Origin of the sequence: Saccharomonospora xinjiangensis XJ-54 (assembly GCF_000258175.1) — a bacterium.
GTDB classification, from domain to species: domain Bacteria; phylum Actinomycetota; class Actinomycetes; order Mycobacteriales; family Pseudonocardiaceae; genus Saccharomonospora; species Saccharomonospora xinjiangensis.
In genome coordinates this window covers 1,560,644-1,648,981 of sequence record NZ_JH636049.1, presented here as the reverse complement: position 1 = coordinate 1,648,981, position 88,338 = coordinate 1,560,644, and the positions used below count along the sequence as shown (strand labels likewise).

The 88,338-nt window shown below is 69.7% G+C and carries 83 protein-coding genes and 2 rRNA genes (1 of these 85 running past the window's edge); 48 read left to right on the top strand and 37 right to left on the bottom strand.

Annotation, left to right across the window (positions count from 1 at the left end; all coding sequences use genetic code 11):
- Positions 1-21 precede the first annotated feature (21 nt).
- Both SACXIDRAFT_RS07010 and rrf read left to right on the top strand, forming a co-directional pair.
- Positions 22-3,160: ribosomal RNA gene (locus SACXIDRAFT_RS07010) — 23S ribosomal RNA — on the top strand.
- Between the two features lie 63 nt (positions 3,161-3,223).
- Positions 3,224-3,341, top strand: a 5S ribosomal RNA gene (gene rrf, locus SACXIDRAFT_RS07005).
- Positions 3,342-3,617: 276 nt separating this feature from the next.
- On the opposite strand, the gene SACXIDRAFT_RS07000 is transcribed toward rrf, so the two are convergent.
- The 5 genes from SACXIDRAFT_RS07000 to SACXIDRAFT_RS06980 form a co-directional block, all read right to left on the bottom strand.
- Positions 3,618-4,070, bottom strand: a complete 453-nt coding sequence (locus SACXIDRAFT_RS07000; protein WP_006237824.1) for a flavodoxin family protein — start codon at positions 4,068-4,070, stop codon at positions 3,618-3,620.
- A gap of 379 nt (positions 4,071-4,449) precedes the next feature.
- A complete protein-coding gene (locus SACXIDRAFT_RS06995) occupies positions 4,450-6,102 on the bottom strand; it encodes a phospho-sugar mutase (RefSeq protein WP_006237823.1) in 1,653 nt (550 codons plus the stop codon).
- 396 nt (positions 6,103-6,498) lie between these two features.
- Positions 6,499-7,308, bottom strand: a complete 810-nt coding sequence (locus tag SACXIDRAFT_RS06990; protein ID WP_006237822.1) for a purine-nucleoside phosphorylase — start codon at positions 7,306-7,308, stop codon at positions 6,499-6,501.
- Positions 7,277-7,747 (bottom strand): ABA4-like family protein, encoded by a 471-nt coding sequence (locus SACXIDRAFT_RS06985; protein WP_006237821.1) that lies wholly within the window; start codon positions 7,745-7,747, stop codon positions 7,277-7,279. Before SACXIDRAFT_RS06985 ends, SACXIDRAFT_RS06990 begins: the two co-directional genes overlap by 32 nt.
- 5 nt (positions 7,748-7,752) lie before the next feature.
- Complete coding sequence (locus SACXIDRAFT_RS06980) at positions 7,753-8,793, bottom strand: hypothetical protein (RefSeq protein ID WP_006237820.1); 1,041 nt, start codon at positions 8,791-8,793, stop codon at positions 7,753-7,755.
- Positions 8,794-8,847: 54 nt separating this feature from the next.
- Here SACXIDRAFT_RS06980 and SACXIDRAFT_RS06975 point away from each other — a divergent pair, with 54 nt between their 5' ends.
- Positions 8,848-9,507 (top strand): MerR family transcriptional regulator, encoded by a 660-nt coding sequence (locus SACXIDRAFT_RS06975; RefSeq protein WP_006237819.1) that lies wholly within the window; start codon positions 8,848-8,850, stop codon positions 9,505-9,507.
- On the opposite strand, the gene SACXIDRAFT_RS06970 is transcribed toward SACXIDRAFT_RS06975, so the two are convergent.
- Positions 9,485-10,747, bottom strand: coding sequence for a serine/threonine-protein kinase (locus SACXIDRAFT_RS06970; protein ID WP_006237818.1), 1,263 nt, complete (start codon positions 10,745-10,747; stop codon positions 9,485-9,487). The genes SACXIDRAFT_RS06975 and SACXIDRAFT_RS06970 overlap by 23 nt on opposite strands.
- 121 nt (positions 10,748-10,868) lie before the next feature.
- On the opposite strand from SACXIDRAFT_RS06970, the gene SACXIDRAFT_RS06965 reads away from it, so the two are divergent.
- The 6 genes from SACXIDRAFT_RS06965 to SACXIDRAFT_RS06940 all read left to right on the top strand — a co-directional run bounded on the left by SACXIDRAFT_RS06965 (position 10,869) and on the right by SACXIDRAFT_RS06940 (position 18,845).
- Positions 10,869-12,710, top strand: a complete 1,842-nt coding sequence (locus tag SACXIDRAFT_RS06965; RefSeq protein WP_006237817.1) for a methylmalonyl-CoA mutase family protein — start codon at positions 10,869-10,871, stop codon at positions 12,708-12,710.
- Entirely contained in the window at positions 12,707-14,887 is a 2,181-nt protein-coding gene (gene scpA / locus SACXIDRAFT_RS06960; protein WP_006237816.1) for a methylmalonyl-CoA mutase, read from the top strand. The genes SACXIDRAFT_RS06965 and scpA overlap by 4 nt, the downstream gene beginning before the upstream one ends.
- 2 nt (positions 14,888-14,889) lie before the next feature.
- Complete coding sequence (gene meaB / locus SACXIDRAFT_RS06955) at positions 14,890-15,891, top strand: methylmalonyl Co-A mutase-associated GTPase MeaB (RefSeq protein ID WP_006237815.1); 1,002 nt, start codon at positions 14,890-14,892, stop codon at positions 15,889-15,891.
- A gap of 26 nt (positions 15,892-15,917) precedes the next feature.
- Complete coding sequence (locus SACXIDRAFT_RS06950) at positions 15,918-16,274, top strand: hypothetical protein (RefSeq protein WP_006237814.1); 357 nt, start codon at positions 15,918-15,920, stop codon at positions 16,272-16,274.
- A gap of 206 nt (positions 16,275-16,480) precedes the next feature.
- Positions 16,481-17,758, top strand: coding sequence for an amidohydrolase (locus tag SACXIDRAFT_RS06945; protein WP_006237813.1), 1,278 nt, complete (start codon positions 16,481-16,483; stop codon positions 17,756-17,758).
- 199 nt (positions 17,759-17,957) lie between these two features.
- Positions 17,958-18,845 carry a DUF559 domain-containing protein gene (locus SACXIDRAFT_RS06940; RefSeq protein ID WP_040922075.1) on the top strand — a complete coding sequence of 296 codons (888 nt, stop codon included), beginning with the start codon at positions 17,958-17,960 and terminating at the stop codon, positions 18,843-18,845.
- Positions 18,846-19,047: 202 nt separating this feature from the next.
- On the opposite strand, the gene SACXIDRAFT_RS06935 is transcribed toward SACXIDRAFT_RS06940, so the two are convergent.
- Positions 19,048-19,500, bottom strand: a complete 453-nt coding sequence (locus SACXIDRAFT_RS06935) for a gamma-glutamylcyclotransferase (RefSeq protein ID WP_006237811.1) — start codon at positions 19,498-19,500, stop codon at positions 19,048-19,050.
- A gap of 99 nt (positions 19,501-19,599) precedes the next feature.
- Between SACXIDRAFT_RS06935 and SACXIDRAFT_RS06930 the strand changes: the two genes are divergently transcribed.
- Both SACXIDRAFT_RS06930 and SACXIDRAFT_RS06925 read left to right on the top strand, forming a co-directional pair.
- A complete protein-coding gene (locus SACXIDRAFT_RS06930; protein ID WP_006237810.1) occupies positions 19,600-21,000 on the top strand; it encodes an NAD(P)H-quinone dehydrogenase in 1,401 nt (466 codons plus the stop codon).
- Between the two features lie 165 nt (positions 21,001-21,165).
- Positions 21,166-21,957, top strand: coding sequence for a VOC family protein (locus tag SACXIDRAFT_RS06925; protein ID WP_006237809.1), 792 nt, complete (start codon positions 21,166-21,168; stop codon positions 21,955-21,957).
- Between the two features lie 89 nt (positions 21,958-22,046).
- On the opposite strand, the gene glpK is transcribed toward SACXIDRAFT_RS06925, so the two are convergent.
- On the bottom strand, positions 22,047-23,561 hold the full coding sequence (gene glpK, locus SACXIDRAFT_RS06920; protein ID WP_006237808.1) for a glycerol kinase GlpK: 1,515 nt from the start codon (positions 23,559-23,561) through the stop codon (positions 22,047-22,049).
- Between the two features lie 29 nt (positions 23,562-23,590).
- Complete coding sequence (locus tag SACXIDRAFT_RS06915) at positions 23,591-24,544, bottom strand: MIP/aquaporin family protein (protein WP_006237807.1); 954 nt, start codon at positions 24,542-24,544, stop codon at positions 23,591-23,593.
- A gap of 201 nt (positions 24,545-24,745) precedes the next feature.
- Here SACXIDRAFT_RS06915 and glpD point away from each other — a divergent pair, with 201 nt between their 5' ends.
- A complete protein-coding gene (gene glpD / locus SACXIDRAFT_RS06910; RefSeq protein WP_006237806.1) occupies positions 24,746-26,461 on the top strand; it encodes a glycerol-3-phosphate dehydrogenase in 1,716 nt (571 codons plus the stop codon).
- 171 nt (positions 26,462-26,632) lie between these two features.
- Here glpD and SACXIDRAFT_RS06905 read toward each other — a convergent pair whose 3' ends face one another.
- The 3 genes from SACXIDRAFT_RS06905 to SACXIDRAFT_RS06895 are packed head-to-tail and all read right to left on the bottom strand — an operon-like array spanning position 26,633 to position 29,038.
- Positions 26,633-27,151 (bottom strand): GNAT family N-acetyltransferase, encoded by a 519-nt coding sequence (locus tag SACXIDRAFT_RS06905; RefSeq protein WP_006237805.1) that lies wholly within the window; start codon positions 27,149-27,151, stop codon positions 26,633-26,635.
- A 19-nt stretch (positions 27,152-27,170) separates the two neighbouring features.
- Complete coding sequence (locus tag SACXIDRAFT_RS06900) at positions 27,171-27,824, bottom strand: response regulator (RefSeq protein ID WP_006237804.1); 654 nt, start codon at positions 27,822-27,824, stop codon at positions 27,171-27,173.
- Positions 27,821-29,038, bottom strand: a complete 1,218-nt coding sequence (locus SACXIDRAFT_RS06895) for a sensor histidine kinase (RefSeq protein ID WP_006237803.1) — start codon at positions 29,036-29,038, stop codon at positions 27,821-27,823. The genes SACXIDRAFT_RS06900 and SACXIDRAFT_RS06895 overlap by 4 nt, the downstream gene beginning before the upstream one ends.
- Before the next feature lie 161 nt (positions 29,039-29,199).
- On the opposite strand from SACXIDRAFT_RS06895, the gene SACXIDRAFT_RS06890 reads away from it, so the two are divergent.
- On the top strand, positions 29,200-30,243 hold the full coding sequence (locus SACXIDRAFT_RS06890) for an ABC transporter permease (protein WP_006237802.1): 1,044 nt from the start codon (positions 29,200-29,202) through the stop codon (positions 30,241-30,243).
- Entirely contained in the window at positions 30,240-30,944 is a 705-nt protein-coding gene (locus SACXIDRAFT_RS06885; protein ID WP_006237801.1) for an ABC transporter ATP-binding protein, read from the top strand. The genes SACXIDRAFT_RS06890 and SACXIDRAFT_RS06885 overlap by 4 nt, the downstream gene beginning before the upstream one ends.
- Here SACXIDRAFT_RS06885 and SACXIDRAFT_RS06880 read toward each other — a convergent pair.
- Together SACXIDRAFT_RS06880 and SACXIDRAFT_RS06875 are read right to left on the bottom strand one after the other, a co-directional pair.
- Positions 30,938-31,342 carry a DUF1707 SHOCT-like domain-containing protein gene (locus SACXIDRAFT_RS06880; protein WP_006237800.1) on the bottom strand — a complete coding sequence of 135 codons (405 nt, stop codon included), beginning with the start codon at positions 31,340-31,342 and terminating at the stop codon, positions 30,938-30,940. The genes SACXIDRAFT_RS06885 and SACXIDRAFT_RS06880 overlap by 7 nt on opposite strands.
- A 72-nt stretch (positions 31,343-31,414) precedes the next feature.
- Positions 31,415-33,211: an acetyl/propionyl/methylcrotonyl-CoA carboxylase subunit alpha gene (locus tag SACXIDRAFT_RS06875; RefSeq protein ID WP_006237799.1), complete on the bottom strand. Its 1,797-nt coding sequence runs from the start codon at positions 33,209-33,211 to the stop codon at positions 31,415-31,417.
- A 183-nt stretch (positions 33,212-33,394) separates the two neighbouring features.
- Between SACXIDRAFT_RS06875 and SACXIDRAFT_RS06870 the strand changes: the two genes are divergently transcribed.
- Positions 33,395-34,177 (top strand): hypothetical protein, encoded by a 783-nt coding sequence (locus SACXIDRAFT_RS06870; protein WP_006237798.1) that lies wholly within the window; start codon positions 33,395-33,397, stop codon positions 34,175-34,177.
- A 21-nt stretch (positions 34,178-34,198) separates the two neighbouring features.
- On the opposite strand, the gene SACXIDRAFT_RS06865 is transcribed toward SACXIDRAFT_RS06870, so the two are convergent.
- The 3 genes from SACXIDRAFT_RS06865 to SACXIDRAFT_RS06855 all read right to left on the bottom strand — a co-directional run bounded on the left by SACXIDRAFT_RS06865 (position 34,199) and on the right by SACXIDRAFT_RS06855 (position 37,053).
- Positions 34,199-34,924 (bottom strand): Maf family protein, encoded by a 726-nt coding sequence (locus tag SACXIDRAFT_RS06865; RefSeq protein WP_006237797.1) that lies wholly within the window; start codon positions 34,922-34,924, stop codon positions 34,199-34,201.
- Between the two features lie 179 nt (positions 34,925-35,103).
- Positions 35,104-35,358, bottom strand: a complete 255-nt coding sequence (locus tag SACXIDRAFT_RS06860) for an acyl-CoA carboxylase subunit epsilon (RefSeq protein WP_006237796.1) — start codon at positions 35,356-35,358, stop codon at positions 35,104-35,106.
- A gap of 54 nt (positions 35,359-35,412) precedes the next feature.
- Positions 35,413-37,053, bottom strand: a complete 1,641-nt coding sequence (locus SACXIDRAFT_RS06855) for an acyl-CoA carboxylase subunit beta (protein ID WP_006237795.1) — start codon at positions 37,051-37,053, stop codon at positions 35,413-35,415.
- A gap of 101 nt (positions 37,054-37,154) precedes the next feature.
- Between SACXIDRAFT_RS06855 and SACXIDRAFT_RS06850 the strand changes: the two genes are divergently transcribed.
- The 7 genes from SACXIDRAFT_RS06850 to SACXIDRAFT_RS06820 all read left to right on the top strand — a co-directional run bounded on the left by SACXIDRAFT_RS06850 (position 37,155) and on the right by SACXIDRAFT_RS06820 (position 43,051).
- Positions 37,155-38,003 carry a biotin--[acetyl-CoA-carboxylase] ligase gene (locus SACXIDRAFT_RS06850; RefSeq protein WP_040922518.1) on the top strand — a complete coding sequence of 283 codons (849 nt, stop codon included), beginning with the start codon at positions 37,155-37,157 and terminating at the stop codon, positions 38,001-38,003.
- 90 nt (positions 38,004-38,093) lie between these two features.
- Positions 38,094-38,681 (top strand): PH domain-containing protein, encoded by a 588-nt coding sequence (locus SACXIDRAFT_RS06845; RefSeq protein ID WP_006237793.1) that lies wholly within the window; start codon positions 38,094-38,096, stop codon positions 38,679-38,681.
- Entirely contained in the window at positions 38,668-39,612 is a 945-nt protein-coding gene (locus SACXIDRAFT_RS06840; RefSeq protein ID WP_006237792.1) for a hydroxymethylglutaryl-CoA lyase, read from the top strand. Before SACXIDRAFT_RS06845 ends, SACXIDRAFT_RS06840 begins: the two co-directional genes overlap by 14 nt.
- Before the next feature lie 141 nt (positions 39,613-39,753).
- A complete protein-coding gene (locus SACXIDRAFT_RS06835; RefSeq protein ID WP_006237791.1) occupies positions 39,754-40,194 on the top strand; it encodes a YbaB/EbfC family nucleoid-associated protein in 441 nt (146 codons plus the stop codon).
- On the top strand, positions 40,191-40,529 hold the full coding sequence (locus tag SACXIDRAFT_RS06830) for a PE domain-containing protein (protein WP_006237790.1): 339 nt from the start codon (positions 40,191-40,193) through the stop codon (positions 40,527-40,529). Before SACXIDRAFT_RS06835 ends, SACXIDRAFT_RS06830 begins: the two co-directional genes overlap by 4 nt.
- A gap of 9 nt (positions 40,530-40,538) precedes the next feature.
- Positions 40,539-42,782: a glycohydrolase toxin TNT-related protein gene (locus SACXIDRAFT_RS06825; protein ID WP_006237789.1), complete on the top strand. Its 2,244-nt coding sequence runs from the start codon at positions 40,539-40,541 to the stop codon at positions 42,780-42,782.
- The gene (locus SACXIDRAFT_RS06820) at positions 42,779-43,051 is read left to right on the top strand and encodes a hypothetical protein (RefSeq protein ID WP_006237788.1); all 273 of its coding nucleotides are present in this window, start codon (positions 42,779-42,781) and stop codon (positions 43,049-43,051) included. The genes SACXIDRAFT_RS06825 and SACXIDRAFT_RS06820 overlap by 4 nt, the downstream gene beginning before the upstream one ends.
- Positions 43,052-43,091: 40 nt before the next feature.
- Here SACXIDRAFT_RS06820 and hisN read toward each other — a convergent pair whose 3' ends face one another.
- Positions 43,092-43,895, bottom strand: a complete 804-nt coding sequence (gene hisN / locus SACXIDRAFT_RS06815; RefSeq protein WP_006237787.1) for a histidinol-phosphatase — start codon at positions 43,893-43,895, stop codon at positions 43,092-43,094.
- 9 nt (positions 43,896-43,904) lie between these two features.
- On the opposite strand from hisN, the gene SACXIDRAFT_RS06810 reads away from it, so the two are divergent.
- Both SACXIDRAFT_RS06810 and SACXIDRAFT_RS06805 read left to right on the top strand, forming a co-directional pair.
- Complete coding sequence (locus tag SACXIDRAFT_RS06810) at positions 43,905-44,627, top strand: response regulator transcription factor (protein WP_040922074.1); 723 nt, start codon at positions 43,905-43,907, stop codon at positions 44,625-44,627.
- 10 nt (positions 44,628-44,637) lie between these two features.
- A complete protein-coding gene (locus SACXIDRAFT_RS06805) occupies positions 44,638-45,921 on the top strand; it encodes a sensor histidine kinase (RefSeq protein ID WP_006237785.1) in 1,284 nt (427 codons plus the stop codon).
- A 226-nt stretch (positions 45,922-46,147) separates the two neighbouring features.
- Here the strand turns inward: SACXIDRAFT_RS06805 and SACXIDRAFT_RS06800 are convergent, their stop codons facing one another.
- The gene (locus tag SACXIDRAFT_RS06800; protein WP_006237784.1) at positions 46,148-46,690 is read right to left on the bottom strand and encodes a GtrA family protein; all 543 of its coding nucleotides are present in this window, start codon (positions 46,688-46,690) and stop codon (positions 46,148-46,150) included.
- 10 nt (positions 46,691-46,700) lie between these two features.
- A complete protein-coding gene (locus SACXIDRAFT_RS06795) occupies positions 46,701-49,160 on the bottom strand; it encodes a sigma-70 family RNA polymerase sigma factor (RefSeq protein ID WP_050987005.1) in 2,460 nt (819 codons plus the stop codon).
- Between the two features lie 234 nt (positions 49,161-49,394).
- Between SACXIDRAFT_RS06795 and SACXIDRAFT_RS06790 the strand changes: the two genes are divergently transcribed.
- From SACXIDRAFT_RS06790 to purE, 3 genes are all read left to right on the top strand, one after another.
- Entirely contained in the window at positions 49,395-50,750 is a 1,356-nt protein-coding gene (locus SACXIDRAFT_RS06790) for a glycosyltransferase 87 family protein (protein ID WP_040922516.1), read from the top strand.
- Positions 50,751-50,762: 12 nt separating this feature from the next.
- A complete protein-coding gene (locus SACXIDRAFT_RS06785) occupies positions 50,763-51,944 on the top strand; it encodes a 5-(carboxyamino)imidazole ribonucleotide synthase (RefSeq protein WP_006237781.1) in 1,182 nt (393 codons plus the stop codon).
- Positions 51,945-52,026: 82 nt separating this feature from the next.
- Entirely contained in the window at positions 52,027-52,506 is a 480-nt protein-coding gene (gene purE / locus SACXIDRAFT_RS06780) for a 5-(carboxyamino)imidazole ribonucleotide mutase (RefSeq protein ID WP_040922515.1), read from the top strand.
- A gap of 4 nt (positions 52,507-52,510) precedes the next feature.
- Here the strand turns inward: purE and SACXIDRAFT_RS06775 are convergent, their stop codons facing one another.
- Together SACXIDRAFT_RS06775 and SACXIDRAFT_RS06770 are read right to left on the bottom strand one after the other, a co-directional pair.
- Positions 52,511-53,245 (bottom strand): SDR family oxidoreductase, encoded by a 735-nt coding sequence (locus SACXIDRAFT_RS06775; RefSeq protein ID WP_006237779.1) that lies wholly within the window; start codon positions 53,243-53,245, stop codon positions 52,511-52,513.
- A gap of 82 nt (positions 53,246-53,327) precedes the next feature.
- The gene (locus SACXIDRAFT_RS06770; RefSeq protein ID WP_006237778.1) at positions 53,328-55,001 is read right to left on the bottom strand and encodes a class I adenylate-forming enzyme family protein; all 1,674 of its coding nucleotides are present in this window, start codon (positions 54,999-55,001) and stop codon (positions 53,328-53,330) included.
- A gap of 226 nt (positions 55,002-55,227) precedes the next feature.
- On the opposite strand from SACXIDRAFT_RS06770, the gene SACXIDRAFT_RS06765 reads away from it, so the two are divergent.
- Positions 55,228-55,716, top strand: a complete 489-nt coding sequence (locus tag SACXIDRAFT_RS06765; protein WP_006237777.1) for a GNAT family N-acetyltransferase — start codon at positions 55,228-55,230, stop codon at positions 55,714-55,716.
- A gap of 7 nt (positions 55,717-55,723) precedes the next feature.
- On the opposite strand, the gene SACXIDRAFT_RS06760 is transcribed toward SACXIDRAFT_RS06765, so the two are convergent.
- From SACXIDRAFT_RS06760 to SACXIDRAFT_RS06750, 3 genes are all read right to left on the bottom strand, one after another.
- Positions 55,724-56,548, bottom strand: coding sequence for a TIGR03089 family protein (locus SACXIDRAFT_RS06760; protein ID WP_006237776.1), 825 nt, complete (start codon positions 56,546-56,548; stop codon positions 55,724-55,726).
- Between the two features lie 251 nt (positions 56,549-56,799).
- Positions 56,800-58,329, bottom strand: coding sequence for an LCP family protein (locus SACXIDRAFT_RS06755; protein WP_006237775.1), 1,530 nt, complete (start codon positions 58,327-58,329; stop codon positions 56,800-56,802).
- A gap of 43 nt (positions 58,330-58,372) precedes the next feature.
- The gene (locus SACXIDRAFT_RS06750; RefSeq protein WP_006237774.1) at positions 58,373-59,947 is read right to left on the bottom strand and encodes an LCP family protein; all 1,575 of its coding nucleotides are present in this window, start codon (positions 59,945-59,947) and stop codon (positions 58,373-58,375) included.
- A 157-nt stretch (positions 59,948-60,104) separates the two neighbouring features.
- Here SACXIDRAFT_RS06750 and rfbB point away from each other — a divergent pair, with 157 nt between their 5' ends.
- Both rfbB and rfbD read left to right on the top strand, forming a co-directional pair.
- Entirely contained in the window at positions 60,105-61,097 is a 993-nt protein-coding gene (gene rfbB, locus SACXIDRAFT_RS06745; protein ID WP_006237773.1) for a dTDP-glucose 4,6-dehydratase, read from the top strand.
- Between the two features lie 80 nt (positions 61,098-61,177).
- Positions 61,178-62,119 (top strand): dTDP-4-dehydrorhamnose reductase, encoded by a 942-nt coding sequence (gene rfbD, locus SACXIDRAFT_RS06740; RefSeq protein WP_006237772.1) that lies wholly within the window; start codon positions 61,178-61,180, stop codon positions 62,117-62,119.
- Here rfbD and SACXIDRAFT_RS06735 read toward each other — a convergent pair.
- Genes SACXIDRAFT_RS06735 through SACXIDRAFT_RS06725 form a run of 3 tightly spaced genes read right to left on the bottom strand, consistent with a single transcriptional unit; the run spans position 62,095 to position 66,727 of the window.
- Complete coding sequence (locus SACXIDRAFT_RS06735; protein ID WP_006237771.1) at positions 62,095-63,180, bottom strand: glycosyltransferase family 4 protein; 1,086 nt, start codon at positions 63,178-63,180, stop codon at positions 62,095-62,097. The genes rfbD and SACXIDRAFT_RS06735 overlap by 25 nt on opposite strands.
- Positions 63,173-65,716, bottom strand: a complete 2,544-nt coding sequence (locus SACXIDRAFT_RS06730; protein WP_040922514.1) for a glycosyltransferase — start codon at positions 65,714-65,716, stop codon at positions 63,173-63,175. Before SACXIDRAFT_RS06730 ends, SACXIDRAFT_RS06735 begins: the two co-directional genes overlap by 8 nt.
- Before the next feature lie 30 nt (positions 65,717-65,746).
- The gene (locus tag SACXIDRAFT_RS06725; RefSeq protein WP_006237769.1) at positions 65,747-66,727 is read right to left on the bottom strand and encodes a glycosyltransferase family 2 protein; all 981 of its coding nucleotides are present in this window, start codon (positions 66,725-66,727) and stop codon (positions 65,747-65,749) included.
- Positions 66,728-66,767: 40 nt separating this feature from the next.
- Here SACXIDRAFT_RS06725 and SACXIDRAFT_RS06720 point away from each other — a divergent pair, with 40 nt between their 5' ends.
- The 4 genes from SACXIDRAFT_RS06720 to SACXIDRAFT_RS06705 all read left to right on the top strand — a co-directional run bounded on the left by SACXIDRAFT_RS06720 (position 66,768) and on the right by SACXIDRAFT_RS06705 (position 70,467).
- Positions 66,768-67,928, top strand: a complete 1,161-nt coding sequence (locus SACXIDRAFT_RS06720) for a glycosyltransferase family 4 protein (RefSeq protein WP_006237768.1) — start codon at positions 66,768-66,770, stop codon at positions 67,926-67,928.
- 9 nt (positions 67,929-67,937) lie between these two features.
- Positions 67,938-69,086: a glycosyltransferase family 4 protein gene (locus SACXIDRAFT_RS06715; protein ID WP_006237767.1), complete on the top strand. Its 1,149-nt coding sequence runs from the start codon at positions 67,938-67,940 to the stop codon at positions 69,084-69,086.
- A 143-nt stretch (positions 69,087-69,229) separates the two neighbouring features.
- Positions 69,230-69,454 carry a hypothetical protein gene (locus SACXIDRAFT_RS06710; RefSeq protein WP_006237766.1) on the top strand — a complete coding sequence of 75 codons (225 nt, stop codon included), beginning with the start codon at positions 69,230-69,232 and terminating at the stop codon, positions 69,452-69,454.
- Positions 69,455-69,588: 134 nt separating this feature from the next.
- Positions 69,589-70,467, top strand: a complete 879-nt coding sequence (locus SACXIDRAFT_RS06705; RefSeq protein WP_006237765.1) for a glycosyltransferase — start codon at positions 69,589-69,591, stop codon at positions 70,465-70,467.
- 46 nt (positions 70,468-70,513) lie between these two features.
- On the opposite strand, the gene SACXIDRAFT_RS06700 is transcribed toward SACXIDRAFT_RS06705, so the two are convergent.
- Positions 70,514-70,978: a hypothetical protein gene (locus SACXIDRAFT_RS06700; protein ID WP_040922072.1), complete on the bottom strand. Its 465-nt coding sequence runs from the start codon at positions 70,976-70,978 to the stop codon at positions 70,514-70,516.
- A gap of 155 nt (positions 70,979-71,133) precedes the next feature.
- On the opposite strand from SACXIDRAFT_RS06700, the gene manB reads away from it, so the two are divergent.
- Both manB and SACXIDRAFT_RS06690 read left to right on the top strand, forming a co-directional pair.
- The gene (manB, locus tag SACXIDRAFT_RS06695) at positions 71,134-72,213 is read left to right on the top strand and encodes a mannose-1-phosphate guanylyltransferase (protein ID WP_006237763.1); all 1,080 of its coding nucleotides are present in this window, start codon (positions 71,134-71,136) and stop codon (positions 72,211-72,213) included.
- Positions 72,206-73,117 carry a DNA-3-methyladenine glycosylase family protein gene (locus SACXIDRAFT_RS06690; RefSeq protein ID WP_006237762.1) on the top strand — a complete coding sequence of 304 codons (912 nt, stop codon included), beginning with the start codon at positions 72,206-72,208 and terminating at the stop codon, positions 73,115-73,117. Before manB ends, SACXIDRAFT_RS06690 begins: the two co-directional genes overlap by 8 nt.
- On the opposite strand, the gene SACXIDRAFT_RS06685 is transcribed toward SACXIDRAFT_RS06690, so the two are convergent.
- Entirely contained in the window at positions 73,102-73,824 is a 723-nt protein-coding gene (locus SACXIDRAFT_RS06685; RefSeq protein ID WP_006237761.1) for a GntR family transcriptional regulator, read from the bottom strand. The genes SACXIDRAFT_RS06690 and SACXIDRAFT_RS06685 overlap by 16 nt on opposite strands.
- 109 nt (positions 73,825-73,933) lie before the next feature.
- Here SACXIDRAFT_RS06685 and SACXIDRAFT_RS06680 point away from each other — a divergent pair, with 109 nt between their 5' ends.
- The 3 genes from SACXIDRAFT_RS06680 to SACXIDRAFT_RS06670 are packed head-to-tail and all read left to right on the top strand — an operon-like array spanning position 73,934 to position 76,232.
- Positions 73,934-74,545, top strand: coding sequence for a 5-oxoprolinase subunit B family protein (locus SACXIDRAFT_RS06680; RefSeq protein WP_006237760.1), 612 nt, complete (start codon positions 73,934-73,936; stop codon positions 74,543-74,545).
- Positions 74,542-75,417, top strand: a complete 876-nt coding sequence (locus SACXIDRAFT_RS06675) for a 5-oxoprolinase subunit C family protein (protein WP_006237759.1) — start codon at positions 74,542-74,544, stop codon at positions 75,415-75,417. The genes SACXIDRAFT_RS06680 and SACXIDRAFT_RS06675 overlap by 4 nt, the downstream gene beginning before the upstream one ends.
- A complete protein-coding gene (locus SACXIDRAFT_RS06670) occupies positions 75,414-76,232 on the top strand; it encodes a putative hydro-lyase (protein ID WP_006237758.1) in 819 nt (272 codons plus the stop codon). The genes SACXIDRAFT_RS06675 and SACXIDRAFT_RS06670 overlap by 4 nt, the downstream gene beginning before the upstream one ends.
- Before the next feature lie 368 nt (positions 76,233-76,600).
- On the opposite strand, the gene SACXIDRAFT_RS06665 is transcribed toward SACXIDRAFT_RS06670, so the two are convergent.
- The 4 genes from SACXIDRAFT_RS06665 to cofD are packed head-to-tail and all read right to left on the bottom strand — an operon-like array spanning position 76,601 to position 79,841.
- Positions 76,601-76,957, bottom strand: a complete 357-nt coding sequence (locus SACXIDRAFT_RS06665) for a GntR family transcriptional regulator (RefSeq protein WP_006237757.1) — start codon at positions 76,955-76,957, stop codon at positions 76,601-76,603.
- Positions 76,958-76,964: 7 nt separating this feature from the next.
- Positions 76,965-77,504, bottom strand: coding sequence for an NUDIX hydrolase (locus SACXIDRAFT_RS06660; protein WP_006237756.1), 540 nt, complete (start codon positions 77,502-77,504; stop codon positions 76,965-76,967).
- Positions 77,498-78,844 (bottom strand): coenzyme F420-0:L-glutamate ligase, encoded by a 1,347-nt coding sequence (locus SACXIDRAFT_RS06655; RefSeq protein ID WP_006237755.1) that lies wholly within the window; start codon positions 78,842-78,844, stop codon positions 77,498-77,500. The genes SACXIDRAFT_RS06660 and SACXIDRAFT_RS06655 overlap by 7 nt, the downstream gene beginning before the upstream one ends.
- Before the next feature lies 1 nt (position 78,845).
- Positions 78,846-79,841, bottom strand: a complete 996-nt coding sequence (cofD, locus tag SACXIDRAFT_RS06650) for a 2-phospho-L-lactate transferase (protein ID WP_006237754.1) — start codon at positions 79,839-79,841, stop codon at positions 78,846-78,848.
- 439 nt (positions 79,842-80,280) lie between these two features.
- Here cofD and fdxA point away from each other — a divergent pair, with 439 nt between their 5' ends.
- From fdxA to SACXIDRAFT_RS23525, 3 genes are read left to right on the top strand one after another with little or no spacing between them, the layout of a single operon-like run.
- Positions 80,281-80,601, top strand: coding sequence for a ferredoxin (fdxA, locus tag SACXIDRAFT_RS06645; RefSeq protein WP_006237753.1), 321 nt, complete (start codon positions 80,281-80,283; stop codon positions 80,599-80,601).
- Positions 80,598-81,689, top strand: a complete 1,092-nt coding sequence (dapC, locus tag SACXIDRAFT_RS06640) for a succinyldiaminopimelate transaminase (protein WP_006237752.1) — start codon at positions 80,598-80,600, stop codon at positions 81,687-81,689. The genes fdxA and dapC overlap by 4 nt, the downstream gene beginning before the upstream one ends.
- A 35-nt stretch (positions 81,690-81,724) precedes the next feature.
- Positions 81,725-82,078: a hypothetical protein gene (locus SACXIDRAFT_RS23525; protein WP_006237751.1), complete on the top strand. Its 354-nt coding sequence runs from the start codon at positions 81,725-81,727 to the stop codon at positions 82,076-82,078.
- Between the two features lie 190 nt (positions 82,079-82,268).
- On the opposite strand, the gene dapD is transcribed toward SACXIDRAFT_RS23525, so the two are convergent.
- The gene (gene dapD, locus SACXIDRAFT_RS06630; RefSeq protein WP_040922510.1) at positions 82,269-83,267 is read right to left on the bottom strand and encodes a 2,3,4,5-tetrahydropyridine-2,6-dicarboxylate N-succinyltransferase; all 999 of its coding nucleotides are present in this window, start codon (positions 83,265-83,267) and stop codon (positions 82,269-82,271) included.
- A gap of 30 nt (positions 83,268-83,297) precedes the next feature.
- Positions 83,298-83,732 carry a hypothetical protein gene (locus tag SACXIDRAFT_RS06625; protein ID WP_006237749.1) on the bottom strand — a complete coding sequence of 145 codons (435 nt, stop codon included), beginning with the start codon at positions 83,730-83,732 and terminating at the stop codon, positions 83,298-83,300.
- Between the two features lie 36 nt (positions 83,733-83,768).
- Here SACXIDRAFT_RS06625 and dapE point away from each other — a divergent pair, with 36 nt between their 5' ends.
- The 3 genes from dapE to SACXIDRAFT_RS06610 are packed head-to-tail and all read left to right on the top strand — an operon-like array spanning position 83,769 to position 86,213.
- Positions 83,769-84,845 carry a succinyl-diaminopimelate desuccinylase gene (gene dapE / locus SACXIDRAFT_RS06620; protein ID WP_006237748.1) on the top strand — a complete coding sequence of 359 codons (1,077 nt, stop codon included), beginning with the start codon at positions 83,769-83,771 and terminating at the stop codon, positions 84,843-84,845.
- A 16-nt stretch (positions 84,846-84,861) separates the two neighbouring features.
- On the top strand, positions 84,862-85,644 hold the full coding sequence (locus tag SACXIDRAFT_RS06615; RefSeq protein ID WP_006237747.1) for an LOG family protein: 783 nt from the start codon (positions 84,862-84,864) through the stop codon (positions 85,642-85,644).
- On the top strand, positions 85,626-86,213 hold the full coding sequence (locus SACXIDRAFT_RS06610) for an LOG family protein (RefSeq protein ID WP_006237746.1): 588 nt from the start codon (positions 85,626-85,628) through the stop codon (positions 86,211-86,213). The genes SACXIDRAFT_RS06615 and SACXIDRAFT_RS06610 overlap by 19 nt, the downstream gene beginning before the upstream one ends.
- Before the next feature lie 46 nt (positions 86,214-86,259).
- On the opposite strand, the gene SACXIDRAFT_RS06605 is transcribed toward SACXIDRAFT_RS06610, so the two are convergent.
- Positions 86,260-86,934 carry a lysophospholipid acyltransferase family protein gene (locus SACXIDRAFT_RS06605; protein WP_006237745.1) on the bottom strand — a complete coding sequence of 225 codons (675 nt, stop codon included), beginning with the start codon at positions 86,932-86,934 and terminating at the stop codon, positions 86,260-86,262.
- A 107-nt stretch (positions 86,935-87,041) separates the two neighbouring features.
- Here SACXIDRAFT_RS06605 and SACXIDRAFT_RS06600 point away from each other — a divergent pair, with 107 nt between their 5' ends.
- The 3 genes in view from SACXIDRAFT_RS06600 to SACXIDRAFT_RS06590 are tightly spaced (each overlapping or abutting the next) and all read left to right on the top strand, a layout consistent with a single transcriptional unit that may run on beyond the window.
- A complete protein-coding gene (locus SACXIDRAFT_RS06600; protein ID WP_040922509.1) occupies positions 87,042-87,356 on the top strand; it encodes a DivIVA domain-containing protein in 315 nt (104 codons plus the stop codon).
- Positions 87,349-87,801, top strand: a complete 453-nt coding sequence (locus tag SACXIDRAFT_RS06595; protein ID WP_006237743.1) for an SRPBCC family protein — start codon at positions 87,349-87,351, stop codon at positions 87,799-87,801. Before SACXIDRAFT_RS06600 ends, SACXIDRAFT_RS06595 begins: the two co-directional genes overlap by 8 nt.
- Positions 87,798-88,338 carry the 5' portion of a DNA-3-methyladenine glycosylase I gene (locus tag SACXIDRAFT_RS06590; protein ID WP_006237742.1) on the top strand. It continues 32 nt past the right edge of the window, so 541 of the gene's 573 nt are visible here — the first part of the coding sequence; the start codon lies at positions 87,798-87,800; its stop codon lies off the right edge, out of view. The genes SACXIDRAFT_RS06595 and SACXIDRAFT_RS06590 overlap by 4 nt, the downstream gene beginning before the upstream one ends.

The window sequence follows — 88,338 nt, the reverse complement described above, 5'->3', positions numbered from 1 at the left end:
AGTGGGTGCGAGCATCTTTGTGGTCAAGTTGTGTAGGGCACATGGTGGATGTCTAGGCATCAGGAGCCGATGAAGGACGTGGGAGGCTGCGATAAGCCTCGGGGAGCTGCCAACCGAGCTGTGATCCGAGGGTGTCCGAATGGGGAAACCCGGCACCCGTGATGGGGTGTCACCCGCCGGTGAATCTATAGCCGGTGTGGAGGGAACGCGGGGAAGTGAAACATCTCAGTACCCGCAGGAAGAGAAAACAACCGTGATTCCGTGAGTAGTGGCGAGCGAAAGCGGAAGAGGCTAAACCGTGCGCATGGTGAAACTGTCAGGTGTTGTGTGTGCGGTGTTGTGGGAGCCACTGTCCAGTAGCTGACACTGCTGGGGATGGTGTGTGTGGTTAGTGGAACACGTTGGGATGCGTGACCGGAGTGGGTGAGAGTCCCGTACGCGAAAACCGCATGGCATTGTCTTGGTGGTGTTCCCGAGTAGCAGCGAGCTCGTGGAATTCGCTGTGAATCTGCCGGGACCACCCGGTAAGCCTAAATACTTCCTGGTGACCGATAGCGGACAAGTACCGTGAGGGAAAGATGAAAAGTACCCCGGGAGGGGAGTGAAAGAGTACCTGAAACCGTGTGCCTGCAAGCCGTCAGAGCCCTGTAGGGGTGATGGCGTGCCTTTTGAAGAATGAGCCTGCGAGTTAGTGCTGCGTGGCGAGGTTAACCCGTGTGGGGTAGCCGGAGCGAAAGCGAGTCTGAACAGGGCGTCCGTAGTCGCGTGGTCTAGACCCGAAGCGGAGTGATCTACCCATGGCCAGGGTGAAGCGCCGGTAAGACGGCGTGGAGGCCCGAACCCACCAGGGTTGAAAACCTGGGGGATGAGCTGTGGGTAGGGGTGAAAGGCCAATCAAACTCCGTGATAGCTGGTTCTCCCCGAAATGCATTTAGGTGCAGCGTCGTGTGTTTCACATCTGGGGTAGAGCTACTGGATGGCCTAGGGGGCTTACCGGCTTACCGAAGTCAACCAAACTCCGAATACAGGTGTGTGAGAGCGCGGCAGTGAGACGGCGGGGGATAAGCTTCGTCGTCGAGAGGGAAACAGCCCAGAACACCAGCTAAGGCCCCTAAGTGTGTGCTCAGTGGGAAAGGATGTGGAGTCGCTGAGACAACCAGGAGGTTGGCTTAGAAGCAGCCATCCTTGAAAGAGTGCGTAATAGCTCACTGGTCAAGTGGTTCTGCGCCGACAATGTAGCGGGGCTTAAGCACACCGCCGAAGCTGTGTCATTCACATGTGTGATCCGCCCGCGCCTCTTCGGGGGTGTGGGTGCAGTCGTGTGGATGGGTAGGGGAGCGTCCTGCATCCAGGGAAGCAGCCGGGTGACCGAGTTGTGGAGGGTGTGGGAGTGAGAATGCAGGCATGAGTAGCGAATGCAGAGTGAGAATCTCTGCCGCCGGATGACCAAGGGTTCCTGGGCCAGGTTGTTCCGCCCAGGGTAAGTCGGGACCTAAGGCGAGGCCGACAGGCGTAGTCGATGGACAACGGGTTGATATTCCCGTACCCGCGTGTGTGCGTCCCTGGCGAGGCAGGTGAGACTAACCACCCGCCCTGCACTGGTGTCCCTTCGGGGACGTGGTGTTGGGGTGCGTGGGACCTGAGCTTGTAGTAGCCAAGCGATGGGGTGACGCAGGAAGGTAGCCCCGCCAGTCAGTGGTAATACTGGTGTAAGCGTGTGGCCCGCCCGATAGGCAAATCCGTCGGGCTGTCTTGAATGACGAGGGTGAGGCGTGATGCATAGCCGTTGTGGCGAAGTAGGGTGATCCTCTGCTGCCGAGAAAAGCCTCTAGCGAGTGCGCGCGTGGCCCGTACCCCAAACCGACACAGGTGGTCAGGTAGAGAATACCAAGGCGATCGGGTGAACTGTGGTTAAGGAACTCGGCAAATTGCCCCCGTAACTTCGGGAGAAGGGGGGCCAAAACACCTGAAGCCCCTTCGCGGGCTGGGGTGGGTTGGCCGCAGAGACCAGCGGAAAGCGACTGTTTATTAAAAACACAGGTCCATGCGAAGACGTAAGTCGATGTATATGGACTGACGCCTGCCCGGTGCTGGAACGTTAAGAGGACCGGTTAACCCTCCTTGTGGGGGTGAAGCTGAGAATTTAAGCGCCAGTAAACGGCGGTGGTAACTATAACCATCCTAAGGTAGCGAAATTCCTTGTCGGGTAAGTTCCGACCTGCACGAATGGCGTAACGACTTTCCGGCTGTCTCAACCACAGGCCCGGCGAAATTGCACTACGAGTAAAGATGCTCGTTTCGCGCGGCAGGACGGAAAGACCCCGGGACCTTTACTATAGCTTGGTATTGGTTTTCGGTTCGGCTTGTGTAGGATAGGTGGGAGACTGTGAAACAGCCACGCCAGTGGTTGTGGAGTCAACGTTGAAATACCACTCTGGCCGGATTGGGAATCTAACCTCGGACCGTGAGCCGGTTCAGGGACAGTGCCTGGTGGGTAGTTTAACTGGGGCGGTTGCCTCCCAAAGAGTAACGGAGGCGCCCAAAGGTTCCCTCAGCCTGGTTGGCAATCAGGTGTTGAGTGTAAGTGCACAAGGGAGCTTGACTGTGAGACCGACAGGTCGAGCAGGTGCGAAAGCAGGGACTAGTGATCCGGCACCACCTGGTGGAAGGGGTGTCGCTCAACGGATAAAAGGTACCCCGGGGATAACAGGCTGATCTTGCCCAAGAGTCCATATCGACGGCATGGTTTGGCACCTCGATGTCGGCTCGTCGCATCCTGGGGCCGGAGTAGGTCCCAAGGGTTGGGCTGTTCGCCCATTAAAGCGGCACGCGAGCTGGGTTTAGAACGTCGTGAGACAGTTCGGTCCCTATCCGCCGCGCGCGTTGGAGACTTGAGGAAGGCTGTCCCTAGTACGAGAGGACCGGGACGGACGAACCTCTGGTATGCCAGTTGTCCCACCAGGGGCATGGCTGGTTAGCTACGTTCGGAAAGGATAACCGCTGAAGGCATCTAAGCGGGAAGCCTGTTCCAAGATGAGGTCTCCCACCACCCTCGAGTGGGTAAGGCCCCCTAAAGACGATGGGGTTGATAGGCCAGACATGGACACGCAGCAATGCGCTTACGAGTGGACTGGTACTAATCGGCCGAGGGCTTGACCACAAACATGCTACGCACCCACTCTGCAACTCTGAAACACCACACACAATGGTTGTTTCACAACGTTACGGCGGCCATAGCGGTAGGGGAAACGCCCGGACCCATCCCGAACCCGGAAGCTAAGCCCACCAGCGCCGATGGTACTGCACCCGAAGGGGTGTGGGAGAGTAGGACACCGCCGAACACAACCACACAAAAGAAAAGGGGCCCCGGAACAACAGCGGAAGGTCGAGACCACATCTCCCACCGCACCCTCCGGGGCCCCTTCTCTCCCCCCTGCTCCATACCACAGGAGCGGCGCCACCCACATCCTTCACCCCCCACTCCAGACGGGGGCGGAAAACCCAAACCACGCCAAGAACCAACCACACGGCCGACGCTGCCCGCTGCTCGCTCAACGGGAGGCGAACAGCTCCCGAACGTGAGGTCTCCAGGTTTCGCAACCCGGTTCTCGCGGAGCTCAGGCCATTAACTGGGCAGCGAGTGTCGCACCCAGATTCCAGCACTCCTCCAGATCGGCCTTGGTTGGTTCGCCGTGAACGACAACGGCTGGAGCGGCCTGCTGCCAACCCAACCCCGTGGTCACGGTGTCGATCGATTTCGTCGCGCCTTCCGTTCCCTGATTACCGTGCACGTAATAGGAGAAGGGGCTTTTCTCTGTCGTGTCCAGGCACGGGTAGTAAATGGTGTCGAAGAAGTGTTTCAGCGCACCCGACATATAGCCCAGATTGGCCGGCGTGCCGAGGAGATAGCCGTCAGCGGCGAGTACGTCCGATGCGGTAGCCGAAAGGGCAGGTTCGCGTACCACCTCGACGCCGGTGATCTCGGGATCGCTGGCCCCGGACACCACGGCGTCGAGCATCGCCGCGAGATGGGGGGACGGCGTGTGATGGACGATCAGCAACCTGGCCACGACATTCGAGCGTGCCCCTCAGCTCCCGCCAGCGCAAGCGAGGTGCTGCGAAGGCCACCGTGCCGGGGCCGTAAGGCGTTGTGAAGACCACAGCTATCTGGTGCCCCGTCCCGTCCCCCCTGATGCGTCAGCCCGCGAACAACGTGCGGGCTCGGACTTTCCGCACCCTCTCGGCGAAGGTCGAAGACCTCTGCTGTGTGGTGCGTGGCCTTCACAGCACTTTCGGTGAACAGGAACTTTGCGGCGGCCTGGTGCGGAGCTTTGGCAGCCCTCGCGGCGCGGTGGAACCCACCGGGGCCGATGTGCGGGCTACAGCACTTTCGGCGTGCCGTGTGGTGCGCGGCTTTCACCCGTCAGCTTGCGAATCTCCACACCGCTCTCAGCGGAGGCTGAGCAGGTCGGTGACGTCGTCACGCAGGAGCGACAGCGTGCGCTGGGCGGCGGCGCGAGCGTGCGCCAGATCACCAGGCGCAGGCGGGGGGCCCGTCACTTCGAGATACGCCTTCACCTTCGGTTCCGTTCCCGACAGTCGCACGATCACCCGGACCTGCTCGCCGCTCATTCGCACAGCGCCGGCATCCGCCAACTCCTCGGTGGCCACAGGCACGCCTGCCAGCGCGACAGGCGGTTGCGCCCGAAGCCGCTCCATGACCGCGGCTCGCTCGGCGAGGTCGGTGAACCGCGGCGCGACCTGACCCGTGACCGAAATGCCGTACGTGAGCGTTACGTCGTCGAGGAGATCGAGCAAGGTGCGCCCCTGGCTCTTCGCCTCCGCCGCGACATCGGCTGCGAACACGGCCGCGGCGATGCCGTCCTTGTCCCTCACGAAGCTCGGATTGACGCAGAGCCCGATGGCTTCCTCGTAGGCGAAGACGAGGTTTTCGCCTGCTCGCATCAGCCACTTGAAGCCCGTCAAGGTGCGCGCGTGCCGAGCGCCTCTCGCGGTAGCCACCTCGGCCAGCAGGGAGGACGACACAAGCGTGGTGGCGACGAGAGGGTCCGCCGCCTCCGTTCGGGCCAGCACCCGGTCGCCGAGGAGGACACCGGTCTCGTCGCCGGTCAGCATCCGCCACGCGCCGTCGGTGCCGCGGGCACCGAGAGCGCAGCGGTCGGCGTCGGGGTCGAGGGCGACGGCGAGGTCGGCATCGATGTCGGACGCGAGGCGCAGCAACAGGTCGGTGGCGCCGGGCTCCTCGGGATTGGGGAACGTCACCGTCGGAAAGTCGGGATCGGGTTCCGCCTGGGCTTCGACGAGATGGACATCGGTGAATCCGGCACGGCGGAAGGCCTCGGCCACGACCGACCCGCCCACACCGTGGAGCGGCGTGACCGCGATGCGCAGGTCACGCGCTTCACCGGTGGCGAGAGCCGCGACGCGGTCGAGATAGCCGTCGAGAACGTCGTCACCGAGGCGCTGCGCCCCGCTTCGGCGCGGCACGGACACCGCTGCGGGTGCTGCGGCGATCTCCGCTTCGATCTCGGCGTCGGCGGGTGGGACGATCTGTATCCCGGTGTGGTCGAACACCTTGTAGCCGTTGTCGGCGGGAGGGTTGTGCGAGGCGGTGATCTGAATGCCCGCACACGCGCCGAGCCGCAGCGTCGCGTAGGCGAGGACGGGCGTCGGTAGCGGTCGGGGCAGGACCCGCACGTCGAAACCGGCGGCGGCGAGCACCTCGGCCGCGGCGTTGGCGAAGCGTTCGGAGCCATGTCGGGCGTCGCGGCCGACGACGATGACCCCACCGGGAAAGCGATTCGCCAGCCACGCCGCGAGACCGGCGGTGGTGCGGACCACCACCGCGGTGTTCATCCCGTTGGGACCCGCTCTCACCGGGCCCCTGAGACCGGCGGTGCCGAAGGTGAGTGTTCCGGTCATGCGGTCGTCGAGTTCGGACAGAGCGTCGGTGTCTCCCGCCATGGCACGAGCGAGCAGGTTCTGCATCTCCGTGCGCGAGTCGCCGTCAACGTCGTCGGCGATCCAGCGGAACGTCGTGTCCCTGAGCTCGGGGGTGAGCCGGGGCGGTCTGTGCTGCATCACGTCATAGTGGCAAGGCGCGGCTCTCGCCCGCTGGGCGCCCCCTTGGCGTGACGGACTCCACAATTCGCGCCAACCCGCAAAATGCAATGTTCATATTGCAGAATTGGCCACTGATCTGCGGTGATGAGCCAATTCCCGTCATAATCCGCGCGAGGTCGCGCAGCGTCAACGAGGACGTGTTTGGGCAGCACACGATCGGGTTATTGTGCCGTGGTCGTTTTTTCGCCAGATTTCTGTCAGCGCTCCCGGATGAGCGCGACCTCTTCACTCCAGGGATAACCGAACAATGTCGCCTGCGCGAAAGGAACACACCATGAAACGAACGACGAGGCTGTCAGGCGTCACCGACGTGCCGATCACGACCGGAGCCACGACCGGGAAGTGAGCGGGCGCTCAAGCGCGGGCGACGAGTTCGCGCAAGAGCGTGCCCATCCGCTCGGCTGACGCCCTCCCCGCCTCCAGAACCTCCTCGTGGTTCAGCGGTTCGCCCGTCATTCCCGCGGCGAGGTTGGTGACGAGGGAGAGGCCGAAGACCTCGACGCCCTCGGCGCGGGCGGCGATGGCTTCGAGCACGGTGGACATGCCCACCAGATCGGCACCGAGTGTGCGAAGCATGCGGATTTCTGCCGGGGTCTCGAAGTGGGGCCCCGGCAGACCCGCGTAGACGCCCTCGGCGAGGGACGGGTCGATCTCCCTGGCGGTGGCGCGCAGGCGAGCGGAGTACAGATCGACGAGATCGACGAAGTTCGCGCCCGTGATGGGCGAGGTGGCCGTCATGTTCAGGTGGTCCGAGATGATCACCGGCTGACCGACCCTGAATCCCTCCCGCAGGCCTCCCGCGGCATTGGTGAGCAAGACGGTGCGGACCCCGGCAGCGGCGGCCGTCCGCACACCGTGCACGACCCTGGCCACACCCCTGCCCTCGTAGAGGTGGGTGCGGCCGAGGAGCACCAGCACACGCGTGTCCCCGACCTTCATCACTCGCGCGGTGCTGCCGTGGCCGACCGCGCTCGGCGTCTCGAACCCGGGCAACTCGCCGAGTGGGATCTCGGCCTGCGGCTCGCCGATCACGTCGGCGGCGGGCCGCCAGCCGGACCCGAGAACGACGGCGACGTCGAAGGCTTCGACGCCTGCGCGGTCGGTCAGAACGGATGCCGCCGCTGCGGCAAGATCACGGGGCTGCGTGTCGCTGCTGGAGTTCACGATCGTGCAGCCTAGGACCTGATGGCGCGGGCTTGAACACCCGGACCAGCAGGTAGCTCAGCAGGCCGAGTGGTGACAGCAGGATCGTGAGTACCAGGAGCGGTGCCACGACGAGATGAGGCCCCCCACGCTCGCGTGCATCGCGATGAATCCATTTCCCGATGAACAGGTCGAACGCGATGAGGTGCGCCCAGATCACGGCCGCACCCGTTGGCGTGCCCAGAAACGCCCGCAGCGTGTCGAGATTGGGACGGCTCACCACCGTCCACAGCGTGCCGAACTCGGAGGCGGCGAGGACGACGTAGACGGCGAGTGGCGCGGTGGCAGACCACGGTGAAGCCATGATGCGCCGGGTCAGTGTCCAACCGGGGGCGAAGATCATCAGTGCCCAGAACGGCACGGCGAGCAGGAAGGTGAGATCGAAGAGCCGGTAGGTCATCGTGGTCACCGCCCCGCGCCATCGAGGACGGGCAAGCGCGCGGCATCACGGTGGTCGTCGGGTGCCGCGACTGGCACGGAGGGGCTGCGCAGCGCCCAGCCTGTGCCCAGAGCCGTCGCGAAGACCAGAACGGCTGATGCGATCAGTGTGGCGGAGTCCGGCGCGAGCAGTGGTTGCCCCCGTAGTGCCTGCCAGGTGACCAGCGCGAGCACACCGCCATAGGAGAGTCCGGCCACGATCAGCAGCCGCCCTCGCACGGTGTCCTGGCGCAGCAGGGGCCACCGCCGCGCGAGCAGGGTGAGCGCCATGACGATCAGGGGCAGCAGTTGAAGCGCGTGCATGCCGACGAAGTGGGGGATGCGCAGGTCTCCGCCGGTGGTGCTCCACCCGGTGATGGGCATGCTGGGACCTCCGTCGGGGACACCGACGCTGTGTGCGCCGACGATGCCATCGAAGGCGGAGGTGCTCATGGACTCGCGTTGGGCAGCCGTGGGCAGCAACATGAGCGCGCCGAGGCTCAGGCCGGCCAGCGAGAGCACCGACCCGAGCCGCACGGCCCAGCGGCTCGCCGCATCGGTGATCGGAGTGCGCAGCAGGAACAGGGTCAGCGCCAGTGTGCCCGTCCACATCACCGCGATCGAGATACCCATGATCCTGTACAGGGTGTTGTCCAGCGGCGTCGAGACGTTGAAGTGGCTCCTCGTCCCACGGACAACCTGGAGCGTGATGATCGCGTACTCGACGAGGATGACGGTGACCACGATGGTTGAGAGTGCATTGGCCAGGCGCTTGCGGGTGCGCAGCAGGGAGACCAGCCACGCCCAGCTCAGCGCGTAGACGCCGAAGGAGAAGGCGAATTTGAACGGCTTGTGCCACGCCGGTGCGCCCGCGATGAGCCGGTCGTCCACCGCGAGGCCGACGGCGGACACGGCGGTCATCACCGCCATCACGGCGGCACACAGGAGCATCGGCCGATGCCAGGAACCGTACTCGTCGAGTTTCATGAATCCACCCAGTTTCGGATAGTAGATAGCGTCACTCGCCATAGTGGAAAGCTAGACTATCCATCCTGAGAACGTTCACAGGAAGGGCGGCACCACATGCGGATGGCCGAGCTCAGCAGAGAGTCGGGCGTTCCGGTCGCGACCGTGAAGTACTACCTGCGCGAGGGGCTGCTGCACCCGGGAGAGCGCACGAGCCCCAACCAGGCGCGATACGACGAGGGCCACGTCCGCCGTCTGCGGCTCGTTCGTGCACTGCTCGATGTCGGCGGGCTGTCGGTGTCGGCAGTCAAGGACGTCGTTGCGGCCATCGACTCGCCCGATACGCCGATGCACACGGTGCTCGGCGTGACGCAGCACGGGCTGCCGTCAGCCAGGACTGCCATGGCAGACGAGCAGGCACAAGCGTGGGCGAGGGCCCGGGTTGACGCACTACTGAAGGAACGCGCGTGGCCGTGTACCGACGGCTCCCCGCTGACAGAGTCGTTGGTCGGCCTGCTGGCGACTTTGCGGGCATTGGGGCACACCGAGTTCGCCTCAGTGCTGGACCACTACGCCGACGCGGCGCAGCAAATCGCCGAGACCGACGTCCGCCACGTCGCCGCGCTGCCGGACCCGGAGGCGACCGTGGAGACGGCGGTGATCGGCACCGTCATCGGTGACGCCTTGCTGGCCACCCTGCGCAGGATGGCCCACGCCGACGTCTCCGCGAGGTTGTTCGGGGGAGGCAAGGAGATCAACCGGCCAGAATCCGGGTGAGCGCGAAGCCGAGACCGGCGGCGAGCAGGAACACCACCGTGGCCACAGCGCGCAAGACACCTCTGCGTTCGGACATTGTGGACACGAAACCGGCGATCAGCTGTGGAGCGAACCTCATGCCGGACCCCGCCTTCGCGGGGGCAGCGCCTGCGGGTTCCCGCGCCGCCAAAGAGCTGACGTGTCCGCCTGGCGACCTGGCAGGGGGCCGGTCGGCGGCGAACGGCAACGGACCTGGGTCAGCGGCCAGCGCGCCGCCTGCCCCCACGGACACCTCGTCGTCCTCGCCGCCGCGTCCACCCGCCGGTGCGGGAAGGCGCGGGATCACCCTGGTGACACTGGCCTCCTGCCTTGCGCGGCCGGTCTCGCTCTCGGTGAACAACTCGGCCGGAAACAGCGTGTGCCGTGGCTGTGCCAGCAACGGGTAGAGCCTGCGCCGTACCTCCGGCAGCGACATGCGCTCCGACGGCTTCTTCACCATCAGTCCACGGATCACCGGAGCCAGCGGGCCGGGCGATGGGCGTGGCACGTCACCCTGCACGACGCTGACGACGGTCTCCAGCGGGTCGCCGTCCGCGTCGTACGGCGGGTGGCCCTCCGTGGCGGCGAACAGGGTCGTGCCCAGTCCCCACAGGTCCGCGGTGTAGGTGACGGGGCCGCCGGTGGCGACCTCGGGCGCGATGAACGCGGGGGAACCCAGCATCATCCCCGTGTGCGTCATCGTGGCCTCGGAGACGTTGCGCGCGATGCCGAAGTCGGTGAGCTTCACACGCCCGTCGTCGGAGACAAGCACGTTGCCCGGCTTGACGTCGCGGTGGGTGATGCCCGCGGCGTGAGCCGCCTCCAGCGCGGCGGCCACGGATTCCCCGACCGCCGCGGCCTGGGCGACCGTGAGCCTCCTGACCTGGCGGAGCAGCTCGGCGACGCTTTTCGACAGCAGCAACTCCATGACGACGTAGGGGTCGTCGTTCTCCAGCACGACGTCGTGAAGGATCACCACGTTGGGATGGGAGAGCACGGCGATCGCTCTCGCCTCGCGCAGGGTGCGTTCCCTGAGTTCGGTGACCCTGGCAGGCGGAACCCCGTGTGGCATGCGGACCTCCTTCACCGCGACGGAGCGGTGAAGGAATTCGTCGTAGGCCGACCACACGGTGCCCATGGACCCTGAGCCGAGCACGGATCGCAGCCGGTAGCGGCCTGCCACGAGTCGTCGGTCGTCAGTCGGAGCGGACACGCGCTCCATTGTCGTTCCATGGCCGACGACCGGCGCGGTGCGGCCTGCTCCGCGCGAGATCCAGGGCGGGATGGGGCCGAGATCAGCCTCACACCCTGGGTCGAAAGCCCAGCTCCTAGGATGGTTCGCTATGAGCAAGGGGGCTGAGTTCGCGGGTGAACTGGCGCTGGCGGCCGAGTTCGCGGCACCGACGAGGCAGGAGTGGGAACGCCTGGTCGGGAAGGTACTCGAACGCGCAGGGTCCAGCCCTGAACGGCTGGTGACCACCACCGACGACGGCATCCCGATCCTGCCTCTCTACACGGCTGACGAACCGGCTCCGCCCGCCGGATTCCCCGGCTCGCCCCCGTTCGTCCGGGGCTCCCGTCCTGACGGCCACGTGCTCGCGGGGTGGGACGTACGTGCCCACCACGACGGCGCGGACCCCGCCGCCACCAATGAGGACGTGCTCACGGACCTCGAAGGCGGTGTGACCTCCCTCTGGCTGCGGGTGGGCGAGGGCGGTGTTCCGGTCTCGGCGCTGCCCGACGCGTTGCGGGATGTGCGGCTCGATCTCGCGCCGGTCGTCCTCGACGCGGGTGAGGAGTACGAGCGGGCGGCGGACGCCCTGCTCGCGCTGCACGCGGAGCGGGGAGTGCCGGACACGGAGGTGTCGGGCAACCTCGGTGCCGACCCGATCGGAGTGCGGGCCCGCACCGGCACCGAACCCGACGTCGCCGCTGCCGCGGCCATGGCGGCCCGGCTCGCTGGCCGCTACCCGAAGCTGTCAGCGTTCGTGGCAGACGGCCTGCCCTACCACGAGGCCGGCGCGTCGGACGCGCAGGAGCTCGGCGCGGTGGCCGCCACGGTCGTGGCCTACCTTCGCGCGCTGACCGAGGCGGGGCTCGACGTGGCCGGGGCCGCAGCGCGGATCGAATGCAGGCTGGCGGCCACCACCGACCAGTTCGGCACCATCGCCAAATTCCGGGCCGCGCGCAGGGTGCTGGCGCGGATCGCGGAGGTGTGTGGAGCGCGGTCGGCCGCCGTGCGCCAGCACGCGGTCACCTCCCCCGCCATGCTGACGCGCCGCGACCCCGCCGTGAACCTGCTGCGCACCACCGTCGCCTGCTTCGCGGCAGGCATCGGAGGAGCGGATGCGGTGACCGTGCTGCCGTTCGACCACGCCATCGGACGTCCCGATCGGTTCTCGCGGCGTCTCGCCCGCAACACGCAGGCGATCCTGCTCGAGGAAAGCAAACTCGCCGCAGTGATCGATCCGGCGGGCGGATCGTGGTACGTCGAGAACCACACCGACGCCCTCGCCCGCGCGGCGTGGGACGCGTTCACCACGATCGAGAAGGCGGGTGGCATCGAGGCAGACCTCGCCTCGGGCGCGCTCGCCGACCGCATCGCGTCAACGTGGCAGGCGCGGTCGAGGCGCATCGCCACCCGCCGCGACCCGATCACCGGAGTCAGCGAGTTCCCACTGCTCGAGGAGAAGAAGTTCGACCGCGAGCCCCGGCCGTCGGCGCCGCGGGGTGGCCTGCCGAAGGTGCGTTACGCGCAGGAGTACGAGCGGTTGCGCGACCGCTCCGATGCGCATCTCGCCCGGCACGGCAGCAGGCCGAAGGTCTTCCTCGCCACGCTCGGCCCGCTGGCGGAACACACCGCGAGGGCCACGTTCGCGGCCAACCTGTTCCTCGCGGGCGGTATCGAACCGGTGAACCCCGGGCTCGGAGACCCTGCCACGGCCGACCTCGTGGCGGCGTTCTCCGGCAGTGACACGCCGGTGGCCTGCGTGTGCGGCACCGACGCCGCCTACGCGGAGCGTGCCGCCGAGGTCGCGGACGCGCTGAGAAAGGCAGGAGCCGCCACCGTGCTGCTCGCGGGCAAACCCTCCGGCAGCACCGGTATCGACGGCTACATCCACCGGGGCTGCGATGCGCTCGCCGTCCTCACCGGCACCCTCGACACACTGGGAGTCGCGCCATGACCATCCCCGACTTCAGCGGCATCGAACTCGGGCCGGGCCCCGAGGCAGGCGCGGACAGGCAGGCGTGGACCGAGGCCGTCGCCGCGTCCACCGGTAAGGATCTCGACGCGCTCACCTGGGAGACCCCCGAGGGCATCGGCGTCAAGCCGCTCTACACCGCCGAGGACCTCACCGGCGTTGACTTCCTTCGCACCTATCCGGGGATCGCGCCGTTCCTGCGGGGTCCGTACCCGACGATGTACACGACGCAGCCGTGGACGATCCGCCAGTACGCGGGCTTCTCCACGGCCGAGGAGTCCAACGCCTTCTACCGGCGCAATCTCGCCGCGGGGCAGAAGGGCCTCTCGGTGGCGTTCGACCTCGCCACCCACCGCGGCTACGACTCCGATCACCCGAGGGTGTCCGGCGATGTGGGGATGGCCGGGGTGGCTATCGACTCGATCTACGACATGCGGCAGTTGTTCGACGGCATCCCGCTCGACCGCATGAGCGTGTCGATGACGATGAACGGCGCCGTGCTGCCCGTCCTCGCGCTGTACGTGGTGGCGGCGGAGGAGCAGGGTGTGCGGCCCGAGCAGCTCGCGGGGACCATCCAGAACGACATCCTCAAGGAGTTCATGGTCCGCAACACCTACATCTACCCTCCGCAGCCTTCGATGCGGATCATCTCCGACATCTTCGCGTTCACCTCGCGGAACATGCCGAAGTTCAACTCCATCTCGATCTCCGGTTACCACATGCAGGAGGCCGGGGCCACGGCCGACCTCGAACTCGCGTACACGCTGGCCGACGGGGTGGAGTACATCAGGGCGGGCCTCGACGCGGGGCTCGACATCGACGCGTTCGCGCCCCGGCTGTCGTTTTTCTGGGCGATCGGCATGAACTTCTTCATGGAGGTCGCGAAGCTGCGCGCCGCGCGCCTGCTGTGGGCGAAGCTCGTGAAGCGGTTCGAACCCGCCAACAGCAAATCGCTGAGCCTGCGCACGCACTGCCAGACCTCGGGGTGGTCGCTGACGGCGCAGGACGTCTACAACAACGTGGTCCGCACCTGTGTCGAGGCGATGGCGGCAACGCAGGGACACACGCAGTCGCTGCACACCAACGCACTCGACGAGGCGCTGGCGCTGCCCACCGACACCAGCGCCAGGATCGCGCGCAACACGCAGCTGCTGTTGCAGCAGGAGTCGGGAACAACGAGGGTCATCGACCCATGGGGCGGCAGCGCGTACGTCGAGCGGCTGACCTACGAGCTGGCCCGCAGAGCCTGGGCACACATCGAGGAGGTCGAGGCCGCGGGAGGTATGGCGAGGGCCATCGACGCGGGAATCCCCAAGCTCCGCATCGAGGAAGCCGCCGCACGGACTCAGGCCCGGATCGATTCGGGGCGGCAACCGGTCATCGGTGTCAACAAGTACCGCGTCGGCGCGGAGGACGACACCGAACTCGACGTCCTCAAGATCGACAACGCGGGGGTGCGGGCGCAGCAACTCGACAAGCTGCGCAGGCTCCGCGCCGAGCGCGACGAGGCCGCGACCCAGGACGCACTGCGCAGGCTCACCTCGGGCGCCGAGGGTGACGGCAACCTGCTCGAACTCGCCATCGACGCCGCGAGGGCCAAGGCCACGGTCGGCGAGATCTCCGAGGCGCTGGAGAAGATCTGGGGCAGGCACTCGGGCCAGATCCGTACCATCTCCGGGGTGTACCGGGAGGAAGCGGGCAGGTCGGCCGGTGTCGAGGCGGCGCGGCAGCGGGTCGAGGCGTTCGCCGAGACCGAGGGACGAAGGCCGCGCATCCTCGTGGCCAAGATGGGACAGGACGGGCACGACAGAGGCCAGAAAGTGATCGCGTCGGCGTTCGCCGACCTCGGCTTCGACGTCGATGTCGGGCCCCTGTTCTCCACACCCGCCGAGGTCGCACGGCAGGCCGTCGAGGCCGACGTGCACATCGTCGGTGTCTCGTCGCTGGCGGCAGGGCACCTCTCGCTCGTTCCCGCTCTCCGCGAGGAACTGGAGGAACTCGGCCGCGACGACATCATGATCGTATGCGGTGGTGTCATCCCGCCACAGGACTACGACGAGCTCAGGGCCGCGGGCGCCGCCGCGATCTTCGGCCCTGGCACGGTGATCGCCGATTCCGCGATCACCCTGCTCGACGAGCTCGAGGCGCGGCAGACGTAGGCATGGCACGCATCCTCGACGTCTCCGCGTACGCCAAGGGCGTCCTCGACGGCGATCGCGGCATTCTGGCCAGGGCGATCACCCTGGTCGAGTCGCAGCGCGCCGACCACCGCGAACGCGCGCAACAGCTTCTGGTCGAGTTGCTTCCGCACGCGGGCGGTGCGGTGAGGGTCGGCATCACGGGCGTGCCCGGTGTCGGCAAATCGACGTTCATCGACCAGCTCGGCACCCAGCTCACCTCGGCGGGCCACCGGGTCGCCGTGCTGGCCGTCGATCCCTCCTCCACTCGCACCGGCGGCAGCATTCTCGGCGACAAGACACGCATGGCCCGGCTGGCCGTTGACCCGGCGGCGTTCATCAGACCGTCGCCGACCTCCGGCACGCTCGGCGGTGTCGCGAGAGCCACGCGCGAGACCATCGTGCTCATGGAGGCCGCGGGCTACGACGTCGTGCTGGTCGAGACCGTGGGTGTCGGGCAGTCGGAGGTCACCGTCGCGGGCATGGTCGATTCCTTCCTTTTCCTCACGCTGGCTCGCACGGGCGACCAGTTGCAGGGCATCAAGAAGGGCGTCCTCGAACTCGCCGACGTCATCGCTGTCAACAAGGCCGACGGCGACCACGAGAGGGAGGCGCGGCGCGCGGCACGCGAACTCTCCGGCGCGTTGCGCATGATCTACGGGCCCGACGCGGCGTGGACGCCGCCCGTGCTCACGTGCAGCGGTCTCACGGGGAAGGGACTCGACACCGTCTGGCAGCAGCTCGAACGGCACAGGGCACACCTGACCGAGTCCGGTGAGCTGACGGCGAGGCGTCAGCGCCAGCAGGTGGACTGGACCTGGGCGATGGTGCGCGACCAGCTGCTGGATCGCCTCGTGCGGCACCCCGCCGTGAGAGCGATCGTCGATGACGTCGAGCGGGACGTCCGCGAGGGCCGCAGCACAGCGACCCTCGCCGCCGAACGCATCCTCAGCGCGTTCGGTGCCGACTCACCGCGTGGGGGCTGACGCGGCGCGTCCGGACACGGCAGACTGTGAGCGTGCGTGTTCTCACGGTTGTGCTGAGTGTGCTCGCCGTCGTCCTCGTGACGTCCGCCACCGGCCTGGTGCCCGAGGCTCGGGCAACCCTCGACATCCCGGCGCCCGCTCACGCGCTGGCTCAGGACTCCGATTCGCGTCAGGACCCGGAGGAATCCCGCGGCACGTCAGGGTCGTCGGAGTCGTCCGAATCGCCGGAGTCGTCCGGGGAGGGGCCCGCTCTCGATCCGCAGACGGAGGCCGAGGCGGAGAAGAACCGGAGCAAGATCGTGGTCGGTGTGATCGCCGCGGTGTTGCTCGGCATCGTCGTCTGGGGCCGGTACCTCCGCAGCAAGAAAGCGAAGGGCGGCTGACCTCCCGGCTACAGCGGCACCGAACTGTCCGTCACCGTTTAGCGCAAACGGGCTACCTTCTGTCTCCTCATTAGGACATCCGGGTTACGCATCCTCTGGTTGGTGTCAAACTGAGAGCAAATGCGTACGGCTATGAACTACCAGCGGACGACAGAGGTATGTGACTGCTGTCACTTCGCCGCGCTGGTTGGGTGCGGAGGTGCGGCGTGACCGTTCTCGACTCGCGACCCGAACTGCCGGGCGAATCCGACCCCGCGTCGGTGGAAGCCCTGCTTGCCGCCTCGGGTGCGGCCACCATCGGGGATGTGGGACAGGGACGTGGCCCCGGCTGGCTCGATGCGTGGCTGGCCGATCGCGCGACGGACGTGGTGTCGTGGCGCAGGCACATCCATGCCCATCCCGAACTCGCCCGCCGCGAGTACGGAACCACGGAGTTGGTCACCCGGCTGCTCACCTCGGCGGGACTGCGGCCCACGGTGCTCCCCGGCGGCACGGGCGTCGTGTGCGACGTCGGGACAGGGCCACGGTGTGTGGCACTGCGCGCCGACCTGGACGCCCTGCCGCTGACCGAGGCGACCGGGCTGCCCTTCGCCTCGACGGTGGACGGCGTGGCGCACGCCTGCGGTCACGACGTGCACACCACGGTGTTGCTCGGCGCAGGGCTCGCGCTCGCGACCGCCGCGGAACTTCCCGGCAGGGTTCGGCTGATCTTCCAGCCTGCCGAGGAGGTGATGCCGGGTGGTGCGCTCGACGCGATCGAGGCGGGTGCGCTCGACGGCGTGGAACGGATCTTCGGCCTCCACTGCGACCCCCGGCTTCCCGTCGGCAAGATCGGCACGAGGGTCGGGCCGCTGACGTCCGCGGCCGACCTGGTCGAACTCAGGCTCACGTCGCCGGGTGGTCACACCTCCCGTCCGCACCTCACTGCCGATCTCGTGCACGGGCTCGGCACCGTCATCACGGCGCTGCCCGCCGTGTTGTCTCGCAGGGTGGACCCCAGGTCGGGCACCGTGCTGGTGTGGGGCGCCGTGCATGCGGGCGAGGCTGCCAACGCCGTGCCGCAGGAGGGGACGCTGCGAGGCACGCTCCGCACCGCGGACCACGAGACGTGGACGATGCTGGAGCCGCTCGTCGAGTCGTCGGTGAGGGCGCTTCTCGCGCCGACCGGGGTGGGCTACGAGCTGAACTACCGGCGTGGCGTGCCACCGGTGGTGAACGAGGAGGAGAGCACGACGCTGCTGCGGGCGGGTGTCGAGGCGGCGCTCGGCGCCGACGCGCTGGCGAACACGGAGCAGTCGTCGGGAGGCGAGGACTTCGGCTGGTACCTGGAGCACGTGCCCGGTGCGTTCGCGCGGCTCGGCGTCTGGTCGGGTGAGGGCCAGATGCGCGACCTGCACCAGCCGACGTTCGAGGCCGACGAACGCGCCCTGCTCACGGGCATCCGCGTGCTGGTCCACACGGCTCTGGCGGCGCTGGCGTCCTGACCCGGGCGTGTCCGCACTTCTTGTACGGGTGTTGGCACCTTGTGCACTTGTGTCCGCACTTCTTGTCCGAGTGTTGGCAGCGTGCGGTGCCAACACTCGTACGTAGGCTGCGGACACGAGTTGTCCACAGGTTCGCGAGTTGTCCACAGGCTGTGGACAGGGAGTGGCGTGGTGCTCCGCGGACGGTCAGCCTGGAGGAATGTCGCAGAACTGGGGAGTTCGAGGGGCCGTCTCGCGGCGGGAAGCTGCCGCCGTCATGGGTGAGCGGGCTCTGCGGACGGCCCTCGACGCCGGGACGTTGACCCAACCATGGCGAGGGGTCGTGGTGCGGACGGCCGACCTCGGTGACGTCCGCACCCGTGCCGAGGCGGCCGTGTTGTTCGTCGGTCACCCCGTGGTGATCTCGGGGCCTACGGCGCTGGCCCTGCACGGATGTGCCGCCGTGAGTGACACCGGTCCTGTCCATGTCACGGTGCCATACTCGCGGTCGGCGCGATCGCGGCGGGGGCTGGTGAGACACCAGAACCGATACGAAGCGGGCGACGTCGTCGAAATCGGAGGACTTCCCGTGTTCGCGCTGGACCTCGCCGTGTCGGAGCAGTTGTGCGACGGCGACAAGCGCGTGGCGTTCGGGTGCCTCGACGAGGTGTTGCGGCGCCACGACGACCCGGAAACGTTCCGGTCGGCCGTGAGGGAGCGCCTCGCCGCGCGTGACGACCGGCGTCACGTCGCGAGAGCTCTTGCGCTCACCGAACTCGCCACGGGACGCGCGGATTCACCACCGGAGAGTTCGTTGTTGATGATCGTGGTGGAGGCCGGGTTTCCCGTTCCGGAGGCCCAATTTCCCGTGCAGACGGTGGATGGGCGGTTGCTCTACGTACTCGACCTGGCTTGGGAGTCATGGCGGATCGCCTTGGAGTACGACGGCTACGACGCTCACGAAGGCCGGGCCGCCTACGACGCCGAGCGCGATCGGAGGCTTTCGGGCCGAGGTTGGCAGGTGATCCGGGCGAGGGCGCAGGACCTTCGTGATCCGTCGCGGGTCCTGGGTGAGCTGGAGCGGGCCTTCAACGACCGTTCCCGCTGAGCCGTGTCCGCAGGCTATGTACGGGTGTTTGTAGCCTGTGCGCTCGTGTCCGCAGGCTATGTGCGGGTGTTGGCAGTTTCGGTACGTGGGGTTGGCGTGTCCGCGCCGTAGGCTGCGGACACGCGTGCATGAAGTGCGGACACGCGTGCATGAAGTGCGGACACGCGTGCATGAAGTGCGGACACGCGTGCATGAAGTGCGGTTATGGGCCTATGCGTTTGCAGGGGCGGGTGCGTAGGTCATCGACGTAGTCGGCGGGGGCACCCGCCGCTTCGGCCGCATCGGCCAGCACCCCGAGATAGCGCGCCGAGGGCAACCCGCCCTCGTAGGCGTCGAGGACGTACAGCCAGGCCAGGGCCGATCCGTCCATGGTCTGCACCCGGAGCCTGATCTTGTTGTGCAACCCGAGTTCGCCGCCCTCCCACTGGTCGAGCCTCGACTCGTCGAGCGGTGTGACGTCGTAGAGCACGACGAAGACCCGCGATCCGGGGTCCTCGACGATGGTGGCGAGCGCGCCTTCCCAGTTCAGGTCCTCACCGCCGAAGGTGAGCCGCCAGCCTTCCAGCCAGCCGGTGCCCGCCATCGGCGAGTGCGGGGCTCGCTCCGTCATCTGGGTGGGATCCATGTTGGACCCGTACGCGGCATAGAGGGGCACGCTCCCAGGGTAGCGACCGGTGCGTCACCCGAGCGGATGCACTCCGCGTGTCCCCACATAGAGTTGGGGTGCAGTGCGGGTGTCGAGGAGGGAACGAAGTTGACCAAGATCGTGATCATGGGGGGCGGTCCGGCCGGTTACGAGGCGGCGCTGGTCGCGGCGCAACACGACGCCGATGTCACCGTGGTCGAGCGCGACGGTCTTGGCGGCGCGTGTGTGCTGTACGACTGCGTTCCCTCGAAGACGTTCATCGCCTCGTCCGGCGCGAGGGCGAGCCTGAAGGGCTTCTCCGAGCTGGGTATCAAGGCCGATCCGGCAGGCATAGACCTGCCGACCGTGCACGGCAGGGTGCGTGGGCTGGCGCTCGCGCAGTCGGCCGACATCAGGGCGCGCGTGCAGCGGGAAGGCGTGCGCGTGATCAACGGCACAGCCCGGTTCCGGGACACCGAGCCCGGGCTCGCGACCCACAAGGTCGGGGTGACCCGCCAGGACGGCGAGGAGGAGGAGGTCTTCGAAGCCGACGTGGTGCTCGTGGCCACGGGTGCGACGCCAAGGGTGCTGCCCGGCGCCGTGCCGGACGGTGAGCGGATCCTGGACTGGCGGCAGCTCTACAGCCTGCCCACGCTGCCGGAGCACCTCGCCGTCGTCGGATCGGGCGTGACGGGCGCGGAGTTCGCCTCCGCCTACACCGAGATGGGCGTCAAGGTCACGGTGGTGTCGAGCCGTGATCGGGTGCTGCCACACGAGGACGCCGACGCGGCGGCGGTGCTGGAGGAGGTGTTCTCCAGGCGGGGCACCACGGTGGTGAAGCACGCGAGGGCCGATCGCGTCGAGCGCACGGCCGACGGTGTGATCGTCCACCTCACCGACGGCAGGCAGATCGAGGCCAGCCACGCGCTCATGACCGTGGGTTCCGTGCCCAACACCTCCGACATCGGCCTCGAACGGGTCGGTATCGAGCCCGGCCCCGGCGGCTTCATCACCGTGGACCGCGTGTCGCGCACGAGCGCTCCCGGCGTGTACGCGGCCGGTGACTGCACGGGCGTGCTCATGCTGGCCTCGGTGGCGAGCATGCAGGGACGTATCGCGATGTGGCACGCCCTCGGCGAAGGCGTGGCGCCGATCCGGCTCCGCACGGTGGCCGCCAACGTGTTCACCCACCCCGAGATCGCCACGGTGGGGGTGAGCCAGCAGGCCATCGACGCGGGCGAGGTACCCGCCCGGACGATCATGTTGCCGCTGTCCACGAACGCCCGCGCCAAGATGGAGGGTGTCCGCCACGGTTTCGTGAAGCTGTTCTGCCGTCCCGCGACCGGTGTCGTCGTCGGCGGTGTCGTCGTGGGGCCGAGCGCGAGCGAGCTGATCCTGCCCATCGCGCTGGCCGTGCAGAACCAGCTCACGGTGGACAACCTGGCGCTGACCTTCTCGGTCTACCCCTCGCTGTCCGGGTCGATCACCGAGGCGGGCCGCCAGTTGATGCGTCACGACGACCTCGACTGACGGCCTCGACCGGCGGCCTCGACCGGCGACCAGGACCGACGGCCGAGGGGCCGCCACCCGTCGTGGCCGTTTTGCGACCTTCGGGGTGGCCTCCCATGCTGGAAGGCACGGTGACGGCGTCACGCTGTCGCCGGACAGCCGCCAGCTCAGTGAGGAGCAAAAGCGATGGTCGTCCGCGACACGCCGTACCCCGAGGGAACCCCGTGCTGGGTTGATCTCATGGTGCCCGACCCCCGCATGGCCATGGATTTCTACGGTGCTCTGTTCGGCTGGGACTTCGCCGACCAGGGGGACGAGGCAGGCAACTATCTGATGTGCTCGGTGGACGGGCGCGTGGTGGCCGGGATCGGAGGGACCGCGCCCGGCTCACCGGCACCGCCGGTCTGGACCACCTATCTCGCCACCGCCGATGTGGACGCCACGGCCTCACGCGTCGTCGAGGCGGGCGGACGGCTGATGGCCGAACCCATGGACGTGATGACCGAGGGCCGGATGGCCATCGCAGCCGACCCGGCAGGCGCGGTGTTCGGCTTGTGGCAGGCAGGAAACACCATCGGAGCGCAGCTCACCGGCGCGCCATCGGCGCTGATCTGGAACGAGTGCATGACGCGCGACTTCGAGCAGGCCAAGGAGTTCTACCGGCGCGTGTTCGGCTACACCGTGCAGGACCTCGATGAAGAGGACTTCACCTACGCCACGTTGGTGGTCGGCGACCGCATCGTCGGCGGAGTGGGCCTTCTTCCCGAAGGCACACCGGAGGACGTGCCACCGCATTGGATGTCGTACTTCGGTGTGTCCGACCCGGACGCGACGGTGAACAGGGTCGCCGAGCTCGGCGGCACGGTGACCTCGCCGCCCACCGACAGCCCGTACGGGCGGATGGCCGCCGTCGCCGACAACCAAGGCGTGGCCTTCTCGGTGATCACGGTGGTCGCCGAGCCGGACAGCGAACAGTGAGAAGCAGCGAACAGTGAGAAGCAGCGAACAGTGAGAAGCCGGGCAGGGAGTGTCCCCGCCCGGCTTCCCAGCTGACTGGCAGCCGATTGTCAGCCGCCGTCCTCGACCCAGTCGAAGGTCCTGGTGACAGCCTTCTTCCAGTTGCGGTACTCCCGTTCGCGCCGGGCCTCGTCCATGCTCGGTTCCCAGCGCTTGTCCTCGGCCCAGTTGGTGCGGATGTCGTCCTCGCTCTCCCAGAACCCGACGGCGAGCCCGGCGGCGTAGGCGGCTCCGAGCGCGGTGGTCTCGTTGACCTTCGGCCGGATCACCGAGACGCCGAGGATGTCGGCCTGGAATTGCATGAGCAGGTCGTTGACGACCATGCCGCCGTCCACCTTGAGGCTCTTCAGCGGAACGCCCGAGTCGGCGTTCATCGCGTCGATCACCTCGCGGCTCTGGAACGCCGTCGCTTCGAGCACGGCACGGGCGAGGTGTCCCTTGTTGACATACCGGGTGAGGCCGACGATCGCGCCCCGTGCGTCGGAACGCCAGTACGGCGCGAACAGGCCGGAGAACGCGGGCACGAAGTACGCTCCGCCGTTGTCCTCCACGGTGCGGGCGTGTTCCTCGATCTCGGCGGCCGAACCGATCATCTTGAGGTTGTCGCGCAACCACTGCACCAGTGATCCGGTGACGGCGATGGAGCCTTCCAGCGCGTACACGGTGTCGTTCGAGCCGATCTTGTAGCAGACGGTGGTGAGCAGACCGTTCTGCGACATGACCTTGTCGGTGCCCGTGTTGAGCAGCACGAAGTTGCCGGTGCCGTAGGTGTTCTTGGCCTCGCCGACGGCAAGACATGCCTGCCCGAACGTGGCCGCCTGCTGGTCGCCGAGGATGCCCGCGATCGGCACGCCGCCGAGCGCGCCCCGCTCGCGGGTGGTGCCGTACGTCTCGGACGACGACCGGATCTCGGGCAGCATGGACATCGGAATGCCCATGTCGGCGGCGATGCTCTCGTCCCAGGCGAGCGTGTCGAGATCCATCAGCAGCGTGCGCGACGCGTTGGTGGGATCGGTGACGTGGATGCCGCCGTTCACGCCGCCGGTCATGTTCCACAACACCCAGGTGTCCATGTTGCCGAACAGCAGATCGCCGTTCTCCGCGCGCTCGCGCGCACCCTCCACGTTGTCCAGAATCCACTTGATCTTCGGGCCGGAGAAGTACGTGGCCAGCGGCAACCCGGTGCGGTCGCGGTAGCGTTCCTGCCCGCCGCCGAGCGCGCCGAGTTCGCCGATGATGCGGTCGGTTCGGGTGTCCTGCCAGACGATGGCGTTGTAGACGGGTTTACCGGTCTTACGGTCCCACACCAGCGTGGTCTCGCGCTGGTTGGTGATGCCGACGGCGGTGATGTCGGCCGCGGTGAGATCCGCGTTGGCGAGCGCGCCAGCCGCGGTGGCCCTGGTGTTGGCCCAGATCTCCTCCGCGTCGTGCTCGACCCAGCCTGCCTTGGGAAAGATCTGCTTGTGTTCCCGCTGGTCCGATGCCACGACCTGTCCTGAGTGGTCGAAAATCATCGTGCGCGTGGACGTGGTGCCCTGGTCGATCGCGGCGACGTACGAAGCCATCAGTGTCCTTTCCTCGGGGTTCCCGCCGGTCACTCGGTGGACTTGCGGGTTTCGGTCTCGTCGGTGGGCTCGGGAACCCGGCCGGGCGGGGGCGCCTCGACCACACCGGGGAGCATCTCCCTCGCCTTGAGGACCTGGCCGATGAACAGGTCGTAGACGAGGATGCCGACGACACCGCCGATGAGCGGGCCCGCGATCGGAATCCACCAGTAGTTGCTGAACCACTCCCCGTTGCCCGGCAGCGCGGCCTCGCCCCATCCCGCGAAGTAGGCCAGCAGGCGGGGACCGAAGTCACGAGCCGGGTTGATGGCGTAACCGGCGTTGGTGCCGAAACTCAACCCGATGGCGGTGACGACGAATCCGATGACCCACGGTGCGAAGTTGCTTTGTGGCGCCTGGTTACGGCTGTCGATGAGGGACGCGATGGCCAGAACCAGGATGGCCGTACCGACGATCTGGTCGAACAACGGACCCCAGACCCCACCTCCGAAGTACTCGGCGGGGAAGGTCGCGAAGATGGAGAAACTCGGTACCGACTCGGCTCTGTCCGCGAAGCCCTCCGCCGCGTTGAACGCGTTGATCGCATCCGCGTACACCCAGTACACGACGGCCGCACCCGCGAAGGCGCCGACGACCTGTGCGATCCAGTACGGCACCACTTTCACCCAGGGGAACTGCCGCCGCACCGCGAACGCCAGCGTCACCGCGGGGTTGATGTGGGCACCACTGACCCCGCCCGCCACGTACACGGCGAACGTGACGGCGAGCCCCCATCCGAATGCGATGATCAACCAGTTTCCCGGACCGAAGGCGTCCATCTGCCGTCCTGATCCGGGTAGACCGGCGAGCGCCACGGCGACCGAACCTGTGCCGAGCAGAATCAGCACCGCCGTGCCGAGGAACTCGGCCAGCAACTCCCCGCCGGTACTCGATCGGAGTCTGGCCAAGCTGCTGGTCTGGTGACGGGTGTCCTTCACACTCATGCCACACACCTCCGCCTTCAGCCGGGACGTCGTTATCCCTGCCCTCATCGTGCTCCGCCGACACCGACCAAACAACATCTGAACGGCGCAGCCTTCCCGAAGCTGATTGCCCCTGATTGCCCACAGCGGAACGTGGGAAGCTCAATAAAGGGCCGTAGGGTGCCAGGAATCCGACGGTGAGGCCATGACGAGGAGGCGAGTGTGACTGTGTCGTTGGGACCGGCTGACCGCGAGGAGTCATGGCAGCGACTGGGCAGCGAGAGTTTCGACCTCGTCGTCGTGGGTGGAGGTGTCGTCGGTGTCGGCACCGCCCTCGACGCGGCCACACGGGGTCTGCGGGTCGCGCTCGTGGAGGCGCGGGATCTGGCTTCGGGGACGTCGAGCCGGTCGAGCAAGCTGTTCCACGGTGGACTCCGCTACCTCGAACAACTCGAGTTCGGACTGGTGCGGGAAGCGCTCCGGGAGCGGGAGCTGATGCTCACGACGATCGCGCCGCACCTGGTGAAGCCGGTCAGTTTCCTCTACCCGCTGACGCATCGGGTGTGGGAGCGCCCGTACACGGCGGCCGGTCTGCTGCTCTACGACACGATGGGCGGCGCCCGTTCCGTTCCGGGGCAGAAGCACCTGACGAGGGCGGGGGCGTTGCGGATGGTGCCCGCGTTGAAACGTGGCGCTCTCATCGGCGGCATCCGGTACTACGACGCGTCCGCCGACGACGCGCGGCACACGATGATGGTGGCGCGCACCGCCGCGCACTACGGGGCAGTGGTCCGGACCTCTACCCAGGTCGTGGAGTTCCTCCGCGAGGCCGACCGCGTTTCCGGGGTCAGGGTGCGTGACGTAGAGGACGGCAGGGAGACCGACGTGCGGGCGTCGGTTGTGGTCAACTGCACGGGAGTGTGGACGGACGAACTCCAGCACCTCGCGGGGAGCAGGGGGCGGTTCCGGGTCAGGGCAAGCAAGGGTGTGCACATCGTGGTGCCGAGGGATCGGATCGTGTCGGAGACCGGTCTGATCCTGCGGACGGAGAAGTCGGTGCTGTTCGTCATCCCGTGGCGCAGCAACCACTGGATCGTGGGCACCACCGACACCGACTGGAACCTCGACCTCGCGCACCCCGCCGCGACGAAGAGCGACATCGACTACATCCTGTCCCATGTGAACGAGGTGCTCGCGACCCCGCTGACGCACGACGACATCGAAGGGGTCTACGCGGGACTGCGGCCGCTGCTGGCCGGGGAGAGCGAGGAGACGTCCAAACTGTCGCGGGAGCACGCCGTGGCGAGGGTCGCTCCTGGGCTGGTCGCCATCGCGGGCGGCAAGTACACCACCTACCGCGTCATGGCCGCCGACGCGGTGGACATGGCGTCGGCCGACCTGCCGGGTCGCGCCAGGTCGTCCATCACGGACAAGGTGCCGCTGCTGGGCGCTGACGGCTACCACGCGCTGGTGAACCAGGCCGACCAGCTCGCGGCCCGGCACGGTCTGCACCCCTACCGCATCCGGCATCTGCTCGACCGCTACGGGTCACTGGTCGGTGAGGTGCTCGCCGAGGCCGACGGCAAACCGGAGCTGCTGAAGCCGATCGACGCGGCGCCCGACTACCTGCGGGTGGAGGCCGTGTACGCGGCGAGTCACGAGGGGGCACTACACCTGGAGGACGTGCTCGCCAGGCGCACCCGCATCTCGATCGAGTACCCGCACCGGGGCGTGGACTGCGCGGAGCAGGTGGCCGACCTCGTGGGTGACGTGCTCGGCTGGTCCGCCGAGACCAAGGCGAGGGAGGTCGAGGTGTACCGCGCGCGGGTCACCGCGGAACGCGAGTCGCAGACGGAGGACAACGACGAGGGCGCCGACGCGCGAAGGCTGGCCGCACCCGAGGCCAGGGCCGGGCTGGCCGACCTCGCGGCGAGCTGAGCCGGAGCCTTCTCAGCCGGTGAGCCGAGCGAGGTCGCAGGCGAGGAGGCATGATCCAACGCGAAGTCACCTCGTCCACCGAACGCGCGGATGAGAAGGCACGACCTGGCCGGGGCGAGTTGAGGGCTTCACGCGGCGGTGTGAGGCCCTCATTCACGATCTAGGTGGCTCTCACGGCGTGCCCGCGCGGCGGTGCCAGCGCAGGTCGCGGCCCTGCTTTCCCGCCCTCGTGAAACCGCAGCGCTGCGCCACCGCGCGGGAGGCGTCGTTGTCCGGATCGTGGTTGTAGCCGATCTCCCGCAACCCCAGCGCGCCGAAACCGAACCGCACGACCGTGTCCACGGCGGTCGTCGCGATGCCTCTCCCCCGAGCTGAAGGGGCGATCCACACGGCTATCTCCGCGTTGCCGCCGCCGTGATCGAGGTTTTTGAGTCCCACTTCGCCGAGCAGGTCGCCCGTGGTGGGCTCGGCGATGGCCCACGAGTAGCGCCGGTCACAGTGCCACTCCTCGGCGCGGCGCCGCACGTAGTCGCCTGCGGCGTCGAGGGTGTCGATGGTGTAGTCCGGCACGAACCGTCGCATGAGCGGGTCGGCGAACGCCGCCACGAGCGCGGGCCGATCGTCCATGAGCCGATCCGCCCTGAACTGGCGCAGGTAGTACCCGCCCGCGTTGATCTCGACCGGCTCCATGCCCGGGAGTGTAGGCCCGTCACCGCCCGGAGTGTCCGGTGTCCCTGAGGTGAGGTGCTCTGATGATGCCCCGCTCCGTGGCCACGGCCACCGCGGCGGTACGGGAGCCGACGCCGAGTTTGCCGTAGATGTGGGCGAGGTGGGATTTGACGGTCGCCTCGGTGAGGAACAGCTTGCGGCTGATGAGCTGGTTGGACAGGCCGAGTGCGACGAGGCTCAGCACCTCGGTCTCGCGTGGCGAGAGCCTGGTCGGTGTGCGCATGCGGTCGAGCAGCCGTCCCGCGACGGCGGGGGACAGGGGTGCTCTGCCGACGGCCGCCGAGCGCACGGCCGAGGCCAGTTCGTCGGGCGGGGTGTCCTTGAGCAGGTATCCGGCCGCGCCCGCGTCGAGGGCGGCGAGGATGTCGGCGTCGGTGTCGTAGGTGGTGAGCACCACGACGTGTGGCGGGTCGGGGCGGCTCCGGATGGCCGACGTCGCGTCGATGCCGCTGGTGCCTGCCCCGAACCGCAGATCCATCAGCACGACATCGACATCGATCTCCGCGCAGCGCTGGACGGCCTCCTCGGCGGTGGCGGCCTCGTCCACGATCACGAAACCGGGTTCCGTCTCCAGCACGGCCCGCAGCCCGGCCCTGACCACGGGGTGGTCGTCGGCGAGAAGTATCCGGATCATCCCGCCACCGCCTCGACGCCGTCCGCGTTGCCCCGGCACGGCAGTGTCACGGCCACAGCGGTGCCCCGGCCGGGAGCCGACTCGACAACGAGGTCACCGCCTGCGGCGCGGGCTCGCGCGCGCATGGCCGCGAGCCCGTAGCCCGCGCCGTCCTGCCGGACGCCGGGCGCGGGCTGCGCGCCGGGATCGAAGCCGACACCGTCGTCAACCACGTCGAGCGCCACCTCCGTGTCCATGTAGCTCAGGGTTACCTCCGCCGTTCCCGCCTCGGCGTGCCGCACGACGTTGGCGAGCGCGGACTGTGCCACCCGCCACAGGGTCGTCTCGGCCGTCGTGGGCAGGGGAAACGGTGTGCCGCTGACGTGCAGGTTCACGAGAAGACCGCTTTCGTCGGCCGTGGTGGCGCACAGCGTGTCCAGCGCGTCGGGGAGGCTTCGCCCTTCGAGGATCGGCGGGCTCCAGTCGCGCACGAACCGGCGGGCCTCCGCGAGGTTGTCCGCCGCGGCCTGCCTCGCGCGTTCGATGTGCCCCGCCGCGCCCGGCGCCCCGGTCGCGAGCGACCGCTGGGCCGCTCGCAGCAGGAGCTGGATGCTCGAAAGGCCCTGGGCCACGGTGTCGTGGATCTCCCTCGCGAGCCGTTCCCGCTCGGCGAGCACTCCCGCGCTGCGTTCGGCCGCCGCGAGTTCGGCTCGCGTGGCGGTCAGCTCGTCGAGCAGGCGCCGTCGCCGTTCGCTCTCGCGGTGCAACGCCTGGTAGCCCAGCACCCCGATGACCGACACCGTGGCGCCGAGCAAAGGCCCGAGGATCATCCCCGAGGTCAGCGCGTGCTGGTGCCAGCCGAAGCCGCCGATCGCCAGCGCCGTGGTGAGCGCGACAGTCGCCACGCCCCAGTGAGCAGGCAGCAGGGAGAGCTGGAGCACGAAGAGGGGAAACGCCACCCAGATGGCGTCCGGGGTGAGGATCAGCAGGGCGAGCCACACGACGCCGAGCGCGGCGAGCCACGTCACGGCGCCCCGCCGCGACGTCACATCCAGCGGCCGGAGTCCGGCCGCCGCGTACACGGCGGCGAAGACCGCGCACACCGCGACGACGGCAGCACCGTTGACTCCTGTGGTCACGGCCCGCACGCAGGCCAGCACGAGAAGCACGGCCACGAGCGAGTGCAGGAAGCCGCGCACCACGGTCAGTGAGGAGAAATCGGAGAGAGGTCGCACCGCGTTCCAGCCTATGCGCGCGTCGAGGGGACCGGCATCGTCGGAAAGGTGGAGGTGGATCTCCGTCCTGATGCCGATGCCGGGGCACGCGGGCGCGGGAAGGCTGGACAGCGGCGGAGCACCGGCGCGGGTTCGGTGCCGCCTGAGAAGGAGGACCTCTCGTGTTCGTCGCGTGGCGCGATCTCCGGTTCGCCCGTGGGCGGTTCGCGCTCGTCGGCACCGTGCTCGTGTTGATCACTGTGCTGGTCGGCCTGCTGTCCGGGTTGACGGCCGGTCTCGGAAAGGAGAACACCTCCGCCATCACGGGGCTGCCCGCCGACCACCTCGCCTTCGCGGCCCCGCTGCCCGGCGAGGACGTGTCGTTCACCGACTCCCGGCTCGAACAGGACGTGTGGCGGCAGTGGGAGGAGCGGCCCGGGGTCGTGGCAGCCGAACCGGTGTCGATCGGTATGGCCAGGGCCACGTCGTCGCGGGCCGTGAGTGTGGCCGTGTTCGGCGTCGAGCCCGGCTCAGGGGTGGCGAGTGCCGTCGGAGGAGTGGAGCCGGGCAGCGTGGTGCTGTCGGAGAGCGCCGCCGAGGAACTGGGCGCTGCCAAGGGAACCACGGTGACACTGGCCGACCGGGAGCTGACCGTCCGCGCCATCACCGGTGACGCCTCGTACAGCCACACCCCCGTGGTGTGGACGGTGCTGGACGGCGACGCCGCGACGGTCGTGGCACTGACCACCGAGGACGGCGCCGATCTGGCAGGAGGTGACCGTGCGCTCGGCACGACCACGCTGCCGAGGGACGAAGCCGTGTCGGCCATCGCGTCGTACCAGGCCGAGAACGGCTCGTTGCAGGTGATGCGCGGCTTCCTGTTCGGGATCTCCGCACTCGTCGTCGGCGCGTTCTTCACCGTGTGGACGATGCAGCGCCGCAGCGATGTGGCGGTGTTGAAGGCTCTCGGCGCGTCGAACGGCTACCTGCTGAGGGACGCGCTGGGGCAGGCGCTCGTGGTGCTCGTGGCCGGCACGGCCGTCGGCACGGCCATCACGGTGCTCCTGGGCGCTGCCCTGGCGGACACCGTGCCGTTCGTGCTCGATCCCGTCACCGTCGGCGTTCCTTCGTTGATCATGATCGGGCTCGGGCTCGTCGGTGCGGCGCTGTCGTTGCGCCACGTCACGTCCGTTGACCCGCTGACCGCCCTTGGAGGGGCACGATGAGCTTGACCTTGACCGGGGTGACCCTCACCTACCCCGACGGCGAATCCAGGGTGACCGCGCTGGACGACGTGTCGCTGAGCGTGGAGCCGGGCACGGTGACCGCCGTGGTGGGCCCTTCCGGCTCCGGCAAGTCGAGTCTGCTCGCCGTCGCCGCGACGCTCGTGCGTCCCGATCGGGGACAGGTGGTGGTCGGCGGCGTCGATACGGGTGGCCTTCGCGAATCCGAGCGGGCCCGGCTGCGTCGCCGCCATGTGGGTGTGGTGTTCCAGCAGTCCCACCTGCTGCCGTCGTTGACGGTGGCCGAGCAGCTCCGGGTGATGGCGCACCTCGACGGGCGCCCGCGTCGCGTCGCGCGGGAACGGGCCGACGAGCTGATCGAGTCCGTCGGGCTCTCCGCACTCGCCGGGCGAAGGCCGCACCAGCTCTCCGGAGGGCAGCGGCAGCGGGTCAACATCGCCAGGGCACTGGTCAACGAGCCCTCGGTGGTGCTCGCCGACGAGCCGACGAGCGCACTCGACCGGCACGGAGGCGAGGCCATCGTCGATCTGCTCGTGAACCTGACCCGCGATCGGGGCACGGCCACGCTCGTCGTCACGCACGACCACCGGCACCTCGATCGCGTCGATGCCGTGGTGGAGGTGGTGGACGGCAGGTTGTCCGCCCACCAGCACAGTCGTGCCGGGGTGCTCGGCGTTCAGTGACGCTGGCGGGCGAGCGAACCCGCCAGCAGCGCCACCACGATCGGCAGCACGAACACGAAGATCCCGAACCGGCCCAGCGTGAAGAACAGCACGACCGCCAGCACCGTCGCGGCGGGAACCGCCACAGCGGCGAGGCGGCGACCCAGTGACGGCACGGGAACGGCCGCGGGAACCCGCTCCACGGTGCCTGCGGGGCCGAGCACCTCGGGACGGGGGTCGGGAAGGTCGGCGAAGACGGCCGCGAGATCACCCCGCGTCTTGGCCGAGGTGACCGAGGCGGAGCGCTCGTCGTACTCGGGGAGGTCGAGCCGACCCGTGCGGACGTGCTCGGCGAGCGCGTCGAGGGCTTGGGTCCTCTCGGCGTCGCTGAGGCGGAAGTTCGGTCGGTCAACGGCCACGCCACGATGGTAGGTCGGCGAGTCACCCCACCACCACGAACCGCGCGTGGCGTGATCGTTACGTCACAGAGGTCAGTCCTTCAGTTCGAACAGGACCGAGCCCTGCCCGACCGACTCGCCGACCTCGACGGCGAGCCCGGACACGGTGCCCGACTTGTGTGCCGTGACCGGGTTCTCCATCTTCATGGCCTCCAGCACGACCACGAGTTCCCCGGCCTCGACCTGCTGGCCTTCCGTGACGGCGACCTTGACGATGGTGCCCTGCATCGGGGCTGTGACCGCGTCACCGCTGGCGACGGCCTTGGTTCCGCCGCCTCGCTTGCGGGGTTTGGCCTTCGCCGACCCCGAGGGGTTGCCGCCGCCGAGCGTGAGATCACCGGGCAGCGACACCTCCAGCCGCTTCCCGCCGACCTCCACGACGACGTTGCGGCGGGGCGCTGTGTTGTCGCCGTTGTCGCCGGTGTCGGAGCCCTCGCCCTCGGGGGCCGTGAACGGCTCGATGGTGTTGTCGAACTCGGTCTCGATCCAGCGCGTGTGCACGGAGAACCCGTTCTCGTCGCCGACGAAAGCCGGGTCACGCACCACCGCGCGGTGGAACGGCAGCACGGTGGCCATTCCCTCGACGACCATCTCGCCGAGCGCCCGTCGCGCGCGCTCGACCGCCTGCTTTCTGTCCGCTCCCGTGACGATCACCTTGGCGAGCATCGAGTCGAACTGACCGCCGATGACACTGCCCGTCTCGACACCCGAATCGACGCGCACGCCGGGGCCCTCGGGGAACACCAGCCTGGTCACGGTGCCCGGAGCCGGCAGGAAGTTGCGGCCAGCGTCCTCACCGTTGATGCGGAACTCGATGGAGTGCCCTCGCGGCGCGGGGTCCTCCGGGAACGGCAGCGTGCCGCCCTCGGCGATGCGGAACTGCTCGCGCACCAGGTCGATGCCGGTGGTCTCCTCCGAAACGGGGTGCTCCACCTGGAGACGGGTGTTGACCTCGAGGAACGAGATCGTGCCGTCGGCACCGACGAGGTACTCGACGGTGCCCGCACCGGAGTAGCCCGCCTCGCGGCAGATGGCCTTGGCCGAGGAGTGGATGATCTCGCGCTGCTCCTCGGTGAGGAACGGCGCTGGGGCTTCCTCGACGAGTTTCTGGTGACGGCGTTGCAGCGAGCAGTCGCGGGTGCCGACCACGACGACGTTGCCGTGCTTGTCGGCCAGCACCTGCGCCTCGACGTGCCTTGGGCGGTCGAGGTAGCGCTCGACGAAGCACTCGCCGCGCCCGAACGCGGCGACGGCCTCGCGCGTCGCCGACTCGAACAGCTCGGGGATCTCCTCCTTGCTGCGGGCGACCTTCAGGCCCCTTCCGCCGCCGCCGAACGCGGCCTTGATCGCCACAGGCAGCCCGTGCTCCTCGGCGAACGCGACGATCTCGTTGGCGCCGGAGACGGGTTCCTTCGTGCCGGGAACGAGTGGCGCGCCCGCGCGCAACGCGATGTGCCGTGCGGTGACCTTGTCACCGAGATCGCGGATGGCCGAAGGGTCGGGCCCGATCCAGATCAGGCCCGCGTCGATCACAGCCTGTGCGAAGTCGGCGTTCTCGGAGAGGAAGCCGTAGCCGGGGTGCACGGAATCGGCGCCCGAACGCTTGGCGACGGCGAGCAGCTTGTCGATCACGAGGTACGTCTCGGCCGCGGTGGTTCCGTTGAGCGCGAACGCCTCGTCGGCCATGCGTACGTGCGGTGCGTCCCGGTCGGGATCGGCGTAGACGGCGACGCTGGCCAGCCCCGCGTCCCGCGCCGCCCTGATCACCCGCACCGCGATCTCCCCGCGATTGGCGATGAGCACTTTCCGCACGGTGGCTGGTTCCGGCACGCTTACCTCCTCGTTAGCTGCTCACGCGAGAGTCTACGGACGCCGCCCGTCTCACGAGACGAGAGAAGGGTCACCCCGCGTGAGGGGTGCGTCGCCGTTCCCGCTGGTGGGCGCGTCGAGGTTCGGACAAGCCGGATCGGCCGTTCATTACCCTCGTCGCGAATCGTCGGGAGGTGATCGGTCGTGACGACGGGTGCGGTGCCGCCCCCGCGTGTGCTGGTCACCGTGGCCGTGGCACTGGCCGCCGCGCTCGGCGCGCAGGTGGCCGCCGCGTTGTGGGGTTCGACAGCGCCCGATCCCGTTCCGGTCCAGCCGGTCCGCTCCGCCGACGACGTGGGGTGCGGTGCGGAGCCGTGCAGGGTGCTCGTGTCCACCGTGGTGAACGGGATGCCGGTGGAACTCCTCGCCGACAGGGATGGCGACAACGGGCGGCTGCGGGCAGGGCCGCCTTCGGGCGGGAGCGCCACCGTGACGGAGCTGAGCGCCCGCGGGGTGCGCCTGCACCACAACTCGTTGCGCTGCTCCCAGAGCGCCGCACCCGTGTGCCTCGTGCGCGGTTCGCTCGACGGCGGTGTGGTGGGGGAGGTGCACGCCTGGCGCGGCGACGCCTGGCACGCCGTCGGCGGAGCCCTGTTCGCCGACGCGGTGGTGCTCGACGACGTGGTGCTCGACGACGTGGTGGATGGCAGCGGTGCTGACGGTGCTGACGGTGCTGATCACGACCTGCGGGCCGCCGACGTGCCCGAGGTCGTTCTGGTGCACCAGGCGTGCGCCGATCCCGTGGGGCGCTCCGTGAACGCAGGCTGCTCCGACCCCGGAGTGGTGGCCGAGGTGGTGCGGCTTGGCGGCGAGCGGGTCGGCTGCACCCGGGTCGAGTCCTCGCCGGACGATCTGCGTGGCTGGCCCGAGGTGGACGTCAGAGACACCGACCTGACCGAGTGTCCCGGCGTGCTGCCCCCACGGTGACATTCGCCGGGGCCGCCGGGGTCACGACGTGGCGCGATCGCCCCACAGCGAGACGACACCGACGCCGACCTCGGCGAGCAACCGGCGGGTGAGCGGGAGGCTGATGCCGACGACGCTGGACGGATCACCGTCCACGCCCTCGACGAACCAGCCGCCCAGCCCGTCGAGCGTGAACGCCCCCGCCACGGCGAGCGGTTCGCCTGTGGCGAGGTAGGCGTCGAGTTCCTCGCCGCTCGGCGTGGAGAACCGCACGGTGGTGACGCGGGTTCCCTCCGCGCGGGCCACCACGGCGCCGTCGCGGAGCCGGACGACGGCGTGCCCGGTGAGCAGCTCCCCCTCGCCGCCTGCCATGTCCTTCCAGCGCGTGCGGGCGACCTCGGCCGTTCCGGGCTTGCCGACGACCTGCCCTGCGATGGACAGCATGGAGTCGCAACCCACCACGATGATGTCGGCGATGTCGTCGATGTCGGCGATGTCGTCGGCGCCGGTGCGGGTGTCGGTGTTGTCCGTGTTGTCCGGGATGTTCGTGGTGTTCGTGGTGTTCGTGGCTGCGGCTGCGAACCGGGAGGCGACCTCGTCGGCCTTGGCCCTGGCGAGGGTGGTCACGAGTTCGGTGGGGGTGGGGTCGGTCAGTGTCGCGACGAGCGCGTCCTCATCGACACCGGAGACCACGACATCGGGTTCGACCCCCGCCGCGCGGAGCACGGCGAGCCGGGCAGGGGACGCGGAAGCCAGCACCAAACGCACCCCGCAAGGTTAGGCCGTGCTTCCCGTCTCCCGCGTACCGGCTCGCACGGAAAAGACCTGCCGGACGCGCAAGACCGCCTGCCGGGTTCGTCCGCGCGAGACGTGGCTCCAGCGATCCGGCGATCCGGCCTGCGACACGGCGGAAGCGGATTCCCGGCGAGGCCGCGCGGGCCGGACGCTCAGACCGGGTAGGCCGACGACCGCCATCCCACGGGCCCCGGCCTCGCAGGCAGCCGCAACCGCGACGCGGGATCGGCCCAGCGCGAGGGCGTCCTTTCCGGCTCGGGAGTGGCGGAGGCCGCCGAGGCGAGTGCCGCGACGACGGCGGTGAGCGCGGCCAGCTCCGCGTCGTCGGGGGAGCCCTTCACGACGCGCAGCAGCGGACTCGCGGCGTCCTCGGTCGGCTGGGTCGCCTCGGTAGCCTCGGTAGCCATCGCGCACCTCTCGGTGGTCACAGGGGGGTCACAAAGGGGGTCACAAGGGAAACGTCACAGCGGGATGTTGCCGTGCTTCTTGGGCGGCAGCGTCTCGCGCTTGTCGCGCAGCATCCGCAGCGCCCTCGCGACGTGGCCCCGCGTATGGGACGGCGGGATGACGCTGTCCACGTACCCGCGCTCGGCGGCGACGTACGGGTTGCACAGCGTGTCCTCGTACTCCTGGATCAGCCGTTGCCGCAGCGCCTCGACGTCCTCACCCGCTTCGGCCGCCTCCGCGAGCCGCTTGCGGTGCACGATGTTGGCCGCGCCCTGCGCGCCCATCACCGCGATCTGCGCCGTCGGCCACGCGATGTTGACGTCCGCGCCGAGGTGCTTGGAACCCATCACGTCGTACGCGCCGCCGTAGGCCTTGCGCGTGATCACGGTGACCAGTGGAACGGTGGCCTCGGCGTAGGCGAAGATCAGCTTCGCACCCCTGCGGATGATGCCGTTCCATTCCTGGTCCGTCCCGGGCAGGAAGCCAGGCACGTCCACGAACGTCAGCACCGGGATGTTGAAGGCGTCGCAGGTGCGCACGAACCGCGCGGCCTTCTCCGACGCGTCGATGTCGAGGCAGCCGGCGAACTGGGTCGGCTGGTTGGCCACCACCCCGACGCTGCGCCCTTCGACCCTGCCGAAACCGACGATCACATTGGGCGCGAACAGCTCGTGGACCTCGCAGAACTCGCCGTCGTCAACGACACGGGAGATGACCTCGTGCATGTCGTACGGCTGGTTGGCGGAGTCGGGGATCAGCGTGTCGAGTTCGCGATCGGAGTCGGTGACGCCGTCGGCGATCGAACCCTCGCCGGACTCGGGCGCGTCGAAGACCGGCGGCTCCGAGAGGTTGTTGGACGGCAGGAACGACAGCAGCTCCTTGACGTAGGAGACGGCGTCGTCCTCGTCCGTGGCGAGATAGTGGGCGTTGCCCGACTTGGTGTTGTGGGTCCGGCCGCCGCCGAGGTCCTCCAGCGTCACCTCCTCGCCCGTCACCGTCCTGATGACGTCGGGGCCGGTGATGAACATCTGCGACGTCTTGTCCACCATCACCACGAAGTCGGTGAGCGCGGGCGAGTACACGTGGCCGCCCGCGTTGGCTCCCATGATCAGTGAGATCTGCGGGATGACCCCGGACGCGTGCGTGTTGCGGCGGAAGATCTCGGCGTAGAGGCCGAGCGAGACCACGCCCTCCTGGATGCGCGCGCCGCCGCCCTCGTTGATACCGATGATCGGCCGTCCCGTCTTCATGGCGAGATCCATGACCTTGACGATCTTCTCGCCGTAGACCTCGCCGAGCGAGCCGCCGAACACGGTCACGTCCTGGCTGAACACGCAGACACCGCGGCCGTCGATGGTGCCGTACCCGGTGACGACGCCGTCGCCGTAAGGGCGGTTGCGGTCCTGCCCGAAGTTGGTGGAGCGGTGCCGGGCGAGCGCGTCGAGTTCCACGAACGAGCCCGGGTCGAGCAGCAGGTCGATGCGCTCGCGGGCGGTTTTCTTGCCTTTGGCGTGCTGACGTTCGACGGCCCGCGCCGAGCCCGCGTGGACGGCCTCCGAGTCGCGGCGGTACAGGTCGGCGAGCTTGCCCGCCGTGGTGTGGATGTCCGGCTCGTCTGCCGGTGGCGTCCCGAGTGGCTCCGTCGCGCTGCTCATGCTGCGGAGCTTAATCAGCGATAGGGCACGGAAGCGTGCCGCGTTGGGAATCTCACCGGGCGTGCCATCGCCGGGTCGGGCTCCTGTCTAGGGTGGAGGGTGTGACAGCGTCGCGACACCTCGACGTGAGCAGGCTGCGCTCACAGTTGCTCGCACCGGTCGGCCCCTACGCCGCGATCGACGTCGTCGAGAGGACCGGATCGACGAACGCCGATCTGCGGGCGGCGGTGGCCGAGGGCGCTCCCGACCGAACCGTGCTAATCGCCGAGGAGCAGACGGCCGGAGCAGGCCGCAGGGGGCGGGGCTGGGTGTCGCCTTCCGGCAAGGGCGTGTACCTGAGCGTGTTGCTGCGACCCGCCGAGGTGCCCATGGCCGCTCTGGGTTCACTCGCGGCCGTCGCGGGGCTCGCGCTGACCGACGTCACGGACGCTCTCGGCGTTGACGCGGTGCTCAAGTGGCCCAACGACGTCCTCGCCGGCCCGGAGCGCGCCAAGTGCGCCGGGGTGCTCGCCGAGGCCGTGTCCTCCGACGAACAGGCCGTGGTGCTGGGAATCGGGGTGAACGTGCTGCCGCTGCGGGACAGCCGCACGGGGCAGACCGTGCGGCCGGGGCCCGGCGGGTTGCCTGCCACCTCGCTCGCCGAGCAGCGGGCCCGCACCACCGACCGCACCGACGTGGCCGCCTTGCTGCTGGCCGCGCTGCACGAGCGGGAGTTGCCGTGGCGGCAGGCGCGCGGTGACCTCGCGGCCGCCGGTCTGCTCGACGAGTACCGCGAGCGCTGCGCCACTCTCGGGCAGCGGATCCGGCTCGAAGTGGCCGGTGCGCAGTCGCGGCTCGGCACGGCCGTTGACGTCGATCCGGCGGGTGCGCTCGTGGTCGATGAGGAGGGCAAGGGGCGGCGCACGGTGTTCGCCGCCGATGTGATCCACCTGAGGTCGCTTCCGGGCTAGCCCCCGTGCGACACGGCCACGTGGGCCTCGCCGTGGACGGGCGTGGAATGCCGTCGTACGCGGTACGGTGAGGCCTGCGGCCAAGCACAAATGGTGGGGGTGTCCGAGGTGGCCTATCCCGACAGTCTGCTCAGCGAGGGCGAGCACGTCGTGGCGCACAAGCATCCACATTTCAAGATGCTCGTCTTCCCCGTGTTCGTGCTGCTGGTGACCGTGGTGGCGGGGGTCTGGCTCGCCATGAAGGCCGGTGAACTGGAACCGCCGTGGGACATGGTCGCTACCATCGTCGTCGCCTCGGTCGGTGGCATCCTCGTGATCTGGCTGGTGCTCACCCCGTTCGTCCGGTGGCGAACCACCCATTTCGTCGTCACCACGGACAGGGTCATCGTGCGGGAAGGCGTGATCAGGCGCACCGGCATCGACATCCCGATGCAGCGCATCCATAGCGTGCGGTTCGAGCACGGACTCGTTGACCGCATCTTCGGTTGCGGCACGCTGATCATCGAGTCGGCGTCGGACGAGCCGCTGACCTTCGACGACATCCCCCAGGTCGAGCGCATGCACACCTACATCTACCGTCAGGTCAACGACAACCCCTACGACGATCATCAACCGCGTGACGAGCACGACGATGCTGGTCACGAACCCGGACGGCAGGAGCGTTATGGGCGTGCGTGAACTCGGCCTTCCCGAACGACTCGGCACCGACGGTTCGTTGCCGTCGCGCGTGACGATCTGGGAGGTCGGCCCCCGCGACGGACTTCAGAATGAGGCGAACGTCGTGCCCGTCGAGGTGAAGCTGGAATTCCTCGACCGGCTCGCGCTCGCGGGGCTCACCACGCTGGAGGCCACGAGTTTCGTGCACCCGAAGTGGGTGCCACAGCTCGCCGACGCCGAGGAGTTGCTGTCCCGGCTCTCGCCGCGCGACGGCGTTCGCTACCCGGTGCTCGTGCCCAACGCGCGCGGGTTGAGCCGCGCGCTCGCGGCGGGGGTGAGCCACATCGCCGTGTTCGCCAGCGCCACGGAGACCTTCGCCCAGCGCAACCTGAACTCCGGCCTCGACGCCCAGTTCGCCATGTTCGAGCCGGTGATCGGCCAGGCGCGAGAGGCGGGCCTCGACGTCAGGGGTTACGTGTCGATGTGTTTCGGCGACCCGTGGGAGGGCGCCGTGCCTGCCGAACAGGTGCTGGCCGTGGGCAAGCGCCTGCTCGACGCGGGGTGCTCGCAGCTGTCGCTCGGCGACACCATCGGCGTCGCCACGGCCGCGAGCGTCGAGCACGTGATCGACACCTTCACGGCCGCAGGGGTCGCGGTCGGCGACCTCGCCGTGCATTTCCACGACACCTACGGGCAGGCGCTCGCCAACACCCTCGCCGCGCTGCGGAAGGGCGTGACCACGGTGGATTCCTCCGCCGGTGGCCTCGGCGGCTGCCCCTACGCGGAGTCGGCCACCGGCAACCTCGCCACCGAGGACCTCGTGTGGCTGCTCGACGGGCTCGGCATCGAGCATGGTGTCGATCTCGACGCGCTCGTCGAGACCAGCGTGTGGATGTCGAAGCAACTGGGCAGGCCGAGCCCGTCGAGGGTCGTGCGGGCCCTCGCGGGATAGGGCGTGACCCGGTCGTCAAGCCGTCCACGACGGATGCCGATGGGGTACGGGAACCGATCGGGCGGACCACGCGTCCAAGACGGGGCCACTGTCGTCATCAAGAGCCGTCATCAGTGACCCTTCGACGTCGGGGGAGAGGCCGTGACCGAGCACCGGGCGCAGGTGGAGGAGTTGCTCGCCGACTACCGCCGCAGCAGGGACCAGCTCGCCGACGTGCACAGGCGCCTCGCCCGCGTCAGCGCGTCGGCGCAGAGCGCGGACGGGCTGGTGACGGCCACGGTCGGTGCGCGCGGCGAACTGACCGACCTGGTGATCGACGCCGAGGCGTACACGCGGTACCGGCCTTCGGAGCTGGCCGCGCATATCGTGCGCGCGGCCAGGGAGGCGGGTGCTGAGGCGTTCTGCGGCGCGGAGGAGATCATGGCTCCCGCGCTCGGAAGGGTGGCCGAGCCGGGATCGGTGCTGTCGGGCACAGCCGACCTGACCGAGGACGAACTCGCGGTCCAGCCGCTCGACGACTCCGACGACACGTTCGAGGATCAGAACTGGCTCGACGACAGCGAATGGTCCAAGGCCCGATGAGCGCGCCGGGCGGGTTCGAGGTCGATCCCAGCAGGCTGAGAGCGGGTGCTGGCGAACTGGCGGCGCTGGCGGAGCGGGCGCGTGCCGTCGCGAGCGAACTCGCCGAGGCGCTTCAGGCCGTGCCCCGGCCGTGGGGCGGTGATGCCGTGGGGGAGAGTTTCGCGGCCACGCACGTCGAGGCGGCCGATCACGCGCTGCGGCAGGTGAACGGCGTGGCAGGGGCGTTCGAGGAGTTCGGCACCGCGCTGGCCGAGGCGGCGACGGCGTACCTCACCGCCGACGCCGACGCCGCGAACGCGGTCAACGCCACCGACGAGCCGGATCGCGCGGGGTAGGTGCCTGCCATGGGTGTGGAACTGCCTGCCGAACTCGCCGGGATCGCGGACGCGACCGGGGTGAGCTGGCCCGAAGCCGACGAGGACGCGTTGCGCGAGCAGGCGGAGGCGTGGCGGAAAGCGGCACGAGAGCTGACCTCGCTCGCCGGTGAGGCGGACACGTGTGCGGAGAGGGCCCTCGCGGCGATGTCCGGCCCCGCTGCCGAGACCGCGAGGCAGCGGTGGGCCACCCTCGCGGACCCCGACTCGGGGTCGCTCGCGGAGGCCGCTCGGAACGCCACGCTGGCCGCCGACCGGCTCGACAACGCGGCCGAGCAGGTGGGCAGGGCGAAGGTGGAGATCGTGCGGAGACTCGTGGACGCGGCGACGACAAGGAACGCCGCGCTCGTGGCCGCCGACGCAGGACATCCTTCGGCACTGCTCGCGGTGGACACGGTGCTGCGCGGCGCGGCGGGTGATCTCGGGATGGTGACCAGGGACCTCGTCGAGGCGGTGTCGTCTTCGGCCGCTCCGGTGGAGGGCGTCACGCGTCACGCCGAGCAGGCCGGGCAGCCTGGAGGTGTTGCCGGTGCCGTGGCCGGAGCGGTGGGTGACGCAGCAGGTGCCGCCGGGGCTGTGCGGGAGATGACCGGCGCGGGGCAGGGGGAGGACGCCGGTCTCGCCGGGGCTGTGCGGGAGATGACCGGCGCGGGTCCGGTGAAGGACGGCGGTCTCGCCGGGGTTCCGGCCGAGCCCGGTTTCACCGAGCAGGCGGAGGACACCGGCCTCGCCGGGCTTCCGGAGTCGATCATCGCCGAGCGGCTCGACCCGGCCGACGAGCCACTGCTTCCGGATTCGGGCGAGGAAACGCACGGCGGCATCCCGCCGCTCGACGACGACGCCGCCGAGGACACCGGCCCGATCGCGATCGCGCAGTTGCCCACACCACCGAGCGGGCAGTTCGTGCCCGGCATCGGTGCCGATGCCCCAACCCCGCCCAGCGGTACAGTCCTGCGTCCGCCCGATGCGGGCGGCCAGCCTCCCTTCGCGGGTCCACAGGCTGGACACGTGGGGCAGGTCGGGCACACGCACTTGTCCGGCCTCGCGCCGTCGGCCCTGCCGAGCGCCGTCCCGCCTCCTGCCGCCTACCAGCATCCTCCTGTGGCCCCCACCGTGGTCCCCAACATGCCGCAGTACGGGGCGCCGCCGCAGTGGGGCGGCTACGGGGCGCAGGTCCAGCCTCCGATGTACGCGCCGGGCGGGCAGCAAGCGCAGTTCGGTGCGGTGCCGCAGGGCGTCCCGCCCCAGGCTCCGGGGGCGCAGGCTCCGCCGCAGGGCAGGGCGGTCCAGTGGAACGCACCGAATCCCGCCGCGCCGCACGGGCAACAGGGCCCAGCGCCTCAAGCCCCGGCAGCGCAGCATCCCCAGCCGGTGCAGCAGCCGCCGGGACAACCGCAGCCCCGACAACCGCAGCCCGGACAGCAGTCTCCGCACCAGCAGGCTCCGGCTCCACCGCCTGCCCCGCCGCGTCCCCAGCCGCCCGCGCCGCATCCGGGTGCCTCGGCCGTCGCGGTGGGTGCGCCCCGGCAGGAACGGGAGAGCGTCGTCGCTCTCTTCGTGGTCCACATGTTTCCCATCGGGCACCTGCCGGTCGCCTCCGACACCCCGGCGAGGCAGTTGCCCGCGCCCGAGGAGGAGGCGGACTTCGGCGTCGCACGATTCCCTCCTCACGATCACCCGGATTCTGGCCTGCTCGACGTCGAGCCCGCACTGTCCGCTCTGCGTGGTGGCGGCAGGCGTCCCGCGCCCCCACCGGCCGAGGTGCTGCCCGGTGTGCCCGCCGAGGTGATCGAGGGGCATGATCCGCTCGGGGAGGTTTCCGAACTGGAGTGGGATCGTCGTTACCTCGTGCGCGACGGCGAGCGGCCCGAGTTCGCGTGGCCGCCGCCCGAGCGGTTTCCCGAGGGCTGTCACGAACCGGGCGAGCCGGTGCTGCTGGAGGAGGGAGAGGTGCTGGACCGGTTCGGTTCGGCACACGGCCGCGTGTTCGCCGCCGACGGCACACGATTCGCGCAGCGTTCGTTGCCGCCGTGGCATCTCGGCAGCGGATACCGCCGGTACCGGGTGGTCAGGCAGGTGCCCGCGTGGAAAGCGGTGTCGGCGCCGTGGTTCGGTCAACCCGGTGGCGGTGTGCGCTACCGGACGGTGTATTCGGCGGCCGAGCTTGTGGTGCTCGGCCATCTGGCGGACATCACGTTCGAGGAGAGGGCATGAACTTCGAGTCGATCAAGCGTTGGCTGGACGCCGTCGGCGTGCCGGGCGAAGTCGTCTCGATCGGCAGTGAGACCGACAACGCGTGGTGCCTGCTCCGCACCGAGGAGGAAGGACTCGACGGCGAGGTCGCCTGGGAGGTTTTCTGGCGGGAGCAGGGCAACCGCTACGACTGGGCCCGGTTCTCCAACGAGCAGGTCGCGTGCCACTACCTGTTCGGAAGGCTCGCGTGGGCGCAGGTGGCACGGGGAGCGGTCGGCGTGCTGCCGTGAGCGTGTGCCGCGCGCTCGCGATGCGGGACCGTCAGCCCCGTCAGCCCTCGCCTCCTCCGCTCGCCACGATCTCCAGCGCACGGTCGTGCAGCAGGCCGTTGGTGGAGAGTGCCGAGCCGCCGTCGATGCCGCCACGTCCCGCGAGGTCGCTGAACCGGCCACCGGCCTCGGTGACGAGCACGCGCAACGGCGCCACGTCCCACGGGTTCACGATGGGTTCGGCGGCGATGTCGAGCGCGCCCTCGGCCACGAGGCAGTGCTGCCAGAAGTCGCCGAACGCGCGGCTTTCCCAGCAGGCGTCCACGAGCCGCAGGTAGGCATCGCGGGAGTGGTGTTCGACCCAGGAGCCGAGGTCGGTGGTGGAGACCGTCGCGTCGTCCAGCGCCGCGACCTTCGACACGGAGATCCGGTGCTCGCCTGCCGAGTCCCGCAGCCACGCGCCCTCACCGGACGCCGCCCACCAGCGCCTGCCGAGCAGCGGCGCGCTCACCACGCCCACGACGGGAACACCGTCCTCGACGAGCGCGATCAGCGTGGCCCACACCGGCACGCCACGCAGGAAGTTCTTGGTGCCGTCGATGGGATCGATCACCCACACCCGGCCGGGCGCGGTCGCCGAACCGCCGCGTTCCTCACCGGCGACGGCGTCGCCGGGGCGTTCGAGGGCGAGCAGGTCGCGTACCGCGTCCTCGACGGCCGTATCGGCGTCCGTCACGGGCGTGCGGTCGGGCTTTCGATCCACCCCGAGATCGAGTGCGCGGAAGCGCGCCGTGGTGATCGCGTCGGCCGCGTCCGCGAGCCGCTTGGCCAAGACCAGGTCAACGGAGTATCCCAACACGGTCACGATGGTTTCATGCCGGTGAGCCGTAAGGTTGGCAAGGTGAGCGTGGTCCTACTTGCCGAAGACGATCCGGCGATCGCCGAACCGCTGTCGCGCGCCCTGCGCAGGGAGGGGTACGAGGTCACGGTGGTGGCCGACGGGCCATCGACGTTGGACGCCACGGCACGGGACCGGGTTGACCTGCTCGTCCTCGATCTCGGGCTGCCCGGCATGGACGGTCTCGAGGTGTGCAGGCGGCTGCGCGCCACCGATCAGGGGCTTCCGGTGCTCATGCTCACGGCGAGAACCGACGAGGTGGACTTCGTCGTCGGGCTCGACGCCGGGGCCGACGACTACGTGGCCAAGCCGTTCCGGCTGGCCGAACTGCTGGCCCGCATCCGCGCGCTACTGCGCCGCAGGGCGCCCGAGGTTCTCGAATCGGGCGGCGTGCGGATGGACGTCGGCGCGAGGGTCGTCACCGTGGAGGGCAGGGAGATCGCGCTCGCCAACAAGGAATTCGAGCTGCTGAGGGTGCTGCTCACCAGGGCGGGCCAGGTCGTCAGCAGGGAAGAGATCCTCTCCGAGGTGTGGAACGACCTCTCGCCGGAGACGTCGAGGACGTCGAAGACGCTGGACATGCACATGTCGTGGTTGCGGCGCAAGCTCGCCAGGGCCGCGAACGGGACGGCCCGCAGACCCGGTGAGGAACACATCGCCACCGTGCGCGGCGTCGGGTTCCGGTTCAACACCGACTAGAAGGCCGGCCGTGCGTCGTCGCATCCTGCTCGCGATCCTGCTCGCCGTCGCTGTGACGGGTGTCGCCCTGGGCATTCCGCTCGGCGTCACGGGCTGGCTCCTCGTGGACAACCTCACCAGGGAAGATCTGGCGTCGAGCGCGCAGCGCATCGCCGCGATCCTCGACGACCAGCTCGCGGACGGCCGCCCGCTCGACCTCAGTCACGTGCGGGTTGCGGTGCCGAAGAACGGCAACCTCACCGTGGTCCGCCCTGACACGCCAACTCTGAGGTACGGGAGGGCGCTGGGGCAGGACGTCGTCGTGGAGACCGTGCCCATCGCGCAGAACGGCACGGTGCGGCTGGCGATCCCCGCCCAGCCGATGCGCACACAGCAAACGCAGGTCGCGGCAGCGGTGCTGCTGCTGGTGGTGCTCTCGGTGGGCACGGGAACCGTGGTGGCCACAGTGACGGCACGGCGGCTGGCACGGCCGCTGCGCCACGTGGCGGATCGCGCGGTGCGGCTGGGCGCGGGCGATTTCCGCCCCGACTCGCGCCGCTACGACGTCGCCGAACTGGACGCGGTGGCAGACGCACTCGATGCGTCGGCCACCGCGCTGGCGCAGTTGGTGCAGCGGGAGCGGCAACTCGTCGGTGACGTGTCCCATCAGCTGCGCAGCCGCCTGACCGCGTTGCAGCTGAGGCTGGAGGCGCTCACCACCCATCCCGACGAGGAGGTCGCCGATTCGGCGCGAACCGCGCAGGAGCAGGCCGATCGGCTGGCCGCCGTGCTCGACGAGCTGCTGGCCGCGGCCCGAGCCGCGAGCGAGGTGAGGGTCGAGCCCGTTGACCTTTCCGTGCTGCTCGGCGAGGTGGCCGACGAGTGGCGGCCCGTGTTCAAACGGCACAACCGTTCCCTGCGGCTGCGGGTGGGTGAGGGGTTGAGGGCGCGAGCGACGCCGGGACGGTTGAGGGAGGTCCTCGGCGTGCTGCTCGACAACTCCGCCAAGCACGGTGCTGGCACGGTCACGGTGACGGCGCGCAGGGGCGAGAACGAGAACACCGTGGTGGTGCAGGTCGCCGACACGGGAACGGGCATTCCGGACGATCTCGCGTCGCATGTGTTCGAGCGGGGTTTCTCCGGCAGCGGCTCGACGGGGGTGGGACTCGCGCTGGCGCGGGCACTCGCCGAGGCCGACGGCGGAAGGCTGGAGCTCTCGGCGAAACGGCCTGCCACGTTCAGTCTCTTCCTGCGGGTGCCGAGGCCCAGTGATGTGGTCGGCGTGAGCTGGCCCGCCGAGCGGGTGCCGAGGTAGCGGGTACGGCGGGGAAGATCTTGGGCGCGCTGCCTGCGGACTCGGTTCGAGGAACTGAGAAGGGGGAAAAATGACCCTGAACATGCGTCAGGCCAGGGTCCGGGTCTACCCCCGGCAGCACCTGACCTGGCGACTCGCCCGCCACCCACGGTGACGGACTGATGTGTTCGACCACGCAGCACTGTGCGGGTGTGTCGGCTGTGGGCGTGTGGGCGCCCGCCTTGCTTCAGCGGTGCGCGCCCGAGGCCGCGGCGTCGTCGGTGGGGGCATCGCGCCGTGTGCGGCCGAGTTCGTCGGGGAAGACCCACCTCCGGAAACCCCAGAACCGGAACGCCATCGCCAGGAGCATGCCGATGATCGATCCACTGGCGAAGTCGGCGGCCTCCTGGACGAACCGGGAGACGTGCGGGACCTCCAGGTCGAACACGTAGCGTGACATGAGCAGCGGGATCAGATTGATGACGACCGCGACACCGCTGACCAGGAAGAACAGCGCCGCTTCGTGAGCGCGTTCCCTGCCTCCCCTCGTGCGGAAGGACCACTCGCGGTTCAACACGTACGACACGATGGTGGCGATGATGATCGCGATGGCCTTCGCCGTCGTGGGTTTCGATGTCAGGATCGTCAGTTTCAGCAGGTACCAGATGGCGTTGTCCACGACGAACGTCGTGCCGCCCACCAGCGCGAACTTCAGCAGCTCCCGGTGCTTCACCAGGATCGCGCGCAGGGGCGCGGGAAGGCGGGCGAGAACAGATCCGACGACGGCCACGTCGCGCAGTCTACGCAGAGGGACGTGGGTGAACCGGGAACCCGGCGCGCCGCCGGAGCCGTCCGGAGCGTCGATGCTGCTGCCGCAGGAGTGTTCCGAGCAGTGACGGAGCGTCATCATCCTCGGCGACCTCTTCCGAGGGCGCCTGCGGAAACACCGGGAACGACGAGGACACGGGCGCCTGCGGAAGCGCTGTCGAGGCAGCCGCCGGCCCCGCCGGGTCGGGGCCGGCAGGAGTTGTGGAGGGGGCCGTCCCGGACGGACTCGACGAGGATGGCCGCGACGAGTCGCCGGGTTCGGATGCTCCGGGTTCGGGCTCATCGAGGCGCAGGAGGGACATGAGCTCGACGACCTCCGACGTCGTGTCCTCACCGACGGATGCGGTGACCGTCACGATGTCGGCGTCGTGACCCGGCGGGACGAACACCTCAAGGTGAGTGCTCTGCCCAGGGTCGAGCGGGGCAGGGGAGACGCAGTGCAGCGGCTCGGCCTCGCATTCCAGGTCCTCGGCGTACAGCACGAGACCGGGTACGTCGAGGGACACCGAGACTGAGGCGATGGCGGGACGCGCTCCCTCGTTGCGGACCTCGATGTGCAGCTGCCTTCCCGTCACGCCGACGTCGAGCCGCGCGACGTCCTGCCGGACGGCGATCGGGACGGTGAAGCGCACCGGGTCGCCGCCCGCCACCGTCACCCGCCCCTCCGCGGCACCGGATTCCGCCTCGGGGGCGGCGGTCACGCGGAAGCGCACCACTTCCCGCTCGCGAGGTTCCAGCCCGCCGGGAACCTCGCACACGACGGTTCCCCGGCCTGGAGGACAGGACACAGCAGGTGGCGTGCCTGGCTCGTGTCCCGGAGCCGTGGATTCGGTCCGACCGCCGTCGGTTCGCGGCTCGGGTGTGGTGTCGTTTTCGGAGGTGATGCCGGTTCCGAGCCCGTCATCCTCCTCTTCAGGCGGGGTGCCGTCTCCGGGGTCGGCGCCTTCCCCGGGCTGCTGCGCGACGGTGGTGACGCCGTCGGGAAGGGTCAGGGCCACAGCGGTGCCTGCGGCCGTGGCCTCACCGTCGTTGTGCAGTGCCACGTCGAGATTTCTGGCCTCACCTCCCGCGTCCAGCCTGATGCCGTCGCCGGGAACGGACGCCGAAACCTTCGGTCTCGGCGCAGGGTCCGGTGGTGGGACCTCGTTGCCGGTGTCCCCTCCGGGATCGGTGCCAGGCGAGGGAAGCGGTTCCTCAGGCTGGGCGGCGGGTGGAGCGGGCTCGACCGGTGTGGCGGGGTCTGCGGGAGGAAACGGCGGTGGAGGCAGCGCCGGTGGAGGCGACACCGGCCGCGTTTCCGGCGACTGCGGGAGGGGTGGCCGGAGCTGCCGGTAGGAATCCGGCCTCAGCTCCGGGGCAGGCAGCGGGGGAAGTGACGGGTGTGACGGCGGTCCCACGGGCGTCGGGGACGGCGTCGCGGGTGCCGACACCGGCGGAGGCGCGGGCCGCTCACTCTCCTGCGGCCGGTGGGCGACGGGCGCGGTGCCCACACCGCCTGCCCCGAGCGCGACGGCCACGGCGGTGGCGAGCGCGACACCTGACACCGCGACGCCGAGGAACTGGCGGGGGCCGGGCTCACCGGATTTCGTTGCCGCGTGGACAGCAGTGATCGCCGATGACGCCGCTCCGCTGTCCGTGAGGTAGTCGAGGGTGGCGCTGCCCAGCACGAGGAAGGCCACCACCCCGCGCAGCGAGGCGTTGACATCGGCGAGTTCGTCGGCGAGTGCCCTGCACCGCGCACAGTGATCGAGGTGCTGCTCGACCTGCGCGCGCTCCCGCAAGGACAGCCCGTCCCTCGTTCCCGCGCCGAGCTTGGTCGCCGTCGCCCTGCACCGCGGCGACGACGTCTCCGCGAGATGCGCCTGGAGGTACTCCTGCCGCAGGCTCGCGCGGGCGCGGTAGGCCAGCGCAGGCACCGCGCCCGGCGAGATGCCGAGCAGCGGCGCGACCTCCGAGGCGGGCTGCTGCTCGATCACCGTGTGCCACAGCACGGTCTGCCAGCGTCCGGGAAGCCGGTGGAACGCGCGAGCCACCAGGCTGCGTTCGAAGTGTTCGAGTTCTCCGGCCGACGGATCGGAGGAGACCGCTCGGGTTCCTGCCACAGCCCCCATGGCCGTGACTCCGGCCTGGCGCACCCGGCCGGAGGCCCTGGCCCTGCTGTGGGCGGTGCGGCGAACGGTGGTCAGCAGGTAGGCGCGGAAGGCGTGGTCCGGGCCTTCGCCGTCCCGCAGCGCGTCGAGCACCGTCGCGAACGACTCAGCCACGACGGCGTCGGCGTCGGCGGTGGCGGGGCACAGGTGCCGCGCGAGGCGGGTGGCCGCTGTGGCGTGCCGGTCGTAGAGCGTGCCGTACTCCTCGATCCGGCCCGCACGGACCGACGCGATGAGGTCGGCGTCGCTGCGGCCGTTCGGACTCGGGGAGTCGGTGGTCACGGCTGTCCTTCCTCGCTGCGCGGAGAACATCGAGCGGTGCGGCAAGTGTGCCGACTCGCCACAGGGCAGCATGCCTCGGGTGCGGTCGCGCCGGAACCACGACACCCGCTGTCACTCCATCGGAGGACATCGGTGGGCGGGGGCCGGTTCGGGGCTGACGGCCCTGTTTACGCCGGATCGTGATTACCTTGTTTCCGTGAGGCAGTCGATGTGTGGCGAGTGGTGAAGCGTCCGATGTCCACCACCACCGGTTCCGAGGTTCGCCCCGGCGATGAGCCGTTCCTGTCACTGAGGGCGTCCCTTGGCAGGCTGTCGGGAAGGCCGCGCTCGATCGCCCTGCTGGCGGTGTTGCCCGCGCTGGCCGTCGTCGCGGGTGTGCTGGGCTGGTTGTTCGACTGGCGGCTCGGGGTGGACAGCGCCGTGTACCGGGCGGGTGCGCTGACGCTGTTGCAGTCAGACCCGCTGTACGCGGGCAATACGCTCGGCTCGGAGCCGTGGTGGGCGTTGCTGCCGTTCACCTACCCGCCTGCCGCCGCGCTGCTGTTCGCCCCGCTGGCGTTCTTCCCCGTCCAGATCGCCTGGGGCGTGGTCGCTGCCGTCTCGTTCCTGGCGCTCGCGCTGGTCGTCCGCGTGACGATCGCCTCGCTTCCCCGGCAGGAGGGCGGTCTCGCGCTCCTGGCCTCACCCGCGAGGATCACGCTGGTCTTCACCATCGTGTTCTTCGGTCTCGAACCGGTGTGGCGCACGATCTTCCTCGGGCAAATCAACATCATCCTGATGGCGCTGGTCGTGCTCGACGTCCTCGTGCTGTGCAGGCGGGACAGCCGCTGGGGCGGTGTGCTCGTCGGCATCGCAGCCGCCGTCAAACTCACACCGCTGATCTTCATCCCGCACCTGCTGTTCACCGGCCGGAAATGGGACGCCGCCAGGGCCCTCGGCACGTTCGCCTGCTTGCAGGCGCTCATGTTCGTGATCGCGCCGTCCGACGCGGTGCGGTTCTGGACCCACACCGTGTTCAACCAGGGGCGCATCGGGCCGATGCACTGGGCGGGCAACCAGTCGCTCAACGGCCTGCTGAACCGCGTGACCGACCTCGCGCCGTGGTCCTCGGTGGCCGCGCTCGGTGTCGGTGCGCTGCTGGCGCCGTTCGCGATCTGGGTGATGGTGCGGTTCCACCGCCGTGGTCAGCACCTCTACGCCCTGCTCGTGACGGCGTTCTACGCGCTGCTCGTCTCGCCCGTCTCCTGGTCGCATCACTGGGTGTGGGCGGTGCCGCTGATCGTCGTGCTGGTCGTGCGCCTGCCGGAGACGAGCCCCGTCACGGCCTGGCGCCGCTGGGCGCTCGCGGGCTTCGTGATCGTCGTGTTCGTCAGCTGTGTGCTGCTGGTGCTGCCCAACGGCCGCAACCTCGAACTGCATTGGGAGTTCTGGCAGTTCGTGCTCGGCAGCGCGTATCTCCTTGTGCCGGTCGCTCTCGCCGCGACGCTGGGTGTTCGCTGGCTGGCGCGGCGCGAGCGTGCCGTGGAGCGGGCCGGTGCACCTGGCGGGTCGTCCCGGGCTGAGGAGAGGGGCCAGGACGGCTCCCCTTAACCTGGACGCACCATGGACACCCGAACAGGACTGCCCGTCGTGGGCATGGTCGGCGGCGGTCAGCTCGCCAGGATGACCCATCAGGCCGCGATCTCCCTCGGCCTGTCGTTGCGTGTGCTCGCGGCAGGCGAGAACGAGTCCGCCGGGCTCGTGGCGAGCGATGTCGTGCGGGGACACCACACCGATCTGGCCGCACTGCGTGCGTTCGCGGGCACCGTGGACGTGGTGACGTTCGACCACGAGCACGTTCCCGGCCAGCACCTGCGGGCGCTTGAGGCCGAGGGTGTCGTGCTCAGGCCGGGGCCGTCGGCTCTGGCGTTCGCGCAGAACAAGCTCCTGATGCGCGAGCGTCTCGCGGCGCAGGGGATTCCCGGTCCCGCGTTCGTCGAGGTCACCGCGCCCGACGACGTGACCGCGTTCGCCGAGAAGCACGCGTGGCCCGTGGTGCTCAAGGCCGCCAGCGGCGGCTACGACGGCAAGGGCGTGTGGCTGGTCGGGTCGCAGGACGAGGCCACGTCGCTGGTGCGGGAGCTGCTCGACGCGGGCACCCCGCTGCTCGTGGAGGAGAGGGTGGAGATGCGGCGCGAGCTGTCCGCTCTGGTCGCCCGATCCCCGTTCGGGCAGGGTTCGGCGTGGCCTGTGGTGGAGACCGTGCAGAAGGACGGCATCAACACCGAGGTGCTCGCTCCCGCTCCCGGACTGACCGCCGCGAAGACCGCGCTGGCGCAGGAACTGGCTCTGCGCGTCGCCGACGAGCTCGGCGTGGTCGGCGTGCTGGCGGTGGAGCTGTTCGAGACCGAGACCGGCCTGCTGGTCAACGAGCTCGCCATGCGCCCGCACAACTCGGGGCACTGGACCATGGACGGCTCCCGAACCTCGCAGTTCGAGCAGCACCTGCGCGCGGTGCTGGACTATCCGCTCGGCGTCACCGAACCGCTCTCGCCCACGGTGATGGCCAACATCCTCGGCGCGCCGGAGACACCGGCGACGAGCCCCGACGAGCGGTTGCACCACCTCTTCGCCCGCTTCCCCGACGTGCGCGTCCACCTCTACGGCAAGTCAGAGCGGCCCGGACGCAAACTGGGCCACGTCAACGTGCTCGGGCCGATCACCGACGACACCAGGAAGCGGGCGAGGCTGGCCGCGCACTGGCTGTCGCACGCCGAATGGCTCGACGGCTACCGGGCCCACTGACCGGCCGCCCCGGCACACATCGATGTCCGTGTCCCCGCAGCAGAAGGAGCGCACCGTGACCACCCCCGACGTCGGCCTGATCATGGGCAGCGACTCCGACTGGCCGGTGCTGGAGGCCGCCGCGACGGCGCTGGAGGAGTTCGCCGTGCCCTACGAGGTCGGCGTCTACTCCGCCCACCGCACGCCACAGCGGATGCTGGACTACGCGAGTTCCGCGGCGGAGCGCGGCCTGCGGGTGATCATCGCGGGTGCCGGTGGGGCGGCCCACCTTCCGGGGATGGTGGCCTCGGCCACCCCGCTTCCCGTGATCGGCGTTCCCGTGCCGCTGAAGTATCTCGACGGACTGGACTCGCTGCTGTCGATCGTGCAGATGCCGGCGGGTGTTCCCGTCGCCACCGTGTCGGTGGGTGGTGCGCGCAACGCGGGTCTGCTGGCGGTGCGGATGCTCGCCGCCTCCGACACCGCGTTGCGCGCACGGATGGAACGGTTCCAGGCCGACCTCGAAGCACTCGTCCTGGACAAGGACGCCGCGCTGAGGCAGCGGGCCGCCGAGCGTTCGTGACCGGTCAGGCGTTGGTGCCCGCATCGACGACCAGCGTCGTGCCGGTGACGTTGCGCCCGCCGTCACCGGCGAGATAGGACACAGCGGCGGCGATGTCATCGACGTGGTTGTAGCGGCCGAGTGCCGTGGCGGCGCGCTGGGCGTCGGACATCGGCCCGTCGGCGGGGTTCATGTCGGTGTCGGTGCAGCCGGGCGCCACGATGTTGGCGGTGATGCCACGGGGCCCGAGGTCTCGGGCGAGGCCCTTGATCATGCCGATGAGGGCCGACTTGCTCGCCGAGTACAGCGTCATGCCCGGCCACGGGACATGCGTGGCGAGGTTGCTGCCGATCGAGATGATGCGCCCTCCCGACGGCAGGTGCGCGGCCGCGGCCTGTGAGGCGAGCAGGGCCGCCCTGACGTTGACCGACAGGGTGCGATCGATGTCGTCGAGGGTCAGCTCGGGCAGCGGCCCTGACACGATGATCCCGGCGTTGTTGACGAGCACGTCGAGCCCGCCCAGTTCGGCGGCGGTGCGATCGACGGCGCCGACCACGGCGTCCGCGTCGGCGGCGTCCGCTTCGATCGCGAGGCCCCTGCGTCCCCGCTCCTCGATCCCGGCGACGACCTCCTTGGCGCGGTCGGGTGAGCTGGCGTAGGTGATGGCCACGTCCATGCCGTCGTCGGCGAGGCGCAGGGCCGTCGCGGCGCCGATACCCCTGCTACCGCCGGTGACGAGGGCGATCCGGTTGCTGCTCATGAGGTCCTTTGCGGTCGAAGTTTTGAACTGATCAGTACAGTATCGGAGTGTCCGGTACCGGAAAACCCTGGGGTCGCCTTGATCAGCCCAGCCGCTCGCGGAGCTGCCGCTTCAGCACCTTGCCCGCCCCCGACACGGGGATCGCATCGACGAAGTGGATCTCCCGCAGCCGCTTGTACGGGGGGACCTGCTCGTTCACGGCGGCGAGGACGGCCTCCGCGGTGACGCCCCCGGAACTGTCGCCGGAGCCGTCACCGGAACGCGGTGCTCGCACCACGAAGGCGACGGGCAACTCGCCCACGTCGGGCGCAGGACGGCCCACCACAGCCGCCGAGGCGACCCCCGGAACCGCGAGCAGCAGCTCCTCAAGCTCGCGCGGGTACACGTTGTAGCCCTTGTAGAGCAGCAGATCCTTCTTACGATCCACTATGGACAGATAGCCTTCGTCGTCGAACACGCCGATGTCGCCGGTTCGCAGCCAGCCCCGGTCGAGCACGGCCGCGGTCTCGTCGTCGCGACCGTGGTAGCCGCCCATCACCTGCGGACCGCGCGCGCACACCTCGCCGGGCGTGCCGGGCGGCAGTGCGTCCCACTCGGGGTCGCCACCGGACGGCACGATGCGGACCTCGGTGTCGAAGATGGGAACCCCGACCGTGCCGGCCTTCCGGGTGCCGGAACGCCAGGTCGGCCCCGTCGTGATTCCCATGGTGGCCTCGGTGAGGCCGTATCCCTCGGTGATCACCACGCCGGGGAAGCGGGCGCGCAGGGCGTCGGCCACCACCCTCGGCATGGGCGCCGCACCCGACGAGAGGCTCCGCACCGACGAGAGGTCGGCCGTGTGGAAGTCCTCGCACCTCAGTAGCGCCGCGAACAACGCGGGTGCGCCGCTCAGCGACGTGACCCGCAGTCGCTCAGCGTCGGTGACGTAGGCGCGCGGGTCGAGTCGTTCGTGGATGGTGACGCTCGTGCCGCTGAGCACACCCATGTTCAGCCCGCCGAGGCCCATCGCGTGGAACCACGGCGTGAGGGTCAGGGTGGCCCCGGTGCCCAGTCGCACCGGCCACTCGTGTTCGTCACCGATCTGATCCACCGTGACGTCGCCCGTCCCGTCCAGCGCGGGCACGCTGCCGGAACTCCAGCACGTGTACTGGAGCGCGTTGACGACGACGTTCCGGTGCGTCAGCCGCACGCCCTTCGACCGGCCTGTCGTGCCACCCGTGTAACCGAGGTGCGCGAGGTCGGTACCGGGTGTGAGATCCACGGCGGGTCGCGTGGCCGGTGCCTCCGCGACGAAGCGGTCGAAGTCGAGAGCCCCAGGGGCCCCGGAGCGCACGGTGATCAGCAGTTCGATGTCGCTGTGGCGCAGCGCCTCGGCCACGCTGCCGTGCGTCACCACCACCGAGGCGCCGGAGTCGGTGAGCTGGCCGGCGAGAGGTCGCGGAGGCAGCAGTGGGTTGACCGGGCTGAAGGTAGCCCCCGACAGCAGGGTTCCGTAGTAGGCCACCGGGAAAGCCAGGCAGTTCGGCAGGTGCAGCGCGACGGTGTCGCCCCGCCCGACGCCGTGTTGCCGCAGCGCGTTCGCGAACCGGCACGCCAACTCCCACAGGCCTCGGAAGGTGATTTCCTCGTCGGCATGCCGGAAGGCGACCCGCTCGCCGTAGCGCCGCGCGGCACCCGCGAGCAGGGAGCCGACGGGCACGTCCGGGTAGCGCAGGGAGGTCGGAAGCCCTGGTGGGCGCGGCGGCGAGGTCGGCATTGCTCGACGGTACGAAGTCGCGGCCCTCGGCGACAAGGTGGCCGGGCAGCGCGGACGTCACAGTGTGGGCAGCGTGATGCCTGATGTGGAGGGCGTGCGCGCGAGCCGTCACCGTGCGCCGACCGGCCGACCCCCACGTCGCCGTCCGGTAACCGTGCGCGGCGGAGGACCCGGCGTAAACCGGTTGCGAGCGGCTTTAGGGTCGAGCACTGTGACCATCGACGACATGGCCCGGGACACGGTGGAGATCCGCGAGACCGCTGTGGATTCCCCCGAGGCCGCGGCGCTGCTGCGCACCTATTTCGACGACGTCGCGAGCCGCTACTACGGCCGCCCCGCCACCGAGTCCGAATTGGACACGGCGATGGCGGAGGACCCCAGCGACGCCCTCAATCCGCCGCACGGCGCATTTCTCATGGCGTGGCTCGACGGCGAACCCGTCGGCTGTGCGGGCTTGGCGCCGCTCTCCGACGGGGTTCTGCAACTGGGCCGGATGTTCGTGCTGCCCTCGGCGCGCGGTCACGGGCTCGGCGCGCGGCTGCTCGCCGCAGCGGAACAGGCCGCGCTGGTGCGAGGGGCGACGGCCATCCGGTTGAACACCCGCCACGACCTCGTCGAGGCGCAGGCGCTGTACCGCGCGCACGGCTACCAGGAGATTCCCGCCTACACCGACGAGCCCTACGCCGAGGTGTTCTTCGAGAAGCGCCTGCGCTGAGGACCGATCAGGGAAGGTCCACCGTGGTGCGTTCGGCGTCACGGTGGGCTTTCCGGCGTGCGGGGTCGGCGTTCGTCACCTGCACGACGTGGGCGCCCGCGGCGAGTGGCGCGAGAAGCGCGTCCACGACGCCGTCCGGCAGCGTCCACGCACGGGTTGACAGCACGCGGTCGCCGTCGCCGATCCCCAATTCGGTGGCGCGTTCACGGGCGCGCGACAGCAGGTCGTCCACGCTCGTCCCGAGCAGCGCGGGGGTGTCGCCGTCCACGGGGAACAGGGGGGAGAACTCGTCACCGCACGTGCGCGCCTCCGACAGGTAGTCGAACGCGCCGCCGGGCGGCGGTGTGGCGAGGCCCCTGCCGAGCGGGTCGAGTGCGACCACCGCCGTCGCGCCTGCCGTGCCGTTGGCGCTGGAACGCTGGGCGATCTCGGCGTGCTCGGGGCCGAGGAACGTGACCGCGATGTCGGTGGCGGCTTCGGACGAGACGGCGGAGGAGGCTTCGTCGGATGAAGCAGCGCCGGTGTGGGTGGCGGCGCCGGTGTGGGTGGCAGGGCCGGCGTGGGGAGCGGTCACGACGTGTGCGCCGCACCACCACGCGCCGAGCAGCACACCGGCGGTCTGCCAGTGCGCGGGAAGGTTCACGGCGACCTTGTCACCGGGCTCGACGTCGAATTCCTCCACGAGCCAGTTGGCGGTCTTGGCGGCCCAGTTGGCCAGCGTGGCGACCGAAAGCTCGATCCGGCTGCCTGCGGCGTCGTCGTAGTGTGTGATGGCGGGCTTGCCCGCCGACGCCGACAACATGGGCCGCAGAAGGTGCTCGGTAAGGCTCATGAGCCCAACCTAACCCCGGCGCCCACCCCATCCCACGGGCGTGTCCGCACTTCCTGCACCCGTGTCCGCACTTCCCGTACGCGTGTCCGCACTTCCCGTACGCGTGTCCGCACTTGTCGTACGCGTGCCCGCACTCGGAGCTCGCAGGACGACTCGCGGGTGTGTCCGCAGTCCGTGCCCACATGCCGACGTCGAACGATGCGGACTCCGGCCGGACTCTCGTGCGGGGACCGCAGGCTCGTGTGCGCGGGCTAGTTCACACACGGCACGTCGTCGGCTGTGATCTCCTCGGCTCCGGTCTGGGGGCCTCGCGCTGCAGGTGGGGCCGAACCGCCGCCGGATGGCTGTTCCTCCTGCGGTTCGTCACGGGGGACGGCGTCCGCCACGAATTTCCGGACCTTGTCAAGATCGACGGCCACGATGCTCTGCTTCCCGTCAGGGCTCCATGCCGCGATGTCCACGACCGGGATGGTGACGAACGAGAACTCGCCCGAGGCGATACCGCTGGTCTGCTGCGCGAAGTCCAGCAGGTCCAGTTCGGAGTCGAGCACCAGGGACTTGCGCAGGGTGTCGGAGAGCTTCTCCATCCGCTCCGTGTCGGTGAGCGTGCCAGCCGAGAGCACCTTGTTCAGCGCCGAGGCGAGAAACGCCTGCTGCCGCTGGATGCGGTCGAGGTCGCCCCTCGGCAGGTTCTTGCGCTGCCGCACGAACGACAGCGCTTCGCCACCGGAGACGGTCTGCACCCCAGCCGCGAAGTTCGCTCCGGAGTCTGGGTCGGACGTGGCGTTGTTCAGACACACCTTCACGCCGCCGAGCGCCTCGGTGAGCAGGTAGAAACCCAGCAGGTTCACTTCCGCGTAGTGGTCGATCCTGACCTGGGTGAACCTCTGGACCGTGCGGACCAGCGCGCTGCGCCCCGCCTGGTCCGACTCGCGTGCCAGCTTCGACCGTTCCGTCACACCGTCGGCCCGCAGTGCGCGCTCGGCCTCGTACTTCGCCGAGCCGTACACCGAGTTGATCTTCGCGTGGTCGCCGCCGGAAACCGAGACCCAGGTGTCGCGGGGAATGGAGATACCCGTCGGGGACGACCCGTCGTGCGGGATGCGCAGCACGATCAGGGTGTCGGTGCTGATGCCGGGATTGCTCTCGGTGCGCAACTGCCTCAGCACGTCGGCGGGAAGCGGGTTTCCCTCCATGTCGGTGCGGGAGTCGGTGCCGACGAGGAGGATGTCGGTGGCGCCGTCGTCCTCGGGCGGAGGTGGTTCCTCGTCGGAGGCGTCGATGACGTCGTTCAGGCGCAGGGCGTCGGTTGTGGTGACGTTGTCCTGGAGCGCGTCGAGCGCCGAGTAGGCGTAGCCGGTGATGCCGAGCGAAGCCACCGACAGCAGCGCGATCGCCGACCTCATGACAGCCCTGGCCGTCCTTCGCGCACGCCCTGACGATGCCGTCTGCAGAGCCGTCTGCCGAGCTGGCTGCCGGACCGTCTTCCGAGCCGCCGACGCTGCCGCCTCGGCCTCTGGCCCGGCGCCGTTCTCGCCGCTCTCCTGTTCGTTCTCCTGGCACGTGCGCGTTCCGGTGGATTCGTCCGTGCCGTCTTCGACGTCGTCGCCCGGTCTCGGCCCGGCGGATTCGTCCGTGCCACGCTCCGCGTCGTCGTCCGCTTCGCGTTCCGTGTTCTCCGTGCCGCGCTCCGCGTCGTCGTCCCGCTGCCGGTCCCGGCACTCGGAGTCCCCCTCGGCGGCGTCCGCCTCGTCGGCGGGACGCGCTTCACCCTCGTTCACGGTGGCTCCCCTCCACCCGCCTGCTGCTTGCCAGCGGATCAGCTTAGTTCACGCAGGGCACTCCACCTGCCGTGATCGGCTCGTCCTCGGACGACTCCGTCTCGGTGTTCTCGCCACCGTCCTGCCGCACCGCCGCATGGCCAGTGCCGATCAGGCGTTCCACCTGGCCCGGATCGGCCATGACCTGGCTCTTGGCCGGCATGGTGAAGTCGGAGCCGAGGTGGACGGCGAGCGTTCCCGGGGGCAACTCCGGGTCAACCTCCACAGGGAAGTCGCCGCCGAGCGCCGTGCGCAGCAGTTCGCCTCCCGCCTGCTCGCCCAGGGCGTGATAGACGACGGTGGAGCTGATGGGGTCCATCGGCGCGTGGCTGTCGCCGCCGAAGCCTTTGCCTGTCAGCAGAGATCGGGCGGCATCGCCCACAGCGGCGTCGCCGGTTCCGTTGTAGATGTCAACGGCGTAGGTCTCGGCGCCGTCCACCTTGCCCGCAGGCGGGTCCATCCGGGGATCGCCCTCGGTCTCCTCGGGTATGAGCTCATCGATGAATGCCTGGATCTCGACCGGATCGACCTGGAGGACGGCGGCGCCGTTGATCCTGGCGTCACCGACGACGGGAATGGTGTGGAACTCGATGTTCCCGCCGGAGAGCCCGCGCATCTGGTTGGCGAACTCCAGCAGGTCCCAGCCCTCGGAGAGCACGACCGACTTCTGCACGGCCTCGATGACGTCGGCGAGCCGAGCCGGGTTCAGCAGGATGTCGCCGGACAGCATCTTGCGGGCGAGGCCCGACATGAACGCCTGTTGCCGCTGGATGCGATCGAAGTCACCGCCGGGCAGACCGTGCCGCTGACGCACGAACGCGAGCGCCTGCACACCTTCGACGGTCTGCACCCCCGCGGGAAGGTCGATGCCGGACTTCTCCTCCTTGGCAGGCTCCTTCAGGCACACCTCGATGCCGCCGACGGCCTTGGTGATCTCGTAGAAGCTCGCCAGGTTCACCTCGGCGTACCTGTCGATCATGCCCGGCCTTCCGAGCAGGTTCTCGATGGTGGCGATGAGATTCTTGCGGCCCGCGACCTTGGCCTGCTCCTGTACGGCGGTCTCGTCCGTCTCGCCCTGTGCGGTCAGCGAGTTCATGGTCTCGTTGTAGGCGAAGGCGAACGCGCTGTTGATCCGGTTGCTGCCGTAGCCGCCCGCGATCTCGACCCACGAGTCGCGCGGGAACGAGATGGCTGTCGCGCTCGTGCCGTCCTGCGGGATGTGGACGAGGATCATCGTGTCGGTCTGCCGGTCACCCTTCTCGACACCCGCGTGCAGCTTGGCGAGCACCTCGTCGGGAAGCGGGTTGCCCTTCGCGTCGGTGCGGCTGTCGATGCCGACGAGAAGGATGTCGATGGCGCCGTCGAGGGGTTCGATGTCGTCGCCCTTGTCACCGAAGAGGTCGGTGGTGGTCAGATCGTTTTGAGCCGACGTCAGGGTCTGCCACCCGTAGAAGGTGAGTACGAGCACCGCCACGGAGAGCAGCGACACGAACACCCTGCCGCCCGCGAGGCCAAAGGTGCCGAGCCGGGACCTGCGTGCCACCGGTGCTTCCACCCGCTCCCGCGCACCGTCGGTCACGTGCTGCTCCTCCCAGTGATGTCGTCCGGCGCACAGAGTACTGGCGCCTCGCACACCAAGACGCCGCCGAGATCGAAAACGTTGCCTCGACGTTGTGTTCGGCCGCGCTCTCCGCGCGTGGCAGACTGCGAGGCGGAGCACGTCGCGGGAGGACACGATGCGAGTACTGGTCACAGGTGGTGCGGGTTTCATCGGGTCGCACTACGTGAGGCAGGCCATCTCCGGCGAGTACGCCTCAGTGCGCGACGCCGAGATCGTCGTCCTCGACAAGCTGACGTACGCGGGTAACCGGGCCAATCTCGATCCCGTCGCCGACAGTCCGCGGCTGCGGTTCGTCAGGGGTGACATCTGTGATCCAGCCGTGGTGGGCGAGGTCATGGCCGGTGTTGACCTCGTGGTGCACTTCGCCGCTGAGTCGCATGTGGACCGATCGATTCTCGGGGCGTCGGACTTCGTGCTCACCAACGTCCTCGGCACCCAGAATCTGTTGCAGGCGGCGCTGGACGCGGGCGTCGGCAGGTTCGTGCACGTCTCGACCGACGAGGTGTATGGGTCGATCGAGCAGGGTTCGTGGGCCGAGGATCACGTGCTGGAGCCCAATTCGCCGTATTCGGCTTCCAAGGCGTCGTCGGATCTCGTCGCGCGTTCGTTCCACCGCACATACGGCCTGCCGGTGTGTATCACCCGGTGCTCGAACAACTACGGTCCGTACCAGTTTCCCGAGAAGGTCATCCCGCTGTTCGTCACCAACTTGCTCGACGGCAAGCCGGTTCCGCTGTACGGCGACGGGCTCAACGTCCGTGACTGGCTGCATGTGGACGATCACTGCCGGGGTATCCAGCTCGTGGCCGACGGCGGGCGTCCTGGGGAGATCTACAACATCGGCGGCGGCACGGAGCTGACCAACAGGGAGCTCACGGAGCGGCTGCTCGCCGCCGTCGGTGTCGGCTGGGAGATGGTGGAGCGGGTCGAGGACCGGTTAGGGCACGACCGCCGCTACTCGGTGGACATCACGAAGATCAGCCGCGAACTCGGATACCGCCCGGAGGTGGACTTCAAGGCGGGTCTCGCCGACACTGTGCGCTGGTACGCGGAGAACCGGCAGTGGTGGGAGCCGCTCAAGGAACGCGCCGCACTGGCCGCGCGGTGAGCCGGACTCGCCGGTGGCCGCGAGACGAAGGTGAGTCGGCGAAGGGGGAGCGGCCGACCGAGAGAAGGCGGAGGGTGGCGATGAGCCGATCGGACGGAGCCGGTCTTGCGGTGCTGGTGCCGGGAGGCGGCGGACAGCTCGGCCGTGACCTGGTGGCGGCAGCCGACGCACTCGGCGAGCGTGTCGAGGTGATCGCGCCGGGTTCGGCCGACCTCGACGTCACCGAGCCCGGTGCCGTGGTGGAGGCGGTCGCCGACCTCGCCACCGGCGCGGCGCAGGCAGGCAGGCGTGCCGTGGTGATCAACGCCGCCGCCTATACCGCCGTGGACGACGCGGAGGGCAACGAGGAGGCGGCGTTCGCGGTGAACGCGGACGGGCCGAGGATGCTCGCCGCCGTGTGTTCGTCGCGTGGCGTGCCCCTGGTGCACGTGTCAACGGACTACGTGTTCTCCGGTGAGGCCGACCGGCCGTACGAGCCCGGTGACGCGCTGGGGCCGCGCAGCGCCTACGGCCGGACGAAGGCGGCAGGCGAGGACGCCGTCCTGGGGTCCGGTGCGTACGCGTGGGTGGTGCGTACGTCGTGGCTGTACGGCACGTCGGGCCGCAACTTCGTGAAGACGATGATCAATCTGGAGGCTCAGCGCGACAATTTGTCCGTTGTGGACGATCAAGTCGGCAGCCCGACGTACACGGCCGATCTCGCGGCCGGCCTGCTGGAGCTCGCGGGACGGATCGCCGAGGGACGGGGGCCTGAGGCCACGGTGCTGCACTGCACCAACGCGGGGCAGACCACATGGTGTGGCCTCGCGCGCGCGGTGTTCGCCGAACTCGGCGCCGACCCGGAGCGGGTGCGGCCGTGCACGACCGAGGAGTTCCCCCGGCCCGCCCCTCGCCCCGCGTACTCGGTGCTGTCCAACGACGCGTGGATCGGGGCTGGGCTGACTCCACTGCGGCCGTGGCGCGAGGCGCTCACGGCGTTCTTCGCCGACGTGCGTGCTCAGGACTCCACGGCCCTGCGGTAGGCCGCCAATGTCGTTTCCGCGCACCGGCGCCAGGTGAATGCCGCCGCGTGTGCTCTGCGGATCGCCGAAGCCGAGGCGACGTGGGGCTCCGCGACGGCCTTCCGCAGGGCTTCGGTAAGCGCGTCCACCTCGCCGTAGGGCACGAGGTTGGCGAGTCCGCCCGATACCTCGCGCAAGGTCGGGACGTCGGTGCACACGACGGGCACGTCGCACGCCATCGCTTCGAGGACGGGAAGCCCGAAACCCTCGTCCCGTGAAGGCAGCACGAGCGCCGACGCGCCCGCGACGACGCGCTGCAAGTCCACATCGGACAGGTATCCGATGTGTGTCGTGCGCGAGGTGTGTGGGAAGCGGCCGGGGCCCGCGAACACGAGCGGTGGGAGGTCGGGGGCCGCCTCGTGGGCTCGAAGGAGCCAGTCGAGTCCCTTGCGCGGTCCCGCGGCTCCCGCGAAGAGGAGGTATTCGCCGTCGAGCCCGAGCTGCCTGCGTTTCTGCGGGGTGGGTGGCCTTCCGGTGAACCAGCCCGCGTCCACCCCGAGCGGGGTGACCTCGATCTTTTCCCGGTCGATGCCGAGGCGTTCGGCGACCGAGTCCGCGACAGCGGCAGTCGGCGTGCAGATGACGTCGGCGGCCACGGCACCCCGGCGTACCAGGATGGGAAGCTGCCGGTCGCTCGGCGCGAGTTCCTCAGGGGCGTCGAGGAAGGCCAAGTCGTGGATGGTGAGCACGCGGGCCGCGCGCAGCGTGGCCGGCAGCACGAAGTTGGTGCCGTGCACCACGTCGGCCAGTCCGGCGAACATCTCGACGGGAGGGAAGTTCGAGGTGAGCCAGCTCGCTCGCAGCAGCCGCGCCGCGACGGGCAGGCCCCTCGCCTTGACGCCGTGCGGCAGTACCGAACGAAGCCCGCGCCAGCCCCGCAGAGTGAAGGCGACGGCGCGGGTGTCCACATCGGACGTGGAGGCGAGCGCCTCGGACAGCGAGGCCGTGTAGCGCCCGATTCCGGTGCGGTGGCCGAGCAGCGGGGTGCCGTCGAGCAGCACCCGAAGCCGCTGCCTAGCCACGGCGTGCTCCCCGCAGAGCCAGCTTCCTCACCCGGCCCGCGACACGGCGGGCGAGTTCCGCAGGCCCGCCGTCGGCGAGGTAGGTCCTGATGAGGTCGAGGTCGCGGCGCACCGATTCGATTCTCCCCAGCGGCGGTGCGGGTGCGAGGTGACCGGCGCCGGGAAGGCGGTCCGCGGCGGGGTGGGGGTCGCGGCAGAACTCCACGAGCGGGCGAAGCACGTTGGGCCACGTGAACCGTTCCGCCACGGCCACCATGCGGTCGCGACAGGCGGCGGCGAACTCGGTGTCGTAGAGGCAACGCTCCAGCGCCTCGGCCAGTGCCTTGTGGTCCTGCGCGGGCACGACCACGCCGAGTCGTTCCTCGCGCACGAGGTCGGCGAGCGCGTCGCCGTCGGTGGTGACGATGGGAAGGCCCGTCCACAGGTAGTCGAGCACCCTGGTGCGGAACGCGAACATCGTCTCGACGTGCTCGTAGTGGGTTGTGACCCCGCAGTCGGCGTCGAGCAGCCAGTTCTGCCGCTCGTCGTAGGGAACCCACTGCTCGTTGAAGAACACGTGCTTGCCGGTGAGCCCGAGTTCCTCGGACAGCCTCCGCGTGCGCTCGGCGATGTCCATCTCGCCGACCTCGGGGTTCGGGTGTTTCATGCCGAGGAAGACCAGCCGCGCGTCGGGGTGCTCCTCGCGGAGTGTTCCGAAGGCACGCACGAGGGTCAGCGGGTCGAACCAGCTGTAGACGCCGCCTGCCCACAGCACCACCCTGTCGTCGTCGGCGAGACCGAGGGTGGAGCGCAGTCCGGGGCCCGTGCGGCGGGGCGGCTCGGGCGGAAGGCCGAACGGCACCACGGCGAGCAGCGACCGGGTCGTGGGGTCGGCGTCGTAGAGCTGGGGAGACAGCCTGCCGAGCGCGGTGAGATGCCCCAGCCACAGATGCCGCTGCCGCTCGGAGGCACACAGGAAGAAGTCGCCGCGTTCCAGTTGGGCGTCGAGGACTCGGGTGACCCCGGCGAGGTCGGCCTCACGGCGGTCGTCCGGAGCGTCCTTGCCCTGTTCGAGGAGTTCGAGGTGCATGGGGTCGTAGACGTCGCAGACGACGATCTTGTGCGCGTACTCCTGCTTGAGCGACGGTGCCAGTTCGAGGACGTGGCCTTGCAGGATCACGATGTCCGCCCACCCGACGTGGCCTGCGAGGTCGCGCCGTGTCGATCCGGTGACGGCGAAGGGTGCCTTCGGCGGATCGACGACCGGGTTCACGCTCACGAGGCGGACGTCGTGCTCGGCCGACAGCACGGAGGCGATGTTCCACGCGCGGATGGCGGGGCCCGCCATCCGGCTGGTGAGCGTGTCGCCAGTGATGACGCAGACCTTGCGCCGCGCGCCGAACGCCCGCTCGATGCCGAAGACCTCGGTGAGGATGTCGTGCGCGGCGAGGTACCGCGGCAGCGGGTAGGCGGGTTCGAGTGCCTTGCGCAGCAGCGGCAGCAGGTCGGCGTCGGTGCGCACGCGCTTGGCCTGCTCCTCTGCCCTCGCGCGCTGGAGAGCGGGAAGGCGCTCGACGAATGCATCGATGGCCAGCACACCGGCCAGCGAGCTTCGCGACACCGGAACGGGAGTCGTCTCGGGAGGGCCCGCGTGGCAGGCGAGATCGAACGCCTGCGGGTCGAGGTCGCCCCGCGCGGTGGCCCGCCGCACGGCCAGTGCCAGCGCGGCAGGCAGCACCGTCGCCAGCGTCTCGTCGGAGAGGTTCTTGTAGAGGGCGCAGAGCGCGTTGCGTTCCAGCAGGAACGTCTCCCGGCCGCTGTCCGGACTGTCCACTGCGGACATCGTGCCGTGGTGGCGGTGGTAGGCGATGGAGCCGGGCACGTAGCGCACCCGCCAGCCACGCAGGTTGAGCCGCCAGCCGAGATCGACGTCCTCGTAGAACATGAAGAAGTCGTCGTCGAACCCGCCCAGCTCCGCGAACACGTTCGCGCGCACGAACATGGCCGAACCGGTGGCGAACAGCACGTCCTTGGCGGTGTCGTGCTCGGAGTCAGGGAGATCGGCGATCGGGGTGTCGGTATGCCGCTTGTAGCCCATGCCGAACCACGTCAGGCCGCCGTCCACGAAGTCGGCGCGCTCGCCGTCGAGGTCGAGCACCTTGCTCGCCACGGCGCCGACGGCCGGGTCGGCGCGCAGGACCTCCACGGCGGCGTCGATCCAGCGCGGGTGCGGCCTCGCGTCGTTGTTGAGGAAGGCCAGCACCGTGCCCTCGGCGTGGCTCGCGCCGAGGTTGCAGCCTCCCGCGAAGCCGAGATTGCGGTCGGAGGCGATCACCCGCGCGGCGGGCACGGCGGCCCTGATGCGGTCGGCGTCGTCGCCCGGCGAGGCGTTATCGACGCAGATGATCTCCAGCCTCTGCCGGTCGAGTGCGGCCAGCGCGCGCAGGCACGCGATCGTGTCGTCCGCGCCCCGGTAGTTCACCACCACGACCGAGACGAGTGGCTGTGCCGTCCATTCGGCCGTCCGCGCGTGCGGCGCCGTATCCCCCTGGGCCAACACGAAAGCTCCTTCCCGCCCGCGCAAAGACTACTGCCCTGCCCACCGTCGCCAGACGTCCCCTCGGCCCGCCACGCTCCGTCGCCGCACCTCCGCGCGTTGCCGCAGCGCCGAGGGCAGCCGCAGGGCGACCTCGGCCAGCACCCGGCAGCGCGACGAGACGCGGAAGTTCGCGGCTCTGGGCACCGCCGTGCCGCCGTCGCGCCAGGCGAGGACACGGCGCAGCGGCAGCACGGCGGTGAGCGCCGCGAACCGGGCCAGTTGCTCCGCCGCCACCCTTGCCGGTGCGCACCGCAGCAGCATCAGCAGGCGGTTGCGTTCGTTCCAGCGGTGGAACGCGGGGGAGCCGGGGCGCGAGCTGGCACCCTGGCGGTGGACGACGACGGCGTCGTGGGCGACGGCGATGTCATACCCGGCGAGCCGGAGCCGCCATGCCGTGTCGGTGTCTTCGTAGTAGCAGAAGAACCCGGACGGCACGCCGCCGATCGAGCGCAGCACGCCGGTGCGAAGCAGGACCGCGCCACCGCAGAAGCCGAAGGCGCGGCCGGGTGCGGTGAGGTCGGCGCCGTGCCCGTCGGGGGTGAGGCGGACGCCCGCGGAGGCGACCCTGCCGCCGGTGTGCCGCAGCAGCGAGCCGACGGCGGCGAGCCGTGGGTCGGCGAGCAGCGTGTCCTCCAGCGTCCCCAGCCAGCCCGGGGCCGGGACGGCGTCGTCGTTGAGCCATGCCATCAGCGGCGTGGTCACGTGGGGCAGGGCCGCCGCGATACCGCCCGCGTAGCCCGTGTTGCGGGGCAGGCGCAGCACGTGCGGCTTGCTGGGGTGCCGCGCCAGCAGGGCCGCCGTGCCGTCGTCGGACGCGTTGTCCACCACCAGAGTCCGATGTGGACGTTCCTGTGCGGCGAGGCCGTCGAGGCAGCCGGTGATGTGGTCGGCCCCGCGCCAGGTGACCACGACGACGGTGGTGGTGGCGGCGGGGCCCCTCGACGCGGTGTCGGCGGCGCTGGTGGGCACCGGCGCAGGATAGCCCGCGTGACGGCGGCAGAATGACCGCGTGCCGGAACTGGTCGTCGTCGCCGAGCAACTGCTCGCTCCCGTACCCGGCGGCACCGGCCGCTACACCGCGCAACTGCTGCGCGCGCTGGCGGCCACAGCGCCGCGGGGCTGGAGGGTGTCGAGCGTCGTGGCCCGGCACGCCGACGTGGAGGCGGCGCGCGTCGAAGGCGTCGCCGGGCCACGGGTGCTGCCCTTACCTCCGAGGGCGCTGACGGCGGTGTGGGAGGCCGGGATACCGGGGATTCCCCCGCTCGCACTGTGGCCGGGTGGCGACGCCGTCCACGCGCCGACGCCGCTGGCCCCGCCGAGGGCACCTCGTGGGCGCACGCTGTCGGTGACCGTGCATGACACCGTCGCCTTCTCCCACCCGGAAACCCTCACGCCGAGGGGGGCGAGCTGGCACCGGCGCATGATCGCCAGGGCCGCCCGGCGCGCGCACACCCTCGTGGTGCCCACCGAGGCGGTCGCGCGTGACCTGGCGCGCAGGGTTCCCGTACTCGCGCCCACCCGCGTCGCCGGTCACGGTGTCACCGACCTCGGCCAGCCCGTGCCCGTCGCGGGCCTGCCCGCCCGCTACGTGCTCGCCGTGGGCACGGTGGAACCGCGCAAGGGAATCGGCGTGCTCGTCGAGGCCGTCGCCGCGCTCGCGCGGTCGGGCGAGCCCTCCGCCGACGTGCCGCTGGTGCTCGCGGGCCAGCCGGGCTGGGGCGGTCTCGACCCGGTGCGCATCGCCGAAGCGCACGGGCTCACCGGCGAGGAGGTCCGCGTGCTCGGGCGGATCTCCGACGCTGAACTCGCGACCGTGTTGCGCGGCGCGAGCGTCGTGGCCGTGCCGAGCCTCGCCGAGGGCTTCGGGCTGCCCGTGCTGGAAGCGATGGCCACAGGCGTTCCCGTTGTCCACAGCGACGATCCCGCGCTGGCCGAGGTGTCGGCAGGCGCGGCGCTGGTGGTCCCCCGAGGGGACGCGCACGCTCTTGCCGCAGGGCTGCGGCGGGTCCTCACCGACAGCGTTCTGGCCGCGAAACTCGTCGCCGAAGGGCTGCGGCGCGCGGCGGAGTTCACGTGGGAATCGGCGGCGAGGGCAGTCTGGACCAGCCATGCGCATAACGTGAGCAACGGTTTGCCGGATCCGGGTCACCGTCACTCCGCAGGGTCGTAGGCTGCACGGGTGCCCGAACCGCGTGTGTTGATCGACGCCACGGCGGTGCCTGCCGACCGAGGGGGTGTGGGCCGGTACGTCGATTCTCTCGTCGCGGCGCTCGACGAGAGCGGTGCCGGTCCGACCGTGGTGTGCCAGGCCCGTGACGCGCAGCTGTACTCGCAGCTCGCGCCCCGCTCGCGCATCGTGCACACCGCACAGTCGGCTGCCACCCGCACGGCGCGGCTCACGTGGGAACAGACCACGCTGCCCGGCCTCGCCCGCAGGCTCGCCATCGACGTCATTCACTCACCGCATTACACGATGCCGCTGGCCAGCCGCACCGCCTCCGTCGTGACGCTGCACGACGCCACGTTCTTCACCGATCCCGTCCTGCACTCGTCGGTGAAGGCCCGGTTCTTCCGCGCGTGGACGACGACCGCGCTGCGCAAGGCGTCGCTGTGCGTGGTGCCCAGCGTCGCCACCGCCGAGGAGCTGCGCAGGGTCACCAGGGTGCGGGGCGCGGAAATGCACGTGATCCGGCACGGGGTTGACTCCGCCCGCTTCCACCCGCCGTCGCAGGAGGAGATCAAGGCAGCCCGCGACGCCGTGGGGCTCGGGACGATGCCGTACATCGCGTTCCTCGGAGCGCTGGAACCGCGCAAGAACGTCCCCGCACTGATCAGGGGGTTCTCGCTCGCGGTCGCCGACTGCCCCAGCCCTCCCGCTCTCGTGCTGGCGGGGCAGCCGGGCTGGGATTCACAGGTCGAGAACGCCCTCGCCGACGCGCCGCTGCGGTTGAGGGTGATCCGGGCGGGCTACCTGCCGTTCGACACGCTCTCCGGGTTCCTCGGCGGTGCGGACGTCGTGGCGTACCCGAGTCTCGGGGAGGGGTTCGGACTTCCGGTACTGGAGGCGATGGCCTCCGGCGCGTGCGTGCTCACCACCCGCCGCCTCGCCCTGCCCGAGGTCGGTGGCGATGCGGTGGCGTACTGCGGGGTCGGAGCGGGCGACGTCGCCGCGGCCTTGCGGGAGTTGCTCGACGATCCCGCGCGGCGTGCCGAACTGGCTCAGGCCGCGCTGCGGAGGGCGAAGGATTTCTCGTGGACCGCCAGTGCCGAGGCGCACCGGGAGGCGTACGAGCGAGCGTGGCACCGGCACCGGCGCGGGCGGCCGTGAGGAGTCCGGGCTCGTCGCTGTAGGACGAGCGCGTGAATCTCGCATGGCGGGAGGGTGAATCACGCGACGGGGGGTGATCACGCCGGTGGGGTGAGCCACTAGCCTGGCCACTGCAAGATCAACTACTGGTGATGGGAGGCTCAGTGGCCGTTTCCGCGGACCTGGACAAGCAGCTGGACAAGGCGTACGAGAACCTGACCGTGGCCGAGGTGCTGGACGCGCCGGTCGCCGCACTGGCGGGTGTCAGCGAAGGCGACGCCGAGAAGCTGGCCGCCGCGTTCGGGATCAAGACGGTGCGCGATCTGGGGACCAACAACTTCTTCCGGCTCGCCGCGGCGCTGGTGGACATCGACCAGTCGGCCAAGTGAGCCTGTAGCACGCGAAAAACGAGGCGGGGGCGGCGCACCGGTGCCGCCCCCGCCTCGGTGTTCCGCCGGAACCGCACAGCGCGCAGTGCGCAACGGAGTGACGCGAGCCACGACGATTCCGGCCGACGGCCACGGTGCACAATGGCGGGGTGACGGAGTCGAAGACGTACGGTGACGGCCTCGCCGTGGTGACAGTGACCTACTCGCCTGGCAAGACCCTGGACCGATTTCTCGACACACTGGAGAAGGCCACCGAACGCGAGGTCTCGGTGGTGCTCGCCGACAACGGGTCGGTGGACGGTGTCCCCGAGAAGGCGGCTGCCGAGCGGGAGGCCGTTCACTTCGTCCCCACTGGCGGCAATCTCGGCTACGGCGGCGGCGTCAACGCCGGTGTCGCCACCCTCGGCGACGAGGTCGGCTGGATCGTCGTCGCCAACCCCGACCTCGAATGGGACCCCGGCTCGCTGGACGCGCTGCTGGAGGTGGCGCAACGCTGGCCGAGGGGAGGGGCATTCGGCCCGCTGATCCGCGAACCCGACGGCTCGGTGTACCCGTCGGCGCGGCTGCTTCCCTCGCTGGGCAGGGGAATCGGGCACGCCGTGTTCGGCAAGATCTGGCCAGGCAACCCGTGGACCCGCTCGTACCGGCAGGAGAAGGCGGCTCCCACCGAGCGGACCGTCGGCTGGCTCTCCGGCTCGTGCCTTCTCCTGCGCAGAGCGGCGTTCGACTCCGTCGCGGGCTTCGATGACCGCTACTTCATGTACTTCGAGGACGTCGATCTCGGCGACCGGCTGGGCAGGGCGGGCTGGCTCAACGTCTACGCGCCATCGGCGAGTGTCATGCACATCGGAGGGGCGTCCACGTCGAAGGCGTCGGAGCGGATGCTCAGCGCTCACCACACCAGCGCGTACCGCTACCTCGCCGACCGGCATCGGGGCCTGCTGTGGAAACCCGTGCTCGCGGCCGTGAAACTGGGGCTCGCGGTGCGGTTGAAGGTCGAGACCAGAGGCTGACGGGCTGGTTCCGGCGGCCCCGTCACAGGGCCACCGTGTGACCGCGTCACAGTCCTTCGAGCCTGCGCGCGACGAACGACTGGTTCTGCGTGGTCTTGGTGGTGGGTACCAGCCCGCCGTCGGTGTCCGCCGCGCCGGAGCTGTCGGGTGAGGAGCCGCCGGCGCCTGCCGAGGCGTCCGCACCCGCCTTGGCGCCACCTCGGTCGGCCTGCGGCATCGGCACAGGCTGGGTGACGTCGGGCTGGTTGGCCAGCGGCTGCTCCAGCGGCGTCGTCGGCATCGACTCGGAGAGATGCGACCGGCGTCCGACGTCGTTCGCCTCGATCATCGAGGACGGCAGTTTCGTCGTGCTGTCCGGATCGGGTTCGGCGTCGATCCGGCGCACCACCGAACGCGGGATCTGCTGTGTGTTCGCAGCGTCCATCGGTGACGTCATATTGTCCGGCGTGACAACGCCGTCGCGTGCCTGTGCGCGGGCGAGCACGGCGTCCGCGCGGTCGCGGGGATCCATGTCCTCGCACCCCCATACCCTCACCGATGGCCCTCTCCGGACGGGGCCGCCGCCTTCGGCCTCTAGGGTAGGCCCTCGGGCACCCGGCCGTCGAAGGGTTGGGTGTGCTTCGTCATCCGAGTCGATGATGTAGGTATGGGAGGGGTCTGCGCGAGATGACGTCCGTGTCGGGTGCTGATGCCGTGATCCTCGTCGGCGGCAAGGGGACGCGGCTGCGTCCGCTCACCCTTTCGGCGCCGAAGCCGATGCTGCCGACGGCGGGGGTTCCGTTCCTGTCCCACATGCTGTCGCGCATTCGCGCCGCGGGAATTACACACGTGGTGCTCGGCACGTCCTACCGCGCGGAGGTGTTCGAACGGTACTTCGGCGACGGTTCCGCGCTGGGCCTCGACATCGAGTACGTGGTCGAGTCGGAGCCGCTGGACACGGGCGGGGCCATTCGTAACGTCGCCGACCATCTGAGAGCCGACGACGCGGTGATCTTCAACGGGGACATCCTGTCCGGTGCGGACCTCGCGGCGCTGGTCGCCGCCCACCGCACCTCCCGCGCCGACGTGACGTTGCACCTTCAGCGGGTGGACGACCCCTCACGGTTCGGTTCGGTGCCCACCGCCGACGACGGCCGTGTGACCGCGTTCCTCGAGAAGACACCGAACCCGCCGACCGATCAGATCAACGCGGGATGTTACGTGTTCCGCAGGTCGGTGATCGAGGAGATTCCGGCAGGCCGCCGCGTCTCGGTGGAGCGCGAGACGTTCCCCGGACTGCTGGAGCGGGGACGGCATGTGCACGGGTTCGTTGACGATTCGTACTGGCTCGACGTCGGTACCCCTGAGGCTTTCGTGCGTGGTTCGGCGGATCTCGTCACGGGCATCGCGCCGTCGGCGGCTCTTCCCGGCCCCGCCGGGCAGCGGCTGGTGCTCGACGGCGCGGTGGTCGCCGGTGACGCCGAGGTGACAGGAGGGTCCACCGTCGGCGCGGGGGCGCGTGTGGCGTCGGGCGCGCGTGTGCGGGGCTCGGTGCTGTTCGACGGCGCGGAGGTCGCCGAGGGCGCCGTGGTGGAACACTCCGTGCTCGGCGCGGGAGCCAGGGTCGGCAAGGACGCGGTGCTGCGCGGTGTCGTGCTGGGCGACAGGGCGGTCGTGGGGGCGGGGTGCGAACTGCTCGACGGCGCCAGGGTGTGGCCCGAGATCGAACTGCCCGATTCCGCGATCCGGTTCTCCAGCGATGCCTGAGGTGTCCCGCAGCCTGACGCTGCCGTTCCCGCTCGACGTCAGGGGTGTGCTGGCGCCCCTGCGGAGAGGCAGGGGCGATCCGTGCCTTCGCCATGACGAGGGTGGACGGACGTGGGTCGCCGCCAACACCCCCGACGGTCCCGGCACGCTCGTCCTCCGTGTGCGCGGCGACGGGACCGTGGAGGCACGGGCGTGGGGCGACGGCGCGGGCTTCCTGCTCGACGGGCTGCCCGCCCTGTTGGGCGCAGCCGACGACGACACCGGGTTCGTCGCACACCACGACGTCGTCGCCGAGGCCCGCCGTCGTTCGCCGCTGCTGCGGCTGACCAGCACGGGGCGGGTGTGGGACGCGCTCGTGCCCGCCGTGCTGGAGCAGAAGGTCACGACACATGAGGCGCGCAGGTCGTGGCGGGAGTTGTGCCGCTGGTTCGGCGAACCGGCGCCCGGCCCCGCGCCCGCAGGGCTGCGGGTGCCCCCGAGCGCTGCCGCGATCCGGTCCGTCACCGAATGGCAGTGGCACAGAGCCGGGGTCGATTTGCGGCGGCGCACGACCCTGGTGGCCGCCGCGCGCGTCGCGTCCCGGCTGGAGCGGGCCGCCGCCCTGCGCGGGGAACGCGGTCGCGCGCTGCTGCGGGCGGTTCCCGGCATCGGCGTGTGGACGGCGGCCGAGATCGCGCAGCGGGCGTGGGGAGACCCCGACGCCGTGAGTTTCGGCGACTTCCACGTGCCGTCGATCGTCGGGTACGCCCTGCTGGGCCGCCCGCTGGACGACGAGGGCATGGCGGAGGTGCTGGCGCCGTACGCGCCGCAGCGGCAGCGGGTCGTGCGGTACCTGGAGGCGGCGGGGCACACCCGGCCGAGGTTCGGGCCCCGCTACCCGGTGCGGGACTACCGCGCCATGTGAGCGCCTTCCGGGCCGCCTGACTCGGCGAATGCGGAGACGAGCTGGGCCTCCGCCTTGTCGAAGTAGTCCTCCAACGCCCGTTCCGCCTCGGCAAGGCGGCCGTCGAGGACCAGCGTGGTGATCTCACGGTTGAACCCGAGGTAGGGCTCGTGGAAGTCGCGGGGCCGGGACATGACGTGGAAGGCGAGACGCAGCTCGGCCAGCAACTGCCGCATCAGCTCGTCAACGCGCGGGCTGCTCGCCAACCCGCCGACAGCCTGATGGAACCGCATGTTCGCGGTGCCGACGTCCACCCAGCGCTCTTCGGCATAGGCCCGCTCGCCCTCGGAAACGGCGGCATCCAGCGCGGCGATGCGCTCCTCGCCTGCTGTCCCCGCCAGCCGGACTGCGCGGGTCTCCAGCATGCGCCGCACCCGGTACAGGTCGGCGACGTCGCCGGCGCCGGGCACCCGCACGAACACGCCCCTGTGAAACTCGTGGACGAGCAGCCTTTCGTGGACCAGCAGCCGGAACGCCTCGCGGAGGGTGTTGCGGGACACCGACAGCGCTCGCCCCGCGTTCTCCTCCGACAGCCGGGTTCCAGGTGGCAGGGCGCCTTCGATGATCCGCTGGCGCAGCACGTCGGCCACGCGTTCCGCCGTGCTCGTCCTGTCGAGCAACGCGCGATCACCCGTGAGCAGGTCCACCCACGGGTCCGTGCCAGTCATGCGACCTCCCCCTTCGCCGTCCCGCAGGATATCAGTGGGACCGCACAAGGGTCTTGCAGGATTGTTCAACAATTCGATACGGTCGAGCGATCGACACGAAGGTGGTGACATGCACCTGCTGCCGTGCGGTGACACGGGTCTGCTCGTGGAACTCGACGACCTCGCGCAGGTCACGGCCCTGCACGCGGCCCTTCGTGCCGACTCTCCCCCCGGAGTCGTCGATCTGGTGCCCGCGGCCAGGACGCTGCTGGTGCGATTCGACCCCCGCACGCTGGACCGCGCCGCCGTGGAGCGCGCTGTGCGGGCCGCCCGGCCTGTCCGCACCTCCCACACCGGGGAGGACGTCGTCGAGATTCCCGTGTCCTACGACGGCGACGACCTCGCCGAGGTCGCGGGTCTTCTCGGGCTCGCACCCCGCGAGGTCGTCGCCGCGCACACCGGAGCGTGCTGGTCGGTGGCATTCGGTGGGTTCGCCCCCGGCTTCGGATACCTGACCGCCGACGAGTGGTCCCACGACATTCCCCGCCGCGCCGAGTCACGCACGGCGGTGCCGGAAGGCGCGGTGGCTCTGGCGGGTCCGTTCAGCGGCGTGTACCCGCGATCGTCGCCGGGCGGCTGGCAGTTGATCGGGCGCACGGAGGTGACGCTGTGGGACACCGGTCGCGAGCCGCCCGCTCTGCTGCGGCCGGGTGTGCGGGTGCGGTTCGTGGAGGCAGGGTGAGCACGCGAGGCGGCCCGGGACTGGAGATCGTCGCCACGGGACCGCTCGCCACCGTGCAGGACCTCGGCAGACCCGGCCTCGCAGGGATCGGCGTCGGCGCCTCGGGCGCGGCCGACCGCGCGGCACTGCGACTGGCGAACCGGCTCGTCGGCAACCCCGAGGGTGCCGCCGCCGTCGAGGTGACGCTGGGCGGCTTCGCCGCCGTGGCGCTGGTCGATATGACCGTGGCCGTCACCGGAGCACCGTGCCCGGTCGCCGTGGGAAGCAGGGGCGGCGCGGTCAACGCCGTCGTGCGTGTGCGGGCGGGCGAGTGCCTGCGGCTGGGAGTGCCCGAACGCGGGCTGCGCAGTTACGTCGCCGTGCGGGGCGGTCTCGCCGTGGAGCCGGTGCTCGGCTCCGCCTCCACCGACGTGCTCTCCGGCGTCGGCCCGCCCCCGCTCGAAGCCGGGCACACCCTTCCCGTGGGAACGCCGAGCCTGCCGCCTCCACCGGTGGACTTCGCGCCCGTGCCAGCGCTGCCTGCCGAAGAGCTGACCCTGCGGGTCGTGCCGGGGCCGCGCATCGACTGGTTCGCACGGGAGGCGCTGCCGACGCTGCTGGGCGAGCCCTATCACGTGACACCGCGCAGCAACCGGATCGGCATGCGGCTGGACGGCCCCGAGCTGGCCAGGGCACGTGCCGAGGAGCTGCCGAGCGAGGGCATGGTGCCTGGCGCGCTCCAGGTGCCACCGACGGGAAGGCCCACGCTCTTCCTCGCCGACCATCCCGTCACGGGCGGGTACCCGGTCATCGCGGTGGTGGTGTCCTCCGACGTCGATGCGGCGGCGCAGGCGAGGCCGGGAACGCGGGTGCGATTCGTGGAGGCGGCATGACGGAACGGCAGCACACTCCGAAATGGAATGACGAGCAGGGGGACCCAGGACCGGCACCGCAGCGGGCGAGGGAGCGATTCCGCTCGGGCGTGCGGGTCCCCACGGCGGGGCTCTGTCCAGGATGGACGCAGGCGAACCTCATCAGCGTTCCGCGCGAGCTCGCGTACGACGTTCTCCTGTTCGCTCAGCGCAACCCGAAACCGTGTCCGGTGCTCGACGTCACCGAACCCGGCGACGTGCGGGCGTCGATCTTCCCCGGTGATCTGCGCACGGACCTGCCAGCCTACCGCGTCTACCGCGACGGCGAGTTCGTCGAGGAACGCACCGACGTGTCGGATCTCTGGCGCGACGACCTCGTGTCCTTCCTCATCGGGTGCAGTTTCACCTTCGAGTCGGCGCTGGTGGAGGCGGGAGTGCCGGTGCGGCACATCGAGCAGGGCCGCAACGTGCCGATGTATGTGACCGATCGCGAATGCAGGCCCGCAGGCGGTATGGCCGGCCCGCTGGTGGTGTCGATGCGCCCTGTTCCCGCCGCGGCCGTGGCGACGGCGGTGCGGGTGACCTCCCGCTACCCCGGCGTCCACGGTGCTCCCGTGCACGTCGGCGATCCGGGGGCGCTGGGCATCGCCGATCTGGCTGAACCCGATTTCGGCGACGCCGTGGACGTCAGGGACGGGGAGGTGCCGGTGTTCTGGGCCTGCGGCGTGACACCCCAGGCCGCCGTGATGCGCTCGCGTCCCCCTTTCGCCATCAGCCACGCGCCGGGCCACATGGCGATCACCGACCTCAAGGACGCCACCCTCCAAGTCCCCTGACCGTGTCCGCACTTCCTGCACGAGTGCCTGCACTTCCTGTACCCGTGTCCGCACTTCTCGTACGTGTGTTGGTACCTCTCGTACGTGTGTTGGTACTTGCTGTACGTGCGCCTGCATTTCTGTACGGGTTGCGCGGAGTCGCCGGCGCACGGGCACGGGCTGCGGATATCTGTGCACCGGGTGCGACGGCAGACGTGCGAAGGAGCCGACACACACGCACCAGGTGCGGACACCTGTGCACCACCTGCCAACACCTGTGCACCAAGTGCCAACACCTGTGCATCAAGTGCCAACGCCTGTGCATGAAGTGCGGACACGGGTGCATGGGGTGCCAACACCTGTTCATGAGGTGCGGACACGCCCGGCCGTCAGGCTTCGAGGGCCGCTTTCACGATGGCGAGGGCTTCGTCCGGGGGGAGGCCGAGCGCGCGGACCTGCTCGGCGTAGGCCGACGCCGCGTCCCGCGCACGCTGCCTCGTCGTATCGCCGGAGGCGCCGACGAACGTCCCGGCCCTTCCCCTGGTCTCCAGCAGCCCCGCCTCCTCCAGCTCACGGTAGGCGCGGGCGATGGTGCCCGGGGCTATCCCGAGTTCGGCCGCCAGTTTCCGCACGGTGGGCAGCTTGGTGCCCACCGCAAGTTCGCCGTCCAGGATCTGCCGTGAGATCTCCGACTTGACCTGCTCGTACGGCGGTGTCCCCGACCCGGGTTCGAGGCGAATGATCACGGCTTCCTCACCGGTCGAGTGCGCGGGCGAGGAGTTCCGTGAGGTCCTCCGTCTCCGGAGGCAGCTCGGTGACCGGCCACCAGCGCAGGTCGTCGGACTCGGCGCTGACCACCGGTTGCGCTCCCTCGGGTGCCCTCGCCACGAACCGCACGTCGAAGTGCCGTGTCGGCACGCCGAGCGAACACGTCACCGGATGCACGTCGAGATGCACCGGTTCGGGATCGAGTGTCAGGCCGTCGATCCCGGATTCCTCCGTGGCCTCCCGCAGTGCCGCGGCGAAGAGCGAGGTGTCCTCCGGCTCGCAGTGGCCGCCGAGTTGCAGCCAGCGCCCCACCCTGGGGTGCAGTGTCAGCAGGACATGCTCACCCCTCGCGTCGAGCACCACCGTGGACGCGGTGAGATGCCCTGCCACGCACGAGCGCGAGCAGGCGTCCTCGCGGGCGGCCAGGAAGCCAAGGTAGCCCTGGCGCAGTGACTCCTGCGCCGCGTCGCCGGGTTTCCATGCCTCCAGGGTCGCCGTCGCGTCGGCGTGCAGCGCGTTCACCATTCCACCAGTCCTTCGTCGAGGTCACGGGGTTGCCGTGGGGACAGCGGGGTCGCCGGATGTCCGATCGCGACCGCGCCGAGAGGCTGCCAGTGTCCTTCGAGCCCGAGCGTGCGCCGCACCGTGTCGGCGGCGAAGATTGTCGATCCGATCCAGCAGGAGCCGAGTCCCTCGGCGGCGAGTGCCACCAGCAGTGCCTGGACGGCGGCGCCACCGGCCACCGTGAACATCGTGCGTTCACAGTCGTTGCGCCGGTCGTCGCGGTAGGTGTGCGCTCCTTCGGGGACGAGGAACGGCACGATCACCTCAGGTGCGGTGTACAGGATGTCGCCCCTGCTCAGTCTGCGGGCGATCTGCTCCTCGGTGAACCCGTCGCTCGCGAGGTCCGCGCGCCATGCCTCGCGCATGGCGTCGAGCAGTTTCTCCCGTTCGGCCCTCGTGCGCAGCCAGCCGAACCGCACCGGCCTGGTGTGGTGGGGCGCGGGCGCGGTGAGTGCTGCGGCGACGGCACGCCGCAGCGTCTCGGGGGCAACGCGCTCGGCTGTGAACTCGCGTACCGAGCGGCGTGTGAGCACCGCTTCCCTGCGCCCCTGGGCGAGAGCTTCGGCTGTGCCGAGGCGGAAAAGGTCCTCCTCGGTGGGGCGCACGAGGTCGCGGGCGGTGGCCGCGCCGGGCACGTCGTCACCGACGGTCAGTCCCCGCACCACGGCGACGGGCACGGCCTTCAGCTTGCCCTTCACCAGGTCGGCCGCGGCGGCGACCTCGTCGGCCACGGCGATCTCGGTGACGGCGAGTTCGTTGCCCTGCCGGTCAGTCTCGCCCGCGTACGACCGCAGAACGCGAAGGCCGGACGAGCCGATGGCGGCGTCGGTCTGGCCGACGCGCCAGGCGCGGCCCATCGTGTCGGTGATGACGACGGCGACCTCGACGCCGAGCCGTTCCCGGAGGCCGTTGCGCAGTGCCAGCGCGGAGGCGTCCGGATCGCTCGGCAGCAACGCGATCTCACCGGAGTCCACATTGGAGGTGTCGATGCCCGAGGCCGCCTGTACGACGCCGAGGGAGTTCTCCGTGATGACCGTGCGGCCGATGCGGGCGAGCACCCGCACGGCTTCCCGCTCAACGAGCTTGCGCCGTTCGGCGTCGCGTTCGGCCGCGTCGCCGGGGACGCGCACCAGCCTGCCTTCGACCTTGGACACGACCTTGCTCGTCACCACCACGACGTCGCCGGAACGCAGCCACGGCGCGGTGCGGGCGACGGCACCGGTCAGGTCGTCGCCGGGACGGAACTCCGGAAGCCCTTCGACAGGGAGGATCTCGATCCGGTCCGCCGCGTGCTCAGTCACCTCAGTCACCGTCCACCCCGGCCAGATCGAGAGCCGCCCGCGCCATGTCCGCCGTCGCCTCCACGTCGGACATGATCAACGGCACGGCGCGCACCGCCACTCCCGGCACGTCCACCGACTCCCCCTTGTGGACGAGCCAGCCGTCGAGGAGCCCCTCCTCGGACGTCTGCCGGGAGCCGTAGTGCCTCCCGACTCCTTCGGCCGACGTCTCGACACCGATCGCGGAAAGGCAGGCGTCCGCCATCCCCCTCAGCGGCCTGCCGCCGATGATGGGGGAGACACCCACCACGCCTGCCTTGGTGGCTCGCAGCGCGTCCCGCACGCCGGGCACGGCCAGCACCGTGCCCACCGACACCACCGGGTTGGACGGGGCGAACAGCACGGCGTCGGCCTCCTCGATGGCGGCGAGGACGCCGGGAGCGGGTTCGGCCTCCTCCGCTCCGACGGGCACGATGGTGTGCGCGGGAAGCGCGGCCTTGTACCGCACCCACCATTCCTGGAAGTGCAGCGCCTTGCGCTGGCCGGGGTCGTCGGGATCGTCCACGACGACGTGGGTCTCCACGCGGTCGTCGGTCACGGGAAGGAGCCGGACGCCGGGCTTCCAGCGGTCGCACAACGCTTCGGTGACAGCCGACAGTGGGTAACCGGCACGCAGCATGCGGGTCCTGACGAGGTGCGTGGCGATGTCCTTGTCGCCGAGCGCGAACCACGTCGGATCGGCGCCGTAGGCCTCCAGTTCCGTCTTGACGGTCCACGTCTCGTCGGCGTGCCCCCAGCCGCGTTCGGGGTCAACCCCGCCGCCGAGCGTGTACATGCAGGTGTCGAGATCGGGGCAGATGCGAAGTCCGTGCATCCACACGTCGTCGCCGGTGTTGACGAGCGCGGTGATGCGGTGTGCGGATTCGGCCTCCCCGACAGGGGGAAGGCCGAGCGCGGCCTTGACCCCGAGGAGGAACCGGGCTCCGCCCACTCCGCCGACGACGACGACAACCTTCACTGTGCTGGCCTCTTCTTCCTCGAATCAAACTCGAGCGCTACCGGTGCCCGATCCTCGCACGGGACGCGGCCGTGACAGTGGTGGTGTTCCACAAATCCGGGGAGTTCCGTGCGGGGTGACCACGGGGAATCCTCGACGGGTGCGCACCGGCGACCCGGCACCTCCGCCGAGTGGGCCAACTCACATCGTCCGGTGTCGCCGCCCGGTCGCCACGGGGCGGCAGCACCGCCGTCGCGGGAGAGGTGCTCGATACCGGTGGTGTCGTTCACAATGAAGGAGCTACCAGCGACGGCGTTCAGCGGGGAGGGTTCGCCGCGATCCGGTGTTCACTCAGTAACACGCCGACGTCGCCGCCGTGGCGTCGGCATAGGATGCGCATGCGGAACAGCCGGATTGTCCGGCGACAAGGCCAGACCGAAAAGACAAGCAGGAGCAAGCAGTGACCTACGTGATCGCCGAGCCCTGCGTCGATGTGCTCGACAAGGCATGCATCGACGAGTGCCCCGTGGACTGCATCTACGAAGGCGAGCGGATGCTCTACATCCACCCCGACGAGTGCGTTGACTGCGGGGCCTGCGAGCCGGTCTGCCCGGTCGAGGCCATCTACTACGAGGACGACGTGCCGGACGAGTGGGCCGCCTACACCAAGGCCAACGCCGACTTCTTCGACGAGCTCGGCTCGCCGGGTGGTGCCGCGAAGGTCGGCAAGACGGCTCACGACCCGCAGTGGATCAAGGACCTGCCCCCGCAGGGCGAATGAGAGGGCCCGCGCTTCCCGACTTCCCCTGGGATTCCCTTGCCGAACCCGCCGCGACGGCACGTGCCCACTCCGGCGGGATCGTGGACCTCTCGGTGGGGACGCCGGTGGACCCGGTGGCCGACAGCATCAGGGCCGCGCTCGCCTCGGTGTCGGATGTTCCCGGATATCCCGCGACGCACGGCACGCCCGCGTTGCGGGAGGCGGCGGTTGGGGCGCTGAGGCGAAGGCACGGTGTGTGGGGCATCGAGCCGGATGCGGTACTTCCCACCATCGGGTCGAAGGAACTGGTCGCCTGGCTGCCCACGTTGCTCGGGGTCGGAGCGGGCGACACCGTGGTCATCCCTGAGCTGGCCTATCCGACGTACGAGGTCGGTGCTCTCCTCGCAGGCGCCGCCGTGGCGCGGACGGACGGGCTCACCGCACTCGGTCCCGCGCGGCCGAAGCTGCTGTGGGTGAATTCGCCGTCCAACCCCACCGGCAAGGTTCTGGGACTCGCGCACCTGCGCAAGGTCGTCGAGTGGGCGAGGCAACGGGGAACCGTGGTGGTGTCCGACGAGTGCTATCTGGCGCTCGGCTGGGAGTCCGACCCGGTGTCGATCCTGCACCCCGACGTCCACGGTGGCAGCCTCGACAACCTGCTGGCCGTGCACTCGCTGTCGAAGTCGGCCAACCTCGCCGGGTATCGCGCCGGTTTCGTCACCGGCGACCCCACGCTGGTGCGCGGTCTGCTGGCTGTCCGCAAGCACGCGGGAATGATCGTGCCGAGGCCGGTGCAGGAGGCCATGACGGTGGCGCTGAACGACGACGAGGCGTTGCGCGAACAGCGTGCCCGCTACGCGGCGCGACGGGCCGTACTGCGGCCGGCGCTGGAGCGGGCCGGGTTCCATATCGACGACTCCGAGGCGGGGCTGTACCTGTGGGCGACCCGGGGCGAGCCCGCACGGGAGACGGTGGACTGGCTGGCCCGCCGCGGCATCCTGGTCGCGCCGGGCACCTTCTACGGGCCGAGGGGCGGCGAGCACGTCAGGGTGGCGTTGACGGCGACCGACGAGAGGGTCAACGCCGCAGCCGAACGCCTCGCGGAGTAGCGCGAGAGGCCGTAACGAGCACCGACCGTGGCCGGGTGGCGAAGCCGCTGCCCGGCCACAGTGCTGCCGGAAGGCTCGTCAGCGAGGCCGTGTCTTCGAGCAGTGACGCCGTCCGGGGCTGGCAGGAGCTGCTGCCAGCGGCACCGGGCAACCTGCGGAAGGTCTGGGACCTCCTGCGGCACGAACCGGGAGAACTGTCCGGGCTCTCACCGTTACGTCACCATCGGTTGAAATACGACCTCGCAGTCGGCAGGCACGGTGGTCGGGAGCTTCCCCTGTGGCAGATCGAGGTCACCGGCGGCGGGCGGATTTGGTACCTCGTTGACGAGGAGAACCGCACCGTCTGGCTTCGATATGCCGGTACCGGCCATCCGAAGCGCACCGACTGAACCTCGCTATATACCCGAGTGGTCGTGCTGTACGGGCGCACAGCAGCGGGGCGATACGTCCTCCCCGCCATCGTCACAGCGCGTGACATGACTGAGGGAGAAGCGAACGTTCAAGCAAAAACCCCGAAGAAGGGGCGAGGGCCGCGGGTGCCTCGGCGGCGACCCACGGCCCTCACGGCATTCGCCGGTGTCAGTCGTTGGCGTGCAGGGCGGCGTTGAGTTCCACGCCTGCGCCGGTGCGTTCGACGGCCTCCACCGCTCCGGTGGCGGAGTTGCGCCGGAAGAGGGCCCCCGAGATGCCGGAGAGGTCGCGAGCCTTCACCGTGCGGCCCTGGAAGATCACCTTCGTTCCTGCCGTGACGTAGAGGCCTGCCTCGACGACGGAGTCGTCACCGAGGGAGATGCCAACACCGCCGTTGGCACCGATGAGGCAGCGCTCGCCCAGCGAGATGACCTCCTTGCCACCGCCGGACAGCGTGCCCATGATCGAGGCGCCGCCGCCGATGTCGGTGCCGTCGCCGACCACGACGCCCGCGGAGATGCGGCCCTCGACCATCGAGGCGCCGAGCGTGCCCGCGTTGAAGTTGACGAAGCCCTCGTGCATGACGGTGGTGCCGCTCGCGAGGTGGGCGCCGAGGCGCACGCGATCGGCGTCGCCGATACGCACGCCACTGGGCAGCACGTAGTCCACCATCCGGGGGAACTTGTCGATGCTGTGAACGGTCACCGGGCCCCTGGCGCGCAGCCGCATGCGCGTCGCTTCGAAACCCTCGACGGGGCACGGGCCGTGATTGGTCCACACGACGTTCGACAGGTGGCCGAAGACGCCGTCGAGGTTCTGGCCGTGCGGGCGAACCAGGCGGTGGGAGAGCAGGTGCAGCCGCAGGTACACGTCGTGCGCGTCGGCGGGTGCCTCCGCGAGCGACGCGATGGTGGTGCGCACGGCGACGACCTCGACGCCGCGAGCGTCGTCACGGCCGAGTACAGCGGTGGCCGCCGCGCCGAGGATCTCGGTGGCCTGCTCCCGCGGCAACCGTTCGGTACCACTGCCACGTCCCCCCGGCTCGCCCGCCTCGACGAGTTTCGGCTGAGGGAACCACGTGTCGAGCACGGTGCCGTCGCTCGTGACAGTGGCGAGGCCGACACCGGTCGCGCCGGTTGTTTCAGGGTTCGGGGTAGCTGTGCTCACGGTGCTCACGGCCGCTACGGTAACCCGCGCTCACCTCGGTCGCGTCGCCACGTCGGGCAGCGCCGACAGCTCTGTGTGCAGGCCCGTCAGCGCCGTGGCCATGTCGGTGAGCGTGGCCGCGCACACATCGGCGTCGCCGCCGTCAGCGCAGTTGTTGCCCCGGTAGGCGCGCACGGTGGCGTCGAGCGTGTCGGCCGCCTCGCGGAGGCCGGGATGGCCGGTCGCGTACTTGCGGGCCGTGCCGGGCACGTTGGACAGCTGCGTGACGTACTTCTCGCACGACGGCGAACGCACCTCCGTCGGAGCGAGGTAGCAGTCGTCCGCCTGCAAGGCGCGGATCTTCACCGCGAGCGCGCCCGGCCCGGGGTCCGGTGAGTTCTTCGGCGTGGGGCCTGCCTCGCGGGAACACCCGGTGACCGCGAACAACGTGGCGGTGAGCAGGACGACACTGACACGGGTACGCACCCCTCCACCGTACGCAGTGGGGGTTACCGTGCCGTCATGCCCTCGCTCGATCTGCGCTGTGACCCCGTCGATCTGACCGCCGCACTCGTGGACATCGCCAGTGTGTCCGGTGAGGAGAGAGCCCTCGCCGACGCCGTGGAGGACGCACTGCGGCGACAGGCTCCCCACCTCGAGGTGGTGCGAAACGGCGACGCGGTGCTGGCGAGGACGAACACGGGCCGTGCGAGGCGGGTGGTGTTCGCGGGGCACCTCGACACCGTTCCCGTCAACGACAACCTGCCCTCGCGCCGCACCGGGTCGGGTGACGACGAGCTGTTGCACGGCCTCGGCAGCGTGGACATGAAGGGCGGGGACGCCGTGTTCCTGCACCTTGCGGCCACCGTGACGCAGCCGAGGCACGACGTCACGTTCGTCTTCTACGACTGCGAGGAGGTGGAGGCGGCACGCAACGGGCTCGGCCGCATCGAGCGGGAGGCGCCCGAGTGGCTGCACGGAGACCTCGCCGTGGTGGGCGAGCCGTCCAACGCCGCCGTGGAGGCGGGCTGCCAGGGCACCCTGCGCGCGGAGATCCACCTCGACGGCGTCAGGGCGCACACGGCGCGGGCGTGGATGGGCACCAACGCCATCCACGCGCTGGCGGAGCCGCTTCGCAGGCTCGCCCGATACGAGGCACGGGTCGTGGACATCGACGGGCTCACCTATCGCGAGGGGCTCCAGGCCGTGCGGGTCTCCGGCGGCGTCGCTGGCAACGTCGTGCCCGACGAGGCCGTGCTCGCCGTGAACCATCGCTTCGCGCCCGACGTCACGCCTGAGCAGGCCGAGGAACATGTGCGGAAGGTTTTCGAAGGCTACGACCTCACGGTCGTGGACTCCTCTCCCGGCGCGCTACCCGGTCTTTCCTCACCCGCGACGGCCGAGCTGGTGCGCGCCGCGGGCGGCAGGGTGGCGGCCAAACTCGGCTGGACCGACGTCGCCCGCTTCGCCGCGCTGGGCATGCCTGCCGTGAATTTCGGGCCTGGCGATCCCACGCTGGCCCACACCCGGCAGGAGCACGTCGCGGCCAAGGAAATCCGCACGGTTGCCGAGGTTCTTCGAACCTTTCTGGCCACGTGACTCTACGCTGATCGCTGTGACCGAGGTGACGCCCGACATCGACAACGCAGACGAGCACCCATCGGAACGGCACCGTGGCCCTGTCGTCCTGCGCAGGAGCAGGCAGTCGGAGGACTCGACCACCGACCAGCGCCTCCTGGACTCGCGCGGTCCCAGCGACTGGGTGCACACCGATCCGTGGCGGGTACTGCGCATCCAGGCCGAGTTCGTCGAGGGCTTCGGCGCGCTGGCCGAGGTTCCGCGCGCGGTGACGGTGTTCGGATCGGCCCGCACGCCCCGCGACCACCCCGAGTACCAGCTCGGCAGGCAGATCGGTGCCGCGCTGGCAGGCGCGGGTTTCGCCGCGATCACCGGTGGTGGCCCCGGCTCGATGGAGGCCGTGAACCGGGGAGCGTCGGAGGCGGGAGGGCTGTCCATCGGACTCGGCATCGAGCTGCCGTTCGAACAGGGCCTCAACCCGTGGGTGGACCTCGGCGTGAACTTCCGCTACTTCTTCGCGCGCAAGACGATGTTCGTGAAGTACGCGCAGGCGTTCATCTGCCTGCCCGGTGGCTTCGGCACGCTCGACGAGCTGTTCGAGGCACTCACACTCGTGCAGACCAAGAAGGTGACGAAGTTCCCTGTCGTGCTGTTCGGCTCGTCGTACTGGGGCGGGCTGTACGACTGGGTGCGCGGCACTGTCTTCGCCGAAGGCAAGATCAACGAACGAGACATGGCGTTGCTGCACGTCACCGACGACGTCGATGACGCGGTCGGTGTGGTGCAGGAGGCATACAAGGCATGGGAGGACACTCACTAGTGAAGCGGCTCTGCGTTTTCTGCGGCTCGTCCTCGGGCAAGGACCCCGCCTACGCGGTCGAGGCCGCCGCGGTGGGGAAGCTGCTCGCCGAACGCGGCATCGGCGTGGTCTACGGCGGTGGCCAGGTCGGGCTGATGGGTGTCGTGGCCGACGCGGCGCTTGAGGCGGGTGGCGAGGTCATCGGTGTGATCCCCAAGCACCTGATGCGCGCCGAGATCGCTCACCACGAGCTCACGAAACTCCACGTCGTCGAGGACATGCACGAGCGGAAGGCCACGATGGCGCGGCTGTCCGACGGATTCGTGGCGCTGCCTGGCGGTGCGGGCACGCTGGAGGAGCTGTTCGAGGTCTGGACGTGGGCGCAGCTCGGCCTGCACGCCAAGCCGGTCGGGCTGCTCGACGTCAGGGGCTACTACACCAAGATGGCCGAGTTCCTCGACCACATGGTGACCGAGGGTTTCCTCGGTGAGAGCAGCCGTGATCTCGTGATCGTCAACGACGACGCCGAGGCGCTGCTCGACGCCTTCTCCCGGCACACCTACACGCCGATCGACAAGTGGGCGAGCTGACCGGCGCATCGCAGACGGCACCGCCGGTTCACGCGGCTCACGCCGCTCATGCCGCTTCGGACGCGGGGCGTTCGTGGTAGCGGTCCACGTATTCGAGGCCCGATAACTCCATGATCGAGTACATGATCTCGTCGGTCACGGCCCGTCGGATCGCGGGCGACGAGCCGAGTCCGGCGTAGCGGGAGAAGTCGAGCGGTTCGCCGAAGCGCACCCGGACCTTGGCGAACCGGGGGATCTTCCTGCCCACCGGCAGCAGCCGCTCCGTGCCACTCAGGGCCACGGGCACCACCGTGGCCCCTGTTTCGAGCGCGAGACTGCCGACGCCGGTGTGTCCCCTGTGCAGCCTGCCGTCGAGTGAACGGGTGCCTTCCGGATAGATCGCGAAGGTCTCGCCCGCTTCGAGCACCTCACGTGCCGCGTCGAGCGCGGCGAGTCCGGCCATGGCGTTGCCGCGCTCGACGGGCACGTAGCCGAGCGCGGAGAGGAACGAGGCGAGGGCCCGGCCGCGTAGGCCTTTTCCCGTGAAGTACTCCGCCTTGCCGAGGAAGCGCACTGGCCGGGGCGAGACGAGGGAGAGCACGGCCGTGTCGATCGCGGACCTGTGGTTGGGCGCGAACAACACCGGTCCGGATGACGGCACGTTCTCAGCGCCCTCGACGTCGGGGCGGTAGACGAGCCTGGCCAGCGGCGCGAGCGTACCCCTGATCAGCAGTGGTAACACGGTCCCTCCCGGTGTCGGTCGCCGTCCAGGATCGCACGGCGGAGCCCCCGGCCCGAGGGTGGCTGGCGAAGCGCACGCGGGCCCGGCGCGTGTGTCACGATCGTGGTGTGACCACCGCCCTGATCTACCTCCTCGTGATGCTGCTGGTGGCGGCCGTGGTGTTCCTGCTGGCCTCGCTCGTGTTCGGCAGGGGTGAGGAGCTGGCGCCGCTTCCGCCGGGGAGTTCGCCCACGCGCCTTCCCTCGGATGACATCACGAGCGCCGACGTCAACGACGTGAGATTCCAGGTCGTGCTGCGGGGTTACAAGATGTCGGAGGTCGATTGGGTGATGTCGCGGCTCGGCACGGAGATCGACCTGCTGCGCGCCAGGGTGGCCGAGCTGGAGGCTCATCGCGCCGACGCCGAGGTGCATCGTGAGTGACCTCGCGCTGTCGGTGGAGGTCGCGGCACCGGCAGGCACGACCTGGCTCGCCCTCACCGACTGGGAGCGGCAGAGCGAGTGGATCCTCGGCACGACCGTGCGGGTGGTCTCGGGCAACGGGCGCAGTGTCGGTTCGCGGCTCGAGGCGTTCACCGGAGTCGGGGGAGTCGGTGTCACCGATCCCATGGAGATCACGAACTGGGAGCCCCCGGTGCGGTGTACCGTCCGCCACCTTGGCAAGGTGGTGCGGGGTACGGGGACCTTCCACGTGCACGCGAAGGGGCCGACGCGGTGCGTGTTCACATGGGCCGAGGAGTTCACACCGCCGTTCGGCCCTGTGGGGAGGCTGGGGTGGCTACTGGTGAGGCCGGCGTTCGCGGTGGCGCTGAGGCGCTCGATGCGGACGTTCGCGACGTTCGCGGAGAACTACGAGGTGGGCGGGTGAGCCCGGAATTGGTCGGCACCGACGGGCTCGCCCGCTGCGCGTGGGGCAACACGGCTCCCGACTACGCCGCGTATCACGACGACGAGTGGGGTGTGCCTCTCCAGGGGGAGACGGAGCTGTTCGAGCGGCTCTCGCTGGAGGCGTTCCAGTCGGGTCTCTCGTGGCTGACCATCCTCCGCAAGCGCGAGGGTTTCCGCCGCGCCTTCGCAGGCTTCGTTCCTGAGCACGTCGCCACCTTCGGCGATGACGACGTCGCACGGCTGCTCGCCGACACTGCCATCGTGCGCAACAGGGCGAAGATCCTCGCGACGATCGCCAACGCGAGGGCCGTCGCGCGGCTCGACGTGCCACTCGACGAGCTGCTGTGGTCGTTCGCACCCGACCGCGGCACCAGGCCGAGGCCGAGGACGATGGCCGACGTCCCCGCCACCACACCCGAGTCGGTGGCGATGGCGAAAGCACTGAAGAAGCGTGGCTTCTCCTTCGTGGGGCCCACGACTTGTTACGCCATGATGCAGGCGACGGGCATGGTGGACG

Coding starts and splice junctions, on each gene's coding strand:
- SACXIDRAFT_RS06855 (WP_006237795.1), bottom strand. CDS start 37,053: ATGAGCAGCGCGACGGAGCCACTCGGGACGCCACCGGCAGACGAGCCG.
- rfbD (WP_006237772.1), top strand. CDS start 61,178: ATGAGCCGATCGGACGGAGCCGGTCTTGCGGTGCTGGTGCCGGGAGGC.
- SACXIDRAFT_RS06685 (WP_006237761.1), bottom strand. CDS start 73,824: ATGACTGGCACGGACCCGTGGGTGGACCTGCTCACGGGTGATCGCGCG.
- meaB (WP_006237815.1), top strand. CDS start 14,890: ATGGCACGCATCCTCGACGTCTCCGCGTACGCCAAGGGCGTCCTCGAC.
- SACXIDRAFT_RS06925 (WP_006237809.1), top strand. CDS start 21,166: ATGGTCGTCCGCGACACGCCGTACCCCGAGGGAACCCCGTGCTGGGTT.
- SACXIDRAFT_RS06995 (WP_006237823.1), bottom strand. CDS start 6,102: ATGCAGCACAGACCGCCCCGGCTCACCCCCGAGCTCAGGGACACGACG.
- SACXIDRAFT_RS06660 (WP_006237756.1), bottom strand. CDS start 77,504: ATGGTGAACGCGCTGCACGCCGACGCGACGGCGACCCTGGAGGCATGG.
- SACXIDRAFT_RS06770 (WP_006237778.1), bottom strand. CDS start 55,001: ATGCCGACCTCGCCGCCGCGCCCACCAGGGCTTCCGACCTCCCTGCGC.
- manB (WP_006237763.1), top strand. CDS start 71,134: ATGACGTCCGTGTCGGGTGCTGATGCCGTGATCCTCGTCGGCGGCAAG.
- SACXIDRAFT_RS06810 (WP_040922074.1), top strand. CDS start 43,905: ATGCCGGTGAGCCGTAAGGTTGGCAAGGTGAGCGTGGTCCTACTTGCC.
- SACXIDRAFT_RS06790 (WP_040922516.1), top strand. CDS start 49,395: ATGTCCACCACCACCGGTTCCGAGGTTCGCCCCGGCGATGAGCCGTTC.
- SACXIDRAFT_RS06915 (WP_006237807.1), bottom strand. CDS start 24,544: ATGAGTGTGAAGGACACCCGTCACCAGACCAGCAGCTTGGCCAGACTC.
- SACXIDRAFT_RS06690 (WP_006237762.1), top strand. CDS start 72,206: ATGCCTGAGGTGTCCCGCAGCCTGACGCTGCCGTTCCCGCTCGACGTC.
- SACXIDRAFT_RS06765 (WP_006237777.1), top strand. CDS start 55,228: ATGGCCCGGGACACGGTGGAGATCCGCGAGACCGCTGTGGATTCCCCC.
- dapC (WP_006237752.1), top strand. CDS start 80,598: ATGAGAGGGCCCGCGCTTCCCGACTTCCCCTGGGATTCCCTTGCCGAA.
- SACXIDRAFT_RS06775 (WP_006237779.1), bottom strand. CDS start 53,245: ATGAGCAGCAACCGGATCGCCCTCGTCACCGGCGGTAGCAGGGGTATC.
- SACXIDRAFT_RS06905 (WP_006237805.1), bottom strand. CDS start 27,151: ATGGAGCCGGTCGAGATCAACGCGGGCGGGTACTACCTGCGCCAGTTC.
- SACXIDRAFT_RS06975 (WP_006237819.1), top strand. CDS start 8,848: ATGCGGATGGCCGAGCTCAGCAGAGAGTCGGGCGTTCCGGTCGCGACC.
- SACXIDRAFT_RS06885 (WP_006237801.1), top strand. CDS start 30,240: ATGAGCTTGACCTTGACCGGGGTGACCCTCACCTACCCCGACGGCGAA.
- SACXIDRAFT_RS06830 (WP_006237790.1), top strand. CDS start 40,191: ATGAGCGCGCCGGGCGGGTTCGAGGTCGATCCCAGCAGGCTGAGAGCG.
- scpA (WP_006237816.1), top strand. CDS start 12,707: ATGACCATCCCCGACTTCAGCGGCATCGAACTCGGGCCGGGCCCCGAG.
- SACXIDRAFT_RS06965 (WP_006237817.1), top strand. CDS start 10,869: ATGAGCAAGGGGGCTGAGTTCGCGGGTGAACTGGCGCTGGCGGCCGAG.
- SACXIDRAFT_RS06825 (WP_006237789.1), top strand. CDS start 40,539: ATGGGTGTGGAACTGCCTGCCGAACTCGCCGGGATCGCGGACGCGACC.
- SACXIDRAFT_RS06760 (WP_006237776.1), bottom strand. CDS start 56,548: ATGAGCCTTACCGAGCACCTTCTGCGGCCCATGTTGTCGGCGTCGGCG.
- SACXIDRAFT_RS06840 (WP_006237792.1), top strand. CDS start 38,668: ATGGGCGTGCGTGAACTCGGCCTTCCCGAACGACTCGGCACCGACGGT.
- SACXIDRAFT_RS06845 (WP_006237793.1), top strand. CDS start 38,094: ATGGTGGGGGTGTCCGAGGTGGCCTATCCCGACAGTCTGCTCAGCGAG.
- SACXIDRAFT_RS06980 (WP_006237820.1), bottom strand. CDS start 8,793: ATGGCGAGTGACGCTATCTACTATCCGAAACTGGGTGGATTCATGAAA.
- SACXIDRAFT_RS06900 (WP_006237804.1), bottom strand. CDS start 27,824: ATGATCCGGATACTTCTCGCCGACGACCACCCCGTGGTCAGGGCCGGG.
- dapE (WP_006237748.1), top strand. CDS start 83,769: ATGCCCTCGCTCGATCTGCGCTGTGACCCCGTCGATCTGACCGCCGCA.
- SACXIDRAFT_RS06680 (WP_006237760.1), top strand. CDS start 73,934: ATGCACCTGCTGCCGTGCGGTGACACGGGTCTGCTCGTGGAACTCGAC.
- SACXIDRAFT_RS06860 (WP_006237796.1), bottom strand. CDS start 35,358: ATGGCTACCGAGGCTACCGAGGCGACCCAGCCGACCGAGGACGCCGCG.
- SACXIDRAFT_RS06785 (WP_006237781.1), top strand. CDS start 50,763: ATGGACACCCGAACAGGACTGCCCGTCGTGGGCATGGTCGGCGGCGGT.
- SACXIDRAFT_RS06670 (WP_006237758.1), top strand. CDS start 75,414: ATGACGGAACGGCAGCACACTCCGAAATGGAATGACGAGCAGGGGGAC.
- purE (WP_040922515.1), top strand. CDS start 52,027: ATGGGCAGCGACTCCGACTGGCCGGTGCTGGAGGCCGCCGCGACGGCG.
- SACXIDRAFT_RS06700 (WP_040922072.1), bottom strand. CDS start 70,978: ATGGATCCCCGCGACCGCGCGGACGCCGTGCTCGCCCGCGCACAGGCA.
- SACXIDRAFT_RS06610 (WP_006237746.1), top strand. CDS start 85,626: ATGGGAGGACACTCACTAGTGAAGCGGCTCTGCGTTTTCTGCGGCTCG.
- SACXIDRAFT_RS06985 (WP_006237821.1), bottom strand. CDS start 7,747: ATGACCTACCGGCTCTTCGATCTCACCTTCCTGCTCGCCGTGCCGTTC.
- glpK (WP_006237808.1), bottom strand. CDS start 23,561: ATGGCTTCGTACGTCGCCGCGATCGACCAGGGCACCACGTCCACGCGC.
- SACXIDRAFT_RS06820 (WP_006237788.1), top strand. CDS start 42,779: ATGAACTTCGAGTCGATCAAGCGTTGGCTGGACGCCGTCGGCGTGCCG.
- SACXIDRAFT_RS06970 (WP_006237818.1), bottom strand. CDS start 10,747: ATGGAGCGCGTGTCCGCTCCGACTGACGACCGACGACTCGTGGCAGGC.
- rfbB (WP_006237773.1), top strand. CDS start 60,105: ATGCGAGTACTGGTCACAGGTGGTGCGGGTTTCATCGGGTCGCACTAC.
- SACXIDRAFT_RS06940 (WP_040922075.1), top strand. CDS start 17,958: ATGTCGCAGAACTGGGGAGTTCGAGGGGCCGTCTCGCGGCGGGAAGCT.